The 115,343-nt window shown below is 64.8% G+C and carries 88 protein-coding genes and 2 riboswitches (2 of these 90 only partly in view); of the genes, 71 read left to right on the top strand and 17 right to left on the bottom strand.

Annotated elements, in window-relative coordinates; all coding sequences use genetic code 11:
• The 3 genes from JQ621_RS06800 to JQ621_RS06790 all read right to left on the bottom strand — a co-directional run.
• A protein-coding gene (locus tag JQ621_RS06800; protein WP_212233602.1) for an ABC transporter substrate-binding protein crosses the window boundary here: on the bottom strand, window positions 1–946 show its 5' portion. 476 nt of this gene lie to the left of the window's left edge; only the first 946 of its 1,422 coding nucleotides appear in the window; its start codon is at window positions 944–946; its stop codon lies beyond the left edge, outside the window.
• 165 nt (window positions 947–1,111) lie between these two features.
• Window positions 1,112–1,888: a Crp/Fnr family transcriptional regulator gene (locus JQ621_RS06795; protein ID WP_212233601.1), complete on the bottom strand. Its 777-nt coding sequence runs from the start codon at window positions 1,886–1,888 to the stop codon at window positions 1,112–1,114.
• A 70-nt stretch (window positions 1,889–1,958) separates the two neighbouring features.
• On the bottom strand, window positions 1,959–2,255 hold the full coding sequence (locus JQ621_RS06790; RefSeq protein ID WP_212233826.1) for a gamma-butyrobetaine hydroxylase-like domain-containing protein: 297 nt from the start codon (window positions 2,253–2,255) through the stop codon (window positions 1,959–1,961).
• 213 nt (window positions 2,256–2,468) lie between these two features.
• On the opposite strand from JQ621_RS06790, the gene JQ621_RS06785 reads away from it, so the two are divergent.
• The 32 genes from JQ621_RS06785 to JQ621_RS06630 all read left to right on the top strand — a co-directional run bounded on the left by JQ621_RS06785 (window position 2,469) and on the right by JQ621_RS06630 (window position 39,185).
• Window positions 2,469–3,242 carry a ferredoxin--NADP reductase gene (locus JQ621_RS06785; RefSeq protein ID WP_212233600.1) on the top strand — a complete coding sequence of 258 codons (774 nt, stop codon included), beginning with the start codon at window positions 2,469–2,471 and terminating at the stop codon, window positions 3,240–3,242.
• Window positions 3,243–3,340: 98 nt separating this feature from the next.
• A complete protein-coding gene (locus JQ621_RS06780) occupies window positions 3,341–5,083 on the top strand; it encodes a fumarate reductase/succinate dehydrogenase flavoprotein subunit (RefSeq protein WP_212233599.1) in 1,743 nt (580 codons plus the stop codon).
• Between the two features lie 31 nt (window positions 5,084–5,114).
• Entirely contained in the window at window positions 5,115–5,348 is a 234-nt protein-coding gene (locus tag JQ621_RS06775) for a 4Fe-4S dicluster domain-containing protein (RefSeq protein ID WP_008141081.1), read from the top strand.
• A 3-nt stretch (window positions 5,349–5,351) separates the two neighbouring features.
• On the top strand, window positions 5,352–6,329 hold the full coding sequence (locus tag JQ621_RS06770; RefSeq protein WP_212233598.1) for a HEAT repeat domain-containing protein: 978 nt from the start codon (window positions 5,352–5,354) through the stop codon (window positions 6,327–6,329).
• Between the two features lie 137 nt (window positions 6,330–6,466).
• Window positions 6,467–7,639 (top strand): fumarylacetoacetate hydrolase family protein, encoded by a 1,173-nt coding sequence (locus tag JQ621_RS06765; RefSeq protein ID WP_212233597.1) that lies wholly within the window; start codon window positions 6,467–6,469, stop codon window positions 7,637–7,639.
• Between the two features lie 323 nt (window positions 7,640–7,962).
• A complete protein-coding gene (gene ytfQ, locus JQ621_RS06760) occupies window positions 7,963–8,928 on the top strand; it encodes a galactofuranose ABC transporter, galactofuranose-binding protein YtfQ (RefSeq protein WP_212233596.1) in 966 nt (321 codons plus the stop codon).
• Window positions 8,929–9,044: 116 nt separating this feature from the next.
• Window positions 9,045–10,586: a sugar ABC transporter ATP-binding protein gene (locus JQ621_RS06755; protein WP_212233595.1), complete on the top strand. Its 1,542-nt coding sequence runs from the start codon at window positions 9,045–9,047 to the stop codon at window positions 10,584–10,586.
• Complete coding sequence (locus JQ621_RS06750) at window positions 10,583–11,575, top strand: ABC transporter permease (protein ID WP_212233594.1); 993 nt, start codon at window positions 10,583–10,585, stop codon at window positions 11,573–11,575. Before JQ621_RS06755 ends, JQ621_RS06750 begins: the two co-directional genes overlap by 4 nt.
• On the top strand, window positions 11,572–12,552 hold the full coding sequence (gene yjfF, locus JQ621_RS06745; protein WP_212233593.1) for a galactofuranose ABC transporter, permease protein YjfF: 981 nt from the start codon (window positions 11,572–11,574) through the stop codon (window positions 12,550–12,552). The genes JQ621_RS06750 and yjfF overlap by 4 nt, the downstream gene beginning before the upstream one ends.
• On the top strand, window positions 12,549–13,316 hold the full coding sequence (locus tag JQ621_RS06740; protein WP_212233592.1) for a FadR/GntR family transcriptional regulator: 768 nt from the start codon (window positions 12,549–12,551) through the stop codon (window positions 13,314–13,316). The genes yjfF and JQ621_RS06740 overlap by 4 nt, the downstream gene beginning before the upstream one ends.
• Window positions 13,313–14,239, top strand: coding sequence for a Gfo/Idh/MocA family protein (locus tag JQ621_RS06735; RefSeq protein ID WP_212233591.1), 927 nt, complete (start codon window positions 13,313–13,315; stop codon window positions 14,237–14,239). The genes JQ621_RS06740 and JQ621_RS06735 overlap by 4 nt, the downstream gene beginning before the upstream one ends.
• Window positions 14,240–14,241: 2 nt before the next feature.
• Window positions 14,242–15,318: an aldose epimerase family protein gene (locus tag JQ621_RS06730; protein WP_212233590.1), complete on the top strand. Its 1,077-nt coding sequence runs from the start codon at window positions 14,242–14,244 to the stop codon at window positions 15,316–15,318.
• Window positions 15,318–16,196 carry an SMP-30/gluconolactonase/LRE family protein gene (locus tag JQ621_RS06725; protein ID WP_212233825.1) on the top strand — a complete coding sequence of 293 codons (879 nt, stop codon included), beginning with the start codon at window positions 15,318–15,320 and terminating at the stop codon, window positions 16,194–16,196. Before JQ621_RS06730 ends, JQ621_RS06725 begins: the two co-directional genes overlap by 1 nt.
• A 74-nt stretch (window positions 16,197–16,270) precedes the next feature.
• On the top strand, window positions 16,271–17,344 hold the full coding sequence (chvE, locus tag JQ621_RS06720) for a multiple monosaccharide ABC transporter substrate-binding protein (protein ID WP_212233589.1): 1,074 nt from the start codon (window positions 16,271–16,273) through the stop codon (window positions 17,342–17,344).
• A 64-nt stretch (window positions 17,345–17,408) separates the two neighbouring features.
• The gene (gene mmsA, locus JQ621_RS06715; protein ID WP_212233588.1) at window positions 17,409–18,986 is read left to right on the top strand and encodes a multiple monosaccharide ABC transporter ATP-binding protein; all 1,578 of its coding nucleotides are present in this window, start codon (window positions 17,409–17,411) and stop codon (window positions 18,984–18,986) included.
• The gene (mmsB, locus tag JQ621_RS06710) at window positions 18,983–20,206 is read left to right on the top strand and encodes a multiple monosaccharide ABC transporter permease (RefSeq protein WP_212233587.1); all 1,224 of its coding nucleotides are present in this window, start codon (window positions 18,983–18,985) and stop codon (window positions 20,204–20,206) included. The genes mmsA and mmsB overlap by 4 nt, the downstream gene beginning before the upstream one ends.
• Before the next feature lie 438 nt (window positions 20,207–20,644).
• Entirely contained in the window at window positions 20,645–21,307 is a 663-nt protein-coding gene (locus tag JQ621_RS06705) for an HAD family hydrolase (protein ID WP_212233586.1), read from the top strand.
• A gap of 6 nt (window positions 21,308–21,313) precedes the next feature.
• Complete coding sequence (locus JQ621_RS06700) at window positions 21,314–22,264, top strand: sugar-binding transcriptional regulator (RefSeq protein WP_212233585.1); 951 nt, start codon at window positions 21,314–21,316, stop codon at window positions 22,262–22,264.
• Window positions 22,265–22,479: 215 nt separating this feature from the next.
• Window positions 22,480–23,790, top strand: a complete 1,311-nt coding sequence (locus JQ621_RS06695) for an ABC transporter substrate-binding protein (RefSeq protein ID WP_212233584.1) — start codon at window positions 22,480–22,482, stop codon at window positions 23,788–23,790.
• 89 nt (window positions 23,791–23,879) lie between these two features.
• Entirely contained in the window at window positions 23,880–24,752 is an 873-nt protein-coding gene (locus tag JQ621_RS06690) for a carbohydrate ABC transporter permease (RefSeq protein ID WP_212233583.1), read from the top strand.
• A 5-nt stretch (window positions 24,753–24,757) separates the two neighbouring features.
• Window positions 24,758–25,588: a carbohydrate ABC transporter permease gene (locus JQ621_RS06685; RefSeq protein WP_212233582.1), complete on the top strand. Its 831-nt coding sequence runs from the start codon at window positions 24,758–24,760 to the stop codon at window positions 25,586–25,588.
• Window positions 25,589–25,603: 15 nt separating this feature from the next.
• The gene (locus tag JQ621_RS06680) at window positions 25,604–26,611 is read left to right on the top strand and encodes an ABC transporter ATP-binding protein (RefSeq protein ID WP_212233581.1); all 1,008 of its coding nucleotides are present in this window, start codon (window positions 25,604–25,606) and stop codon (window positions 26,609–26,611) included.
• A gap of 20 nt (window positions 26,612–26,631) precedes the next feature.
• Complete coding sequence (locus tag JQ621_RS06675; protein WP_212233580.1) at window positions 26,632–27,405, top strand: SDR family NAD(P)-dependent oxidoreductase; 774 nt, start codon at window positions 26,632–26,634, stop codon at window positions 27,403–27,405.
• A 38-nt stretch (window positions 27,406–27,443) separates the two neighbouring features.
• Window positions 27,444–29,090 carry an FGGY-family carbohydrate kinase gene (locus JQ621_RS06670; RefSeq protein ID WP_212233579.1) on the top strand — a complete coding sequence of 549 codons (1,647 nt, stop codon included), beginning with the start codon at window positions 27,444–27,446 and terminating at the stop codon, window positions 29,088–29,090.
• 5 nt (window positions 29,091–29,095) lie between these two features.
• Window positions 29,096–30,031 (top strand): carbohydrate kinase family protein, encoded by a 936-nt coding sequence (locus tag JQ621_RS06665; RefSeq protein ID WP_212233578.1) that lies wholly within the window; start codon window positions 29,096–29,098, stop codon window positions 30,029–30,031.
• A gap of 112 nt (window positions 30,032–30,143) precedes the next feature.
• Entirely contained in the window at window positions 30,144–31,565 is a 1,422-nt protein-coding gene (locus tag JQ621_RS06660; protein ID WP_212233577.1) for an amidase, read from the top strand.
• Between the two features lie 84 nt (window positions 31,566–31,649).
• Window positions 31,650–32,600, top strand: coding sequence for an ABC transporter permease (locus tag JQ621_RS06655; protein ID WP_212233576.1), 951 nt, complete (start codon window positions 31,650–31,652; stop codon window positions 32,598–32,600).
• Entirely contained in the window at window positions 32,597–33,490 is an 894-nt protein-coding gene (locus JQ621_RS06650; RefSeq protein ID WP_212233575.1) for an ABC transporter permease, read from the top strand. Before JQ621_RS06655 ends, JQ621_RS06650 begins: the two co-directional genes overlap by 4 nt.
• Before the next feature lie 2 nt (window positions 33,491–33,492).
• On the top strand, window positions 33,493–34,500 hold the full coding sequence (locus tag JQ621_RS06645) for an ABC transporter ATP-binding protein (protein WP_212233574.1): 1,008 nt from the start codon (window positions 33,493–33,495) through the stop codon (window positions 34,498–34,500).
• On the top strand, window positions 34,497–35,501 hold the full coding sequence (locus tag JQ621_RS06640; RefSeq protein WP_212233573.1) for an ABC transporter ATP-binding protein: 1,005 nt from the start codon (window positions 34,497–34,499) through the stop codon (window positions 35,499–35,501). The genes JQ621_RS06645 and JQ621_RS06640 overlap by 4 nt, the downstream gene beginning before the upstream one ends.
• A gap of 55 nt (window positions 35,502–35,556) precedes the next feature.
• Window positions 35,557–37,050, top strand: coding sequence for an ABC transporter substrate-binding protein (locus JQ621_RS06635; protein WP_212233572.1), 1,494 nt, complete (start codon window positions 35,557–35,559; stop codon window positions 37,048–37,050).
• A 452-nt stretch (window positions 37,051–37,502) separates the two neighbouring features.
• On the top strand, window positions 37,503–39,185 hold the full coding sequence (locus JQ621_RS06630) for a tannase/feruloyl esterase family alpha/beta hydrolase (RefSeq protein ID WP_212233571.1): 1,683 nt from the start codon (window positions 37,503–37,505) through the stop codon (window positions 39,183–39,185).
• Window positions 39,186–39,627: 442 nt separating this feature from the next.
• On the opposite strand, the gene JQ621_RS06625 is transcribed toward JQ621_RS06630, so the two are convergent.
• Window positions 39,628–40,851: a hypothetical protein gene (locus JQ621_RS06625; RefSeq protein WP_312015389.1), complete on the bottom strand. Its 1,224-nt coding sequence runs from the start codon at window positions 40,849–40,851 to the stop codon at window positions 39,628–39,630.
• 231 nt (window positions 40,852–41,082) lie between these two features.
• Between JQ621_RS06625 and JQ621_RS06620 the strand changes: the two genes are divergently transcribed.
• Together JQ621_RS06620 and JQ621_RS06615 are read left to right on the top strand one after the other, a co-directional pair.
• Complete coding sequence (locus JQ621_RS06620; protein ID WP_212233570.1) at window positions 41,083–41,619, top strand: hypothetical protein; 537 nt, start codon at window positions 41,083–41,085, stop codon at window positions 41,617–41,619.
• Window positions 41,620–42,382: 763 nt separating this feature from the next.
• Window positions 42,383–42,616 carry an alpha/beta fold hydrolase gene (locus JQ621_RS06615; protein ID WP_212233569.1) on the top strand — a complete coding sequence of 78 codons (234 nt, stop codon included), beginning with the start codon at window positions 42,383–42,385 and terminating at the stop codon, window positions 42,614–42,616.
• A 514-nt stretch (window positions 42,617–43,130) separates the two neighbouring features.
• On the opposite strand, the gene JQ621_RS06610 is transcribed toward JQ621_RS06615, so the two are convergent.
• A complete protein-coding gene (locus tag JQ621_RS06610) occupies window positions 43,131–43,751 on the bottom strand; it encodes an alpha/beta hydrolase (RefSeq protein ID WP_212233568.1) in 621 nt (206 codons plus the stop codon).
• Window positions 43,748–44,686: a ring-cleaving dioxygenase gene (locus JQ621_RS06605; protein WP_212233567.1), complete on the bottom strand. Its 939-nt coding sequence runs from the start codon at window positions 44,684–44,686 to the stop codon at window positions 43,748–43,750. Before JQ621_RS06605 ends, JQ621_RS06610 begins: the two co-directional genes overlap by 4 nt.
• Window positions 44,687–44,814: 128 nt before the next feature.
• Here JQ621_RS06605 and JQ621_RS06600 point away from each other — a divergent pair, with 128 nt between their 5' ends.
• The gene (locus tag JQ621_RS06600; protein WP_212233566.1) at window positions 44,815–45,726 is read left to right on the top strand and encodes a LysR family transcriptional regulator; all 912 of its coding nucleotides are present in this window, start codon (window positions 44,815–44,817) and stop codon (window positions 45,724–45,726) included.
• A 97-nt stretch (window positions 45,727–45,823) separates the two neighbouring features.
• Here the strand turns inward: JQ621_RS06600 and JQ621_RS06595 are convergent, their stop codons facing one another.
• Both JQ621_RS06595 and JQ621_RS06590 read right to left on the bottom strand, forming a co-directional pair.
• Window positions 45,824–48,535 (bottom strand): hybrid sensor histidine kinase/response regulator, encoded by a 2,712-nt coding sequence (locus JQ621_RS06595; protein WP_212233565.1) that lies wholly within the window; start codon window positions 48,533–48,535, stop codon window positions 45,824–45,826.
• On the bottom strand, window positions 48,532–49,569 hold the full coding sequence (locus JQ621_RS06590) for an ABC transporter substrate-binding protein (protein WP_249124694.1): 1,038 nt from the start codon (window positions 49,567–49,569) through the stop codon (window positions 48,532–48,534). Before JQ621_RS06590 ends, JQ621_RS06595 begins: the two co-directional genes overlap by 4 nt.
• A 283-nt stretch (window positions 49,570–49,852) precedes the next feature.
• Here JQ621_RS06590 and JQ621_RS06585 point away from each other — a divergent pair, with 283 nt between their 5' ends.
• The 3 genes from JQ621_RS06585 to JQ621_RS06575 all read left to right on the top strand — a co-directional run bounded on the left by JQ621_RS06585 (window position 49,853) and on the right by JQ621_RS06575 (window position 69,575).
• Window positions 49,853–50,614, top strand: a complete 762-nt coding sequence (locus JQ621_RS06585; RefSeq protein ID WP_212233564.1) for a hypothetical protein — start codon at window positions 49,853–49,855, stop codon at window positions 50,612–50,614.
• Between the two features lie 70 nt (window positions 50,615–50,684).
• Window positions 50,685–67,874 carry a leukotoxin LktA family filamentous adhesin gene (locus tag JQ621_RS06580; RefSeq protein ID WP_249124692.1) on the top strand — a complete coding sequence of 5,730 codons (17,190 nt, stop codon included), beginning with the start codon at window positions 50,685–50,687 and terminating at the stop codon, window positions 67,872–67,874.
• Window positions 67,875–67,880: 6 nt separating this feature from the next.
• Window positions 67,881–69,575 carry a ShlB/FhaC/HecB family hemolysin secretion/activation protein gene (locus JQ621_RS06575; protein WP_212233563.1) on the top strand — a complete coding sequence of 565 codons (1,695 nt, stop codon included), beginning with the start codon at window positions 67,881–67,883 and terminating at the stop codon, window positions 69,573–69,575.
• Between the two features lie 70 nt (window positions 69,576–69,645).
• Here the strand turns inward: JQ621_RS06575 and bluB are convergent, their stop codons facing one another.
• From bluB to cobU, 3 genes are read right to left on the bottom strand one after another with little or no spacing between them, the layout of a single operon-like run.
• The gene (bluB, locus tag JQ621_RS06570) at window positions 69,646–70,278 is read right to left on the bottom strand and encodes a 5,6-dimethylbenzimidazole synthase (RefSeq protein WP_212233821.1); all 633 of its coding nucleotides are present in this window, start codon (window positions 70,276–70,278) and stop codon (window positions 69,646–69,648) included.
• Entirely contained in the window at window positions 70,278–71,066 is a 789-nt protein-coding gene (cobS, locus tag JQ621_RS06565) for an adenosylcobinamide-GDP ribazoletransferase (protein ID WP_212233562.1), read from the bottom strand. Before cobS ends, bluB begins: the two co-directional genes overlap by 1 nt.
• Window positions 71,063–71,566 carry a bifunctional adenosylcobinamide kinase/adenosylcobinamide-phosphate guanylyltransferase gene (cobU, locus tag JQ621_RS06560; RefSeq protein WP_212233561.1) on the bottom strand — a complete coding sequence of 168 codons (504 nt, stop codon included), beginning with the start codon at window positions 71,564–71,566 and terminating at the stop codon, window positions 71,063–71,065. The genes cobS and cobU overlap by 4 nt, the downstream gene beginning before the upstream one ends.
• Window positions 71,567–71,687: 121 nt before the next feature.
• Between cobU and cbiB the strand changes: the two genes are divergently transcribed.
• Together cbiB and cobD are read left to right on the top strand one after the other, a co-directional pair.
• Window positions 71,688–72,629, top strand: coding sequence for an adenosylcobinamide-phosphate synthase CbiB (gene cbiB, locus JQ621_RS06555; RefSeq protein ID WP_312015388.1), 942 nt, complete (start codon window positions 71,688–71,690; stop codon window positions 72,627–72,629).
• An 11-nt stretch (window positions 72,630–72,640) separates the two neighbouring features.
• Window positions 72,641–73,606 (top strand): threonine-phosphate decarboxylase CobD, encoded by a 966-nt coding sequence (gene cobD, locus JQ621_RS06550; RefSeq protein ID WP_212233560.1) that lies wholly within the window; start codon window positions 72,641–72,643, stop codon window positions 73,604–73,606.
• Here cobD and JQ621_RS06545 read toward each other — a convergent pair.
• Together JQ621_RS06545 and cobO are read right to left on the bottom strand one after the other, a co-directional pair.
• Window positions 73,595–75,043, bottom strand: a complete 1,449-nt coding sequence (locus JQ621_RS06545) for a cobyric acid synthase (protein WP_212233559.1) — start codon at window positions 75,041–75,043, stop codon at window positions 73,595–73,597. The two genes, cobD and JQ621_RS06545, sit on opposite strands and share 12 nt — an antisense overlap.
• Before the next feature lie 5 nt (window positions 75,044–75,048).
• A complete protein-coding gene (cobO, locus tag JQ621_RS06540) occupies window positions 75,049–75,693 on the bottom strand; it encodes a cob(I)yrinic acid a,c-diamide adenosyltransferase (RefSeq protein WP_212233558.1) in 645 nt (214 codons plus the stop codon).
• A gap of 40 nt (window positions 75,694–75,733) precedes the next feature.
• Window positions 75,734–75,953: riboswitch (cobalamin riboswitch) on the top strand.
• Between the two features lie 96 nt (window positions 75,954–76,049).
• Here cobO and JQ621_RS06535 point away from each other — a divergent pair.
• From JQ621_RS06535 to cobJ, 7 genes are read left to right on the top strand one after another with little or no spacing between them, the layout of a single operon-like run.
• Entirely contained in the window at window positions 76,050–76,424 is a 375-nt protein-coding gene (locus JQ621_RS06535; RefSeq protein WP_212233557.1) for a DUF1636 family protein, read from the top strand.
• Window positions 76,421–77,455, top strand: a complete 1,035-nt coding sequence (gene cobW, locus JQ621_RS06530; RefSeq protein ID WP_212233556.1) for a cobalamin biosynthesis protein CobW — start codon at window positions 76,421–76,423, stop codon at window positions 77,453–77,455. The genes JQ621_RS06535 and cobW overlap by 4 nt, the downstream gene beginning before the upstream one ends.
• Window positions 77,455–80,703: a cobaltochelatase subunit CobN gene (cobN, locus tag JQ621_RS06525; RefSeq protein ID WP_212233555.1), complete on the top strand. Its 3,249-nt coding sequence runs from the start codon at window positions 77,455–77,457 to the stop codon at window positions 80,701–80,703. The genes cobW and cobN overlap by 1 nt, the downstream gene beginning before the upstream one ends.
• Window positions 80,700–81,851, top strand: coding sequence for a precorrin-3B synthase (cobG, locus tag JQ621_RS06520; RefSeq protein WP_212233554.1), 1,152 nt, complete (start codon window positions 80,700–80,702; stop codon window positions 81,849–81,851). Before cobN ends, cobG begins: the two co-directional genes overlap by 4 nt.
• Entirely contained in the window at window positions 81,851–82,480 is a 630-nt protein-coding gene (locus tag JQ621_RS06515; protein WP_212233553.1) for a precorrin-8X methylmutase, read from the top strand. Before cobG ends, JQ621_RS06515 begins: the two co-directional genes overlap by 1 nt.
• 2 nt (window positions 82,481–82,482) lie before the next feature.
• Entirely contained in the window at window positions 82,483–83,214 is a 732-nt protein-coding gene (locus tag JQ621_RS06510) for a precorrin-2 C(20)-methyltransferase (RefSeq protein ID WP_212233552.1), read from the top strand.
• Window positions 83,211–83,945 carry a precorrin-3B C(17)-methyltransferase gene (cobJ, locus tag JQ621_RS06505; RefSeq protein WP_212233551.1) on the top strand — a complete coding sequence of 245 codons (735 nt, stop codon included), beginning with the start codon at window positions 83,211–83,213 and terminating at the stop codon, window positions 83,943–83,945. Before JQ621_RS06510 ends, cobJ begins: the two co-directional genes overlap by 4 nt.
• Here the strand turns inward: cobJ and JQ621_RS06500 are convergent.
• Window positions 83,921–84,664, bottom strand: a complete 744-nt coding sequence (locus JQ621_RS06500; RefSeq protein ID WP_212233550.1) for a cobalt-precorrin-6A reductase — start codon at window positions 84,662–84,664, stop codon at window positions 83,921–83,923. The genes cobJ and JQ621_RS06500 overlap by 25 nt on opposite strands.
• Window position 84,665: 1 nt before the next feature.
• Here JQ621_RS06500 and cbiE point away from each other — a divergent pair, with 1 nt between their 5' ends.
• The 7 genes from cbiE to cobT are packed head-to-tail and all read left to right on the top strand — an operon-like array spanning window position 84,666 to window position 90,844.
• Window positions 84,666–85,847, top strand: a complete 1,182-nt coding sequence (gene cbiE / locus JQ621_RS06495) for a precorrin-6y C5,15-methyltransferase (decarboxylating) subunit CbiE (RefSeq protein ID WP_212233549.1) — start codon at window positions 84,666–84,668, stop codon at window positions 85,845–85,847.
• Window positions 85,844–86,212, top strand: a complete 369-nt coding sequence (locus JQ621_RS06490) for a cobalamin biosynthesis protein (protein WP_212233548.1) — start codon at window positions 85,844–85,846, stop codon at window positions 86,210–86,212. Before cbiE ends, JQ621_RS06490 begins: the two co-directional genes overlap by 4 nt.
• Window positions 86,209–86,991, top strand: a complete 783-nt coding sequence (gene cobM / locus JQ621_RS06485) for a precorrin-4 C(11)-methyltransferase (RefSeq protein ID WP_212233547.1) — start codon at window positions 86,209–86,211, stop codon at window positions 86,989–86,991. The genes JQ621_RS06490 and cobM overlap by 4 nt, the downstream gene beginning before the upstream one ends.
• Window positions 86,991–88,301 carry a cobyrinate a,c-diamide synthase gene (locus tag JQ621_RS06480; RefSeq protein ID WP_212233546.1) on the top strand — a complete coding sequence of 437 codons (1,311 nt, stop codon included), beginning with the start codon at window positions 86,991–86,993 and terminating at the stop codon, window positions 88,299–88,301. The genes cobM and JQ621_RS06480 overlap by 1 nt, the downstream gene beginning before the upstream one ends.
• The gene (gene cobA / locus JQ621_RS06475; RefSeq protein ID WP_212233545.1) at window positions 88,298–89,029 is read left to right on the top strand and encodes a uroporphyrinogen-III C-methyltransferase; all 732 of its coding nucleotides are present in this window, start codon (window positions 88,298–88,300) and stop codon (window positions 89,027–89,029) included. The genes JQ621_RS06480 and cobA overlap by 4 nt, the downstream gene beginning before the upstream one ends.
• Window positions 89,026–89,775, top strand: a complete 750-nt coding sequence (gene cobF, locus JQ621_RS06470) for a precorrin-6A synthase (deacetylating) (protein WP_212233544.1) — start codon at window positions 89,026–89,028, stop codon at window positions 89,773–89,775. The genes cobA and cobF overlap by 4 nt, the downstream gene beginning before the upstream one ends.
• A gap of 10 nt (window positions 89,776–89,785) precedes the next feature.
• Window positions 89,786–90,844: a nicotinate-nucleotide--dimethylbenzimidazole phosphoribosyltransferase gene (gene cobT, locus JQ621_RS06465; RefSeq protein ID WP_212233543.1), complete on the top strand. Its 1,059-nt coding sequence runs from the start codon at window positions 89,786–89,788 to the stop codon at window positions 90,842–90,844.
• Between the two features lie 83 nt (window positions 90,845–90,927).
• Here cobT and JQ621_RS06460 read toward each other — a convergent pair whose 3' ends face one another.
• The gene (locus JQ621_RS06460; protein ID WP_212233542.1) at window positions 90,928–91,500 is read right to left on the bottom strand and encodes a histidine phosphatase family protein; all 573 of its coding nucleotides are present in this window, start codon (window positions 91,498–91,500) and stop codon (window positions 90,928–90,930) included.
• Window positions 91,501–91,573: 73 nt separating this feature from the next.
• A riboswitch (cobalamin riboswitch) is annotated at window positions 91,574–91,774 on the top strand.
• 118 nt (window positions 91,775–91,892) lie between these two features.
• Here JQ621_RS06460 and JQ621_RS06455 point away from each other — a divergent pair.
• The 3 genes from JQ621_RS06455 (at window position 91,893) to hydA (JQ621_RS06445) (ending at window position 97,168) form a co-directional block, all read left to right on the top strand.
• Window positions 91,893–94,241: a TonB-dependent receptor gene (locus JQ621_RS06455; RefSeq protein WP_212233541.1), complete on the top strand. Its 2,349-nt coding sequence runs from the start codon at window positions 91,893–91,895 to the stop codon at window positions 94,239–94,241.
• Between the two features lie 12 nt (window positions 94,242–94,253).
• Window positions 94,254–95,657 carry a PepSY domain-containing protein gene (locus JQ621_RS06450; protein WP_212233540.1) on the top strand — a complete coding sequence of 468 codons (1,404 nt, stop codon included), beginning with the start codon at window positions 94,254–94,256 and terminating at the stop codon, window positions 95,655–95,657.
• Between the two features lie 101 nt (window positions 95,658–95,758).
• Window positions 95,759–97,168 (top strand): dihydropyrimidinase, encoded by a 1,410-nt coding sequence (gene hydA / locus JQ621_RS06445; RefSeq protein ID WP_212233539.1) that lies wholly within the window; start codon window positions 95,759–95,761, stop codon window positions 97,166–97,168.
• A gap of 64 nt (window positions 97,169–97,232) precedes the next feature.
• Here the strand turns inward: hydA (JQ621_RS06445) and JQ621_RS06440 are convergent, their stop codons facing one another.
• Complete coding sequence (locus JQ621_RS06440; RefSeq protein ID WP_212233538.1) at window positions 97,233–98,366, bottom strand: MFS transporter; 1,134 nt, start codon at window positions 98,364–98,366, stop codon at window positions 97,233–97,235.
• Window positions 98,367–99,076: 710 nt separating this feature from the next.
• Between JQ621_RS06440 and JQ621_RS06435 the strand changes: the two genes are divergently transcribed.
• Together JQ621_RS06435 and JQ621_RS06430 are read left to right on the top strand one after the other, a co-directional pair.
• Complete coding sequence (locus JQ621_RS06435) at window positions 99,077–100,009, top strand: N-carbamoyl-D-amino-acid hydrolase (protein WP_212233537.1); 933 nt, start codon at window positions 99,077–99,079, stop codon at window positions 100,007–100,009.
• 5 nt (window positions 100,010–100,014) lie between these two features.
• A complete protein-coding gene (locus JQ621_RS06430) occupies window positions 100,015–100,668 on the top strand; it encodes a flavin reductase family protein (RefSeq protein ID WP_212233536.1) in 654 nt (217 codons plus the stop codon).
• Here the strand turns inward: JQ621_RS06430 and JQ621_RS06425 are convergent.
• Window positions 100,665–101,327, bottom strand: coding sequence for an aspartate/glutamate racemase family protein (locus tag JQ621_RS06425; RefSeq protein WP_212233535.1), 663 nt, complete (start codon window positions 101,325–101,327; stop codon window positions 100,665–100,667). The two genes, JQ621_RS06430 and JQ621_RS06425, sit on opposite strands and share 4 nt — an antisense overlap.
• Before the next feature lie 53 nt (window positions 101,328–101,380).
• On the opposite strand from JQ621_RS06425, the gene hydA (JQ621_RS06420) reads away from it, so the two are divergent.
• The 12 genes from hydA (JQ621_RS06420) to JQ621_RS06365 all read left to right on the top strand — a co-directional run.
• Window positions 101,381–102,850 (top strand): dihydropyrimidinase, encoded by a 1,470-nt coding sequence (gene hydA, locus JQ621_RS06420; RefSeq protein ID WP_212233534.1) that lies wholly within the window; start codon window positions 101,381–101,383, stop codon window positions 102,848–102,850.
• A gap of 16 nt (window positions 102,851–102,866) precedes the next feature.
• Window positions 102,867–103,841: an NAD-dependent epimerase/dehydratase family protein gene (locus tag JQ621_RS06415; RefSeq protein WP_212233533.1), complete on the top strand. Its 975-nt coding sequence runs from the start codon at window positions 102,867–102,869 to the stop codon at window positions 103,839–103,841.
• Window position 103,842: 1 nt separating this feature from the next.
• Window positions 103,843–104,592, top strand: a complete 750-nt coding sequence (locus JQ621_RS06410; protein WP_212233532.1) for an SDR family oxidoreductase — start codon at window positions 103,843–103,845, stop codon at window positions 104,590–104,592.
• Window positions 104,589–106,022 carry an NAD(P)-binding domain-containing protein gene (locus JQ621_RS06405; protein ID WP_212233531.1) on the top strand — a complete coding sequence of 478 codons (1,434 nt, stop codon included), beginning with the start codon at window positions 104,589–104,591 and terminating at the stop codon, window positions 106,020–106,022. Before JQ621_RS06410 ends, JQ621_RS06405 begins: the two co-directional genes overlap by 4 nt.
• Before the next feature lie 110 nt (window positions 106,023–106,132).
• On the top strand, window positions 106,133–107,752 hold the full coding sequence (locus JQ621_RS06400) for an ABC transporter substrate-binding protein (RefSeq protein WP_212233530.1): 1,620 nt from the start codon (window positions 106,133–106,135) through the stop codon (window positions 107,750–107,752).
• A gap of 25 nt (window positions 107,753–107,777) precedes the next feature.
• Window positions 107,778–108,812 carry an ABC transporter permease gene (locus JQ621_RS06395; protein ID WP_212233529.1) on the top strand — a complete coding sequence of 345 codons (1,035 nt, stop codon included), beginning with the start codon at window positions 107,778–107,780 and terminating at the stop codon, window positions 108,810–108,812.
• Window positions 108,809–109,657, top strand: a complete 849-nt coding sequence (locus JQ621_RS06390) for an ABC transporter permease (protein ID WP_212233528.1) — start codon at window positions 108,809–108,811, stop codon at window positions 109,655–109,657. Before JQ621_RS06395 ends, JQ621_RS06390 begins: the two co-directional genes overlap by 4 nt.
• A complete protein-coding gene (gene nikE / locus JQ621_RS06385) occupies window positions 109,654–111,324 on the top strand; it encodes a nickel ABC transporter ATP-binding protein NikE (protein ID WP_212233527.1) in 1,671 nt (556 codons plus the stop codon). Before JQ621_RS06390 ends, nikE begins: the two co-directional genes overlap by 4 nt.
• A 140-nt stretch (window positions 111,325–111,464) precedes the next feature.
• On the top strand, window positions 111,465–113,069 hold the full coding sequence (locus JQ621_RS06380; RefSeq protein ID WP_212233526.1) for an ABC transporter substrate-binding protein: 1,605 nt from the start codon (window positions 111,465–111,467) through the stop codon (window positions 113,067–113,069).
• Between the two features lie 17 nt (window positions 113,070–113,086).
• The gene (locus JQ621_RS06375) at window positions 113,087–114,028 is read left to right on the top strand and encodes an ABC transporter permease (RefSeq protein WP_212233525.1); all 942 of its coding nucleotides are present in this window, start codon (window positions 113,087–113,089) and stop codon (window positions 114,026–114,028) included.
• The gene (locus tag JQ621_RS06370; RefSeq protein WP_212233524.1) at window positions 114,025–114,948 is read left to right on the top strand and encodes an ABC transporter permease; all 924 of its coding nucleotides are present in this window, start codon (window positions 114,025–114,027) and stop codon (window positions 114,946–114,948) included. The genes JQ621_RS06375 and JQ621_RS06370 overlap by 4 nt, the downstream gene beginning before the upstream one ends.
• Window positions 114,949–114,967: 19 nt before the next feature.
• On the top strand, window positions 114,968–115,343 hold the beginning of the coding sequence (locus JQ621_RS06365) for an ABC transporter ATP-binding protein (protein ID WP_212233523.1). 614 nt of this gene lie beyond the right edge of the window; only the first 376 of its 990 coding nucleotides appear in the window; it begins with the start codon at window positions 114,968–114,970; its stop codon lies off the right edge, out of view.

Below are 115,343 nucleotides of genomic sequence, written 5' to 3'. Positions count from 1 at the left end.
GCACCTTGACGTCGGTGGTCGCTGCATCGACCAGCGAGGGCTTGATTGTAGGGTCGGTCGTCATGTTTCCGCTGGGACCGAGGAAGATATAGACGACTTCCTTGTTGATGCCGGTCCATTCCTGGATCTTTTCGGCCGCAAGCTTCGGATCGTCACGGAGCCACTGATTGGCGGCGATCAGCGCCTTGAAGTAGGCGACGACGACCTCAGGATATTTCTCGGCGAAGTCGGTGCGGACGACAATGCCGTGGAAGGTCGGCAGATTGGTCTCGACGCCGTCAAAGATCTTTCGCGCGAAGCCGCGGAAGGGAAGGAGCTCGGCGAATGGAACGAAGTCCGCGTGGGCGTCGATCTTCTTCTCCTGGAGATTGGTCGAGCCCACTTCAGGGCTCTGGCTGACAAGCTGGAAGAAGTCGGCCGTGTAGCCGCGGTCCTGCATCGCCTTCAGCACCATGCCGTGTGCGGCGGAGCCGAAGGGAACGCTGACGAGCTTGCCCTTGAGATCGGCCAGATCGTAGTAGGGTGAGTCCTTATGGACGACGATGCCGTTGCCGGAGCCGGAGAGGCTGTAGGCGGCGATGCCGACCAGGCGGCTCTTGCTTTCCGGATTGCTGTCGAAAGTGAAGCCGTTCACGATCAGCGGATAGTCGCCCATCATGCCGATCTGCAGCTTGTTCGCCATCATCGCGTTGGTGACGGGCGGGCCGGATGTAAAGTTCTGCCACTCCAGCTCGAACTTGATATTCGCGTATTTGCCATCCTTCGGCAGGTATTTTTCGAGGAGGTGGAGCTGACGGATGACGACGCCCGCGGTCACTGTATTGGTCGTGGTGTCCTGCGTCCCGATGCCGACGGTAACGGTTTCCGCCGAAGCCGGCTGTGCGAGGATTAGCGCCAGCGACGTCACCGACATCGCGATCGAGAGCGTGGGAAGATGGCGGACCATTCTCATCCTCATTCGGTTGGATGTGCTGTGGTTGCCATGATTGGGGGAGGCTGCGGACAGGGCAAATCCGGAATGATCGCTGTAGTGGATTAGTTGCCGGGAAAAGCCGATTGCATACTCCTTGGGCAGTCCTGCACTATAAAGCCGCTTGCCTGTGCACCGGGTCTAATCGCTACCCTGGCCACGCATCTCCTCCAAAATGTCAGGGCGGCAGACCACGATCTGCGAGCGCTTGGTCACAACGATCCCCTTCTCCTGCATCCGCTTCAGACTGATCGTGACCCATTGCCTGGTGGCGCCGACCATGTGGGCGATATCCGCGTGGGTGAAGGCCGCCGCAATCACGCGTCCGTCGGCGTCCTCGACGCCATAGAGTTCGACGAGATGCAAGAGCAGATGCGCGAGGCGCTGCGTGATCGAGCGCGTTCCCAGCATCTGAGCCAGCGCCGAGTAGCATTTGCCCTTGAAGGTCAGGCCTTCGATCAGGCCAATTGCAAGGTTCGGGATCTCCGCGGTAAGCGCTCGAAGCTCCTTGCCAGGCAAGTGCACCACGCTGCAATTGCTGGACGCAACTCCGGACCATTGATGCACGGTACCCTCGAACACTTCGGGCCCGCCAACGAAATTGCCGACATGCCAGTAGGCGAGCGTGATCTCGCGCCCGAGCGGGGAAGTGTAGAACACGCGGATGCGGCCGCTCTCGATCAGCCAGATGCCGTCGTGCTTGCCGCCCTGGCTGAACAGCGTCTGTCCGCGGTTAAGCACTTTGCGCCGGCCCTGCTTCAGCACCAGCTCCCGCTCGCGCAGGGTGAGCTTGTCCATCAGCGACGGCGGTCCGCCGATCCATTGCTGGTTTTCGGTGAGCAGCAGTGAGGAAGAACTGCCCGCAGGCCGGACTGCCGGGGGAACAGTCCCGCGAACCGCACTCGCCGCCTGCAACATGGCCTGCCTCCAGAACTTTCAATCGTTCTAAAGAGGAGCAATGTCCGTGCCAGATGGGGCAAGCGGGTGCTTACCGGCCCGCCAAGCTCAGCAGATAGGGTTTGGGGTAAATCCCCCTGTTATGCCCGTCCGAGAACGAGATGTTCAGCCCGTAGCCGAGGTCGCCGATCCCGGTGATCGCGATGCCTGGAAATGCGCCGGGAAAGCGATCGTCGAACCGGGCGCGGGTGCAGTGGGCGCATTTGCAGGAGAGGCGGAGCCGCTCGGCGGGAACGCTGACCGCGTCGCCCTCGGTCGTACGCACGAGGAGCGTGGCGAGATCCGCGCTTGCTTCGCAGTCGGCGACGGTTGGTGCCACCAGGGCCATGGTCATGACGAACCTCCTGTTGCTCTCTACGTCGGCGCCGTCGCGCGTGGATAGCAACTAATTGCCAGCATGGGTGATCGCACGTTTATCGCTGCCTCCTCTTCGATCATCGGCCGCGAAATGTGAAACTAATCAACCGGGAGTTTCACTTCCGAATTGCCGGATTCCCGTCTCTCCGAAACCTTGTGTGCCATCGATGGCCAAGGAGAGACCATGAGCGCATTCCAGAAAGAAACGGTTTTGTCGGTCAGACATTGGACCGAGTCTCTGTTCAGCTTCACCGCGACGCGCGATCCCGGCTTCCGCTTCCAGAACGGTCAGTTCGCCATGATCGGCCTTGAGGTCGAGGGCAAGCCGTTGATGCGGGCCTACAGCATGGCCAGCGCCAATCACGAGGAGGCGCTCGAATTCTTCTCGATCAAGGTGCAGGACGGCCCACTGACCTCGCGACTGCAGAAAATCAGGGAAGGCGACATCATCCTGGTCGGTCGCAAGGCGACGGGTACGCTGATCACCGGCAATCTCATTCCGGGCAAGCGGCTGCTGCTGCTTTCGACCGGCACGGGCCTCGCGCCGTTCGCGAGCCTGATCAAGGATCCTGACGTCTACGAGAACTACGAGACCATCGTGCTTGCCCACGGCTGTCGCCAGGTTTCCGAACTCGCCTATGGCGAGCACGTCGTCGACGGCCTGCGCAACCACGAGTTATTCGGGCCGCTGATCCGCGACAAGCTGATCTATTACCCGACCGTGACCCGCGAGCCGTTCCGCAATCGCGGCCGCATCACCGATCTGATCGCGTCCAACCAGCTATTCGACGATGTCGGGCAGTCAGGCCTCGACATCGAGACCGACCGCGTCATGCTGTGCGGCAGCCCGGCGATGCTCGAGGAGCTGCCCGCGATGCTTGCCGCGCGCGGCTTCGTCGAGGGCAACCACAGCCAGCCCGGCCATTTCGTCATCGAAAAGGCTTTTGTCGAGCGCTGAGGCAAATCGCCTTCCGGCGACAACTAATTGCTATCGCCGGACGACCAACTGAACAAATCTGACGTAACGGCGCCGGACCGGCGAACCAGGAGCAAGCGATGTCACTAGATCAGATCGTCGACGGACTTTCGGAGGTTTCCTGCGATGTGCTCGTCATCGGCGGCGGCACGGCAGGCCCGATGGCGGCGCTGAAGGCGAAGCTTAAGAACCCGAAGGCCAATGTCGTCCTGCTCGAAAAGGCCAACGTCAAGCGCTCCGGCGCGATCTCGATGGGCATGGACGGCCTGAACAACGCCGTGATCCCCGGTTATGCGACGCCGGAGCAGTACACCAAGGAAATCACCATCGCCAATGACGGCATCGTCGACCAGAAGGCCGTCTATAAATACGCCCAGAACTGCTACAGGATCATCGAAGAGCTCGACAGTTTCGGCATCCGCTTCCTAAAGAACGAAAACGGCGACTACGCCGTCAAGAAGGTGCACCACATCGGCACCTACGTTCTGCCGATGCCGAATGGCGAGACCGTGAAGAAGGCCCTCTACCGCCAGCTCCGCCGCGCCCGCATCCTGATCTCCAATCGTTACATGGCGACCCGGCTTCTGAAATCGTCCGACGGTCGTATTGCCGGCGCGATCTCCGTCAACACCCGCACAGCCGAGATCCTGGTGATCAAGGCCAAGGCCGTGATCCTTTGCATGGGCGCCGCCGGCCGTCTGGGTCTTCCGACCTCCGGCTACATGTTCGGCACCTATGAAAACGCCGCCAATTCCGGTGACGGCTATGCGATGGCCTATCACGCAGGCGCCGCGCTCGCGAACCTCGAATGCTACCAGATCAATCCGCTGATCAAGGATTATAACGGCCCGGCCTGCGCCTATGTTGCCGGACCCTTCGGCGCCTTCACGGCCAACAACGAGGGATCGCGCTTCATCGAATGCGACTACTGGTCGGGCCAGATGATGCTGGAGTTCTATAACGAGCTCCTATCAGGCAAGGGACCGGTGTTCCTCCAGCTCAAGCATCTTCACCCCGACACCATCTCCGAGATCGAATCCACGCTGCATAAGGTCGAGCGGCCAACGCGCGGCCTGTTCCAGCAGGGGCGTGGGGTCGACTACCGCAACGACTCGATCGAGATGCATATCTCCGAGATCGGCTTTTGCTCCGGCCACAGCGCTTCCGGTGTGTTCGTCGACGACAACGCGCGCACCACTGTGCCTGGCCTTTATGCCGCTGGCGACATGGCGAGCGTGCCGCACAACTATATGCTCGGCGCCTTCACCAACGGCTCGGTTGCCGGCATCGATGCGATGGAGTTCGCCGACAGCCATGATTTCGCCGAGTTCGACGCCGCTGACGTCGCCAGAGAGCGAGATCGCGTGCTGGCGCCCACCAAGCGCGAGGACGGCATTCCGCCGAACCAGGTCGAATACAAGACCCGCCGCCTGGTCAACGATTATCTGCAGCCGCCAAAGGTCACGCGCAAGTACGAGCTCGGCATGCGACGCCTTGCCGAGGCTCGCGAGGACATGCAGGAGCGCATGATCGCACGCAATGCGCACGAGCTTCTTCGCGCGCTCGAAGTGCAGTCGATCATGGACTGCGCCGACATGGCGGTGCACGCGTCGCTTTACCGCGAGGAGAGCCGCTGGGGACTGTACCACTGGCGCACGGATTTCCCAGAGAAGGACAACGAGAACTGGTTCTGCCACACGCTACTCAGCCAGCAGAACGGCAAGATGACCAGCGAGAAGCGTGCGGTCGAGCCTTACGTCGTGCCGATCGCCGACGACGAGAAGGACCTCTACGACAAGCAGCGCATCCGCGCCACGGCATGATCCACCGCATCCCAGCAACAGGAGACTCTTGATGCCTCTCGCGTCCTATCAGACATCTGTTCCGGTGGTCGTCGACGACGCCAAATGCATCGCCGACAAGGGCTGCACTGTCTGTGTCGACGTCTGCCCGCTCGACGTGCTCCGTATCAGCGACATGACGGGCAAGGCCTACATGGCCTATGACGAGTGCTGGTACTGTATGCCTTGCGAGGCCGATTGCCCGACCGGCGCCGTCACCGTCAACATTCCCTATCTGTTGAGGTGATTCATGTCGAGTCCGTTCGAATCCTACGACGATCTCGAGGACGCCGACGAGCGGCTGCAGGCCGCCGACCCCGCCGAGCGTCGGGTCGCCATCATCGCGCTCGGCCATTCCGGTGATCCTGCGGCCGTGGCGCATCTCGCCAACATGGTCGCCGATCCCGACGCTGGCGTGCGCCAACAGGTCGCGATGGCGCTTGGTGAATTCGACGGGCCGGAAGCCGCAAGGGCGCTGGTGAAGCTGCTGGTAGATCCGGAGCGGATCGTCGCCGCGGCCGCGGCTGACAGCATGGCCGAATTCAAGGATCAGGCTTGCGCTGAAATCATCCTGCCACTGGTGAAGCATGCCCACGCCTTCGTCCGTATGGGCGCGCTGCGCGCGCTGAAGGAGCTGCGCTGCAGGGACACGCTGAAGCCGGCGCTGGAAGCGTTGCAGGATTCCGATGCCGCCGTGCGCGTGCAGGCGATTGGTGTGATCGGCTTTCTGAAACTGGAGGAATCCATCCCCGCGTTGACCGCGCTGATCAACGACCCCGATGCCCATGTGCGCCGCGCTGCCGTCAGCGCGCTGGCGTTCTCGCAGATGAAGCCTGCAGCCGAGACGATTACCCGTGCGCTGAAGGACGCCGACTGGATGGTTCGCGAGATGGCCGCGGAAACGCTTGGTCTCAACGTCAACGGTTCACTCGCCGCCGATCAGCTCGTCGGCGCGGTCACGGACGAGTTCTGGCAGGTGCGGTTGAAGGCGATCCGCAGCCTCGGCAAGATGAAGATCGAGCGCGCAGTGCGCCCGATCGGCAATTGTATCAATCACGACCAGGCCAATTTGCGCAAGGAGGCCGCCGCCGCGCTTGGCGAGATCGCCCATCCCGACGGCGAGGCATTTCTGGCCGTCATCGCCGACGATTCCGATCCGGATGTCCGCAAGAACGCGCGTTGGGCGCTGCAACAGATCGCAGCCCGCAAGGCGCGTGCAGGCGCATAAAGAGGCGCGCGCCGGGGGGCATAACAGCGTGGCGCGGTGCCGCTCTGGACTTCCCCGACCAGACGTTTATTGGTCTTCGCCAATGGGATCGTCCGCTGGGAAGTGGTCGATCCTTAGAAACAGCGAGGACGCCGGCCATGACGACTTTGACGGTGAGAGACCTTCTTCCCGAGGATGGAACGAAGGGGACGCTGGTCGGCCGCGTCTGGCTGCCGCAGGCGAACGGTCCGGCCGTCGTCGCCGTGCGCACGGACGGCGTCTTCGACGTCACCGCCAAATTCCCGACGATTAGTGCCCTCTGCGAAGAGGACAATCCGGCCAAGGCGCTTGGCGCGACCAAGGGCGAGCGCATCGGCGATCTCGAAGCCATCGTCGCCAACACGGCACCCGATGGGCGCGATCCGAACAAGCCCTGGCTGCTCGCGCCGGTCGATCTCCAGACCCTGAAGGCTGCCGGCGTCACCTTCGCGATCTCGATGCTGGAACGCGTTATCGAGGAGCGGGCCAAGGGCAATCCGGCCTCGGCCGAAGCGATCCGCAAGGAAGTGACGCGGCTGATCGGCGACGATCTGTCAAAACTCAAGCCGGGCTCGGATCAGGCGATGCATCTGAAGCAGGTGCTGATCGATCAGAACGCCTGGAGCCAGTATCTCGAGGTTGGCATCGGTCCCGATGCCGAGGTTTTCACCAAGGCGCCTACGCTGTCCTCGGTCGGTACCGGCATGGATGCCGGGCTGCATCCGAAGTCGACCTGGAACAACCCCGAGCCCGAGCTCGTGCTGTTTGTCTCCAGCCGGGGCAAGATCGTCGGCGGCGCGCTCGGCAACGATGTCAATTTGCGCGACTTCGAGGGCCGGTCGGCGCTGCTGTTGTCGAAGGCCAAGGACAACAATGCATCGTGTTCGATCGGACCGCTGCTGCGTTTGTTCGACGAAACCTTCACGCTCGACGATGCGCGCAAGCTCGATATCAGCCTGAATGTGACGGGGGCGGACGGTTTCGTCCTTCAGGGTCATTCCTCGATCAGCAAGATCAGCCGCGATCCGACTGACCTCGTCGCGCAAACCATCGGCAAGGTCCATCAATACCCTGATGGATTCGTGCTATTCCTCGGCACGATGTTTGCGCCGGTGAAGGATCGCGACGCGCCGGGACAGGGTTTTACCCACAAGCGCGACGACATCGTCACGATTGCGGCGCCTCAGCTCGGCAAGCTCGTCAACCGCATGCGCACCAGCGACGAGTGCGAGCCGTGGACGTTCGGCATCGGCGCGCTGATGAAGAATCTGGCGCAACGGAAGCTGATCTAGCTTCTTTGCTTGCCGGCCGCCAGTGGCAGTGGATTGAACACGCGTATTTCTGTGACGCCATCATAGCCGACGAGCGCGGCCATGACGATGCTGTCGCACAAAGACGATCTCATCCTTAAATAGTATATTAGAAAATGACCGCGCATAACGTGTGATCAGCGCATGCCCCGCGCGCATCCGCATGATTTGCCCAAATAGTCAAATAATATGACTATACGGAAGCGACCTTCCGTGAAATAGTGCTTTCCGCCGCCTCGAAGGCCGGCCTGAGGGTGTCTTGTTACCGACGACGCCCCGGATAACACTTGGGAGAAGCACGCCTCATGACCCTCAAAGCCCTCTTTGCGGCCAGCGCCTCGGCCGCCCTGTTGCTCGCGCTGCCGGCGAACGCTGCAGAGCTGACCATCGGCTTCTCGCAGATCGGATCGGAATCCGGCTGGCGCGCGGCCGAGACGTCGGTCTCCAAGCAGGAGGCCGCCAAGCGCAAGGTCAATCTCAAGATCGCCGACGCGCAGCAGAAGCAGGAAAACCAGATCAAGGCGATCCGCTCCTTCATCGCGCAGAATGTCGACGCGATCTTCCTCGCGCCCGTCGTCGCGACCGGCTGGGATGCGGTGCTGAAGGAAGCCAAGGAAGCCAAGATTCCCGTCGTGCTGCTCGACCGCGACATCGACCCGTCGGGCAAGGACCTCTATCTCACCGCCGTCACCTCGGACAGCGTGCACGAAGGCGAGGTCGCCGGCGACTGGCTGGCCAAGACTGTCGGCGACAAGGCGTGCAACATCGTCGAATTGCAGGGTACGGTCGGCGCCAGCGTCGCCGCCAACCGCAAGAAGGGCTTTGACACGGCGGTCGCCAAGCACGCCAACCTCAAGATTGTGCGCAGCCAGACCGGCGACTTCACCCGCGCCAAGGGCAAGGAAGTCATGGAAAGCTTCATCAAGGCCGAAGGCGGCGGCAAGAACATCTGCGCGGTCTACGCCCACAACGACGACATGATGGTGGGTGCCATCCAGGCGATGAAGGAAGCCGGTCTCAAGCCGGGCAAGGACATCCTCACTGTGTCGATCGACGCGGTTCCCGACATCTTCAAGGCAATGGTTGCCGGCGAAGCCAATGCCACGGTCGAGCTGACGCCGAACATGGCGGGTCCGGCCTTCGACGCCGTCGCTGCCTTCAAGGAAAAGGGCACCGTTCCGCCGAAGTGGATCCAGACCGAATCCAGGCTGCTCACCGCCACCGACAATCCGCAGAAGGAATACGACAGCAAGAAGGGCCTCGGTTACTGAGGCGGGCGTTTCGCCGGACCACGCCTTGTGGTCCGGCACCCCCTTCGCAATCGTTGCGCGAACGAATAGGCTGGGCGTCCGTAGCATAAGCGGGCGCCGCTGGGAGTGACGTCGTTATGGAGAACAGCCTTGATCCTGCTCCGTCCCTCCTGGAGGTGCGCGGGATCAGCAAGAGCTTTGCCGCGGTGCGCGCGTTGCAGGAAGTGGACTTCACGCTTCGCGCCGGCGAGATCCATGCTCTGCTCGGCGAGAACGGCGCCGGCAAATCCACGCTGATCAAGGTCATCACCGGCGTGTTCCCACGCGATGCCGGGCTTGTCAGGCTGGGCGGCGAAGAGGTTGCGCCGCGTTCGGCCAAGGCGGCGCTTGAGGCCGGCATTGCCACCGTTTACCAGGAAGTCAATCTGCTGCCGAACCTATCGGTGGCGCAGAACCTGTTTCTCGACCGCCAGCCGATGCGCTTCGGGATCGTGCGCGAAGGTGAGATGCGCCGCCGCGCAAAGGTGCTGCTTGCGGATTTCGGTCTCGACATCGATGTGGCCGCACCGCTCGGCAATTATTCGGTGGCCATCCAGCATGTCACCGCGATCGCGCGCGCGGTCGATCTCTCCGCCCGCGTGCTGATCCTGGACGAGCCAACCGCGAGCCTCGATCGCCACGAGGTCGAGATTCTTTTTGGCATCATGCGCCAGCTGGCGAAGCGCGGCATCGGCATCGTCTTCGTGAGCCATTTCCTCGACCAGGTCTACGAGATCTCCGACCGCATCACTGTCTTGCGCAACGGCCGCCTGGTCGGCGAGCGCGAGACAGCCTCGCTGCCGCGGCTCGAATTGATCCGGATGATGCTGGGCCGCGAGCTGGCCGAGACCACCGGCGCGCGCACGGCGACGAGCGACCGTCTGCCGCGCGAGGTCTGTGCGAGCTTCCAGAATTACGGCAAGGCGGGCTACGTCGCCCCCTTCAATCTCGAGCTGCGTCATGGCGAGGTTGTCGGCCTCGCCGGGCTGCTCGGCTCGGGACGGACCGAGACGGCGCGGCTGGTGTTCGGCGCCGAGCGCGCCGATGGCGGGCAGGCGATGGTCGCGGGCGCTTCCATACGGCTGCAGTCGCCGCGCGACGGTGTGCGCCACGGCTTCGGCTATTGCCCGGAAGAACGCAAGACTGACGGTATCGTCGCCGAGCTCACCGTGCGCGAGAACATTGTACTCGCGCTTCAGGCCAAGCGCGGCCTGCATCGGCCGCTGTCGCGCCGCGAGCAGGACGAAATCGCGAAGCGCTACGTCAAGATGCTCGATATCCGTCCTCCGGATCCAGAGCGGCCCGTCGGCCTGCTATCCGGCGGCAATCAGCAAAAGGCGCTGCTGGCGCGCTGGCTGGCGACGTCACCACGGCTCCTCGTGCTGGATGAACCGACGCGCGGCATCGACGTTGGTGCGCACGCCGAGATCATTCGCCTCATCCGCGAGCTGTGTGACGACGGGCTGGCGCTGCTCGTGATCTCCTCCGAGCTCGACGAGATCGTGACGTATTCCGATCGCGTGATCGTGCTGCGCGATCGCACGCATGTCGAGGAGCTCTCGGGCGAGGCGATCGACGTCACCAATATTCTCGGGGCCATTGCCGCCGATGGCGCGGCGATGCAAGAGGCACGGGCATGACAGCGTTGTTGCCGCGCCGCGGCCTTGCCCAGATCCTGGCGCTGATCGTTATCCTTGCGGTCGACCGCGTGGTGTCGCCGCAGTTCTTCGACCTGCGCCTTCAGGATGGCCGCCTGTTCGGCAGCCTGATCGACGTGCTCGATCGCGGCACGCCAGTGGCGCTGCTCTCGCTCGGCATGGTGCTGGTGATCGCGACACGCGGCATCGATCTTTCGGTCGGCGCGGTGATGGCCATCTGCGGCGCGATCGCGGCGAGCCTCGCCGATAGTTACAGCCTGCCGGTGGTGCTGGCGGCTGCGCTCGGCGCCGGGCTCGTCTGCGGATTGTGGAACGGCTTCCTTGTCGCCGTGCTCGGCATGCAGCCGATCGTGGCGACGCTGATCCTGATGGTGGCAGGGCGCGGCATCGCCCAGCTTATCACCGAGGGGCGCATTGTGACCTTTACCTCGCCGGATCTGGTCTGGCTCGGCAACGGCGCTATTCTCGGCGTCCCGGTCCCGGTCGTAATCGCGCTTGGCATGTTGATTCTGACCGGAGCGGTGGTTCGTGGCTCCGCGCTCGGGCTCCTGATCGAGGCGACCGGTGGCAACGCCCGGGCCAGCGAGCTTGCCGGCGTTGGTACCCGCGCGATGATTCTGGCGGTCTATGTCTGGTGCGGTGTCTGCGCTGCGCTCGCCGGCGTGATCGCAGCTGCTGACATCATGGGCGCGGATGCCAACAATGCCGGCCTCTGGCTGGAGCTGGACGCCATTCTTGCGGTCGTGATCGGCGGAACTTCGCTGTTCGGCGGGCGCTTCAGCCTGGTTCTGGCGGTGTTAGGCGCGCTGATCATCCAGACCATGAACACCGGTATCTTGCTGTCCGGCTATCCGCCGGAGTTCAACCTGCTGGTCAAAGCTGTGGTGGTGCTCGCAGTGCTGCTGCTACAATCGCCAAAACTGTCCGGCTTTGCCGGCATCATGGCGCGTTTGCGGAGGGCGAACCCATGAAAGGCCTCTCGCCACTCCTGATCACGGCCATCGTTCTCGTCGCGGGCTTCGCAGCTTGCGCAGTGCAGTTTCCCAACATCGCCTCCACCCGCGTAATCGGCAATCTCCTTACCGATAACGCCTTCCTTGGCATCGTCGCGACCGGCATGACCTTCGTGATTATCTCCGGCGGGATCGATCTCTCGGTCGGTTCCGTCATCGGCTTCACCACCGTGTTCGTCGCGCTTGCGATCGAGCGCTGGGGCGTGCCGCCGCTGGTCGCTTTCGTCGCCATCCTCGTCCTTTCGGCGGCCTTTGGAGCTGCCATGGGCGCGATCATCCACGTCTTCGATCTGCCGCCTTTCATCGTGACGCTCGCCGGGATGTTCCTGGCGCGTGGCGCAAGCTTCCTGCTCTCGACGGAATCGGTGCCGGTCACCGCGCCGATTTATTCAACCGTATCCGATTTTGCATTGCGGATGCCCGGCGGGGGACGGCTGAGCGCGATAGCGATCATCATGCTGGCCATCGTGATCGGCGGCGCCCTTCTGCTCCATCTGACCCGCTTCGGTGCCAATGTCTATGCACTCGGCGGCAACAGAGCGACCGCCAGCCTGATGGGCGTCGCGGTCGGCAAGATGACGGTGAAAATCTACATGCTGTCGAGCCTGTTCGCAGGCATCGCCGGCATCGTGTTCTCGTTCTACACAAGCGCCGGATATTCGCTCTCCGCCGTCGGCGTCGAGCTCGACAGCATCGCGGCGGTGGTCATCGGCGGCACGCTGCTCACGGGTGGACAGGGCTCGGTGATCGGTACCTTCCTCGGTGTGCTGATCCAGGGCATGATCCAGACCTACATCAATTTCGACGGCACGCTGTCGAGCTGGTGGACCAAGATCGCGACCGGCATCTTGCTGTTCGCCTTCATTGCCCTTCAGCAAGGGTTGGTTGCGCTGGCGCGCCGACCGGTGGCAAAGCGCGTGGGAGCAGCCCCATGACCTCGCGCATTGTCGTTATCCCGACACGACGGGCCCATTCGAACCATGCGGAGGTGTCCCGCTCGATCGGCGTCGACATCATCGCCGGCCGCTATGCGGAAGGAGTGCGGCTTCCGGGCGATGCCGAACTGACGGCGATGTTTGGCGTGTCGCGGCCGGTGCTCCGCGAGAGCGTGAAGACGCTGGTCGCCAAGGGACTGCTCACCACCAAGGCCCGGGTTGGTACCGTCGTGCGAGGGCGCGCCGCCTGGAACATGTTCGACGCCGATGTGCTCGCCTGGCATCTCGACGCCGGCATCGACCGGCGCTTTCTCAATGATCTCGCCGAAATACGTCTTGCGGTCGAACCGCGCGCAGCAGCGCTCGCGGCCAAGCGCCGTTCGGAGGAAGACATCGCCGAGCTGCGACGCAGCATGGACCGCATGCGGCACGAAACATCCGAGTCCGTTGGCTTTGCCGAAGCCGACCTTGCCTTGCACCTTGCGGTGGCGCGAGCATCCGGCAATCCGTTCATGCGCTCCATCGGTCATGTGATTGAGGCTGCCTTGCGTACGGCTTTCATGCTCAGTGCACCGGCTGGGTCGGAGGACCGCGAGATTGCCTTGGTCTGGCACCAGAAGATCGCCGATTCGATCGCAGCCGGTGACGCTGATGCTGCGGCCGAGGCCATGGCCTTTGTCATTCACAACGGCATGCGCCGGCATAAGGAAATGGCGGCCGAGACAGCGCCGGCCGTACCTGTGGAATCTGGAGAAAGTTCGTGACGGATCTTCGTATCGCCATTGTCGGGTTCGGCAAGATCGCGCGCGACCAGCATGTCGGTGCGATCGCCGCGACGTCAGGCGCCATGCTTGCCGCCGTTGCCAGTCGTAATGCGTCGCTGCCGGGCCTGCCGCATTTTGCGACCATCGAGGAGCTGCTGGAGAAGGGCCCGGAGATCGACGCAGTGTCGCTCTGCACGCCGCCGCAGGTACGACGCGCCCAAGCCGCCGCGGCGCTCGCCGCCGGCAAGCATGTCATGCTGGAGAAGCCGCCCGGCATCGGCGTTGCCGAGCTCGATCCGCTGGTGGCGATGGCGGCGGATGCAAGGCGCACCTTGTTTGCCACCTGGCATTCGCGCCACGCGCCGGCTGTCGAGCCGGCCCGTGAATGGCTGGCGACGCGCCAGATCAAGTCGGTGCACATCATCTGGAAGGAAGACGTCCGCGTCTGGCATCCCGGCCAGACCTGGATCTGGGAGCCCGGCGGGCTCGGCGTGTTCGATCCCGGCATCAATGCGCTGTCGATCCTGACCCGCATCCTGCCAAAGCCGGTGTTCGTTACCGCGGCCGAACTTGCCTTTCCCTCCAATTGCCAGTCGCCGATTGCCGCCAACCTGACACTGACCGACATCAACGGCCTGCCTGTTACGGCCGAGTTCGACTTTCGTCAGACTGGGCCGCAGAGCTGGGATATCGTCGCGGAAACCGATCAGGGCCGGATGACGTTGTCCCGCGGCGGCAGGATCATGGCGGTCGACGGCAAGGTTGTTGCCGAGGCGCCAGATGAGGAATATCGAGAACTCTACCGTCACTTCGTCAAGCTCGCGGCTTCAGGCGCGAGCGATGTCGACCTGGCGCCGCTTCGTCTCGTCGCCGACTCTTTCCTGCTCGGCAAGCGTCATATCGTCGAACCGTTTGTGGACTAGACATGGTCGGTGCGAAAACAACCAAAGACGTTTTCGGAATGCTCCCGGACGGACGCAATGTCGAGCGTATCGTGCTGCGCGGGGAGGGCGGGTTTGAGGCTCGCATCATCACCCATGGCGCGGTGATCCAGGCGCTGATCGCGCCGGACGCCAGGGGCGGCACCGACGACGTCGTGCTTGGCCACGACGCCTTCGCGGGCTATCTCGCCGAACGCAAGTTCTTTGGTGCGACCGTCGGCCGCTACGCCAACCGCATCGCGAACGGACGGTTTTCACTGGATGGCGAGGCCTTCCAGCTTCCAATCAACAACGGCCCCAACGCCCTGCATGGCGGCCTCGACGGCTTCGACCGCAAGCTCTGGGACATTGCCGACCTAGACGACGGCGCCAGTCCCGCAGTCACGCTGACCTATACGAGCCCGCATGGCGAGGAGAACTATCCCGGCAAGCTCGATGTGCGCCTGACCTATCGCGTCACCGGCCCGGCTGAACTGTCGCTCACGATGGAGGCGCGGACCGACCGGCCGACCATCGTGAACCTCACCAATCACAGCTTCTTCAATCTGGAAGGTGCCATGTCGGGCACGTCCACCCTCGATCACAAACTGACGGTCGCGGCAGAGCATTTCCTGGCCATTGATCCCTCTGCCATTCCGTTGCCGGAGCCGCCGCGCTCGGTGGCCGGCACAGCATTCGACTTCCGCGAGGCCCGCGTTGTCGGCGCGCGCATCCGCGAGAACGATCAGCAATTGCGGAATGGCAAGGGCTACGATCACACTTATTGCCTTGCGCGCGATGGCAAGCTTGCGCTCGCGGCCCGGCTCGAAGCACCGCTTTCAGGGCGGATCATGGAGCTGTTCACCGACCAGCCCGGCCTTCAGGTCTACTCCGGCAACTATCTCGACGGTACGATCTCGGGCAAGGGGGGCAAGCTGATCCGGCAGTCGGATGCCATTTGCCTGGAACCGCACATCTGGCCGAATGCGCCGAACCGACCGGACTTTCCGAGCCCGCGCCTCGATCCCGGCGGGGTCTACCGGCATCACACCGTCTATCGTTTCGGCGTGAGGTCGCCATGATGGAAGAGGTGCCGACATCGGTTCTGTCCGATCATCCTTGCCATCTCGGCGAAGGCCCGACCTACGACGTCACCACGAATACCGCGTGGTGGTTTGACATTCGCGAGGGGAAGCTGTTCGAGGCGGACCTCGGCAACGGCGCAATCCGTGTCCACGCGCTCGGCCGGATGGCGAGCGCGCTCGGGCGGATCGACGCCGAGCGGCAGCTCATCGTTGCGGAGGATGGCCTCTACGTCCGCACGCTCGCCGACGGCGCAATGACGCTGTTCTGCCCGCTCGAAGCGGATAATCCCGCCACACGCTCCAATGATGGCCGCGTGCATCAATCCGGAACGTTCTGGATCGGCACCATGGGGCGCAGGGCCGAGCGGGGCGCCGGTGCCATCTACGCGCTCCACCGCGGCAAGATCTCGACGCTGTTTTCGGGTATCAGCATTCCAAACTCGATCTGTTTCTCGCCGGATGGCGCGACGGGCTATTTCGCGGACACCGCGCGTGCGATGCTTTATGCGGTGCCGCTCAATCCCGACACGGGCCTTCCGCGCGGCGAGCCGGAAATCTTGCTCCGCCACACCGGCGTCGGCGGGCTTGACGGCTCGGTGTGTGATGCCGACGGGCAGATCTGGAATGCCTGCTGGGGCGCCAGCCGCGTCGATGTCTATTCTCCGCAAGGCGAACGCCTGCGCTCGCTGCCGGTGCCGGCCAAGCAGGCAAGTTGTCCTGCTTTCGTCGGCACGGATCTGTCGCGCCTGCTCGTGACATCCGCCTGGCAGGACATGGATGCGGAGGCGCGCGCCGCCGATTTGCAAGCCGGTTGCACTTTTCTGCTACAAGCTTCCGCGCGCGGTCGCGCGGAGCCCGATGTCACGCTCGCATAGGAGATCCGAACACCGACCTCTACCGACGTACTGAACGAGTTAAGAAACAGTCTGACACCCAACGGGAGTGAAGCATGTTGAAATTGAAGACGACATTTCTCGCGATAGCGCTGGCCGGCGCTGCAACAATGGCCACGGGGCTGACGGCCTCCGCGCAGGAGAAGGCAACCGTCGGCATCGCCATGCCGACCAAGTCCTCGGCGCGCTGGATCGACGACGGCAACAACATGGTGAAGGTGCTGAAGGAGCGCGGCTACAACACCGACCTGCAATATGCCGAGGACGACATTCCGAACCAGCTCTCGCAGGTCGAGAACATGGTGACCAAGGGCGCCAAGGCGCTGGTGATCGCCGCGATCGACGGCACCACGCTGTCCGACGTGCTCAAGCAGGCCAAAGCAAAAGGCATCATCGTGATCGCCTATGACCGCCTGATCCGCGGCACGCCGAATGTCGACTATTACGCGACGTTCGACAATTTCCAGGTCGGCGTGTTGCAGGCGGAGTCCATCGAGAAGGGGCTTGGCCTCAAGGAGGGCAAGGGTCCCTTCAACATCGAGTTGTTCGGCGGCTCGCCCGACGACAACAACGCTTACTTCTTCTACAACGGCGCGATGAGCGTGCTGAAGCCCTATATCGACAGCGGCAAGCTCGTGGTCGCCTCCGGCCAGATGGGCATGGACAAGGTCGCGACCTTGCGCTGGGACGGCGCTACCGCCCAGGCCCGCATGGACAATCTGCTCAGCGCCTACTACGGCAACAAGAAGGTCAACGCGGTGCTGTCGCCCTATGACGGCCTCTCGATCGGCATCATCTCCTCGCTGAAGGGCGTCGGCTACGGCAGCGCCGATCAGCCGATGCCGATCATCTCGGGTCAGGACGCCGAGGTTCCTTCGATCAAGGCGATGCTGCGCGGCGACCAGTATTCGACCATTTTCAAGGACACCCGCGATCTCGCCAAGGTGACCGCCGACATGGTCGATGCCGCACTTGCCGGCAAGCAGGTCACGGTCAACGACACCAAGACCTACGAGAACGGCGCCAAGACCGTGCCGTCCTATCTGCTGAAGCCGGTCGTGGTGTATAAGGACAATTGGGAGAAAGTCCTGATTGACAGCGGCTACTACAAGAAGTCGCAATTCCAGTAGGACTCTCAAATTTCCCTCTCCCCGTTCGCGGGGAGAGGGACGTAACGGATGGGACGCGACGACGATGACCGCCATGCTGGAGATGCGCAACGTCAGCAAGAGCTTTGCGGGCGTACAGGCGCTGCGTGACGTCAATTTCTCGGTCGAGGCCGGCCAGATCCATGCCCTCGTTGGGGAGAATGGCGCCGGTAAATCGACCTTGATGAAGGTGCTGAGCGGGGTCTACCCGGCGGGCAGCTATGAGGGCACCATCATCTTTGATGGCGAGGAGCGCCGCTTCCGCGACATCAACGATTCCGAGGCGCTCGGCATCATCATCATCCATCAGGAGCTGGCGCTGATCCCTCTGATGTCGATCGCGGAGAATATTTTTCTCTCGCATCCGCCGTCAAAATTCGGCGTGATCGATCGTGACGAGGTGTACAAGCGCACGCGTGATCTGCTGGCCCAGGTCGGCCTGAAGGAATCGCCGGATACGCTGATCACCGATCTCGGTGTCGGCAAGCAGCAATTGGTCGAGATCGCCAAGGCACTGTCCAAACGCGTCCGCATGCTGATCCTGGACGAGCCGACCGCGAGCCTGAATGAGGCCGACAGCGCCGCGCTGCTCGAACGCCTCATGAAATTCCGCGAGCAGGGCATCGGCTCGATCCTGATCTCGCACAAACTCAATGAAGTTGCCCGCGTCGCCGATCACATCACCGTGCTGCGCGACGGGCGTACCGTCGACAGCATCGATTGCCGCGCCGAGGCGATTCAGGAAGACCGCATCATCCGCAGCATGGTCAACCGCGACCTTGCCCATCGCTTCCCCGAGCGGAGCGCCAAGATCGGCGAACCGGTGCTCGAGGTTTCGAACTGGTCGGTCTACCACCCCATTCATCCCGAACGGCAGGTGATCAAGAACGTCAATTTCGGTGTCAGGCGCGGCGAGGTCGTCGGTATCGCCGGACTGATGGGCGCCGGACGTACCGAGTTCGCCATGAGCCTGTTCGGCCGCTCCTGGGGCGCCAATGTCACCGGCCGCATCGCGCTTGAGGGCCGTGAGATCGTGCTGTCCAGTGTCGCTGCCGCGATCGATGCCGGCCTTGCCTATGTCACCGAGGATCGCAAGCAGCTCGGCCTGATCCTGGCCGACGACGTCCGCAAGAACATCACGCTGGCAAGCCTCGACCAGGTCGCGCCGGGGACGGTGATCGACGACATCGCCGAGCTGAAGGTCGCCAGCGACTACCGCAACCGCATGCGGATCCGCTGCTCCGACGTCTATCAGGAGACTAGCCAGCTCTCGGGCGGGAACCAGCAGAAGGTGGTGCTGTCGAAATGGCTGATGACCGACCCCAAGGTGCTGATCCTGGACGAGCCGACCAGAGGCATCGACGTCGGTGCAAAATACGAGATTTACTGTATCATCAACGAGCTGGCGGAGGCCGGCCGCGGCGTTGTAGTCATCTCCTCGGAGATGCCCGAACTGCTCGGCATCTGCGACCGCATCTGCGTCATGAATGACGGCGCCTTCGTCGGCGAGTTCCCGGGCGCCGAGGCGACACAGGAAAAGATCATGCGCGCCATCATGCGCAACGAACGAAACAATGGAAAAGGCGCGGTCGAAGCCGCGGAGATGGGAGGTCTGCGGCCATGACCGACAAGACGGTTTCGCTGCCTGAGGAGCGCCGGCACGGCAGCTTCATCAAGAACAATCTGCGCAACTACGGCATGCTGATGTCGCTATTGGCGATCATGCTGTTCTTCCAGGTCATGACCAGCGGCACGCTGCTCCAGCCGCTCAACCTGACCAATTTGGTGCTCCAGAACAGCTATATCGTCATCATGGCGCTGGGTATGTTGCTGGTGATCGTCACCGGCCATATCGACCTGTCGGTCGGTTCGGTCGCCGGCTTCGTTGGCGCGGTCGCCGCGCTCCTGATGGTGACCTACAAGGTCGATTACACGCTCGCGTTCCTCATCTGTCTCGCGGTCGGGGCGGCTATCGGCGCGGCGCAAGGCTATTGGGTCGCCTATTTCAAGATCCCGTCCTTCATCGTGACGCTGGCGGGCATGCTGGTGTTCAAGGGGCTGGCGCTTGCCGTGTTACAGGGCCAGTCGCTCGGGCCGTTCCCGTCGACCTTCCAGAAACTGTCGTCGGGCTTCATTCCGGAACTCCGGTTCGACGTGACCGGTAATATCGTCGCAGTTCTACTTGACCCCGGTGCACTACACCCGACGTCGATGCTGATCGGCGTCTTGCTGGCGCTGGGGCTGGTCTACGCCAGCGCCAAGGGCCGCGCGCGTGAAGTGGCGCACGGCATCGAGGCCGAGCCTTACGCGTTCTTCCTCGGCAAGAGTGTGGTGCTCGCCTGTGCCGTCCTGTACTTCACCTATCTGATCGCGACCTATCGCGGCCTGCCCAATGTGCTCGTGATCATGAGCGTCCTGATCGCGCTCTACGGCTTCGTCACCCGCCGCACCGTGATCGGCCGGCAGATCTATGCCGTCGGCGGCAACGCCAAGGCGGCGGGACTGTCGGGCATCAAGACCGAGCGGCTGACCTTCTTCACCTTCGTCAACATGGGTGTCCTGGCCGCGCTTGCCGGTCTCGTCTTCGCCGCGCGTCTCAACACCGCAACGCCCAAGGCAGGTCTGGGCTTCGAGCTCGACGTCATCGCCGCCTGCTTCATCGGCGGCGCCTCGGCCTATGGCGGCGTCGGCCGCGTCGGCGGCGCCGTGGTCGGCGCCATGATCATGGGCGTCATGAACAACGGCATGTCCATCCTCGGCATCGGCATCGACTACCAGCAGGTCATCAAGGGCCTGGTGTTGCTCGGCGCGGTGTGCATCGATGTGTATAACCAGCGGCGGTAGGGAATAAATCAGCCGCGGGGTGGGGCCGCAGCGCCACCCCAGAAGGTACAATTTTCCTCAATTCCGACCACGGCGTCGGCATCGCCTCCGTGCCAATGCCTCGCCTTGACCACGATTTTGGCTATAGATCCAAAAGTGCCGAACAGCGCGCGGGCAGGGCAGCACCAGTGGCGGCTCAAATCCATGAGATGACGGACGACGAGTATGAGGTGCGGCTTCGCATCCTCGTGCGCATTGTTTCCGTCTGCACCCTTGGACTCATCTCCTTCGCGGCGGGCTTGCTGATCGGAGCCTTTGTGCTTTTTTGACGCGGGCGCCGCCGCCAGCCGGCGATGTCAACCGCGGCCGGCAGCTTCTTCAAACCTGCAATGAAGGCCGCGCCCGCGCGTTGAGGCCTGAGCTATTGCTCAGCATCTGGGTATATGATCGAATAACCGGATGGACCAGGACAGGCCAAAACCCGATCTGATCGTCTTCGATTGCGACGGCGTGCTCGTTGACAGCGAGCTGCTGAGCTGTCGCTGCCTGTCGGAAGTGCTGGCGCAGTTTGGCGTTCAGCTCACCGTAGAGCGGGCGCTCGAGCTCTTCCTTGGACGCAGCGCGAAGGCGGTCGAGGAGCACTATCGCGATCTTGGACAGGTCCTGCCTCAGGATTTCCTGCCGTGCCTGAAGGCGCGCGTGCTCGAGACGTTTGCCGGGGCACTCCAGCCGATCCCTGGCGTCGGCCTGGTGCTGTCCGAATTGAAAACGCCGTGCTGCGTCGCATCGTCGAGCGACCTCGACCGCGTCTCGCTGTCGCTTGATGTGACCGGCCTCGCTCGGCATTTCGGTGACCGGCTCTACACCGCGCAGATGGTCAGGCACGGCAAGCCGGCGCCGGATCTCTTTCTTCACGCAGCCGCGAAGATGCTGGCCGATCCCGCCCGTACGCTCGTGATCGAAGACAGCGTCAGCGGTGTGCGGGCAGGCAAGGCGGCGGGGATGACGGTCTGGGGATTTGTCGGCGGTGGCCATTACCGCGACCGCGATGGCCGCGCTATATTGTCGGCGGCCGGAGCCGATCGGGTCTTCGGGCGGATGAGCGATTTCTGGGAGGCGTGAGGCCGCATGGCCGCCGAGAACGAAAAATCGAGGCTCGACGACGCCGCCCGCGCCGGCTGGCTCTATTTCATTGCCGGTCACACCCAGGACGAGATCGCAAAGATGCTCCAGGTGTCGCGTGCCTCGGCGCAGCGGCTGGTATCGCTGTGTCTCGCCGAGCGGCTGATCACGTTCCGGCTCGAACATCCGATTGCCGCCTGCATGGAACTGGCCGCACGGTTGAAGGAGCGGTTTGACCTCAGCCATTGCGAGGTGGTGCCGGCTGATCCTGCGGCGCCGCAGGCAACTGCTGGTATCGCAGAGCGCTGCGCCAATCTGCTGGACGCGACGCTCCGCTCGGAGACGCCTGTGATCGTCGCGCTCGGCACGGGGCGAGCGGTGCGCGCCGCCGTCGAACGCGTCACGCCGATCGACCGGCCCAACCATCAGATCGTCTCGCTGGTCGGCAACATCTCCGCCGACGGCTCGGCGAGCTTCTACGACACCGTCGGCCGGCTCGCGGACCGCACCGGCGCGCGGCATTATCCGATGCCGCTGCCCTTTCTGATGTCGTCGGAGGACGAGCGCAACAAGATGGTGCGGATCGAGCCGATCGCAAAGGTGAAAGCGGTCGCGGCCAAGGCCGATTTGCGCCTCGTCGGCATTGGCCAGATGGACCAGAGGGCGCAGGTCCATATCGACGGCTTCGTTACGCGCGACGAATTGTTCGAGATGATGCGGCAGGGCGCCATCGGCGAGATCACCGGCTGGGCCTATGATTCCAAGGGCCGCTTGCTCAAGGCCGGCACCAACAAGCGCCTCACCAGCATTCCGCCGGAGGTGCCGGCCAAGGCCACGACCATCGGTGCCGCAATCGGTGCGGCCAAGGTGGCCGCGATCGCGGCCGCGCTGAACGGGCGCCTGATCAACGGTTTGATCACGGACGAGGCCACTGCAAGGGCGATCCTGGAGCGGTAGGGCCGCCAGGCTCGACGTCGTCATGCCCGGGCTCGTCCAGGACAAGCCCGGGCATGACGACGTTCGTCCGTGCTGAGCTCTTTCATCTTTCCCGCACCGCAGCACTCATAAGTTGCCGAAACACCCTCACGCCTGCTTGACAAGCGCGACACCTCAGTCGAACATACGCCCAACGCGTGGGCATATGCTCAAAACGCGAGTTGAGGGAGGACACCGTGAAACACATTCTGGGCGCCGTCTGCGGCGCGTCCGTACTGCTTGCCGTCCCCGCGATGGCGGAAACGACCCTGACGATCGCCACCGTCAACAATGGCGACATGATCCGCATGCAGGGGCTGACCAGCGAATTCACCAAGGCGAACCCCGACATTTCAGTGAAATGGGTGACGCTGGAGGAGAACGTGCTGCGCCAGCGCGTCACCACCGACATCGCCACCAAGGGCGGCCAGTTCGACGTGCTGACCATCGGCACCTACGAGGTGCCGATCTGGGCCAAGAAGGGCTGGCTGTTGCCGCTCGCCAATCTCGGCGCCGATTACGACGTCGCCGACCTCCTGCCGAAGATCAAGGACGCGGTTTCCGCAGACGGCAAGCTCTACGCTGCGCCGTTCTACGGCGAGAGCTCGATGGTGATGTACCGCACCGATCTGTTCGACAAGGCCGGCCTGAAGATGCCGGAAAAGCCGACCTGGGATTTCGTCATCGACGCCGCCAAGAAGATCACTGACAAGAACGGTGGCGTCTACGGCATCTGCCTGCGCGGCAAGGCCGGCTGGGGCGAGAACATGGCGTTCCTTTCGGCGATGGCTAATTCCTACGGCGCGCGCTGGTTCGACGAGAAGTGGGAGCCGCAGTTCAACACGCCGGAATGGAAGACGACGCTCACGACCTACGTCAATTTGATGAAGGATGCCGGACCTCCCGGCGCGAGCTCGAACGGTTTCAATGAAAACCTGGCGCTGTTCGACGCCGGCAAGTGCGGCATGTGGATCGACGCGACGGTCGCGGCGTCCTTTGTCACCAACCCGAAGGACTCCAAGGTCGCCGACAAGGTCGGCTTTGCGCTCGCGCCCAACACCGGCCTTGGCAAGAATGCCAACTGGCTGTGGGCCTGGAACCTCGCGATTCCCGCGGGCTCGAAGAAGACTGAGGCTGCCGAGAAGTTCATCGCCTGGGCGACCAGCAAGGACTACACCAAGCTTGTGGCCTCGAAGGAGGGCTGGGCCAACGTGCCTCCGGGCACGCGCACCTCGCTCTACACCAATCCTGAATACCTGAAGGCCGCGCCCTTCGCGAAGATGACCCTGGCCTCGATCGACGCAGCCGATCCGAACAAGCCGACCGTGAAGCCGGTGCCTTATGTTGGCGTGCAATATGCCGCGATCCCCGAATTCCAGGGCATCGGCACCCAAGTCGGGCAGCAGTTCTCTGCCGCGCTTGCAGGTTCGATGACGGTCGATGCGGCGCTTGCGGCCGCGCAATCCGCCACCGAGCGCGAGATGAAGCGCGCCGGCTACATCAAGTGAACCTGAGCTCTCCCTGAGCTCAAACTCGCGGCCATCCACTCCTTGCGCGATGGATGGCCGCCTTCTTCCTCCAAACGGAGAGCGCGCGGATGGCAACCCGGCAGACGCAACTCCTTGCGCGGTCGCTCCTGGCGCCGGCCGTCGGGCTGCTCTTCATCTGGATGATCGTTCCGCTCGCGCTGACGCTCTATTTTTCGACGTTACACTACAGTCTGCTCGATCCCGGTTCTGAATCATTCGTCGGCCTCGAGAATTTCCGGTACTTCCTCACCGATCCCGCTTTCCTTGCCTCGCTTCAGAACACGCTGGTGCTGGTCGGCTCGGTGCTGGCGCTGACGATCCTGCTCGGCATTCCCCTGGCGCTGCTGATGGACCAGCCCGTGATCGGCCGCAACATCGTGCGGCTGATGGTGATCGCGCCGTTCTTCGTGATGCCGACGGTCAGCGCGCTGGTCTGGAAGAATTTGCTGATGCATCCGGTCTCCGGCCTGTTCGCGTGGCTGGCAAAACTGGTCGGGCTGACGCCAATCGACTGGTTCACGGACGCGCCGTTGCTCGCGGTCATCCTGATTGTCGCATGGCAATGGCTGCCGTTCGCGACGCTGATCCTGCTCACCGCGCTGCAATCGCTCGACGAAGAGCAGAAGGAAGCGGCAGAGATGGACGGTGCGAATGCGGTCTCGACCTTCATCTACATCACGCTGCCGCACCTCGCGCGCCCGATCACGGTGGTGATCCTGATCGAGACCATCTTCCTGCTGACCGTGTTCGCCGAGATCTTCGTCACCACCGGTGGCGGGCCGGGCCTGCAAACCACCAACATCGCCTTCCTAATCTACTCGCAAGCGTTGATCCAATTCGACGTCGGGAGTGCCTCGGCGGGCGGTCTGGTCGCGGTGGTCATCGCCAACGTCGTCGCCTTCTTCCTCGTCCGCATCGTCGGCCGCAACCTGGAAGCCTAGAAATCATGGCGCGCAAGTCAACGACGCAGCGGGTGGTGGTCTCGACGATCGGGGCATGGTTCTTCGGCTTCCTGATCTTCTTCCCGATCCTGTGGATGGTGCTGGCGAGCTTCAAGACCGAGCTTGAGGCGTTCGCCATTCCGCCGTCCTTCCTGTTCTTCCACTGGACGACGGAGAACTACGCGACCGTGCAGGAGCGCAGCGACTATCTGCTTCACGCGATGAACTCGATCATCATCGCCGGCGGCTCGACCCTGATTGCGCTCGTGATTGCAGTCCCCGCAGCCTGGTCGATGGCGTTCTCGCCGACCAAGCGCACCAAGGACATCCTGCTCTGGATGCTCTCGACCAAGATGATGCCGCCGGTGGGCGTGCTGGTGCCGATCTACCTGATCTACAAGGCCTTCGGCCTGCTCGATTCCCGCATCGGTCTTGTCTTTATCCTTTGCCTCGGCAATCTGCCGATCGTGATCTGGATGCTCTTCACGTATTTCAAGGAAATCCCGCGCGACATCCTGGAGGCCGCCCGGATGGACGGCGCCACGATCGGCCGGGAGCTCATCTATGTGCTGACGCCGATGGCGATCCCCGGGCTCGCATCGACGCTGCTGCTCAATCTGATCCTGGCCTGGAATGAGGCATTCTGGACGCTCAATCTGTCGACCTCGAACGCCGCGCCACTCACCACGTTCATCGCATCCTATTCCAGTCCGGAAGGACTGTTCTGGGCCAAATTGTCGGCCGCCTCGACGCTGGCGATTGCGCCCATTCTTGTCCTCGGTTGGTTCAGCCAGAAGCAGCTCGTGCGCGGGCTCACCTTCGGCGCGGTGAAGTAAAGGGGCAGCCGGATCATGGGTCAGATCACACTTCAGGGCGTGCAGAAATCCTTCGGTCCGGTGCACATCATCAAGGGCGCCGATCTCGACGTCGCCGACGGCTCATTTGTCGTGTTCGTCGGTCCGTCAGGCTGCGGCAAGACCACGCTGCTGCGGCTGATCGCGGGACTTGAGGACGTCACCGGCGGCGCTATCCTGATTGACGGCAAGAACGTCGTCGATACGCCGCCCGCCAAGCGCGGATTGTCGATGGTGTTCCAGTCCTATGCGCTCTATCCGCATATGAGCGTACGCGGCAATATCGGCTTCGGCCTGAAGATGGCGGGATTGCCCAAGGACGAAATCAACCGCAAGGTCGAAGCAGCGGCCGCGACGTTGAACCTCTCGCCCTATCTCGACCGCAAGCCGCGCGAGCTCTCCGGCGGCCAGCGCCAGCGTGTCGCGATCGGCCGCGCTATCGTGCGCGAGCCCAAGGGGTTTTTGTTCGACGAGCCGCTGTCCAATCTGGACGCAGCGCTGCGCGTGCAGATGCGCATCGAGGTGACGCGGCTGCAGAAGCAGCTCGGCACCACAGCGATCTACGTTACCCATGACCAGGTCGAGGCCATGACCATGGCCGACAAGATCGTCGTGCTGAACGCCGGCAAGATCGAGCAATACGGCTCGCCGCTGGAGCTTTACGAGCGGCCCGCCAATCTGTTCGTCGCCGGCTTCATCGGCTCGCCCAGGATGAATTTCGTCACCGGCGACAACGCCGCGCAACGGGGCGCCTCGACGATCGGTGTGCGGCCGGAGCATCTCAAGATCGAGCGTGAGGGGGGCGGCGGCTGGCAGGGCACGATTGCGGTCGCCGAGCATCTCGGTAGCGACACCTTCCTTTATGTCGATGCCGGGCCGCTCGGGATGCTGACCGCGCGCTACATTGGCGAACTCAGCCTGCATGCCGGCGACCGCGTGTCGCTGGTGCCGGACCCTGCGCGCATTCACCGCTTCGACCAAGGCGGGAACGCGCTTCGGAACTAACAAGACACGGGAATACGATCATGTACCTGGAAAAATTCAAGCTGAGCGGCAAGACCGCATTCATCACCGGCGGCGGGCAGGGCATTGGCTTGGCCTGCGCGGAGGCGCTGGCCGAGGCCGGCGCCAGGGTGATCATCGGCGATCGCGACAGCAAGGTTGCAGGCGACGCCAAGACCGCCCTGGGAGCCAAGGGTTTTGACATCGAGACCGCGATCATGGACGTGACCGACACCAGGCGGGTGGCGGAGGTGGCCAACGACCTCGTTGCCCGCTACGGCAAGGTCGACATCCTCGTCAACAATGCCGGTATTGCCCGCAGCGAGACGCCGGCGGAGACCGTGACCGACGAGCACTGGCTCAACGTCATCGACGTCAATCTCAATGGTACCTTCTGGTGCTGCCGCGAATTCGGCAAGCACATGCTCAACGCCGGGAGCGGCGCCATCGTCAATGTCGGCTCGATGTCCGGCTTCATCGTCAACAAGCCGCAGGAGCAGTGCTTCTACAATGCCTCCAAGGCCGGCGTGCACCATCTGACCAAGTCGCTCGCTGCCGAATGGGCCGCGCGCGGCATCCGCGTCAACGCGGTAGCGCCGACCTATATCGATACGCCGCTCAATGCTTTCGTGAAAAGCACCCCTAAAATGTACGACGCCTGGATCGGTGGAACTCCGATGGGACGGATGGGGCAGGTCGAGGAGATCGCCTCGGTCGTCCTGTTCCTGGCCTCCGAAGCGGCGAGCCTGATGACCGGCAGCATCGTGCTGGTGGATGGCGGCTACACTTGCTGGTAGGCTTGCGTCAAAACTGACGGAAGCGACCGGGAGCGACAATGCCGCGAGCGTATATCGGCGTCGATGTAGGGACCACGAGCACGCGGGCAGGGGTGTTTGACGAGGCGGGCAGGCTGCTCGCGACCGCCAAACATCCGATCCGGATCTGGCAAGAAGCCGGCGACATCGTCGAGCAGTCGTCGGAGGATATCTGGCAGGCCTGCGTCAAGTCGGTCAGGGCGGCGATGGCGGAAGCTGCGATTGCGCCCGACAGCGTCGGCGGCATCGGGTTTGATGCGACCTGTTCCCTGGTGGTGCTCGACCGCCACGGTGAGCCGGTCACGGTCAGCGCCTCCGGCGACAGGCAGCGCAACGTCATCGTCTGGATGGATCACCGCGCCATTGCCGAAGCGCGGCTGATCAACGAGACCGCGGACGATGTGCTGCGCTATGTCGGTGGCTCGATCTCGCCCGAGATGCAGATGCCGAAACTCCTTTGGCTAAAGCGGCATCTGCGCGCGAGCTTCGATGCCGCCGGGCATTTTTTCGACCTGGCAGATTATCTGACCTGGCGCGCGACCGGATCGCTCCAGCGTTCGACCTGCACCGTCACCTGCAAATGGAACTACCTCGCGCATGATGGTGGCGGCTGGAGTGCGCAATATTTCAAGCGCATCGGCCTCTCTGACCTTGTCAACGAGAAATACGCCCGTATCGGCACCGAGATCGTCGCCCCCGGCACGCGGCTCGGCGCCGGCCTCACCCGCGCCGCCGCAGCCGATCTCGCTCTGTCGCCGGGCACGCCGGTCGGAGCCTCCCTGATCGATGCGCATGCCGGCGGCATCGGCGCGATCGGCGGGCGCGACGAAGCGGGCGGAACGACTGATGTCACCGATCGCCTCGCCTACATCATGGGAACGTCGGCCTGCATCATGGCGACGACGAAGGAGCCTTGCTTCGTGCCCGGCGTCTGGGGCCCTTATTATTCCGGCATGGTGCCGAACTTCTGGCTCAACGAAGGTGGCCAGTCGGCCGCGGGGGCGGCGATCGACCACCTTCTCAAGTCGCATCCCGGCCACGCGGAAGCGAACGCGGTGGCGCGCAGTGAGGGCGTCGACCTCATCGAGTTTCTCGAACGCCGCATTATCGCACGCGCAGGCGATGCCAGCCGCGCCGCGCTGCTCGCCCGCGATGTTCACGTGCTCCCTGAATTCATCGGCAATCGCTCGCCCTATGCCGATCCCGACACGCGCGCGGTGATCGCGGGCCTCGATCTCGACACTGACGTCAGTTCGATGGAGAGGCTGTTCATTGCAGGCCTCTGCGGGCTGGCCTATGGCTTCGTCGAGGTGATCGAGGCCTTTGCCGCGCACGGCGTGCACGCAGGCATCATGATCATGGGCGGCGGCGCGAGCCGCAGCCCCCTGGTGCGGCAGATCATGGCTGATACGACCGGTCTTACCGTAGCGCTGCCGCAGACCAAGGAGCCAGTGCTGCTCGGCGGGGCGATGCTGGGCGCGGTCGCCGGCGGGGCCTATGCCTCGATCGGCGAGACCATGGCCAAGATGTCGGCGCTCGGACGCAGGAGCGAGCCGACCGCGCCCGACGTGGCGGCGTTTCACACCAGCAAGCGCAAGGTGTACAAGCTGCTGCGTGAGGTCGATCGCGGCAGCCGTGCGGCGATGCGCGACATCGTCAAGGGTTGAGGGCCATGCTGATTTCCTGCGGCGACGCGCTGATCGATTTCGTCCCGACGCGAAGTGCTGCGGGACGCGAGGCCGTGATGCCGGCGGTGGGCGGCTCCTGTCTCAACGTCGCGATCGGCATTGCCCGGCTCGGCGCGCCGACCGGTTTTGTCGGTGGCATCTCGACCGATCTGTTCGGACGTATGATCGCAGATCACGCCGCCGCATCGAATGTCGTGCTCGATCTTGCCACGCGCAGCGATCATCAAACGACGCTCGCCTTCGTCCGCATTGTCGCCGGCGAGTCGCACTACGCCTTCTATGACGCCGAGACCGCGACGCGGAATTGGACTTTTCGGCGTGGGACCATTCCGTTCAAAAATGTCGAAGCCATCCATGTCGGTTCAACCACACTCGTCAACGATCAAGGAGCCGCGGAGACCAAGGCGCTGATCGCGGATGCGCAGGCGTTGTCGACCATCTCCTTCGATCCGAACTGCCGCCCCAATCTGGTCAAGGACAAGCCGGCTTATCTGGCGCGCATGGGCGAGTTCGCCGCCAGTGCCGATCTCATCAAGATGTCGGATATCGACTTCGCCTATCTCTTCGGGGAGGAGCCGTATCAGCAGCGCGCGAGTGCGCTGCTGGGGCAGGGCGCGAGCCTCGTCGCGATTACCCGCGGCAACAACGGTGCCGTCGCCTGGCATGCAAGGGCCGGTGAGATCGAGGTCGAGGCGCCGAAGATCGAGGTCGCCGATACGATCGGTGCCGGCGACAGCTTTCAGGCCGCATTGCTGTTCGCCTTGCACAAGCAAGGCCGTCTCGCCCCATCGCGACTCAAGGACATCAGCACTGACGAGCTCCGGCGCGCGCTGTCCTTTGCCGCCAATTGCGCCGGCCTGACCTGCACCCGCCCCGGCGCCGATCCGCCCTGGAGTCACGAGATCAGCTGGAGCTGGTAAGGCGGCACGGCTTCCGCGATGTTCCGGTGGAGTGCGGCCATGCTCCAGCCGAAATGGACAGGGTGGGTTTGCGCTGGCAAGGTCCCGCGCAACCTGACGCGAGCCTGTCACAATGAGCGACGATCTCTGTTTCCTCACCGCCACCGCTCTGCGCGAGCGCATCGCCAGCAAGAAGGTCTCGCCCGTCGAGGTCACGCGCGCTGTACTCGCGCGCGCCGAGGCGCTCCAGCCCAGGCTGAACTGCTTCATCACGATTTGCGGCGACGAGGCGCTTGCAGAGGCGCGCGAGGCCGAGCGCAAGGTGATGGCGGGTGAACCGCTTGGCCTGCTGCACGGCATCCCCGTCACCGTCAAGGACATCGTCAACACCAAGGGCGTGAAGACCACCTTCGGCGCCGTGCCTTACAAGGACAACGTGCCGACGGATGACGCGGTCGCGGTTGCAAAACTGAGGGCGGAAGGCGCGATCCTGATCGGCAAGACAACGACGCCGGAGTTCGGCAGCAAGTGCCTGACCGACTCGCCTCTGTTCGGCCGCACCCGCAACGCCTGGAGCGCGGAGCGCTCCTCCGGCGGCTCCAGCGGCGGCGCCGCTGTGGCGGTGGCGAGCGGCATTGCGCCCCTCGCAATCGCCACCGATGGCGGCGGCTCGACGCGGATTCCCGCCGCCTGTAACGGCGTGGTCGGATTGAAGCAGAGCAACGGCGTGATCGCGCATAGCCAAGCGCTGGATGCGTTCGGCAATCAGACCTATGTGACGCCGACCACGCGCACCGTGGCCGACACCGCGCTGATGATGCAGGCGATGTCAGGCGAGGATTCCTGCGATCCCTGGTCGATCGGCGTTCCCGTGCCCGATTTCATCGGCACCGCCGCCCCGCGCGGCGATCTGCGCGGGCAAAGGGTTCTGTTCTGCGCCTCTCCGCCTGGACGGCCAGTGTCATCAGACGTCGCGGGGGCCTTCAATGCCAGCCTCGACCGGCTCGCGGATCTGGGTGCCGAGCTCGAGGAATTCCCCGGCGAGGGTTACGACGTCGAGCCGATCTGGCGGGCCATCAACCACACCGTCTGGCGCTCGCGCTTTTCGAAGCTGGTGGCGGAGCATGGGGATGCCCTGAGCGAGGCCTTCGTCAAGCAGATCGCGCTGGCGACCAATGTCAGCGGCGTGGACTACCAGGAGGCGATGTTCGCGCGCACGGCGCTGTTCCGTCGCGTGCAATCCCTGCTTGCGCGCGGGCACCTGCTGGCAATGCCGACCATCACCCGCACCGCGCTGCCGATCGAGCAGGACCTGTTCGGCAGGATCGAGATCGACGGCCAGCAATTCGACAGCGTCCGGCCGCACTGGTTCCCCTGGACCATGCCGTTCAACATGACCGGTCATCCCGCGATCAGCCTGCCCTGCGGCTTCGGCCGCGACGGACTGCCCATCGGGCTCCAACTCGTTGGCCGCTTCCGGGCCGACGCCGAATTGCTGCGCGTCAGCGCGCTGTTCGAGGCCTCGCACGACCTTCTCACCCGCCGGCCGGAATGACGGCATGCATCGGCCGCAAAGGGCTTGCGTCCGGCGTCCGGACATGTTGATCGTGCCGCCGATGAGCCCTGACCCTGATCACGCATGAGCGTATTTGTCCTCCGACGTGTCCTGACATTGCTGGCGACGCTGGTCGGCGCCTCCGTGATCATTTTCCTGGTGCTGGATGCGTTGCCGGGCAATGCCGCCCAGATGCTGATGGGTGCCGATGCGTCGGCCGACGCGGTCCGCGCGCTCACGGTCAAGCTCGGGCTCGATCAGCCGCTTGCGGTCCGCTACCTGCAATGGATCAAGGGTCTCGTCGTCGGGGATCTCGGCAATTCCTATGTCTACGGCACGCCGGTCGCGGGACTGATCGCCGAGCGGCTGGTGCTGACCATTCCGCTCGCGATCATGTCGATGCTGATCACGGTGGTTCTGGCGCTCTCGGCCGGAATCTATACCGCGGCCAATCACAACAAGCTCGGCGACGTCGGCGTGATGTCATTGACCCAGATCGGCATCGCGCTGCCGAACTTCTGGTTCGCCATCCTCCTGGTGCTGCTGTTTGCGGTGCGGTTGCAATGGCTCTCCGCGGGCGGCTTCGCCGGCTGGGACGACGGCATCTGGCTTGGTGTCAAGTCGCTGCTGCTGCCGTCGATCTCGCTTGCCGTGGTGCAGGCCGCGATTCTCGCCCGCGTCACGCGCTCGGCCGTGCTTGAAGTGCTGCGCGAGGATTTTGTGCGCACCGCGCGCGCGAAGGGGCTCGGCAAGCGCGAGGTATTGTGGAGCCACGTGCTGCGCAATGCCATGATCCCCGTCATGACGGTGATGGGCCTGCAATTCGCCAACCTGCTCGCCGGCACCATTGTGATCGAAAATGTGTTCTACCTGCCGGGCCTCGGCCGCCTCATCTTCCAGTCGATTGCGAACCGCGACCTGATCGTGGTGCGCAATTGCGTGATGCTTCTTGCCGCCATGGTGGTCATCGTCAATTTCGTGGTTGACGTGCTCTATGCCTTCATCGATCCCCGCATCAAGGTGCACGACCTGTGAGCGCACAGCTTTCCACGCCGGTTGACGCGTCGGTCGCAACGCGCCCCTTGCCGGCAAAGACCTTCTGGAGTCGCGCGCTGCGCCATCGCAGCTTCGTGCTGGGCGGCGTGCTCAGCCTGCTGGTGGTCGTCTCGGCGCTGCTGTCGCTGGTGTGGACGCCGTGGTCTCCTTACGAGATCGACATCGCCTCGAAGCTCCGGCCGCCCTCGGCGGCACACTGGCTCGGCACCGACTCCTTCGGGCGCGACATCGTCTCGCTGCTGCTCGCGGGTGCGCGCTCCACCATCCTCGTCGGCGTCATCGCGGTCGGCATCGGTCTCACCTTCGGCGTCTGCCTCGGCCTGATCGCTTCGGCCAAGCGCGGCTGGACCGAAGAGATCATCATGCGCTTCTCCGACTTCGCATTCGCCTTTCCTGCCGTGCTTTCGGCGATCATGCTCGCCGCGGTCGCGGGACCCGGCATGGTGACCTCGATCATCGCGATCGGCATCTTCCAGATTCCGACCTTGATCCGGCTGACGCGCGGTTCGGCCAATGCGATCTGGGCGCGTGAATTCGTGCTGGCGGCGCGCGCCTCGGGAAAGGGCGCTTTCCGCATCACCATCGAACACGTCTTGCCGAACATCCTGTCGATCCTGATCGTGCAGGCGACCATCCAGTTTGCGCTGGCGATCCTCGCCGAAGCGGCGCTGTCTTATCTCGGCCTCGGCACGCAGCCGCCGCAACCGTCCTGGGGCCGCATGCTGAACGATGCGCAGACCATGCTGTTCCAGTCGCCGATGCTCGCGGTCTATCCCGGCGCTGCAATCGCGATCGCCGTGCTCGGCCTCAATCTTCTTGGTGATGGATTGCGCGATTTGCTCGATCCGCGACTGGCACGGGAGCGGTGACAATGGCTGATCCCGCCCCCCTGATCGAGGTCGACAATCTCGGCGTCCGCCTCAATACCAGCCGCGGTCCGGCGCAGGCGGTGCGCGGAGTGAGCTTTGCGCTGAAGCGCGGCGAGACGCTTGGGCTCGTCGGTGAATCCGGCTGCGGCAAGTCGGTCACGGCGTTGTCGTTGATGGGGCTGTTGCCGGATAGTGCTGTTATCACCGGCAGCATCAAGCTTGATGGGAGCGAGCTCGCGCGGCTTGCCGATGCCGATTATTGCAAGCTGCGCGGCAACCGGATCAGCATGATCTTCCAGGAGCCGATGACGGCGCTGAACCCGATGCACACGATCGGCCACCAGGTCGCCGAGCCGTTGCGGCGTCACAAGAAATATTCCGCCGCGCAGGCGCGCAGAGAGGCGATTGCGTTGCTCGACCGCGTCGGACTGCCCGATCCCGCCAGGCGCATAGATGCCTATCCGCATCAATTCTCCGGCGGCCAGCGCCAGCGTGTCACGATTGCGATGGCGCTTGCCTGCGAGCCCGATCTGTTGATCGCCGACGAGCCGACCACCGCGCTCGACGTCACCATTCAGGGCCAGATCCTCGATCTCATCGCCGACCTCGTCGAGGAGCGTGGCATGTCGATGATCCTGATCTCGCATGATCTCGGTGTCATCGCCGAGAACGTGCAGCGCATGATGGTGATGTATGGCGGCACCGTCGTCGAGAGCGGGCCGACCGACGAGGTGTTCCGCCGCATGGGCCATCCCTATACGCAAGGCCTGTTCCGCGCCCGCCCAAAGCTCGGCGCGCGCAAGGGGACGCGGCTGACGACGATTGCGGGCACGGTGCCGGAGCTCGCCGATCTGCCGGCGGGATGCGCCTTTGGTGAGCGTTGTCCGCTGGTCCAGGACAAGTGCCGCGCCGCGCTGCCGCCGATGGTCGAGGTCGGCCCCAAGCATGGCGTGCGCTGCGTGCGCACCGATGTCTCGATGGCCGCGAATGTCGGGGCGCTGTCCGCATGACCGCAGCACCTCTTCTCGACGTCAAGGATCTCGAGCAGCGCTACACGCTGCCGCGCGAAAGCCTGTTCCGTCCGCCCGGACAGGTGCGCGCGCTCAACGGCGTCAGCGTGCAGGTCGAGGCCGGCCGCAGCCTCGGCATCGTCGGCGAATCCGGCTCCGGCAAATCCACCTTCGCGCGGGTGGTGATGGCGCTGGAGCGACCGACGGCGGGTCAGGTCGCGATGCTCGGCCGCGACCTCAACCGCATCTCGCCGGACGAATTGCGCCGCGCGCGGCGGGATTTCCAGATGGTGTTCCAGGATCCCTATGGCTCACTCGATCCGCGTCAGACCATCGCGCGTATCGTCGCCGAGCCGCTCACCGTGCTTGATGACGCCGACCGCACCACGTTCCGCGCCCGTGTCGCGACGGTGCTGAAGCAGGTCGGCTTGCGCGAGGCGGACATGGACAAATATCCGCACGAGTTTTCCGGGGGCCAGCGCCAGCGCATCGCGATCGCGCGCGCGCTGATTACCCAGCCGAAGCTGATCGTCGCGGACGAACCCGTCTCCGCGCTCGACGTCTCGGTGCAGGCGCAGGTGCTCAATCTGATGCAGGATCTGCAGGAGCAGTTCGGCCTGAGCTACGTCCTGATCAGCCACGACCTCGCCGTTGTCGATTACCTCTGTGACGAGGTCGCGGTGATGTATCTCGGCCGGGTGGTCGAGCAGGGACGGCCGGAGGATCTGTTCGAGCACTGCGCCCATCCCTATACGCGGGCGCTGCTGGACGCCGTGCCGAGGGCGCGCGCCGGCGGCGGCCGGCGACGGCGCGGGGCCCAGGCGATCGCCTCGCAATCGGCGGCTGCGACCGGATGCCCCTATGTGGCGCGCTGTCCGCTCGCCGACCAGCATTGCCGCGAGGTTCCGCCCTTGCTACGCAGGGTGGGCGAGGGCCATCTCGCCGCCTGCCACAAGGCGGAGGCCGTGATGGCATTGCCGCAGGCGGGCATGGAAGGTTAGTGTCGGCCATGGGAATGGCGTAGTCTTGAAAGACGGAAGGCCGGGGAGTTTGGGCATGTTCAAGAAGCTATCGATCGTCGCTTTTGCCGCGGCATTGGCCGCGGCGCCGCTGCCGGTGCTGGCGCAGAGCAAGAAGGACAGCGTCGTCATGGGCATGACGCTGGAGCCGCCGGGGCTCGATCCCACCAACGCCGCCGCCGCTGCGATCGCCGAGGTCACGCTCTACAACATCTATGAGACCCTGACCAAGATCAACGAGGACGGCTCGACTTCGCCCCTGCTGGCCGAGAGCTGGACCGCGTCGCCCGACCTGAAGACGTATACGTTCAAGCTGCGCAAGGGCGTCAAATTCCAGAACGGCGAGGCCTTTGATTCCGCCGCGGTGAAATTCTCGTTCGAGCGCAACGCGGCCGCGAACAGCACCAACAAGGACAAGAGCCTGTTCCAGAGCTTCGAGTCCGTCGCCGCGCCCGATGCCGACACGGTCGTGATCACCTTGAAGAATTCCGAGCCGAACCTGCCGTTCCTGCTGGGACAGGCCAGCGGCTCGATCGTCGAGCCGAAGAGTGCTGCGACCAACGTGACGCAGCCGGTCGGCACCGGGCCGTATCAGCTTGGCGCCTGGGTCAAGGGCTCCTCGCTCACGCTGAACAAATGGGCCGACTATCGCAACGCGTCTGCGATCAAGCTGTCCAAGGTGACGATCCGCTTCATCTCCGATCCCGCCGCGCAGGCCGCGGCGCTGCTGTCAAACGACGTCGACGCATTTCCGCGCATCGCAACCCGCGTCGTTGCCCAGTTCAAGGCCGATCCGCGCTTTGCCGTTCTGATCGGCGGCTCCAAGGCCAAGACCATCGTGGCCATCAACGAAAAGAAGAAGCCGCTTGACGACGTCAGGGTGCGCCGCGCGATCCTCGCCGCCATCGACCGCAAGGCGATGATCGACGGCGCGGTCGAAGGTTTCGGCACGCCGATCGGCAGCTTCTACACGCCGGGCTCGCTCGGCTATGTCGACACCACCGGTGTCAATCCCTACGACCCCGAGAAGGCGAAGAAGCTGCTGGCGGAGGCGGGCGTCACGACGCCGCTCGAGCTCAGCCTGAAGCTGCCGCCGCCGCCCTACGCGCGGCAGGGCGGCGAGATCCTCGCGGCCCAGCTCGCCAAGGTCGGCATTACCGCCAAGATCGAGAACGTCGAATGGGCGCAATGGCTGTCGCAGGTGTTCGCACCCAACGGTCCGCACAATTTCGACCTCACCATCGTGTCCCATGTCGAGCCGTTCGACCTCGTCAAGATCACCGAACCGGACTACTACCTCGGTTACAACAACGAGGCGTTCAACGCGCTCTACAAGCAGATCGTCTCGACGCCTGACGAGGCCGGCCGCGCCAAGCTGCTCGGCGATGCCCAGAAGATGCTGGCGACCGACGCGGTGGCCGGATTCCTGTTCCAGCCGCAATGGCCGACGGTCATCAACAAGAAGCTGAAGGGTGTCTGGAAGGAAGTCCCGCAGTTCGAGAACGACTTCTCGGCCTGGTCCTGGGAATAGGGCGCGGCATCGTCGCCAAGTCGAAACGACCGCTTCGGCAATGGCCTCTTCCCGCCGGGGAGAGGCCATTGGTTTGGCTGGATCGAAACAGGAGCCGAAAAAACAACCCCATGCACAGTAGCGACGGGATTGAAAGGCTCGAATAAATTTCGGTCTTGCCGAAATCGCTTTGCTCCGTCGGGCAAAACACCGGCATAATGGCATCATCGAAGAAGGCCGCGCCCGCTTTGGTGCGAGGCATCCCTTCCACTGATCCCCGACGCTGAACGTCCGGAACCTCATGCGTCGGCCCGGCGCAGGATCGCAGCTTGCCGTGCAACGCGACCTCCGGCTCATGCATTGGCCGCACCGGATGCAGACCTTGCCGCGCTGTCCTCGTTCGGGACAAGGCTTGCCAAGGATATGGTGCTGATATAATGGTTATATCAAATAATCAAATTGGGGAGATCGCCATGAGGTCTGGTGCTGTATCGGCAGTGACATTGGCTGCCCTTCTTGGAACGACGGCGCTCGCTCGCGCCGATGACGAGACCTGCTCGCCGGTCACCACGGCATCGCTTGCCATTCCCGGCGTCGAGATCGTCGCCACCAAGCTGCAGGAGGCCGGCAACAACCTGCCCAAGCATTGCATCGTGACCGGGCTCGCCAACCGTCGCACCGGTGCGGATGGAAAAACCTATTCGATCCAGTTCGAGATCAGGCTGCCGGTCGATTGGAACGGGCGCTTCCTGCACCAGGTCAATGGCGGCAATGACGGCGTGGTCGTGCCCGCGATGGGGTCAAGCCCCTCAGGTCTTGGATCGGGCGGCACGGTGCCGCTGGCGCGAGGTTTCGCCGTGCTGTCGTCGGACAGCGGTCATTCGGGCTCCGACCCCGCCAACAAGCCACTCGGACTTGCAGCGGGCGCGGCCTTCGGGCTCGATCCGCAGGCGCGGCGCGACTACGGCTACGCCGCCGACATGACGCTCTCGCCGGTCGCCAAGAAGGTGATCGCGCTGCATTACGGCCGCCAGCCGGAGCGCTCCTACATGGCCGGCTGCTCGAACGGCGGACGCCACGCGATGGTCGCCGCCTCCCGCATGCCCGAAAATTACGACGGCTTCCTCGTCGGCAATCCCGGCTTCGATCTGCCGCGCGCCGCGGTCCAGCACGCCTGGGACGTGCAGGCGTTCCTGAAAGCCGATCCGGATCTTCGCAAGTCGATCACCAAGGAGGATGCGCAACTCGTGGCGTCGCGCATCACGGAAGCCTGCGACGCACTCGATGGTGCCAAGGATGGGCTGACGTCCAATCTCGCCGCCTGCCAGAAGGCCTTCGACCTCAAGAGCCTCGTGTGCGCGCCCGGCCAGACCTCGGCCTGCCTGCCGGAAGCCAAAGTCGACGCGCTCAAGACCAGCCTCGCCGGGCCAAAAAATTCGAAGGGCGAAGCGCTCTATTCGGACTGGCCGCTCGACGGCGGCATCGGCACCGGCAACTGGCGCGCCTGGAAAGTCGAGAGTTCGGTCCCGCCCTGGAACAACTATCCGATCATCGCCACGATGGGCGCGGCGTCGCTGAACTACATTTTCTCGACCCCGCCGGCTCCCGTGGAAGGCAGCAGCGACAAGCTCATCGATGCGCTGAAGGCCTACGATTTCGACAGGGACGCGCCGAAAATCTTCGCCAGAGACGGCACATTCACGGAGTCCGCCATGGACTTCATGACGCCGCCCGATGTCGACGACCCCAAGCTCACCGGCCTGCAGGCGGCCGGCCGCAAGATGCTCATCTTCCACGGCCAGGCCGACCCGGTGTTTTCGGTCAACGACACCATCCGCTGGTACGACCGTCTGAACAAGAACGCGCAGGGCCATGCCGATGGGTTCGCCCGCCTTTTCACCATACCGGGCGGGACGCATTGCGGCGGCGGGGTCGCACTCGACAAGTTCGATGCACTGACGGCACTGACCGAGTGGGTCGAGCGCGGCAAGGCGCCGGAGCGGATCATTGCCTCCAGCGATCCCGCCAACAAGGAGATCCCGGCGACATGGAGCGCAAACCGCAGCCGGCCTCTCTGCCCCTATCCGTCATATGCGGCCTATTCCGGTTCAGGCGATATCGAGGACGCGGCGAACTTCGTCTGCAAAACACCGTAGCGCGGCAGCCCGCGCCTCGTCGCTGCAAAGAGCAACTCGGGTCGGAAGAACGGGGAGCGGGCTCCATGGCCTTGACTAAGGCGCGACGGAGTCAGGTTCGATCGGCGTCTGGGATCACCTCTCCCGCAGGGAGAGGTCGGATCGCTTCGAAGATGCGATCCGGGTGAGGGGTTTCGGTCTCACTGGGTGCCGCGGCCCCTCACCCGGATTGCTCAGGCGCGCAACTGCGCGCCATAGCAATCCGACCTCTCCCCGTCGGGGAGAGGTGATTTGAGCTCTCGGTTCGCATCGATTGAACCAAAACACATCATGCTTTAAGGCGCGATGAGATTGGCTCGAATCGTCATCGCGCTTTAGCTTGTTGTTTGCGCATGATCTCCGCGCAAACGCATTCCGCGTTTGTCGCGAGGGAAAACCGCTTCGCGCTTTTCCGGATCATGCTTTAGGGTAGTCCTTTTGTCGCCGTAAAGGGATTGAAGCCAATTTGCGCCAGGGCAGCCCACGAAGCTGCGCCAAGATGTGGCAAGCGGAAATAGAGTCGGGGCCTGGCCGGATCGGTGTCCAACATGAACCCAGTCGGTAGCGCGCGGATATTTGTGGCATAGAACCCGCCATCGGGCGACCTCTGGGATTCGATGACGGCGATCAACGACTCTGCCTTCTCGGTCCTGCCGAGCAATTTCAGTAAGAGAGCCATTTGGCCCGTCCCTTCGGTCCACACACCGTCTCGGTCTTCACCGTAAGAAAAGCCATGATCGACGCTCATTCGCTGCTCGGCGGTCGTGATTGCCGATGCAAATTGCCTGGCCGCTCCGCGGAGTGCCGTTAACGGCCAGATTTGAGCATCAAGGGCCAAAATCGGATTGCGCGTGACGCCGTCTTCCGCGGTGCCTGCGGCGAAACAGGCGCATGCCGGATCCCACATCGTATCGACGAAGCGCTCGGCAGTTGTTGCCATGTCACGCCAGCGCGAATCGCCGGTGCGGGTTGCAAGAAGGCCAAACGCGGCAGCGAGGTCGGTATTGTGTTCGGTTGATTTCCATGTCCGCACCTCGGGCGTCGGCTCGTGCCCGAACGTGCCGCCCGTGAAACCGCCAGTGCCGCGCGCGTCGGCCCATTGCGCGACCCAGGTGCCAAGGCGTGCCGCACCATCGCGGAACCGAGATCCGGTGCTCGCATCGTCAATCGACAGCAACGCCAACATGGCCCATGCCATGTTGCCGACATCGCTGCCCACCTGATATCGATCTTCCAGCCATTTGTTCTGCGAGATGTCCCACCAACCCGGAAGCTTGGCGGAGCCACTTTCCACCACACCCGCGGCGTAAGCGTTCCGGAGCCGGCCATCGTGCCAGGTGCGGTCGTTATCGATGGCCCAGAGGATCGCCGAGCCAATGCGAGACGCCTTGTCGCGCTCGCCGCAACCGACCAATGCGATGGCGGCGACCGCATTGTCATAGAGATAGGCGGCGCCATGGAGAGGTCCGGATTCGACGGTCGGAAAGCTGGGCAGGAACAACGGCCCTGATGGCGATGCCTTGTCGATCAGATCAGCAAGGTATCCGCACGCTGACGCTTCCGGTGTTGCTTGAGCGCGGCGTGGGGTGGCGACCACAATGATTGTGAAGGCCGTTACGATCGATACGAAGATTGCTGTTCGGCCCACTTGCTGTTCTCGCGGTGGACGATGGTCTTATCTATACCCGTCGGGCGAGGTGTTGAAGTGGCCCGTCTGCGAAGTTGCGCCTCGTGTGCCGGAGGTCCGCTCATGAGGCAGAGCGGACCAGATTTGCTCAGCCTGGGTTCTTCTCAAGTTGACCCGAAGCTGACCTCATCTGTTCAACTTCTCAAAATTGGATTAGGGTGCCACTACAACCATTCGTGCGCAGTTCTGTAGATGAAATCGGCCAAGCGAAGCCTAGCTGTTGTCGCTGTGATGATGAGCGCAATCATTGTCGGTCTGCCGCGTTCTTCGGCGATGGAGAATAACGCGCCCATTGCGTATTTTTCCGAAGGCGCGCCAGACGATCTCGTAGAGGCGATGAACAATTTGCCTCCTGACGCTAGGGATGTCGTCGTTGCGAAAGTTCGCTTGCAGCAACCCATAGCATGGATGGGTGGTCGTCACTGCGAAGGTTGCACCAACGATATTTTTTTCGCCCGTCTGAAAATCACTGAGGCTCTCAGGGGCCAAGCCGAAGTGGGCCAAGTGCTTAATGTGTTCCTGGGCAAGCGCAGTGAACACCGAGAGCACATCGCTGTCCCTGGCTCGCCACGTCAATGGTGCCGTGAGTACACGGTTGTAATCTACACCACGGATGATGGCATTCGGCGGTTAGCTTCGTTCCAGATCAGTAAGACTTTATACGACGAAGTTTCTGCTGAAGCGCTCGCATATCAAGGCGAGCGACCGAAGCGGGGATTTTGCGACTAGCTCGTGAGCCCGCTTGTGGCCCATCGCAACCGTCGCGCGGTGTGCGGTCATGTCCGAAGTTGAGGGTAAGATCGAACCTGATTGCTCACGGCCGAAACCGGCGCTGTTGACCCATTGCGGAGATAATTCCGCCTTGGCATGATCGCGGGATGACGAACGAGCGGATTACCAACCTTCTGCGAACATACGGGTTTTGCGTTTTCTATCTTGCAGTTGCGTCACCCGTTCAGTCGCTTGCTGCCTCTGCACAAGATACAACCTGCAATTTTGCCTGTTTCGCACAGTACCCGTTTGACGGTAGGTGCCGTAAGCCAATGAAAGGTGCCAGACTTTATTCGGGCCGCGTCCTCAGCGTTTCACGGGAGTGTCCGAATACAATTCTCCATATACAGACTGAAGGCCAAGAATTGCCTTCTGTAGTTGAAATCCAACTTAACGGTTGCAAGGTGTTTGCGGGTAGGGTCGGCCAGCTTGTGGAGTTCGGCGTGACGGGACCAAGTTCTGACGTGCGACGCTACCCCCTAGCCTGTGATCTTCTTCGCTAGTCGGCGACTTCCGCTTGTGGCCCATCTGCGACGTTGCGCCTCGCGCGCCGGAGGTCCGCTCATCGGGGCAGAGCGGACCAGATTTGCCTAACCCGAGACTCGTCCCAGTTTGCTCCGAAGGCGACAATCAGCCCCGCTCCGCGCCGTCGCGAGATCAATCCTGATCAAGCAAGCCACTATGGATCGGGCAACTATTCCGGCAGCAAGAGATAACTCATATGGCGACATTCGTCCTTGTTCCCGGAGCGGGCGGCATGGCCTGGTATTGGCATCGCGTGGTGCCGCTTATTCGCAGATCGGGGCACGAAGCCATCCTGATCGATTTGCCTGGTGACGACAGGCACGCCGGTCTCGCGGTGTATGCGGACATTATCGTCGATGCGATCGCGAAACGAAGCGAAATTGTGCTGGTCGCTCAGTGGCAGGCTGACGAAGCGCCTTCTTGCGCATGAGAGCGCTTGAGATGATCGCGTAGCGGTTCTGCCGCCTTCTCGTTGATGAGATCCGAACGCGGCGACGTGGGCGATGGAGTGAGTTCGATCGGCGGCCATCTTCCCCTCTCGAGAGACGGGGCAATCGCATATACGAGGACTTTTCCCTGCGGCCTCCTTCCAGACGCCCGCTTGGGCGGGCTCCTCAGGATGAGGACGGAATACGCGGCAGCAGTTTCAGCGGGCACCGCTTTCGATGAGCCTCATCCTGAGGAGACCGCGCAGCGGTCGTCTCGAAGGACGAGGCGCGCGCTCAGGCGGCCCAAAGGGTCGTATGCGATTGTCCTGCCGTCGGAGACGGTCGGATTGTGCCGGCGATGCGGAGCATCGTCCGTAGCAATCCGAGTGAGGGGCCGCAGCGATCAGTGAGACTGTAACCCCTCACCCGGATCGCATCTTTCGATGCGATCCGACCTCTCCCTTCGGGAGAGGTGAAGGCGTGGCCTGATCCGATTCAGCCAAGACTCACCGCGCTTCACGCTGCTTTCGCGTCGACGCTGCCGATCCAGTTGCGGGCGAGGGTCACGTCGGCCTGCGATAGTTGATGGCCTGCCGTCAAGACCTTGTAGTCGACACGCGCGCCTGCTTCCGACAACAGCGCCGCAAGCTTGGCAGAGTTGCTCGCCGGCACGATCGGGTCAGCCTGTCCGGACAACAACAGAACGGGTTTACCCGCAAGGTTGGCTGTGGGCGGATCCGACAGCGGCACCATCGCGCGCAGCAGCACCGCGCCTGCGAGCACGTCCGGCTTCAGCAGCAACAGCGCGGCGGCGATGTTGGCTCCGTTGGAGAAACCGACCGCGACCGGCGCGGCAATGTCGTAGCGCTTCCGCGCGTCCGCGATGAAGTCGCCGAGCTCGAGGGCGCGCCGGCGCACGTCCTCCTCGTCGAACACGCCCTCGCTGAGACGACGGAAGAAGCGCGGCATGCCGTGTTCGAGCACGCGGCCGCGCGGCGAGAGCAGGGCCGAACCCGGCGAGATCATCTTGCCGAGCCCAAGCAGGTCGTTCTCGTCGCCGCCGGTGCCGTGCAGTAGCAGCAGGGGCGGAAGGTGCGCGCTGGTCGCGGGCTCGAAGCGATGGATGAACTCGGTCATGACGCGGTCGCTTCCAGGCTCGGCAGCACGCCCTCGATCTGCTTGCGGTGCTGTTCGAGGAATTTAGGCAGCTTCAGGTCGCGTCCGAGCGTCGCCACCGGCTCATCCACGGCAAAGCCGGGGATGTCGGTCGCGATCTCGAACAGGACTCCGCCGGGCTCGCGAAAATAGATCGAGCGGAAGTAGTTGCGGTCCTTCTGCTCCGTCGGGTGCAGGCCGTGATTGCTCACGAGCTTTTGCGCCATCTTGCCCTGCTCGGCATCGTCAGCCGCGCGGAAGGCGATGTGGTGCACCGAGCCGCCGCCCTGATGCCCGCGCAAAAAGCCCTTGGCCTCGTAGATGTCGACGACGCTGCCCTCCGCATCCCCAGGCGCCTTGAAGCGGATCACGGAGCCTTCGCGCCCCGTTTCCTTGAAGCCGAATACGTCGGTGAGCACGGCAGCCGTCTTCGCCGCGCTGTCGAGCAGCAAGGTCACGCCATGGAAGCCGCGGATCGCATGCTCTGCCGGCACGTCGCCGTTGCTCCAGCCGGGCTCGTTCTCGGCGCCGGGAATGCCGACGAGGGCCAGCGCCATGCCGTCAGGGTCGGTGAACGGCAGCACGGATTCGCCGAAGCGCTTCTCCAGCGCCTCGTAGGGAATGCCCTTCTCGATGAAGCGCTGGGTCCAGTAGCCGAGCGAACGCTGCGGCACGCGGAAGGCGGTCTGATGCGTTTCGCCAACGCCGCGGCGTCCCTGCGGCACGCCGGCCCAGGGGAAGAAGGTCAGGATGGTGCCGGGGCGGCCGGTCTCGTCGCCGTAATAGAAATGATAGGTGCCGGGATCGTCGAAATTGACCGTCTTCTTGACGAAGCGCAGGCCGAGATCCCTGGTGTAGAAACCGAAATTGCGGATGGGATCGCCGGCAATCGCGGTGACATGGTGCAGTCCAGACATTGTCGTCCTCCTGAATTCGGGAGCCGTCTTGCTCTGACCGGACATATCGTTCCGCTTTGGATTGGAGACAATCCATGCAAATATGACGTCTATGTCTACGATTTGGAAACAATCACCGCGGGCGGCCCATGGATAAGGTCGCCAGCCTCCGGGCCTTCGTGAAGGTGGTCGAAAGCGGCAGCTTTGCCGAGGCCGGGCGGCAGCTGCGGCTGTCGCGCTCGGCGATCAGCAAATACATCGCCGATCTCGAAGAGAGCCTCGGTGTGCAACTGCTGAACCGGACCACGCGGCACGCCAGCCCAACCGAGAACGGCCAGCGCTATTTCGAGCGGGCGGTCGTCATCCTCTCGGAGATCGAGGCGGCCGACCAGGCGGTGGCGCAGGCCCAGTCGGCGCCGCGCGGCCTGCTGCGCGTCAACGCGCCGATGTCGTTCGGCACGATGCGGCTGGGGCCCGTGCTCGCGGACTTCATGGAGACTTACCCCGAGCTTCAGCTCCAGATCGTGCTGAGCGACGATCTGCTCGATCCCGTCCAGGACGGTTTCGACGTGACGCTGCGGATTGCGGACCTGGAATCGTCGAGCCTGATCGCGCGAAAAATCATGCCGGTCCCGCGCATGATCTGCGCTTCGCCGGATTACCTTGCGCGTCACGGCACGCCGAAACATCCGCAGGAGCTGCGCGCCCATGCCTCGCTGACCTACGGCTTCCTGCTGACAGGCAATCAGTGGAAGCTGACGGGCCGCGACGGCGATCACTGGATCCAGCCGGCCTGGTCGCTCTGCGTCAACAATGCCGAAGTGCTGCGTGACGCCGCGATCAAGGGCAGGGGACTCGCGTTGCTGCCGCAGTTCATTGCCGCGGAGGCTCTGCGGAAGGGCGAGCTGAGGACGGTGCTGGACGACTATTCCGCGCCGCCGCTCGCGCTCTACGCAGTGTATCCGCCGACGCGGCATCTGTCGGTGAAGGTGCGGCTGTTCATCGATTTTCTGGTGGAGCGGTTTGGGAGGGAGGAGGAGGCGGGGGTGCGGACGCGGTGAGGCAGAGGTCATTGCAGATCGCTCGATCCACAACGGGGATCCGGGCGACCGGCCACAGCAATCGGGCGATCCTGCAATCCCTCACCGGATCGCATCTTCAATGCGATCCGACCTTTCCCTTCGGCAGAGGTGAGGCTTCGGCGGGCGCGAGCATATTGTCGAGCGCGCTCATCGAGGCATCGCAAAGCGCGGCGAGATCGCGGGCAGCGTCCTGGCACTCCGCTGATGACATCGACGGCGCCGCCAACTCGATCTCGCGACAGCGATCGAACAGGCGGACGAGGCCGAGCGCGCTCGCGGCGCTGCCGAGCTGGTGCGCGGAGCGCGCGAGCTGCCTGTGATCGGCGGTCGCGGCGGCTGCGCAGATCTCGGCGATCAGCTTTGCGCTGGTCTCGTTCAGCAGATGATGCAGCTTGGCGATCTGGGAGGGGCCGAGCAGCTCCTTCTGGTCGTCGAGAAAGTGCCGGTCGACCAATGCGCCTGATACGAGCGGCTGATCTGCCGCAGCTTCCGGCGCGTCCTCGATCGCCTCGCGCAGCGCGTTCATCAGGATCGGCTTGCTGACGACCCTGGCGATCCCGGCGCCTGCGAGCCGTTCGCGGGTGCCGCGCGACACATCGGCGGTGACCACGATGATCCGCGGCATCGGCTGCAGCGGGAGCCGGCGAATGCGCGTGGCCGCCCCCACGCCGTCCATGTCGGGCATGTGCAGGTCCATCAGGACGATGTCGAACGGCTGGCTGGCGGCAAGGGCAACCGCGGCAGCGCCGTTCCTCGCGATCGCGGCGCGGTGGCCGAGCCTGGCCAAAATGGCCTCGCCGACCTCGCAATTGACGGGGTCGTCGTCGACCAGCAGCACGCGGAGTTGGCGCGATGGCTGCGGCAGCGCGCCTTGGGCGATGCCGCTTGCGGCGTTGCCGACCGGGACGAGAAGCGTGAAGACGCTGCCGGCGCCCGGCGTGCTCTCCACGGTCAATTCGCCGTGCATCAGCCGCGTCAGGCGGCGCGCGATCGCAAGTCCAAGGCCGGTGCCGCCGAACCGCCGCGCGATGCTGTCGTCGGCCTGCACGAAGTCCTCGAAAATCCGCTCGTGCATGTCGGGCGCGATGCCGATGCCGGTGTCGCGAACGACGGCGCGCAGACGCTGATGATCGTCATGCTGCTCGATCGTCGCGCTCAGGGAAATTCCGCCGCTCGGGGTGAACTTGATGGCGTTGCCGATGAGATTGAGCAGGATGCGATTGAGCCGGACGGGATCGCCGTGGACGGAGGTGCTGACCGTCGGGTCGCAGGCGAGGTCGAAGGTCAGCCCCTTGCCGATGGCCTGCGGACGCATCAGATCCGCCGTCGTCTCGATCAGCTGGTCGAGGCGGAAGTCGCGCGTCTCCAGTGTTTCGGCGCTGGCCTCGAGGCGCGCATATTCGAGGATGGCGTCCACCAGCGCGATCAGCGTTTCGCCCGAGGCTGCGGCGGTGGCGAGGTGACGGCGCTGGACCTCGCTGAGCCTGCCGTCGTCGAGCAGTTGCAGCACGCCCATGACGCCGTTGAGCGGCGTGCGCAGCTCGTGGCTGACCACGGCGAGGAAGCGCGACTTGGTCTCGTTGGCCGCGACCGCGACGCTGCGCGCGCGCTCGGCCGCATCGTGCTCGGCGAGGGCCTGATCGCGCGCTTTCTCCAGCTCGGACGTCCGCTCGATCACCTTGCGCTCGAGCGTCGCGTAGGATTCGCGCAAATGCGCGGCCATCCGGTTGAACTGGTCGCCGAGTGCCTCCAGCTCGTCGCCGGTCTTGATGGCAAGACGCAGGCCGAGATCGCCGCTGCCGATCCGCCGCGCGCCCTGGCTCAGCACCTGGATGGGCACGGTCATGCGCCGGCTGAGCCACAGCGACACCAGCGTCGCGAAGGCCAGCAGGATGATCAGCAGAAAGGCCGACCGCCCGATCGACGCGTAGATCGGCGCGTAGGCTTCGCTGAGCGGAAGCTCCACGAACACCAGCCAGCCGAGCGAGGGAACGGTCGCATAGGTCGACAGCACGCGCTGACCCGAAAAATCCTCCTTGACCTGGCCGCCCGACGGCGGGCCGACGCCGTCGAGCGCAGCGCGCACATCCTCATGCCCGGATAGATCGCTGCGGCGGAGCGCCGGCCACAAATCGGGATGCGCGATCAGAACGCCGAGGCGATCGACCACATAGGCCTTGCCGCTGTTGCCGACCCTGATGCCGGCAACGAGGTCCCAGATGAAACGCAGATTGACCTCGGCGACGACGACGTTGGGTGCGCTGCCGGTCCCGCGCGTGGCGATCGTCATGAACGGCTCGGTGTCGCCGAAAAAGTAGACCGGCCCGTAATAGGCCCGGCTTCCGCTGGCGCCGCGGAAGGCGGCAAAGGAGGACCGGTCGGCCTGGCTGCCGATCCTGTCCGCGACGCGGCGCGACACGCGCACCTGCTCGCGGCCCTGTGAATCGAGCTGGGTGATTTCGGCAATGGCGGGCGAGAGGCGCAGCAGGCGGATGGCGTTCAGGCGCACGTCTTCGTTGGTCGAAAGCTCCGGCGGCAGGCGCGACAGCCATCTGACCTCGTTCTCGATCTGGCTGATGAACTGGCCGATCTGGATGGCTGCGCTCGCCGCCTGCTCGCGCTGGGTCGCGGCGAGCAGCTGCTTCTGCTCGCGATAGGAGAACCAGACGTCGAACCCGGTGCTGATGGCGAGCGCGGCGAAGGTGAGGGCGACGATCGCGTAGAGATATTTGCGGAACAGCCGACCGGGAGGCGTCCGCAAATCTCCCCGGTCGATCTGCTCGTTCACTCGCGAATCTCGTCGGCGCGCGCGAGCAGCGTGAACGGGATCTTCAGTCCGAGCGCGCCTGCGACGGTGCGGTTGATCAACAGCTCGTATTTTCGCGGCGATTGCACCGGAAGATCGCCGGCCTTGGTGCCGCGCAGGATCAGATCGACGTAATCGGCCGAGCGCACCTCCAGCGTCGGCCCGTAGCTCATCAGCCCGCCCGCATCCATGAAGTAATGATAGGGATAGATCATCGGCACGCGATATTTCGCCGCCGTTGCGACCACCGCCTGGCGGTTGACGACGAGAAAGCTGTCGACGAGCGAGATCATCGCCGCTTTCGGCGCCTCGGAAAAGCGGCCGATCGCGCCGTCGATCTCCGCGGCGGTACCGACCGGCGCAAGCACGACCGCAACGCCCGAGGCCGCGGCCTCCTGCTCGAGCGAGTCGAGGTAAAAGCGCCCGGCGCCGGGCGTGCTCGCCGGATTGAACAGGATGCCGACGCGTTCGATATCCGGCACGGCTTCCTTGATCAGCTGAAGCCACTTGCCGCCCATCTCCGCGGTGCTGCTGGTAAAGCCGGTGACGTTGCCCCCGGGATGGGCGAGGCTTGCAACGAAGCCGCTGCCGACGGGATCGTTGGAGGTCGCGAACACGATCGGGATCGACGTGGTGGCCGCCATGACGGCCGCGGTTTCCACGCTCGAGCCGGTCAGGATGACGTCCGGCTTGAGATCGATCAGCTCTGCGACTGCGCCCTTCAGCTTGTCCGATCCGCCGAAGCTGGAGCGGACCTCGAGACGGTAGTTGGCCCCTTCGACCCAGCCGCGCTGCCGCAAGCCGGCGACCAGCGCGCCGAGGCGTGAGGTCGAGCTCTCGGTCATGTTTCGTCTGGTCAGTTCATCGTCGAGCGGCAGGCCGGTGATCGAGGCGACAATCCTCAGGCGATCTGCGCCGAGCGCAAAAAAACCCGCGGCCGTTGCGCCCGCGAGCCGAAAGAAATTACGGCGGGTGACCACCGGCGCAACGCGGGCAGGAACGGGCCGTACCATCATGAAATGTTTCGCAGAAGTTGTCCCTCCCAATGTGCTTAACGCGAAAGGCCGGTGATCACAATTGATGAAAAAATGCGCTTGTGAATGATCATTCGCAGCCACGGGCAGCCCGATACCGTATTGCTACGTGGATCGCGGTTTCGATCGATGTCTGCCCCGTGGTGCTTTGTAAGGCCTTCCGGCATTGCAACATTTCCGTCCCGGTTGAGGCGAAAGATCGGGGAGTTGATTGAGAAGCTGCCGATTTTTGAGCCGTTGTTTCAGGTTTTTTCGAAGGTTCACGATGCGCAAAATCTACCTCGTCACGGCCCTGGTTGGCCTTCTTGCGACCGTTGCGGCCGGGCCTCTGACGGCTCAAGGCGTTCAAGGCGCAGCATCCAAGCAAAAGGCCGCGGCGGCGCCAAAGGCGGTCGCGGCAGGTGCGCCCCCGGCCGCAGCAGCCCCCGGCGCGGGAGCTGCTGCACCGGCCGCCTCGAGCGAGGCGACCGATGACAAGGCCAAGGCGGTCGACGGTTTCCGTTCGGCCAAGTTCGGCATGAACGAGGCCGATGTCCGTGCGGCGATGGCCAAGGACTTCAATCCGAAGGCCGACGCCATCAAGGCCCAGGACAATCCGTCCGAGCTGACCCACAGCGTGCTGCTCACCGTTCCGGATCTGCTGCCGAACGGCGGCACCGCCGAGCTTTCCTATGTGTTCGGCTACAAGTCCAAGTCGCTGATCCAGGTCGGCGCGGTCTGGTCCAAGGCGACCGATGCGGCGATGACGCCGGAGAAGCTGTTCTCCAACGCCAACATCCTGCGTGCGCACTTCCTCAACGAAGGCTTCAAGCCCGACTCCATCGCAGTCAACATGCCCGTCGCCGGCGGCATCGTGATGTTCCGCGGCAGCGATGCCAAGGATCGTTCGGTGATCCTGCTGCTGCAGGGCACTTTCGAGAACAAGGAGAACAACCAGCGCGTGCTCACGCCCACGAGCCTGCTGCTGTTCTACGTGGCCGACGCCAAGAGCCCCGACGTCTTCAAGCTTCCGCCGGGCCAGTTCTGATCCCGGACCTTCTCACGACGCTATCGCACCCGGCGGGGGATCGGCACTGACGCCGATGAAGAGGATCTGAATGCGCGGCCCATTTGCGACGCGAGACGACAACGGCGAGCGGATGCTGCAGGGACTTGCACGCTTCCGCTCGATGTCGCTGCTTTGCGCGATGCAGATGGTCTTCCTGCCGGTGTTCAGCATCCGTCTGCAGGCGCAGACGGCAAACGTCATCGCCCCGGACGGCCGCACCGGGACATCCTTGCAGACCTCCGGCAGCGTCACCAACGTCACGACCTCGACGGTCTCGGGCGCCAACGCCTTCAACTCGTTCTCGCAGTTCAGCGTCGGGCAGGGCAACACCGTCAATCTGCGGCTGCCGACGGGGACGAAAAATCTCGTCAACATCGTTCGCGACGCGCCCGTCTACGTCAACGGCACGCTGAACTCCTACATGAACGGGGCGATCGGCGGTAACGTCTACTTCGCCGATCCCAAGGGCTTCGTCGTCGGCCGCAGCGGCACGGTGAACGTCGGCAGCCTCAACGTCTCGACGCCGACGCGCGAGTTCACCGACAGCCTGATCGGCCCGAATGGGGCGATCAACGGCACGGCGGTCGGCAACCTCATGGCCGGCTCGTTTCCGGTCTCGCCGGACGGCAATGTCAGGATCTACGGCCGGATCAATGCCATCGACGGCGTGCGCCTGACCGGGCAGAACGTCCTCGTCGGCGGGGCAAGCCAGCGCGACATCGCCAATCTCGACCACGCCGCGAAGTTTGCAGCCTCCGTCAATTCGAAGGGCCTGCGCAGCGCCAGCGCCATCACCGTGAGCAACGGCTCGATCCATATCGGCGCCGTCAAAAACGCGACGATCAACGGGCGGCTGACGGCGCGCAGCAGGACCACCACGCCCAGCAACGTCACCGTGACGGCCGGCAACAACATCGAGGTCGGCAAGAACGCGAAGCTGACCGCCGCGAGCAAGACCGGCGACGCCGGCAACATCCATCTCAAGGCAGCCCGGAATCTGACCGTGGCGGGCGGGGCGTCGTTCGACGTCAGCTCGCAGACCGGCAATGCCGGTCTCGTCGACTTCAGCGCGAACGGGATCATCGACGTCGGCAGTGGCATCAGCATCAACCTCGCCGCGCCGAACGGCAAGGCCGGTACGATGCTGATGGATCCGACCGACGTGACGGTCGGCGATGCCAGCCAGGGCGACACCGGCGTGACGCTGTCGAACACCTCGATCGCAAACACCATCAGTGGAATGACCGGCGGCGCCAGCGCCACCTATCTGATTCAGGCGGACAATTCGATCACCCTGGCGGCGCATGCGGTGGTCGATACCCGCCATCTCGACGGTAGCGGCCATTCGACGGGCGCCGCCAACAACATTGCGCTCCAGGCGCAGACGATCACGATCCAGCATGGCGCGCAGCTGCTCGCGCAGGCCGTGAACGCCGCCACGACCTATACCGACGGTAACGTCACCATCAACAACGGCGGCAGTGCGGCGACGACCGTCACCATCGACGGCAAGATCGCAGCCGGGACGGTCACCGTTCAGGCGAGCAATCTGGTCGCTCTCACTGCGCACGCCCTGATCGACACGCGTGCGCTCGACAGCAACGGCCATTCCTATCGCGACGCCCACGACGTCTCGATCAGCGCGCCGACGATCACGATGGATTATGGCGCGCAGATCCTGGCGCAGGCTTCAAGTGGCTCGACCTATCACAGCGGCGCCGTCACTCTGACGGCGACCGCGAGCGACATCAAGGTGTCGGGCCAGGCGACCGCGTCAACCGGGATCACGATCAATGGTGCCATCACCGGCGGTGCCATCTCGATCGGCGCGAGTTCGACAGCGACGTCCAGTTTCACCAGCTCGATCGCCGGCGACTTCGCGCTGGTCGGCGCGACGCTGGCGGCTTCGGTGCTCGGCATCAACGGCGGCTATATCGCAGCGAGCGCCACGGCGGTCGTCAACATCAACGGTCAGGCCAACATCAACGGCACCGGCGACGTCACGATCTCGGCGCACGGTTCGGAAAGGGCAGAGGATCCGGCAATCGCCAGCAGCCTGCTCGGCAGCCTTACCCCGCTCGGAGCCGCTGCGGTCGTCGGCAAGATCAACGGTACCGTCACGACCAACGTCGCCTCGAACGCGACGATCAGCGCCGGCCGCAACCTTGCAATCAAGGCGGTCAACGATGCCACGCTGAACGTTTCCGCCGTTTCGGCCTCGACCAGCGCGCAGTTCGTCCCAACGGTGGCCTATTCCACCGGGTCGGTGTCGACGACCGCCAACGTCGCAACCGGCGCGAGCCTTTCTGCGGGCACGGTGAATGCCTCGGGCAACACCCTGAAGCTGACGGCCATCAACAATAATTCCTTCTCGACCGGCGCGACGTCGATTGCCCTGAGCAGCCCGACATCGAGTGGCGGCGTCGGCGGGGCGATCGCGATCAGCGATGTCACGACTTCGGCCACCGCAACTCTCGGCGCGTCGCTCGGAACCAGCGCCAGCAGCCGGCTGAACAGCTCCGTCGTGGTCGAAGCGACGTCGAACACCACGAGCAATTCGACGATGGCCTCGACCATCGTCGGCACGCCGGCTCTGGTCAACGCGATCCAGGAATTTGCCGTCTCGACGGCCTCGCCGGGCTCGATCATTGCCGATCACATGGCGGGACTGATGCCGCTGAGCTTCAATCTCAAGTTCGCCGCGGCGCTTTCGCTCGCCAACACCACGGAGAATGCCACGGCCGCGATCGCCCAGAATCCGAGCGGTGGCGCGCCCAGCATCTACGCGAGCGGCAACGTCGCCGTCGTCAGCAACCTGGTCGATCAGGGCGTGCATAGCAACGCGACCTCCAGCGCGATCACGTCGGATGCTGCGGCCGGCGAGGGAACGGCGATCAGCGCGTCCGTTGCCTGGGGCAACTTCACCCACAACTCGAACGCCTATATCGGCGGCGGTACCCTGATCAATGCGGCGGACATCGCCGTCGACGCCAACACGTCGATGCCGATCACAAACTCCTGGCTGAAATGGGATGGATTGGCCCAGGTGCTGGGCCATCTCAACGGCAATCTCGGCGTCGGCGGCTCGATCCTGACCAGCTACGCCAACGCCACGGCCGACGCCGGCGACACCATCGGCATCGCCGGATCGGTCAACCATTTCGTCGTCAACAACAACACCACGGCGTGGGTGGCGGGCGGAGCGAGCCTGACCACGACGTGCACGGCCGCTTGCGGAAGCAGCTGGTCTGCGACGATGGACAACAACGACGTGCATACCTACGATGCCAGCCTTCAGATCGCGGCGGCCACGACCACCGCATCGATCGATGCCGCCGGCAATGTCGGCACGCTGGGTTTCCTTCCCGGCAACACTTCCGGCGGGTCTTCCATCGGCGGCTCGCTCAATTTCGCACAGTTCAACACCAATACCATCGCCGGCGTTTCCGACCGCGCGACGCTGCGCGCGTCGAACGACATCGCCGTGAATGCGATCACCTCGGATCAGTTCGTCGCAGTGGCGCCGTCGTCCGGCAAGGCCTCCGGCGCCCTGGCGTTGAACGGCATCACCTCGCTCGGCTTCCTCAACAACACGACGCATGCCTCGATCTCCAATCAGGCAACCGTTCGCGCGCCGACGGTCAGCTTGCTGGCGCAGCAGGATCTGTCGGTCGTGTCGATTTCCGGCGCCGTCACCGTCGGCGGCGGTTCCGCGGTCGGCGTCTCGGTTGCCTATATGGGCGCAAATGCCGACACGGCCGCCTATGTCGGGGATAACCATGCCGACATCCGGCCTGGCGTGTTCAGTGCCTACGATCCGTTTGCCGGCACCAGCGGCGGAAGCGGCTCGCTCATTGTCGACAATCTCTCGGTCAGCGCCACGACCTCCGGCCGGATCACGGTCGCCGCCGTCGCGGCAGCGATCTCCGAGCCGTCATTGTCGAATTTTGCCGGCAAGGCGAGCGCCGTCGGCGATGCCGCTACGGGCGGCGCGGGCGGCATTGCGGCGGGTGCGGCCAAAATCCAGCAGAGCTCGGGGGCGAGCCCGGAGGGCTTCAGCATCGATCTTGCCGGCAGTTCGTCGGTGAGCGACGTCTCGCTCGCCACCAGCGCTTACATCTTGAACGCGCAGCTTGATCGTTTCACGACGACCGGTGCGATTGCGGCAAGCACGGTCGTCCAGGCGCTCAACGATACCAGGCTCAACAACGGCTCCGGCTCCGCCGCAGCCAACCTTGCCGGAAGCGACGGAGGGGCCAGCGTCGCTCTCGGAGCCGCGATTGCATCGGCGACGTCCAACAACGCGACGCTCGCCTATATGTCCGGCGTCACCTCCAACAATCAGAGTTCGGTGACGGTGCAGGCGTTGAACGGCGGCGCGGAGACCGTCGTCGCTCTGGGCGTGTCCGGATCGAAGGGCAATTCGGCGGCGCTGTCGGCTTCCATCGGCATCATCACGGACAGCGCCAACGCCTATATCGCCAATTCCACGATCACCGGCGCCTCTTCCGGCGTCAATCGTGCGCTCGAGGTCGATGCATACCAGACGTCGGACATCGCGATCGGCGGCGGTGCACTCTACGTGTCGGGCGGCAAGGTCGGCATCGGCCTCACAATGGTTTACGCGTCAATCTCCGATCCCACGGGCGGAAAGGCGACCGATGCGCATATCCGCCAGACGTCGATCTCCAACTACGACAGCCTGTTGGTGCTTGCCGACGACGCGAGCGTGATTGTCGCCGGCGCGGCGTCGGGTGGCCTTGCAACCAACGGCAACGCACTGGCCGGCGCCATCGTCGTCGACGAGATCAGCCCAACCACGACGGCCTATATCAACAGCGGTTCGACGGTCACGATCAGTGTTGGCGGCGTCACCGTGCAGGCGGATAGCGGCCGGGTGAGGCCGCTGGATACGGCGCTCGACGACCTGGTCATGAAGTCGAACAGCAATCAGCTCGCCACCGACACCTGCACCACCTTGAGCGGCCGCGAGAACTGCGTCGACTTCGGCGCCGCCGCACTTAACGGCGGAACCAGAATTGGATCCGGCGCCAGCATCATTTCGGTCGCAGGTGTCATCCAGGCCGCCAAGAACGATATCGGTGCATCGCTGGTCTACGACACCATCGCAACGACGCATTCGGCCTACATTGCCAACGTGATCCTGGCAGGCGCGACCGTCAACGGCTACGTCAACGTGAGCGCGACCGACTCCTCGAAGATCCAATCGGTCGCCCTCGGCATCGGCGGGTCCAGCGGCCAGTTCGCCGGCGTCGGCGCGATGACGATCAGCTCGATCACCAACACCGTTTCAGCAGGGATCGGCGACGCCAGTTCAACCACGTCCAATTCGAGCGTTACGGGCTTCAACATCTCGGCTACCGCCGCTGACAATTCGAGCATCACCGGCAGCGCCGCAGTCGCAGCGATCGCGCCCGGTGGCGGAAGTGCCGGAGGCCTTGCGCTCGTCTACAGCGACATCGGCAACAATGTGAATGCCGGTGTGACCGGCTCCAAGCTGAGGGCCACGGGAACCGTCGCCGTCAACGCAAGCTCGAACGCCAGCATCTCGACGGTTGCAGTCGGTATCGCGATCTCCTCGCAGGTCGGTCTGGCCGGCTCGGTCGCCACCAATCTGATGGGCACCAACGTGACTGCCAGCATCACCGACAGCGCGGCCTTGGGCACCGTCGATGGATCCGATGTCAGAGCGAACAACAACGTCGGGGTGATCGCAGGCAATACCGACAACGTGGTCGTGTCCGCCGGCGCGCTCTCGATTTCCAAGGGCCCCGCCGGTGGCGCCGGCTCGATGGTGACCAACCGGATCACCGGCAGCACCTCCGCCTATATCAGCGGACCAAACACCTCGGTCGACGCGTTTGGAACCGACTCGACCGACACGCTGTCGGTCAATAGCGGCACGCTGGCGAACGCGAGCAATCTCAGCGGCTTCCAGCGGCCGACCGACAATACGCCTGATTTGACCGAGACCCAGGAGACGGTGAAGGGTCTTGCCGTGGTCGCAAGCTCGCACCAGGCCGTGGTGACCAACGTGATGACGATCGCGGCCGGTTCCGGGATCTCGGTCATGGTCAATCCGATAACCTCGGTGCTGAGCGGGTCGACCAACGCCTACATCAGCGGTGCGAGCATCGATACGCACTTGACCAGTGCGGGTCTGCTGCCGCAGATCGACGTCGCGGCTTCCAGCTTCTCCTATTCCGGTGCGTTCGGTGCCGGCATCATACCCCCGACCGGCAATGGCGGTGGCGGCGCGACCGTCATCAGCACGACGATGTTGCGCACCACGATGGCCACCATCACCAATTCGACCGTCGGCAGCGTCTCGTCGACGACGACCCCGACCGTTGGCGCCGTGACCGTAAAAGCCAACGCCGAGCAGGATGCGTCCTCGATCGGCGTCGGCTTCAACACCGGCTCAGTCGCCCTGAACGTGTTTACCGCGACCACGGAAGCCTATGTCGACGGTGGCGGGATGACGGCGTCGTCGCTCACCGTGAAGGCTCTGGACACCACCGGCATCTATTCCGCGGGCGGATCGGCCGCCTATGGCGGCCAGGCCGCGGCCGCGGGGGCCTTCCTGGTCCAGGTCTCCGCGAACCGGACCGAGGCCTATGTCGGCGACGAGTTCGCCTATCACGGCGGCACCGCGCAGCATGGCACCGCGCTCACTCTGAGCGGCGCGCTCGATGTCGAGGCCAACACCGTGGACCGTTTCCAGGCCTATTCGGTCGGCGGCTCGCTCTCGACCGGGACGGCCGCAGTCGCCGGCATGGCGAATATCGAGATCGCCAACAACACCACGATCGCCGGTGTCTACGATCTGGTGCCGCAATCGCCCTCGATCGGCACGATGGGGACGGTCACGATCAATGCGAACGAGGATGTGGCCATCAAGGAAATCGCCGGCGCGCTCTCGATTGCCGCCAGCGGCTCCGGCGTCGGTTTCGGTGCGGCGGCCAACGTCATCATTTTCAAGAGCCAGACCACTGCGGAAAGCATCAACAGTGACCTGAACTCTTCAGGCGCGATCAATGTCACCGCGCTCAGCACCAAGGAGGTGCAGTCCTATGCGGTCACCGCGGGCATCGGCGGCAGCATCGGCATCGGTGCGACGGTCGGCGTCATCCTCATCGGCTCGAACACGGCCGATTCCGCTACGCAGCAGCAGGAAATCGGACAGCTCGACCAGCGCGACAGCAACGGCAACAACCACGGCACGATCACGGCGGTGAACAGCAGCACCAACGCCGCCCCCAATTCCAATTGTACGCAGGGCAATTGTCCGGTCGCGAGTGGCACCGCGGGCAACCCGGGCAGCGCCAATGTCAGCTCGACCTACGATGTCAGCACCGTGCTGGCGGGTGGTGCGGACGGCATCAGCGCGCAGATCGCCGGCGGCAACATCACCGGTACGTCGGTCAACGTCTCGGCGACCAGCGCGGTGGCCACCCAGCAGCGGCTGCTCGGCGCGGGCTTTGCCAAGAATGTCGGCGTCGGTGCCGCCGTCGGCTACACCGTGGTCGACAGCACCGTGCTCGCCAATCTGAACGCGACCGTCAACGCGCCGGTCGTCACCGTCGCGGCCGCCGTGCAGGATGCGAACTCGGGCCCCTATTCGGGCAGGACCATCGATACGGAGTCCGGTGCCGGCGCCGGCGCGCTCTATTTCGGCGGAAATGCGGCTGTCGCGGTCGGCAAGGTCAGCAACAGCGTGACCGCAAACCTCGCAGGCTCGGTGACGGGAACGGGTGGAACCGGCGTCTCCGTGTCGGCCCAGGATACATCGAGCGAGCACCTGCTCGCGGCCGGCGCCAGCGTCGGCATGGCCGCGGTCGGTGTCTCGATCGCCACCGCCGAGCGGTCGAGCACGGTCGCCTCGAATGTCGCGCCGAGCGCCGCGATCAACACGTCTGTCCTCAGGGTCGGCGGCAACGAAGGCGGCTCGCTATCGGCCGAGGCGGATGCCGTGGCCGGCGGTATCGCCGCGGGCGATGGCGCGGATGCCAGCGCGACGGACGGGACCAGCGTGACGGCCGCGATCGGCGCGGGCGCGCACGTCACCACCTCGGCCTCCGGCCTCGGGACCATCCTGCTGGCGACGTCCACCCCTGACATTTCGAGCCAGGCGCTCGGCGTCGCGGTCGGTGGCGGCGCCGTCGGCCTTGCTTTCGCACAGTCGAGGGTGACGACAACCGTCACCGCCGACGTCGGCGACAACGCCGTCTTCTCCGGCGGCCCGCTCTCGATCACCGCGATGGCCAGCGTGCCGACTGACGGCACCACCGCCTACGCCAAGGCGCTCGCCGGCGGCGGCGGCTCGCTGATCGGTGCCCAGGGCAGCCTTGCCACCGCTTCGGAGAACGCCACGGTCTCGGCCTATGGCGGCACCGGGATCACGCTTCCGAACCAGGATGTCGTCATCGCGGCCGAGAACGACAGCAGCCAATACGCGGAGGGGACGGGTCTTTCGAGCGGCTTCCTGGCCCTGGGTGCGACCGTTGCGCAGGTATCGTCGAGCGCGCACACCTACGCTTATCTCGGGGCGGGCGCGATCACCTCGACCTCCAACACAGGCGTTCTCCAGATCACGGCGACCGGCAAGGATACCAACGTCGCCAACGCCATTGCCGGCGCGGGCGGCACCTATGCCGGCGTCGCGTCGGTGGCGACCACGAGCTCGACCGCAACGACCAATGCGCGGATCGACGGCAACGGGACCGACGACACGCTTTATTTCGGCGGCCTCAACATCCGCGCCAAGCACACCACGAACTATGCCGCCAGCGGCGATGCCTATCAGGCCTCCACGGCCGGTGTCTCCGGAGGCAGCGCGCAAAACACGGTGACCACGACGACGACCGCCGAGATCGGCACGCACCTGATCATCAACTCGGCCGGCGGCGACATGGATCTCATCTCCAACGACATCGTCAACCAGGCCGGCGGCGGCGCGCGTTCGGGCTCGGGCGGCGTGTTCTCCGGCGCCGCGGCGCTCAGCACGTCGACCGTCACCCAGACCGTCACCACCAACATCGATGCCGGGACGATCCTGAGCCTCAATGCCGATCCGCACGCGACGACCGCGGTCATCAACATCGAGGCCTACAACACCCTCAGCACCACTGATACCGTGACCCTCGCCGCGGCCGGTTTGTTTGCCGGCGGCGGAGCCGAATCCCATATGACGGCGAATGCCACGCTGACCGTCAACATCAATGCGCGGGAGCTGTTCAGCGCCGGCACCATCGACATCGGCTCCGCGTCCCGCATGTCGGCGAACAACAACGCCAATGCCAGCCTCTATGGCGCGATCGCCGGGGTTGGCGCCAGCACCAATGCCTGGGTCCATGCAACCCAGGCCGTCAATGTCGGCTCGGGCGCGATGCTGCAGGCCTGGGGTGACATCAACGTCTCGGCGGGCCTCGCCGGTGACGGCAGCGTCTACAGCAGCATCGAGGCGACCGCGACCACAGTGGTGTACAACAACACCGCAGTTCCGATTTCGGTCCTCTATCGCGGCACCGCCAATGCCGACGACGACGCGAGCCTGACACTTGGCATCGGTTCACGCGTTCTCGGCGTCAAGGACGTCAACCTCGGCGCAAGCCCGGGCCAGGTCGCGGCGACGGGCCTCGGCAGCAACTACAATCCCTATCTGTCGATCTTCGGCGCCAAGAACAGCGACAACCACAGCAATACCAACAACGGCGGCACCGGCACCGTTGCGCTCAACGGCCTCGTCGTGGCCGGCATCAACAATGACGAGATCATCACCATCGCGCTGGGCTCATCGACCCCGACGCTGACGACGTCGAGCCCCTATAACACGATGACGCTGGAGCAGGTCGCCGACGTCGGTCATTTCAACCCGACCATGAGCTGGAACCACCAGACGATCCAGTACACGATCGTCGGCGGCTTCAATCCCTACCAGCAGATCGTCTCCCAGCTCGCATCGCTGAGCGGGCTGACGACGACCCAGGTCCAGACCGCGCTTGCCGCGACGCACCCTGCGATCACGTATTCCGGCAGCGATCCGACCGGCGATATCCAACGTCAGATCAATGCGCTGATCCAGCAAGCGCCGTTCGCGACCAACGTCGCCGGCAACTCCTTCGCCTTCAACGACATCCTGGTGTCCGCCGGCAACGTCTCGATCCTGGCGCAGAAGCTGACCGGGGCGGGAGGCGCGAACAACGCCGCGCCGCAGGTGATTGCCCAGAGCTCGCCGATGATCAAGATCGACAACCAGGGCCTCAATTTCCTCGACCTGTCGAAGCTCTCGATCACCAATGTGAGCGGCGGCAATATTCTCTACCGGCAGGTCGACCACGTCGATCCGGACTCCTCGTCCAACGTGACCTTCACCTCGCACAATAGCGCAACGCCGATCATCGACATCTCGGCGAGCTACAACACCAGGGACCCGGTCAGCGGCCTGCCGTCCTACAACGGCCAGACGTTGACGCAGACGCCCGACATCTATTTCGACGGCGTCGTCACCAACGAGCAGGGGCTGCTCAAGATCACGAACAATCTCGGTAACGTGGTCGCGTCGCAGACGTTCGACGCCGCGACCATCCAGATGGTGGTGCCCAACGGCTCGTTCACCTTCAACGGCGGCGCGGGCAGCATCTTCAATTCCAACCACGACGTGGCCGACCAATGGGCCGGGACGGAATTCAAGCCGGCCGATAACGACACGCTGACCGCGGTGATGACGGCGGCGACCTATATCGGCGCCTATGGCGCCTATAGCACCGGGGTGCACATCGCTTCCGGCGGCGACCATCCGTATTTCTATTATTGCTGCGCGTCCGGCAGCAGCGGCGTTCAGCAGACTGCAAGCGGCAGCACGATCTTCACCGCGCGGATGCTGGAGATGTACTACGACGGACGCTCGCTCTATTCGGCGATCTTCCTGCCGACCGGGAACGGGACGCCGACCGGCGGCGGCAGCGTGGGCAGCACCAGCACGCTCGCGGCGCTGGAGGGGCCGACCAGTCAGTCGATCAGCACCGCGCCATGGGAAAAGCGGACTTACGATGGTGCGGGCGTTTACACCAACAGCGGCGACTACCAGACCCCATTCAACTGCTCCGGCTGCTCGGCCTACTTCCAGGTCATCAATATCCAGCCGGCCGCGATCACGCCCGTTACCGCGGCCTCCGCGAGCAATCCGCCGGCGAACGCGCCGTTCATCGTCGGCAAGGCGATCATCCTGTCGGCGTCGGTGCTCAACATCAACGGCACGATCCAGAGCGGCTCGAGCAGCAACTATTCGGTCAACATCGGCAACAGCGCCCTGAATGCCATCAACGCGATCAAGGGCGACGCTGCGACCCTGGCCGCGGACAGGACTGCCGCCCTTCACGGGAACTATGTCGACCTGACGCCGTATCTGACGCGGGCGAGCAGCAGCGACGTGCAGGTCAGCGCCAAATATGATGCCGCCAATGACCAGATCCTGCTGAACAGCGTGGTGCAGGGCACCGGCGGCTACGTCTATCTCAACGGCAAGATCATCTCGACCTCGACCCAGACCGACACGCAGGGCAATATCGTCCCGCAAGGCAACATCATCATCAATGGCGGCGCCGGCACCATCACGGTGAACAACACCACCGGCGTCCAGCTCGTCACCAACACCATCAATACCGGCGTCAGCGCCAGCAGCGTCATCGAGATCGTCGACCAGCTCAAGCAGCAGACCAAGTGGTACGTCTACAATCCAAGCGCGCCGGGCGGTCAGCAGGTTTCGACTTACGTGGCCAACAACGTCACTGCGAGCCAGTACACCTCCGGCATGCTGTCGGGCGTGAGCGGCACGGCGGGTCTGCAATATTCCCCGCAAAGCAACATGTACTATCAGTGGGTCGACACCGCGACGCTGGATCGTTCGACCAGCGCCACGCAGTTCGACTACGGCTGGCATTATACGTCCGGCAACCCTGTCACCGGTCCCTGGGTCCGCACCACCAGCCTGGTGCAGAACGTCCAGCAAGTGTCCAACGGCGCCCCGACGGGCGCGTTGCAGACCTCCAACTACCAGGAAGTCGTCACCGCGAACGGCTCGTCTCATAGCGGCGGCTACAACACGACCGCCAGCAAGTGCTGCGGCGCGGATGGCCACTTCGACTGGTATCAGGAGATCTTCGACCACCTGACCCTGACGTTGACGAACACGGTCAAGGCGTCCAACCCGATCAACATCCAGTTCAACGGCGGCGGCACCTCGACGGTCGCGGTCAGCTCGAATTCGAACATCGTCATCAACGGCCCGATCAACAATCTCCAGGGCACCACCACGGTCACGGCGACCGGCGCCAATTCGGCGATCACCGTGGGCGCGAGTGCGAACAACCCGTTGATCTCGGGCACCAGCGTGACGCTCACCGCGCCGGGTGGCATCGGCACGATCGGTGCGGGCGGGGCGCCCGTGCAGGTTCAGGTCTATGGCGGCAACCTGACCGCGAGCACTGTCGACCACGACATCGCGATCTCGGCCGTCGGCTCGCTCTCGATCAACAGGGTGACGGTGAACCCGGCCGTCAACGGCAACGCGCCGCAGGGCAGCGTCTATTTGGCGGCGACCGGCGATATCAACTCGGCCTCGGCCTACGACGTCACCACCCCGGTGGTCATCGGCAAGAACATCGAGATCGATTCAACCGGCGGCGCCATCGGCGCGACGCTGAGCGTCAACGGCGGCGGCACAGCCATGCTGACGGCCAATCCGCTGGTGATCCAGGCGACGGGCACGATTCTGGCCGACGGCAGCGTGGATGGCGGCGTTCTCAACAGCAGATCGATCACCGGCACCTATATCGTGCAGTCGAAGGGTGATCTGCGGCTTGGCACGATCGCCTCGAGCGGCGGACCGGTGTTCCTCGAGGCCGCAGCATCCGACGGCAACCATGCCAGCATCCTGAACGGCCTGACGGCCGGTGGGCTCACCTCGGCGCAGAGCGCGCATCTGGCGGACGTCTGGGCCAGCCTCGACCTGCTCAGCGGCAACGCGGCCACCGCCGCAGTCAACAGCTACCAGTCGATGGTGACGGCGGCCTACAACGACTACTTCCAGCTCAAGAACATCGCGTTCACCAATTGCGCGACCGCCTGCACCTATCATCCCAGCACGGTCGGCCTGACCGTGCTGCGGGCGCAGGTCGCCGCCAAGCTCGGCATCGATCCCGCACGCGTCACGACGACGGACATGCAGACCGAAGCGACTGAGCGCCTCGAGAGGGACCAGTTCCTGCTCGGCGTAAAGACCGCAGGCCAGCTTTCGGACTCGCTCACGACCCTGTTCGGAGGAACGCTGGCCGCGAACCTGTTCACGAACCTGTTCCAGGGCGTGAGCGACGCCAACCAGCAGCGGATGCCGACCAACGCGGCGCTGCAGACGGCGTTGAACAGCTACAATGCGAACTATTCCTACACGCTCGCCTCGACCGAGAGGCTCTACAGCATGATCACTGCGGGCTCGCAGTGGACGCAGAGCCAGCTGGCCTACACCGTCTCGTCGTCGGCCGTCGGCGCGCCGCCGCCGCCGATCGATGACACCGTCGTGCCCAACATCAGGGCGAGCCAGGTGATGCTGTACACGCCGAACGGTTCGGTCGGCCAGCTCGCGGCGCCGCAGACGTTCAACTTCACCAGTGTCAATGCGTCGTCGCTCACGGCTGCCCAGAAGGGCCTGCTCGCATCGGCCGGTCCCGGGCAACTCGTCGTCTCGTCCTCGACCGACCCGGCGAGCGGCGTCGTGACCTACAATGTGACGCTGTCGCAGCAGAGCCTCGTCATTCTCGACAATCCGACCGCGGTCTCGGCCAAGGCAGCGGCGGAGATCTATCTCGGCAGCAAGAACAACCTTGTGCTCGGCGGCATCGCGGCTGCGAGCTACAACCCGATCGCGGCCGCACAGGCCAACGGCATCCAGGTGACGGGCACCGGTGACGTCAAGCTCGACGCTGTCGGCAGCATCACCGCGGGCGTGACCGGGGTGCCGGTGATCTCCGGCGACATCCCGAACCTGACGCTGATCGCCGAGCACGGCAATCTCGGAGGCGCCGGCACGGCCGGAGGCGATCCCGCGGCCAACGCGAACGCAATCCAGATCGCGTTCGCGAGCCCGACCGCCGACCATCTCGACCAGGTCTCGTCCGGGCAGGGCATCTACGTGAAGCAGACCACCGGCGACCTCGTCCTCGGCAACATCTCGGCCAGCGGCACCATCCAGCTTGCTGCGACCGGCAGCATCTATGCCGAATCGGCGTTCACCGATCGCACGGCCAAGCATATCGTCGGCTCGGACCTCGATCTGCGCGCCGGCGGCGCCATCAGCTTCAACGGCTCGACCTTCCAACCCCTGCAGGTGCAGATCTCCGGCGCGGTCACTGGCTCGGCTGTCGGTGACCTCAGCCTTCTGGCGGTGACGGGCGATCTCACGGTCGGCGCCACCGGCACCTACGGCACGCTATCGGCCGGCGGTGCGCTGACGCTGAACGTGCCGATCGGTGCGCTCACCATCAATGCCGACGTCAGCAGCGTCGGCCTGATGCAGTTGCTCGCTAGCCGCGCGGTGACGATCGGCGCCGGCACCAGCGCGACGCCGACGGCGGTGGCCAGCTCGCAGGGCGGCTTGACGCTGGCCTCCGCGACGCTTTCCATGGGTGCCTATTCGGCCATCGATGCCGCCGGGGTGATCTCGGTGACGACCACGGGCAATGCGACCATCGGCCAGCTGAATTCGTCGTTGTCCTATGCGGCCGCCTCGAATGCTCCGTCGATCGTCGTGACCGCCGGCGGCGTCGCCTCGCTTGGAGCGATCATCGACAATGGCGATGGCCAGACCAAGTTCGTGGCGTCCGGCGCGGGCGCCGAAGTGTCGCTGGGCGCATCGAACGGCATCGGCAGCGCGACGGACCGGCTGACCCTCAGCGCCGCGCTGCTGTCGGCAAGCACGTCCGCTGGCGGAATCGACCTGCGGACTCTCACCGATACCGAGGCGACCTTGTTGTCCGCCGTGAAGGGCAGCGTCGATATCCTCGGCACCGGCGGCCTGACGCTCGATCAGGTGGCTGCGGGCACGGCGACGGGGGCACGCGGCAGCTTCAGCGCCGTCACCGCCAACGGCAGCATCGTGATCGGGACCGCGACCAGCAGCGGTTCGCAGACCATCCAGGCCAGCCAGAACGTCACGTTCAACGCGCTGGCCACGACCGGCGTCGCGGGCGACGTCGGCAATGTCAACGTCACCGCCGACAACGGTTTCATTCTGGCGCAGACGGTGATCTCGGGTGGCGTAACGACGCTCGGCTCGCTGTCGGCCCACGGCCTGGCGGCGCTGGTTGCCGGCGGGGCCATATCAGGCAATACGCTTGCGGCCACGACCGGCTCGGGCCGGCTGACCGCCGGCGGTCCGATCAACTGGAACACGCTCAATGTCGCGACCACGCTGGGCGCAACGGCAAGCCAGGGCAGCATCACCTTCCAGACCGCGCAGAGCGGCGGCACGCAGACCATCCACGCCCATGACAACGTCACGTTCAACGCGCTCACCGCGACGGGCATCACCGGCGATGCGGGCAGCATCAACGTCACCGCCGACAATGGCTTCATTCTGGCGCAGACGGTGATCTCGGGCGGCGCAACGACGCTCGGCGCGGTGTCGGCCAACGGCTCGGCGACGCTGGTGGCGGCGACGACCATCACCGGCAACGCGCTCGCCGCCACGACCGGATCTGGCCTGTTGACCGCCGCCGGTCCGATCAACTGGAGCACGCTCAACGTCGCGACGACGCTGGGCGCGACCGCAAGCCAGGGCAGCATCACCTTCAAGACCGCACAGAGCGGCGGCACGCAGACCATCCACGCCCATGACAACGTGACCTTCAACGCGCTCACGGCGACGGGCATCACCGGAGATGCCGGCAGCATCAGCGTCACCGCCGACAACGGCTACATCCTGGCGCAGACGGTCACGTCGGGCGGCGCACCGACGCTTGGCTCGCTCTCGGCCAACGGCTCGGCAACGCTGATCGCGGCGCTGACGAACACCGGTCACAATCTCACGGCGGCGACGGGCAACGCGCTGCTGCGGGGCACCGTGGTCAATTGGGACAACCTCAATGTCGGCGGAGCGCTCGGCATCACCGCAACCACCGGCGGCATCACCCTCGGAACCGCGGTCAGCGGCGGAACGCAAAACCTGCATGCCGTTTCCGACATCGTCTTCGCCCAGCTGACGACCACGGGCATCCCGGGCGATGCTGGAGACATCAACCTCACGTCCACCGCCGGCTCGCTCCATGGCGGATCGATCTCCGCCAACGGCGATACGCATTTCGATACGGCCGGCTCGATCTCGCTGGATCGTATCAGGGGCAGCACGATCAAGCTGTCCTCGCGGGGCGATCTGACGATCGGCTTCATCAGCGTCGTCAAGGAGCTCGACCTCGCCGCTAGCACCATCAACGTCAAGGGCGAGCAGATCCGGTCGAACCCGCCGGTTCCGCTGATCATGAACGTGACCGGCTACAATGGCGGGACGGCGACGTCCGCGAATGTGTCGATCGATCCACTCGCCATCATCGTCAACCAGTTCAACGTGGTGGATGCGAGCTTCCTGACCGACGCGCAGGCCGTCTCGATCCTGAACGGCTACGTGCCGGGCCAGCTCATTCTCACCACGGCGACCGAGCAAGTGCTGCTGAACAACCGTTCGCCGGCGCCGACGAACTGGCCGGCGCTGCAGCTCTACCAGCCGGGCGGCGTCTTCACGATGAGCCAGACCGGCAACGCCAACGTCAGCAATGCTTATGTGGTGTTCTACTCCGGCGACATGTCGGCGACCGTGACCAACTACGGAGCGACCCACACCTGCTGCAACGCCTACACCGGCGCCAGCATGATGCGTAACGTCGCCGTCGACGGCGAGGGCTATGAGAACATCGACACCTGGCTGGCGCAGAAGAGCGGTGGAACGTTCTACCAGCTCGGCGTCTCCGGCCATGCACGGCTCGACGCATTGCTGTCGCCGCGCCCGGTCGAGACCATTGGGTCCGGTCCCGCGGTGAACATCGAGGGGCTCAGCGACATGCGCAAGCTGCGTCGCCATGGCCAGCGCATCTTGCGTCCGGGCTGGAAAGATGCAGCTGTTGGCGTCATGACGAAGCCGGCGACGAGTCGACTTGCGGAGGCGTGGTAAGGGAACATGCGGGTCCTTGGGGCGGCATTGGGGGTCGGGCTTGCAGCGTCGAGCATCGTTGCTGCGCGCGCGCAGGTGCCCTCGATCAATCCCGGCGCGATCCAGAACGACGTTGACCGGCAACGCCGCCAGTTCGAGCAACAAAGCGAACCGCCAAAACTGAACGGCCCGGCGGTGATCGGCGGCGCACGCGAGAAGTCCCCGCTGCTGAAGCCGGGCGGCCCGAAATTCCGTCTGCGCAAGCTCGAATTCGACCAGTCCAAATTCATCACGCCGGCCGAGCTCGACGAGATCGCGAAGAAATATGTCGGCAAGAACGTCGACATCGCGACGCTTTTGCAGATCGTCGCCGACATCAATGCCATCTACACCGAGCGCGGCATCGTGACCGGCATCGCGACCCTACCGGATCAGGATCCCAAGGACGGCACGGTCAGGATCAAGCTGACCGAAGGCCGGCTCCAGAAAACGTCCATCGAGGGCAACAAGCAGACCCGCACCGACTACATCCTCCAGCGCGTGAAGGAGCCGGAAGGCGAGGTTCTCGACGTTCCCAAGCTCAATCGCGACGTGATCTGGTTCAACCGGACCAACGACGTGCAGATCAAGGCGCTGCTCCAGCCCGGCTCGAGCTTCGGCCTGACCGATCTGCAGTTCGCGGTGATCGAGCCGCCGGTCGACACCTGGCAGCTGTTCGTCGACAACCAGGGTGCCGAAAACACCGGCCGCTGGGAAGGCGGCACCTTCTACAAGCGCCATGGCCTGTTCGGCGTCGACGACCGCCTGACCTTCTACGGTGTCCGCTCCGACGGAAACCTCAACGGCAACGTCGCCTACAGCATTCCGGTCAATCCCTGGGGCGGACGCGCCGGCGTCAGCTATACCGAAGGCAAGATCAAGATCATCGACGGTCCCTTCGTCGCGCTCGACGTCACCGGGCGGTCGAGTCAGGCCGCGGTCAATTTCAGCCAGCCGGTCTGGGTGACACAGAATTGGCTGATCCTGCTGAACGCCGCCGAGACCGAAGGCAAGACGGTGAGCCGTTTCGCGACCGTCGCGGTGACCGACGATCACTACGACAAGGCCACGGCCGGCGTCTCGGTGACCAATTCCGGCAATACCTATTCGATCACGGTCTCGCCGGCCGTGAACTACATCGAATGGCAGGACCACGTCCTCGGCAACAACCGCACGTTCAACACCTACACCGGTACGTTGATCGCGACCAGCGCTGCGGGTCCCGCCAATTTCAGCACCAACGTGCTGGCAAGCTGGCAGTACACGCAGGAGAAGCTGCTGCCGGGCGACCAGATCTTCACGATCGGCGGCCCAACCACCGTGCGCGGCTATCCGACCAACGCGGCGTCCGGCGATAGCGGTTATTATTTCAATGCCGAGCTGCACTACAACTGGTCGCAATGGCTTCGGGGATTCGACGCCTACATCTTTACCGACTGGGGCGCGGTGTATTCTACATTCCCCGGCGTCACCGAAATGGCCTCGGTCGGCGTCGGCTTCTCCTGGACTTATGCGCAGTTCATGACATTCGAGGCGAACTACGCGACGCCGCTCAAGAATGCGGTGACGACCCAGCACCATTACGAGGCCTATGGCCGCGTCATCGTCCGCCCGCTGCTGATGTTCGAGAAGCAGCAGAGCACGGTGCCGGTGGCAGCCGTTGCCGACAAGAGCAAGTCGTAGGGGCCGGTTGCCTCTCTCCGTCGTCATTGCGCTCGCAATGACGAGAGGATGGATCTGGGATGCGGCTTGACTAACGCCGCAGCGTGAATTCGTCGGGGCTGCGCCGGTGCTCCCACTTCGCCCGCTCGAGCTCGGGCTGGTCGCACTCGGCCTCCGGATAGCCGATGCAGAGATAGGCGATGAATTTCCAGGAGGCGGGCACGTCGAGTACGTGCTGGACTCGCTGCGGATTGAGGATCGAGACCCAGCCGAGCCCGATGCCGTCGGCGCGTGCCGCCAGCCACATCGCGGTGATCGCCGCAACCACGGAATATTCCAAAGTCTCCGGCATGGTCGCGCGGCCGAGGCCGTGGCCAGTGTCGCTGGCCTTGTCGGCGAAGATTGCAAGATGCGCCGGCGCCTGTTCGAGCCCGGAGAGCTTGAGCGCTGCATAGCGTTCGGCGCGCTCGCCGGAATAGCAGTTCAGCGCATCGGCGTTGCATGCCTTGAAGTCGTCGATCACGGCGCGGCGCCTCGCGGCGTCGTCGACGATGACGAAGCGCCACGGCTGGCTCAGGCCGACCGAGGGGGACAGGCAGGCCGTCTCGATCAGCCGCTCCACGGCGCCGTTGGGCAGCGCATCGCTGCGAAAACGGCGCACGTCGCGGCGCCACACGAACAGTTCGCGCAAGTGCCGGCGGAAGGTGTCGTCGAACTCGACCATCATCCTCCCACCGTCTGAAGGAAGGCTGCGGCGACGAGCAGGATCAGGATCTCGCCGACCTGCTCGAAGGCGCCGAGGATGTCGCCGGTCTGTCCGCCGATCTGACGGATGGCGAGCCGCGCCAGACCCAATCCGGCGAGCGACAGCAGCACCAGGCCGACCAGCGCCTTGGCCGGCCCGAGTGCGAGCGCAAGGGTGAGCGTTCCGACAGCGAAGGCGATGGCGACACTGCGGCCCGGCGGCGCGCCCGCACGCGACGCAAGTCCGTCACGCCGCGCCGGGGGAACGAGCGACATGAATGCGGGCAGGCCCGCGCGGGCCGCGGCATGGGCCGCGCAGAGCGCCAGCATCACGGCCCACGGATTGGCGATTCCCGCGAGCGCGCTCCAGCGCAGGCCGAATGACAGGATGAGCGCGCAAGTACCGTAGCTGCCGATCCGGCTGTCGCGCATGATCTCGAGCTTGCGCTCGCGCGTGCGGCCGCCGCCGAGACCATCGGCGGTATCGGCAAGCCCGTCCTCGTGCAGCGCGCCGGTGATGAGCGTTGTGGCGGCGAGCGCGAGCAGAGCGGCCATGCTTGGTGCCAGTCCCAGCTTGCTTGCAAGCGCAAAGACGGCGGCACCGAAAAGGCCCACCAGCAATCCCGCGACCGGCAACGCCCAGGTCGCGCGCGCGATGCTGCCATCGGCGGCAGGCTTCGATGCGGCCACCGGCACGATCGTGACGAAGGACGAGGCGATCCTGAGATCGGCGACGACGTCTTTCAGGATTTCGGCGCGCGACATCATTTCAATTTCATCGGCAGGCCGGCGACGATGAACTCGACCTCGTCGGCAATGGCCGCGATGGTCTGGTTCATGATCCCGGCGGCGTCGCGAAAGCTGCGCGCCAAAGCGTTGTCGGGCACGATGCCGAGCCCAACCTCGTTGGTGACGAAGACGACCGGGCTCTCGAGCCGGGGCAGGGCGATCGCAAGCCGGCTCACCTCGCGTTCCCAGTCGCGTTCCGCATGCATCAGATTCGAGAGCCACAGGGTCAGACAGTCAACGAGCCGCGCGCCGCCGCCATCGGTTGCGACCAGCGCGGGCACGAGATCGAGCGGCACTTCGCGCTCGATCCACTCGGTTCCGCGGCGCGCGCGATGCTTTGCGATGCGTGCCTCCATCTCCGCATCGAGCGCCTCGGCCGTCGCGACATAGACGGGCTGCCCGGGAAAGGCGCGCGTGCGCGATTCCGCGCGCTTGCTCTTGCCCGATCGCGCTCCGCCCGTGATCAAGATGACGGCCATCAAGGTCTCCTGCGGGCCTGACTAATCACCAATCGGGACCAAAGACAAAGCCGAAATCAGCCGGGCAGGGGCTTGCGCTCGCCCCCCGCTTTGCGCAACAGGGGCGGGACGGGAGGCGGGTGTGGGCTTTGCGGGTGCGATGGCGGTGGCGATGGCGGTGGATGCCCTCACGGGCTGGCCAGCGCCGCTGTTCGCCCGGATCGGCCATCCCGTGACCTGGCTCGGCCGGCTGATTGCCGCCATCGACGCCGGCTGGAGCAGGACGTCTGACCCGCCGGCCTTTCGGCGCGCGGCCGGTGCTGCCGGCGCGCTTCTGGTGATCCTGCTTTCAGTCGTTTGCGGCTGGTTGCTGCAATCCATGCTTCCCTCGGGTTGGATCCGGATCGCGCTGGTCGGCATTTTTGCCTGGCCGCTGGTCGCACTGCGTTCGCTGCACGACCATGTTGCCGCCGTCGCCGATCCCCTGCTGGGCGGCGACATTGCAGCCGCACGCGAAGCAGTTTCGCGCATTGTCGGCCGCGATCCCGCCGCACTCGATGAAGCCGGGATCGCGCGCGCCGCGATCGAGAGCCTCGCGGAGAATGCGTCGGACGGTATCGTGGCGCCGATATTCTGGGGGGCGCTGCTCGGCTTGCCCGGCATCCTCGGCTACAAGGCGATCAACACGCTGGATTCCATGATCGGCCATCGCAGCGAACGGCACGAAGCCTTCGGTTGGGCGGCGGCCCGCATCGACGATGTCGCCAATTTCATCCCGGCCCGCCTGACCGGCTTCCTGTTCGTGCTGCTCGCGCCGCGGCGATCCGAAGCGCTGTCGTGCATGACGCGCGATGCGCGCCGTCATCGTTCGCCCAATGCGGGCTGGCCGGAAGCGGCGATGGCCGGCGCGCTCGGCGTGCGGCTCAGCGGTCCCCGCATCTATCACGGCAGCGTCACGAAGGAGCCGTGGCTGAACGAAGGCGCGCGCGATCCGCTTCCCGCCGACATCGCCAATGGACTGACGATCTACCGCCGCGCCATGCTGCTGCTCGCAGGCCTGCTTGCGATCCTCGCCTTCGCGTGAAAGAACGGGGCATGCGCGAGCACGGTGGAAATCTCGATCTGGCCCAGCGGCGTTTTGGCGGACGCGCGGAGGACTGGATCGATCTGTCGACCGGGATCAACCGGCTGCCTTATCCCGTGGGCGACATCGCCGCGCATCATTGGCAGGCGTTGCCGTCGCGCTCCGAGATCGAGGCTCTGCATCAAGCGGCCCGACATGCCTATGGCACGTCTGCGCCGATCGTTGCGATGGGCGGTGCTCAGGCCGCCATTCAACTGCTGCCGCAGCTCGCGCCGCGCGGCCGGGCGCGCATCCTCGCGCCGACCTATAATGAATATGCGCCCGTTCTGTCGGCCGCGGGATGGGAGGTCGAGGAGGTGAGGGACCTCGTCGCGCTGGCTGGTGCTGATCTCGCCATCGTCGTCAATCCCAACAATCCTGACGGCCGCCGTTACTCGCCGAAGGAGCTGCTCGCGCTGCTGCCGCGCGTCGGCCAGCTCGTCATCGACGAGAGTTTTACCGACGCCGTTCCCGAACTCTCGCTCGCGGCGGAAGCAGGACAGAAGGGGCTGCTGATCCTGCGCTCCTTCGGAAAGTTTTATGGCCTGGCCGGCCTGCGGCTTGGCTTCGCAATCGGCAACGCGGCCGACATCGGCAAGCTGGCGGCAGCATCAGGTCCATGGCCGGTGTCGGGCGCGGCGATTGCGGTCGGCTGCCGCGCCTTGCGCGATGATGCCTGGGCCAGGGCGACGTCCGCGCGGCTTGCGCGGGACTGTGTTCGTCTCGACGAGATGGTGCAGCCGCAAGGCTGGCGCCTCGTCGGCGGCGCGCCGCTGTTTCGTCTTTACGAGATGCCTGACGCGCTTGCCGCGCAGGAGAAGCTGGCCCGCGCCCGGATCTGGTCCCGAATCTTCGCTCAAAGTCCGGCATGGCTGCGTCTCGGCATTCCGGGCGCCGAGGTCGAATGGTCGCGCCTTGCCGAGGTTCTAGCGCGCTAGCGCGAGCAGGCCTTCGACGTCGAGATGCTTTTCGATGTGATCGGCGAGGGCGTCGAGCGCGCTCTCGACTCTCGCGTGATATGGCTCATTGCCCGCGGGAATATCGAGTTTTGCAAGGAATGCCTTGCGAAACTCATCCGACGTGAACAGGCCGTGCAGATAGCTGCCCTGCACACGGCCATCGCTGGAGATCGCGCCTTCCGGCTCGCCGTTCAGCCTGGCGAATGGGCGGGAGCGATCCGGCCCGTCAGTGCGGCCGATATGGATTTCGTAGGCTTGGATCGGTTGATCCGTCGCTGCGTGCACGGCCGCAACACGCGTGAGCGTCTTCTGCGGGCTCATCACCGTCTGGACATCCAGCAGCCCGAGGCCCGGCGTATCGCCCGCCGGTCCTTCGATTCCCTCCGGGTCGGAGACGCTGCGTCCCAGCATCTGATAGCCACCGCAGAGGCCGAGCACATGGCCACCGCGACGATAATGCGCGAGCAGGTCGATGTCCCAGCCCTGCGCGCGCAGGAAAGCGAGATCGCCGCGCGTGGACTTCGAGCCGGGGATAATGACCAGCCTGACGTCGCCGGGGATCGCTTCGCCGGGACGCACCATCACGAGATCGACTGAAGGCTCGAGCTTCAGCGGATCGAGATCGTCGAAATTGGCAATCCGCGACAGTGCGAGGCACGCAATCTTGGTCTGGCCAGGCTTGCGCGCATCGTTCAGGCCCAGCGCGTCCTCGGCCGGGAGTTCGCCGGCCCGCGGGAACCATGGCAGCACGCCAAAGCCGCGCCACGCGGTCTTTTGCTCGATCAGCCTGTAGCCGTCGTCGAACAGCGTGGGATCGCCGCGGAACTTGTTGATGACAAAACCCAGGATCATCGCGGCATCGTCGGGGTCGATCACCGTCTTGATGCCGACGAGCTGGGCGATGACACCGCCGCGATCGATATCGCCGACCAGCACCACGGGGACATCGGCCTTGCGGGCAAAGCCCATATTGGCGATGTCGGCCTTGCGCAGATTCACTTCGGCCGGGCTGCCGGCGCCCTCGACCAGCACCAGATCAGAACGTGCCTTCAGCCGCTCAAAACTCTCCAGCACCGCGCTCATCAAAGAAGGCTTCATCGCGGCATAGTCGCGCGCCCGTAGCGTCGCGACGCGTTTGCCCTGCACGATGATCTGCGCGCCGACATCCGTCTCCGGCTTGAGCAGCACCGGGTTCATGTCGGTGTGCGGCTCGACGCCGGCGGCGAGCGCCTGCAGCGCCTGGGCGCGGCCGATCTCGCCGCCGTCGATGGTCACGGCGGCGTTGTTCGACATGTTTTGCGGCTTGAACGGCAGCACGCGCTGACCGCGGCGCGTGAAGGCGCGCGCAAGGCCGGCGACGATGAGCGATTTGCCCACGTCCGAGCCGGCTCCCTGGATCATCAATGCGCGCGCCATCGCATTCAGAACTCGACGCCGGCCTGCGCCTTGATGCCGGAGCGGAACGGATGCTTCACCAGCGTCATCTCGGTGACGAGATCGGCGATCTCGATCAGCTCGTCCTTGGCGTTGCGCCCGGTGAGCACGACATGCGTCATCGGCGGCTTCGAGGTCTTCAGGAAGTCGACGACCTCGGCGATGTCGAGATAGTCGTAGCGCAGCGCGATGTTGATCTCGTCGAGCACGACCATGCGCAGGTTCGCATCCGATATCAGCTCCTTCGCCTTCTCCCAGCCGGCGCGCGCCGCCGCGATGTCGCGGGCGCGATCTTGCGTCTCCCAGGTGAAGCCCTCGCCCATGGCGTGGAACTGACAGAGCTCGCCGAAATGGCCGGTGAGGAGGCGCCGCTCGCCGGTGTCCCACGCGCCCTTGATGAACTGCACGACTGCGCAAGGCAAGCCATGGGCGACGCAGCGCACGATCATGCCGAAGGCCGAGGACGACTTGCCCTTGCCGGCGCCGGTGTGGACGATGATGAGGCCCTTTTCGCCGCTCTTGGTGGCCATGATCTTGTCGCGTGCGACCTTGATCTTCGCCATTTTCGCGGCGTGCTTTGCGTCAGTTTTGGCATCGGTTTCGGCCGTTTGGGTATCCGGTTCAGGAGGCATCGGATGAGGTCCTTCGGCTTGACAAGAGGCGGCCGGGGGCAAATGGTGGCCCGGCACTGGTGCCTGTCCTATGACAGGCGAAGAGGGAATGCGATAGGGTCCGAATCGGCAAGATTTGGGTCCAAAATGCAGCCGCCCCCGCGACCGTGACCGGAGAGATGCCCAAAGCCACTGATCCCCCAGGGGATCGGGAAGGCGGGGATCGAAGGGCAAAGCCCTGCTCCGCAAGCCGGGAGACCTGCCAGCGCGGACGATTTTTGGACCGGCGGACGGGGTGTTCCGCGACGGGGAAACGGGCCTTCGCAGGAATGGTCCGTGAGCCTGTTCGCCTCCCGCCGATACTTCTGGAAGAGGCGATGACCGTCACACTGCATGTCTGCATCACCTGCCGCGCCGGCCAGACGCCGGGCGAGGGCGAGGTTACGCCCGGCAAGCGCCTGCATGGCGCGATCCTCGAGGCCGGCGTGCCCGACGGCGTCACCGTGGTTCCGGTCGAATGCCTCTCTGCATGCAGTCAGGGCTGCTCGGTCGCGCTCAGCGCGCCTGGCCGCTGGTCCTATGTTTATGGTCGCCTCTCGGATGCCAATGCGCAGGACGTGGTCGCGGGAGCCGCCGCCTATGCCGCTGCGCCCGACGGCCTCGTGCCCTGGCGCAGCCGGCCGGAAATCTTCCGCAAGCAATCGCTTGCGCGCATTCCCCCCATTGCCGTGTTGCCGGAGGCCGCCGAATGAACTCGCTCGCAAAAGTCCCGGTCACGGTGGTTACCGGTTTTCTCGGCTCCGGCAAGACGACGCTGATCAAGCATCTGCTCGCCAATCCCAACGGCAAGAGGCTTGCGGTGCTCGTCAACGAGTTTGGCAGCGAAGGTGTCGACGGCAAGATCCTGAAGTCCTGCGCCGACGAGAACTGTCCCGAAGAGAACATCGTCGAACTCGCCAATGGCTGCATTTGCTGCACCGTTGCCGACGATTTCATTCCGACCATGGAGAAGCTGCTCGCCCGTCCGGTCAAGCCCGATCACATCCTGATCGAGACCTCCGGCCTGGCGCTGCCGAAGCCATTGCTCAAGGCGTTCGATTGGCCCGAGATCCGCTCGCGCATCACGGTCGATGGCGTGATCGCGCTTGCCGATGCCGAGGCTGTCGCGGCCGGACGCTTCGCGCCGGACCCTGCTGCCGTCGACGCGCAGCGCGCGGCCGACGAAAATCTCGATCACGAGACGCCGTTATCGGAAGTCTTCGAGGACCAGATCGCCTGCGCGGACATCGTGCTGCTGACCAAGGCCGATCTCGCCGGCGCTGCGGGCATTGAGGCCGCCAAGGCCGTGATTACCGCGGAGATGCCGCGCCGCGTGCCGATGCTGCCGGTCACGGATGGCGCGATCGATCCGCGCCTCATTCTCGGTCTCGGCGCGGCTGCGGAGAACGATCTGGCCGCGCGTCCCTCGCATCACGATGGCGAAGAGGATCACGAGCATGATGATTTCGCCTCCGTCGTGATTGATCTCCCTGAAGTCAACGACGTCGCCGCACTGGTGGCGTCGGTGCAGCGTCTGTCGCGCGAACAGAATGTTCTGCGCGTCAAGGGCTATGTCGCGGTGGCGGGCAAGCCGATGCGGCTGTTGCTGCAGGCGGTCGGTGAGCGCGTGCGCCACCAGTTCGACAAGCCCTGGGGCGCGGGCGACAGGCAGTCCAGGCTCGTCGTGATCGGCGAGCACGGCGATATCAATGAGACCGCGATAAGAGCGGGATTGGGAGTCTGATGCACGTCGTCTTCCGCGAGAGCCGCGGTCTGGAGGAGACCGCGACGCCAAGGGACATCGGCCAGGACCCGGCCGATCTCGTGGTGCTCTCGTATTCGGATTCGGATCTTGCCGCATTTGCCGCGGGCTGGCGGCGCGGACAGGGCAGCCTGCCATCGCTGCGGCTCGCCAATCTCGCGGAATTGCGTCATCCGCTGTCGGTCGACACCTATGTCGAGCGCACGCTGTCGCAGGCGCGCGGCATTCTGCTGCGACTGATCGGAGGCGAGTCCTATTGGCCCTATGGCCTCGCGGCGGTCCAACAGCTCGCCAAGGATCGTGGCATCGTGCTGGCCGTGCTGCCGGCCGATGGTCGTGACGATGCGCAGCTGGATGCATATTCCACCTTGCCGGTCTCGACGTTGCGCCGGCTGAAAGTTCTCTGCGACACCGGCGGGCCGGTTGCGGCGCAAGCGGCAATCGCGCAGCTTGCGCTGGCCTCTGGCCTCTATGCAGGGCCTGTTGTTGGCGAGATGACCGTGCCCGAAATGGGCGTTTACGACCCCGCACGCGGCGTGATCGCGGCGCCGATGCTGCGCGAGGGGAAGCCGCTTGCGCTGGTGACGTTCTATCGCTCCTATCTCACGGCTGCGGACACCGGCCCGGTTGATGCGTTGATCGCGGCGCTGCGCGCGAAGGGTTTCGACGCCTGTGGCATGTTCGTCACGTCGCTCAAGGCCCCAGGCGTCGCGGATTGGCTGCGCACGCATCTTGCACAAAATCCTCCGGCGGCGATCGTCAATGCGACGGCATTCTCGGCCGCGGGCGATGACGGCACGACGCCGTTCGATGTTGCATCATGTCCCGTCTTCCAGGTCGCGCTCTCTTCGGCGCGCCGTGAGGACTGGGCCGAATCGCTGCGGGGCCTGTCGCCCGCCGATCTGGCGATGCATGTGGTGCTGCCCGAGGTCGACGGCCGCCTGTTCGCGGGCGTGGTGAGTTTCAAATCGGCTGCTGAAAGAGATCCCGATCTGCAAATTTCACATCTGGCGCACAGGCCGGATGCGGAGCGCGTCACGGCTGTCGCCGCGCGCGTTGCGGCCTGGCACCGTCTTGCGGAAAAGCCGACCGCCGAGAAGCGGCTGGCCATCGTGCTCTCGAACTATCCCGGCCGTCCGCATCAGATCGCGCATGCGGTTGGCCTTGACGCGCTGGCTTCGGTCGAAGCGTTTGCGTCCGATCTCGCCGAGGCCGGCTTCGATGTTGCGCCAGTCAAAGCGCTCGGCGAGACGCTGCTCAAGCGGCATCTGACCTGGAGCGTCGCCGATTATCGCGCGGTGCTCGCGCGCCTGCCGCAGATCCTGCAGGACGATCTGGCGCAGGCCTGGGGGATGCCGGAGAGTGATCCGAGCTGCCGCGATGGCGCCTTCCACTTCGCCGCGCTTGCCTGCGGCCAGTCGCTCATCGCGGTCCAACCGGAGCGTGGCGATGCGGCCGCGCGCGAGGGCGACTATCACGATCTCGCCCGCACGCCGCGTCACGCTTATGTGGCGTTCCATCTCTGGCTTCGCGAGCAGGGGATCGATGCCGTCGTGCACATGGGCGCGCATGGCACGCTGGAATGGTTGCCGGGCAAATCCGTGGCGCTGTCGTCCGGCTGCTGGCCGGAAGCGCTGATCGGCGATCTGCCGGTCATCTATCCCTTCATCGTCAACGATCCCGGCGAGGCCGCGCAGGCCAAGCGGCGAATTGGCGCCGTGACCATCGGCCACCTGCCGCCGCCGCTCGAACAATCCGCAGTGCCGGAAGGGTTGCGCCGGCTCGAACGCCTGCTCGACGAATATTCGACCGCAGACGGTCTCGACCCCGCCCGTCGTCAACGCCTGATCGCCGCGATCCGCGACGAGGCGCGCGCAGCGGGCCTTGAAGAGGATCTCGGCCTCGATTCCGCGGCCGCGCCGGCCGAAGCGATTCCTCGCATTGACCGCTTCGTCTGTGATCTCAAGGAGAGCCAGTTCGGCGACGGCCTGCATGTGTTCGGCCGCGGCGCCTGCGGCGATGCCGAGCGGGATGCGCTCCGTGCTGCTCTCGCGGGAAGGCGCGTTGCACCGGGCCCGTCCGGCTCGCCCTATCGCGGACGCCAGGACGTGCTGCCGACGGGCCGCAATCTCTTCGCCGTCGATCCCCGCGCGGTGCCGACGCCGTCGGCGCATGCGCAGGGAATTAAACTCGCCGAAGAGCTGCTGCGCCGCCATTTGCAGGATCATGGCGACTGGCCGAAAGGCCTCGTGGTCGATCTCTGGGGCTCGGCAACGATGCGCACCGCCGGCGAAGAGTTCGCGATGGCGCTCCATCTCGCCGGCCTTGCGCCGCGCTGGGATCACGGCTCCGGCCGCGTCACCGGCTACGACATCATCGCGCCGGCCGAGCTCGGACGTCCCCGCATCGACGTGACGCTGCGGGTGTCGGGTCTGTTCCGCGATGTCTTCGCCGGCCTTGCGCAAATGTTCGAAGCCGCCGCGGAGGCGCTCTCAGCGCGCGAGGCGGAGGGCGACGACAATCCCTACCGCCACCGCGCCTCGCGCGTGTTCGCCCCGCGCCCCGGACAATACGGCGTGGGACTGTCGGCGATCCCCGATGCCTTCACTCCAGAGACGCGCGATGCAGCCGGCGAGGCCTGGCTGTCCGCATCGTCCTGGGCGTTTTCCGCCGGCGGCGACATCAGGCCCGATCGCTCGGGCATCGAGCAGCGGCTCGCCTCCGCCGACGCCTTCGTTCACACCCAGGATCTGCCGGAGACCGATCTGCTGCTCGCCGCCGACTACGCGGCGCATGAAGCGGGCATTGCCGCAGCTGCTGCGCATCTGGGTGCCGCCGTGCCGTCGCTCTACCACCTCGACACGACGCGGCCCGACGCGCCGCATGCGCGCACGCTGACCGAGGAAATCTCCCGTGTCGTCCGCGCCCGTGCCTCGAATCCGGGCTGGATCGCCGGCATGATGCGCCACGGGTTTCGCGGCGCCGCGGAGATCTCAGCGACGCTCGAGCATATGGCCGCCTTCGCGCATCTTGCCGGCGCCGTGCCGCCGCATCTCTTCGATCTCTATTACGATGCGACGCTCGGTGATGCCGACGTCCGCGCGTTCATGGCGCGCGAAAATCCGGCGGCGCTTGCTGCGATGGAGACCTGCTTCACACGCCTGCACGACGCCTCGCTCTGGCGGACGCGCCGCAATTCGATCGCGGCCGCGTTGAAGGAGGCGTCATGAGCGCGGCGTCAGTCAAGGGCTGGTGTCCCGGCGCGCTCAGGCCGATGCAATCGGGCGACGGACTCGTGGTCCGCGTGCGTCCGTTCGGCGGCCGGCTCGATGCAGGGCAGGCCGCGGGCCTTGCGCATCTCGCCGAGCGTCATGGCAACGGTCTGATCGACGTGACCAGCCGCGCCAACCTCCAGATCAGGGGCGTCAGCGAGGCCAGCCACCGGCCGTTGCTCGATGGTCTTGCGCAGCTGAACTTGCTCGACCCCGATACCGACATCGAATCCCGGCGCAACATTCTGGTCACCCCGTTCTGGCGCGATGGCGACGAGACCCAGGCGCTTGCCGCCGAGCTCGAAGAGGCGCTGGCGGACTCTAAGCTCGAGCTCCCGACAAAATTCGGTTTCTCCGTCGATGACGGCAAGTCGCGCGTGCTCGCGGGCAGTTCCGCCGATGTGCGGATCGAACGCGATGCCGCCGGCGGTTTTGTGGTGCGCGCGGATGGCGCCAGGCTCGGCCGCAGCGTCGCGCGCGGAGAGGCGGTGAACACCGCGCTCGCGTTTGCAAGCTGGTTCGTCGCGTCCGGCGGGCAAGGGCGCATGGCAACGCATCTGGCGGCTGGCGCCAAATTGTCAGAGGCCTTGGCCGGCGAGGCCGAGCCGGCCCCCATCATGGCGGCAGCGCGACCCGGCCTTTATCCGCAAGGCGCCCTGGTCGGCGTCGCTTTCGGGCAGATGCCACATACGACGCTCAATCAGCTCGCCGATTGCGGGCATGCGCTACGCATGACGCCGTGGCGGATGGTTCTGAGCGAAGGCAAGCGGACGATGCCGGCTGCGTCCGGCCTGATCACGCAGGCCCATGATCCGGCGCTGCGCGTCATCGCCTGCAGCGGCGCGCCGCGTTGCCGGGAGGCCCATGCCGACACGCGCGGGCTGGCGGCAGCGCTTGCGCCGAACATCGGCGGGGCCGAGCGGCTGCACGTCTCCGGCTGCGCCAAGGGCTGCGCCCATTCCGGCGCGGCCGCAATCACGCTGGTTGCGACCGCTGGCGGCTTCGATCTCGTGCGCGGCGGCTCGACGCGCGACGAGCCCATCCTGCGCGGGCTCGACCGCGACGATATCGTTCGCGATCCCTCCATCCTGATGGGAGGGCACTGATGCCGCATCATTACGAAACCGATGGTGCGGCGATCTACCGGCAATCCTTTGCGACCATCCGGGCCGAGGCTGATCTGGCGCGCTTCACTGCGGATGAGGAACAGGTGGTGGTGCGGATGATCCACGCTGCCGGCATGGTCGGCCTGGAAGCGCATATCCGCTTCACGCCAGACATGGCGACCACCGCGCGCGCGGCCCTGCGGAACGGCGCGCCGATCCTGTGCGACGCGCGCATGGTGTCGGAGGGAATTACGCGCGCCAGGCTGCCTGCGGCCAACGCGGTGATCTGCACGCTCGGTGACGAGACCGTTCCGGCGCTGGCACAGTCCATGCGCAACACGCGCTCGGCCGCCGCGCTGGAACTGTGGCGGCCGTATCTCGATGGCGCCATCGTCGCGATCGGCAATGCGCCGACCGCGCTGTTCCATTTGCTCAACATGCTGGAGGACCGCGACTGCCCGCGCCCCGCGGCGATCATCGGCTGCCCCGTCGGCTTCGTCGGTGCGGCCGAATCCAAGGCCGCGCTGATGGCCGATCCGCCCGTGCCGGCCTTGACGGTCGAGGGCCGCCTTGGCGGCTCCGCGATCACGGTTGCCGCCGTGAACGCGCTGGCGAGCCGGAGCGAATAGCCATGGGACGCATCATCTGTTGCGGTCTCGGCCCCGGTAACCCTGACATGATGAGCGTGCGCGCAGACCGCACCGTGCGTGGCGCGAGCCACGTCGCCTATTTCCGCAAGAAAGGCCGGCCCGGCCAGGCACGGCGCATCGTCGAAGGCATGCTTTCTGTCGACGTGACCGAATATCCCATGGAATATCCTGTCACGACCGAGATCGCGTTCGACAGCGCGGAGTACGTCGAGCTGCTGGCCGGCTTCTACGACGAATGGGCCGAGCGCCTGGCGCGGCTGGCGCGCGCGGTCGACGTCGTCGTGCTGTGCGAAGGCGATCCTTATTTTTACGGCTCTTTCATGCACCTGCACACGCGCCTGCAAGGTCGTGTCGAGATCGAGGTGATCGCCGGCATTCCCGGCATGGTCGGCTGCTGGAACGGCGTGGGCCAGCCGATCGCGCTAGGCGACGACGTGACGACGGTGCTGATGGGCACGCTTCCCGAGGCCGAACTTGAACGCCGTATGCGCGATTCCGATGCGCTTGTGATCATGAAGACCGGGCGCAATCTCGCAAAAGTGCGACGCGCGCTCGCATCTGCCGATCGGCTGGATGATGCCTGGCTGGTCGAACGCGGCACCATGCCGGGCGAGCGCGTGGTGCGGCTCGCCGGGATCGACGCCACCGAGTGCCCGTACTTCGCGATCGTGCTGGTGCACGGCAAGGGCCGGTCTTCGGACGCCGCCGAATGACGGGCACGCTGACCATCGCGGGTCTAGGCCCGGGCAGTGATGCTCTGGTGACGCCGGAGGTCTCCGCCGCGCTTGCTGCCGCAACCGATATTCTGGGATACACACCCTATGTCGCGCGCGTGCCCCCGCGTGCCGGTCTCACGCTGCATCCGTCGGATAACCGCGAGGAGTTGCAGCGTGCCAGCGAGGCGCTACGACTCGCTGCGGAAGGCCGGCAGGTCGTCGTGGTCTCCTCCGGCGATCCCGGTGTCTTCGCGATGGCATCGGCGGTCTTCGAGGCACTGGAACAGGCGCCGCAATATCGGGACCTGCCGATCCGCGTGCTGCCAGGCATCACCGCGATGCTGGCAGCAGCCGCATGCGCGGGCGCGCCACTCGGCCATGATTTCTGCGCGATCAATCTTTCGGACAATTTGAAGCCGTGGGCGGTCATCGAGAAGCGGCTGCGGCTCGCCGCGGAAGCCGACTTTTCGATTGCGATGTATAATCCGCGTTCGACGAGCCGGCCGGAAGGGTTTGGCCGCGCGCTTGCGGTGCTGAAGGAGGCGGGCTGCGGTGACCGTCTGGTGATCTTCGCGCGCGCGGTCAGCTCGAGTTACGAAAAGATCGAGACCGTCACGCTGAACGAGGCGACACCCGAGATGGCCGACATGCGCACGCTCGTCATCGTCGGCAATTCGCAGACGCGCCGCGTCGGCCGCTGGGTCTATGCGCCGAGGCAGGTCCGATGACCGAGCCACTGCATCACTTCAGCGACGCTCTCCACGCGTTGGCGCTCAGGCAAGTTCGGGCGCGAGATCATGATCACGGGCAGGCCGAGCCTGCGGGCCGCATCGATCTTGGCGCGCGCGCCATCGCCGCCGGAATTGCGGGCAACAATCCACGCGATGCCACGCCTGCGCATCATCTCGAGCTCACCGTCAAGTGTGTATGGCCCGCGCGACACGATCACTTCGGCGACGAAGGGCAGAGGAGAGTCCGGCGGGTCGACGAACCGCAACGTATAGGCGTGCTGTGGTCGCGTCGCGAACGGCGCGATGTGCTGGCGACCGATGGCGAGGAACACGCGTGCGGGCGCTTGGGGAAGCGCGGCGACGGCAGCGCCGACGTCACCGACGTCGATCCAGATATCGCCGGGCGCCCGGGCCCAGGGCGCGCGTTCCAGCGCGATCAGCGGCGTTCCGGTTGTCGCGCACGCTTCAATGGCATTGCGGCTCATCTCGGCAGCAAAGGGATGCGTCGCATCGATCACATGCGTGATGCCTTCGCGCCTGATGTAATCGGCAAGCCCATCGACGCCACCGAAGCCGCCGATGCGGGTCGGCAGCGGCTGATCGGCAGGGGTCCGCGTGCGTCCGCCATAGGAATAGACCGCATCAAGACCAGCGCGTGCGATTTCCGCGGCGAGCGAGCTCGCATCGGCAATTCCGCCCAGAATAAGGGCGCGCATCTTGGCTGATCCCTGGCTGACCATCATCGGTATCGGAGAAGATGGCCTTGCCGGGCTGTCCGAAGCAAGTCGAAAGGCGCTTGCCGGCGCGGAAACCGTGTTCGGCGGTGAGCGTCATCTTGCGTTGGCAGATGTAGGAAGCCGCGGCCGCGCATGGCCGGTGCCATTCGATGCAGACGTCGTGCTGAGCTGCCGCGGCCGGCCGACGGTGGTGCTCGCGTCCGGCGATCCGTTCTGGCACGGCGCCGGCGCAGGCCTCGCCGAAAAACTCGGTGCGGACGAGTGGATCGCGTATTCGGCGGCGTCAACGTTTTCGCTTGCCGCCGCGCGGCTGGGCTGGCGCCTCGAGTCCGCCATCTGCCTCGGGCTTCACGCCGCGCCGTTCGAGCGCCTCGTGCCGCATCTCCTGCGGGGCGCGCGGATCATCTGTCTCGTGCGTGACGGCAAGGCCGCCGGCGATCTGGCAAAATGGTTGAGCGCGCGTGGATGGGGCGCCTCGGCATTCTGGACGCTCGCCGCGCTCGGCGGGCCTCGTGAAAGCGTTTCGGAGCATCGTGCCGACGGCTTTGCCGGCGGTCTCGCCGAAAACCTGGTCGCGGTGGCGCTGGAGGCGCGGGGAACACGGGGCATCCCGCGCAGCTCGGGCCTTTCGGATGATCTGTTCGTCCATGACGGTCAGATCACAAAGCGGCCGGTGCGCGCGCTTGCGATCTCGGCGCTGGCACCGCGTCCCGGCGAGCTTCTGTGGGACGTCGGCGCAGGCTCCGGCTCGATCTCGGTCGAGTGGGCGCTGTGCGGCGGCACGACCACGGCAATCGAAGCGCGCGAGGATCGCGCCGAAAATATCCGCAACAACGCCCGCGCGTTCGGACTGGCGCATCGAATCACCGTGGTGGCAGGGCACGCGCCCGAAGCGCTCGCCGCGCTGGACGCACCTGATGCCGTCTTCATCGGCGGTGGTCTTGATCGCGCGATGTTCGATGCCATCTGGTCCCGACTGGTGCCGGGGACACGGCTCGTCGCGCATTCCGTGACACTGGAGACGGAAGCGCTGCTTGGCGAACTTCATCAGCGGCATGGCGGCGAGCTGATGCGGGTCGAGATCGCACATGCGGCTCCTCTGGGCCGTTATCGCTCGTGGGAGGCGGCGCGGCCGGTGGTGCAGTGGAGTGCGGTCCGATGAAGGTCGCCGGGCTCGGATTCAGAAAAGATGTGACGCTGGCCTCGCTGCGCGAGGCGCTCGTGGCGGCCGGGGGCCCTGATGGCCTTGCGGCGGTGGCAACCGTCAGCGACAAGGCTGATGCGGAGGCATTGAGGCTGCTCGCCCGCGAATGCGGTGTGCCGATCAAGGCCGTTCCCGCCGATGTGCTTGCGACGATCGACACACCGACGCAGTCGCAGATCGTTGCGGAAAAATTCGGCACGGGATCGGTCGCGGAGGCGGCGGCGCTGGCTGCGGCCGGTCCTCGTGCGCGGCTCATTGCGACGCGCGCGGTCTCGCGGGATCGCACCGCGACCGCGGCGATCGCCGAAGGAGACGGCCCATGACGGTGCACTTCATCGGCGCCGGGCCGGGCGCCGCCGATCTTTTGACCCTGCGTGGACGCGATCTGATCGCGGCCAGTCCGGTCTGCCTTTATGCCGGCTCGCTGGTGCCGGAGGGCGTGCTGGCGCATTGCCCGGCCGGAGCGCGCATCATCAACACCGCGCCGTTGTCGCTCGACGAGATCATCGCGGAGATCGCCGCCGCCCATGCCGAGGGCAAGGACGTCGCGCGGCTGCATTCCGGCGATCTGTCGATCTGGTCGGCGATGGGCGAGCAGATCAGGCGCCTGCGCATGTCAGGCATTCCCTTCACGGTGACACCAGGCGTGCCGTCATTCTCCGCCGCCGCGGCAGCCCTCGAAGCCGAACTGACGTTGCCGGGCCTCGCGCAATCTGTCGTGCTGACGCGCACGCCGGGTCGCGCCAGCGCAATGCCGGAGGGCGAGAAGCTCGCTGCGTTTGCGGCCACGGGCGCGGTCCTCGCGATCCACCTGTCGATCCATCTGCTCGACAAGGTCGTTGCCGAGCTAACGCCGCATTACGGCGCAAATTGCCCCGTCGCGATCGTCTGGCGCGCCAGCTGGCCGGACCAGCGCATCGTGCGCGCCACGCTGGCGACACTCGACGCCGCCCTGGTTGCCGAGATGGAGCGCACCGCACTGATCCTGGTCGGCAAGACGCTTGGCGCTGCGGATTTTGACGAGAGCCGCCTCTATGCGGCCGACTACGACCGCCGTTATCGCCCGGTCGGCGCCGAGCCTCGCTTTCCGGAGATGCCGTGATGGCGGCGGGCCTCGTCATCTCCGCGCCGGCATCGGGCGTCGGCAAGACCACGCTGACGCTGGCACTTGCGCGTGCCTGGCGCAATCGCGGGCTGAACGTGCAGTGCTTCAAGAGCGGGCCCGACTATATCGATCCGGCCTTCCACGCCGCAGCGACTGGCCGCGCCTCCGTCAATGTCGATAGCTGGGCGATGGATCGCGCCACCATCGCGCATCTCGTCAACCGGAGAAGCGATGCCGATATTGTGCTGGCCGAGGGCTCGATGGGTCTGTTCGATGGCGTCGCTGCCCGCGGCGTCTCCGGGACCGGCGCCACCGCCGACATCGCGGACATGCTTGGCTGGCCGGTGGTCCTCGTGATCGATCCTGCCGGACAGGCGCAGACGGCGGCCGCGATTGCCGCCGGTCTTCGCGACTATCGCGCCGGCGTGCGCCTTGCGGGCGTGGTGCTCAACCGTATCGCCAGCCCGCGCCACGAGGACCTCGTGCGGCGCGCACTGAATGATGCCGGTATCGCCGTGTTCGGCGCGCTGCCGCGACATGCCGAGATCAGCCTGCCGAAGCGGCATCTCGGCCTCGTGCAGGCCGAGGAGCAGGCGGAAATCGGCAAGCTGATCGACGAGGCCGCGCGCTTCGTCAGCGAGCATGTCGATCTCGATGCCGTGTTGCAATCGGCCGCCGCATGGTCGCCGCAGCCCGCCGCCAATGGCCTCAACGTGACGCCGCCCGGCCAGCGCATCGCGCTTGCGCGCGATGCTGCGTTTTCCTTCGTTTATCCGCATATGCTGGAAGCCTGGCGCGCGGCGGGCGCCGAGATCTCGCCTTTCTCGCCCCTCGCCGATGAAACGCCAGATCCGAGCGCCGATGTATGCTGGCTGCCGGGCGGCTATCCCGAGCTTCATGCCGGCAGGATCGCCGCCAACGCGCGTTTCCACGCCGGCCTTCGGGCGTTTGCCGAGACGCGACCCGTGCACGGCGAATGCGGTGGGTATATGGTGCTGGGCTCCGCATTGACCGACGCCGAAGGCGTTCGACATGAGATGACGGGCCTGCTCGGACTGGAGACGAGCTTTGCAAAGCGCCGCATGCATCTCGGCTATCGTCTTGCTGCGCTTGCAGCGCCGATGCCGGGGCATCAGGCCGGTGCGCGCCTGCGCGGCCACGAATTTCACTATTCGACGATCGTCGTCCAACCCGATACGCCGCTGGCGGTCGTGCACGATGCCACGGGCGCGGTCATTGCCGAGACCGGCTCGCGGCGCGGACACGTCACCGGCACGTTCTTCCATCTGATCGCGGAGGACCGGTGAGCGGTTTTGTCGCCTTTGTCTCCGCCGGTCCCGGCGATCCTGAGCTGCTCACGCTCAAGGGGGCTGCACGGCTGCGCGAGGCTGACGTCGTGCTCTATGACGATCTCGCATCGGGCGCGATCCTCGATCTGGCACGGCCCGGCGCCAACCTCGTCGCGGTCGGCAAACGGGCAGGGCGGCCGTCGACGAGGCAGCATCACGTCAACCGCCTGCTGGTCGACTATGCCGCCACGGGTTCGCGCGTCGTGCGGCTGAAGTCGGGCGATGCCGGCATTTTTGGCCGGCTCGAGGAAGAGCTCGAGACGCTGCGCGAGGCCGGGATCGGCTACGAGATCATTCCAGGCGTTACCTCGGCCTGCGTGGCTGCCGCGCAGGCCGGCATTCCCCTGACACGCCGCCATACGTCGCGCCGCGTGCAGTTCGTGACCGGCGCCGATGTCACCGGCGAGCTGCCGCAGGACTTGAACTGGGCGGCGTTGGCTGATCCGGATGCGACGACCGTGGTCTACATGGGCCGGCGCACGTTTCCGGCGCTGGTCGCGAAATTGATCGCGCACGGGCTCTCGCCCGACACCCCTGCGCTGCTGGCCGAATCCCTCGGCCGCTCCGACGAGCGGCTGGTGCGCACCACCATTGCCGAGCTTGCCGAGCAATTCGCGCGCGGCGGCGCGGCCTCCACGGCCGCCGTCATCATGTTCGGCGCGCTGGCGGAGGGAGCATCGTCATGATGACGCTGTTCCTGATCGGCATTGGCTGCGGCGATCCCGGGCAGCTCACGCGCGCCGCGATCGACGCGATCAACGCGGCCGATCTCGTCCTGATCCCGCGCAAGGGCACCGCAAAGACCGATCTCGCCGATCTCAGGCGAACCATCTGCGCCGATGTGCTCACCAACAACAGCACGCACATCGTGGAGTTCGATCTTCCCGTGCGCGATGCGGCACAAGCCGACTATCGCAAGGGCGTCGACGATTGGCACGACGCGGTCGCTGCCGTCTGGTCACGGACGATTGCCGATCATCTCGGCGGGGACGGCAAGGTCGCATTGCTGATCTGGGGCGATCCCTCGCTCTACGATTCCTCGCTGCGCATTGCGCGGCGGCTCGATCCGCTACCTGAAATCGAGGTCGTGCCCGGCATCACCTCGATCCAGGCGCTGTGCGCGGCCCATACGCTGCCGCTCAACGATATCGGCGAGCCGTTTCTGGTGACGACGGGGCGCCGCTTGCGCGAAGGCGGCTGGCCGCAGGGTGTCGACACCGTCGTCGTGATGCTCGACGGCGGCACGGCGTTCCAGTCGCTCGATCCTCATGGGCTTCATATCTGGTGGGGCGCCTATCTTGGCATGGCCGACCAGATCATCCTGGCCGGTGCGCTGGCCGAAATGGGCCCGCGCATCGTTGCCGCGCGACAGGATGCGCGCGAGCGGCACGGCTGGATCATGGACAGTTACATTCTCAAGCGCAGGCCATAAGCGAGGCAGCATGCTCCCCGATTGGATCACTCGAAAGTGCCCCGAGATCTCGGCCGCCCATCGCCAAGCAGCGATCGCGCGGCAGGCGCAATTGACAAAACCGACCGGCGCGCTCGGCCGGCTCGAGCAGCTCGCGATCGAGCTTGCGGGCTTGCAGGCGACCGAACGCCCGCGCGCCGCGCGCGTGCCGATCGTCATCTTTGCTGGCGATCACGGCATCGTCGCGCAGGGCGTGTCGGCCTATCCGCAAGCCGTGACCATTGCGATGTTGGCCAATTTTGCCGCGGGCGGCGCGGCCATCTCGGTGCTGGCGCGCGAGCTTGGATCGAGCCTGGAGGTGGTCGATGCCGGTACGCGGGCCGAGGGGACGATGCCTGACATCGTCACCGACAAGCCGCGCCATGGCAGCCGCGATTTCAGCATTGAGCCCGCGCTCACGCCGGCGGAGCTGGCTTTCGCTTTTGGAGCCGGTCAGCGCGCCGTCGCGCGCGCCGGGGCCAGCCGGCCCGATCTCCTGATCTTCGGCGAGATGGGCATCGGCAACACCACGACCTCGGCGGCGATGGCCGCGAGCCTGCTCGGCATCAGCGCCGATGAGATCGCAGGCAACGGCACCGGCGTCGATGCGGCGGGCCGTGCCCACAAGGTGCGCGTGATCGAGGCTGCAATCGCGCGCCATGGTGTGGCCGGCGCCTCGCCCGAAAAAATTCTGTGCGCCGTCGGCGGCCTCGAGATCGCGGCGATATCAGGTGCGATCATCGCGGCCGCGCAGGCGCGCATTCCCGTGTTGATCGACGGTTTTATCGTCTCGGTCGCAGCGCTTGCGGCGGTGCGTCTCAATCCGTCGTGCCAGCCGTTCCTGCTGCCGTCGCATCAATCGGCGGAGCTGGGGCATCGGCTGGTGCTGCGCGCGCTGAACGTGCAGCCCCTGATCAGCCTCGATCTGCGGCTCGGCGAAGGATCGGGCGCGGCGATCGCGCTGCCGCTCGTGCGATCTGCATGCGCACTCCACAATGACATGGCGACGTTCGCGCAGGCCAATGTTCCGGATCGCCCTAAAGCGCGATGAGATTTGGATGAATCGTCATCGCGCTTTAGATTGTTGTTTGCGCATGATCCGGAAAACCGCTTCGCACTTTTCCGGATCATGCTTTAGCTGATCCGCTGATTGACCGAGACGACGCGCCAGCCCGTCGCGAGCCGGTCGATTCGCGTCAGTGACAGCGGATCGATGACGAAGCGCAAGGCGGCGCGCGGTGTCAGATCCAGCGCGATGCAGAGCGCGGCGCGGATGGTGCCGGAATGGACGATGAGTGTTGCGGGCCCGGGACCGATCCGCGAAAGGCCTTGGCCGACGCGCGCGACCTGGTCTTCAAAGCTTTCGCCGCCGGGCGGCCGTCCTCCTGCGGGATCGCTCCAGAATTGTGCATAGGCCTCGCCACCGCTGCGCGCGAGTTCGTCATGCCGACGGCCGGTCCACGCGCCAAAATCCTGCTCGCCGAATTCGGCCACCAGCGTTGGCTGCAGCCCGAGTGCGCGCGCGGTCTCGATCGTGCGGCGCGCCGGGCTCGCATAGCTCGCTGCATCGCGCGGCAGGCGCTGTCGCAGCGCCTCCAGCCGCGCGCGATCACCGAGATCGGCGGGCGCATCATCCGCATGGATGGTCCCGGCGACGCCGTCGACGGGGGCATGCCGTATCAGCCAGAGGAAGGTCTCGCCTTCCATGCAGGTCTCCCGGGGAAAGTTGGCCACTTTGGCTTGTCGCCGCGTCTGGCACATTGACTCTGTCTTCGCCGTAATCCTAGATGGCTTTGACGGTTTCCCCGAGAGGGGATGAAAAGGGAATGCGGTGCGGGGATTTTTCCCCAATGCCGTAGCTGCCCCCGCAACTGTAAGCGGCGAATCCTTCGTCATAGGCCACTGGGTCCTCGGTCCCGGGAAGGCGACGAAGCGGTGACGACCCGCGAGCCAGGAGACCTGCCGTCAGCCGTGGTCACACGCGAAGATGTCGGTCGGGGAGTACAGACATTCGGCTTCGTCGGAGGGCTTGTGGGCCTGATGATGGGACCTTTGGTTCGCGGTGACGTGCCACTGACGTCACACCGAGGTCCAGGACCGTGTCCTTCATCCGTATCGTACGACCGCGCCGCTTTTTGCTGGCGTCCGCCGCTCTCACATCTTTTGCTGCCATCGATATGCCGCCCGCGTCGGCGCAGCAGGCCCGTGAGACTCTGCCGGCAGTGGAGGTGTCGCCCTCGCTATCCCGCAAGCCCGCCAAACGGGACGCGACAAGCGCACGACCTGCAGCAGCAAGCAGGCCTGCGGCAGCGGCGGCCGCACCAAAGCCGGCGGTACCGAACGCAGCCGTGCCGACGCCGCTCAACAGCAACGCTGTTGCCGAGAGCGCCTCCCGCCTCGGACTGACCGTGCGTGAGACACCCGCGACCGTCGAGGTGATCTCCGCCGAGACAATCCGCGAGCAAGGCTACCGCACCGTCTCCGACGTCGCCCAGGGCGCGGTCGGCGTCACCGCCGGCGACAACCCGGCCGAGCCCTCGGCCTTCTCGATGCGCGGCTTCACCAACAGCCAGATCAACACGCTCTACAACGGCATCAAGATCGGCCCGCAGAACATGACCTCGCGGGTCATGGACACCGCCAATCTCGAAGCCGTGGAAATCCTGAAAGGCCCGGCCTCGCTGATCTCGGGCGAGGGCGCCGCCGGTGGTGCGATCAATTTCGTCACCAAACAGCCGCAGACCGGGCCCGTCCGGAACGAGGCGGACTTCTCTTATGACTCCCTGAACTCGTTCCGCGCGCATGTTGGCTCGGGCGGCAGCACCAATGTGCAGGGGCTGGATTATCGCTTCGACGTCAGCCGGTCCTCGCTCAACGGCTTTGCCGACGATACCAACACCAGAACGCTCGATGTCTCCGGTCAGCTCAACTATCGCGTCTCCGACAACCTCAAGGTCTGGGGCGCGATCGAATATCGCGAGGATCGCTCAAAAGCCTATTGGGGCGCGCCGCTGGTGCCGGTAGCCTTCAGCGGTTCGCATGCCACGGCGGGCATCGTTTCGGGCACCTATATCTCGAACTTCAACGGGACCAATCTCGGACCTGTTACGATCGACGATCGCACCTTCAACACCAACTACAACGTTCTCGACAACCGCAACGTCGCACAGGAAGTCTGGCTGCGTGGCGGCTTCGAGCTGAAGCTCGCGCCTGATCTGACATTGAAGAGCCAGGCCTACGCTTACGGCGCCGAGCGCAGCTGGTTCAACAACGAGGTCGAGGCGTTCAATGCGACCACGAATACGGTCGATCGCAGCCGCTTCTATGTCGCGCATAGCCAGCGCCTGGTCGGCAACATCACGGACCTCACCTGGGATACTGATATCGCAGGCTTCGACAATCGCCTCGTCACGACGCTGTCGTCGAGCTACCTCGACTTCGTCAGGCCCGGCGCTGCGAATTTCCCGGGCGATTCCGTCTCGTTGGTTAATCCCGACCGCGGCTTCTATGGCTTGCTCACGACGCAGCAGCAGACCGCACGTATCGACAACGAGGCGCTGTCGTTCGAGGACCGGTTAAAGTTGACGCGCACGTTTTCGCTGGTTGGTGGTCTGCGGGTCGAGCATATCGGCCTCGATCGCAATTCAACCGACGTCAACGGTCTGGAGAGGGCGAACTTCCCGTTCACGAAGGACTGGGCGCCGGTGACGGGACGCATCGGCTATACTTGGGAGGCCGTGTCCGGCCTGACCTTCTTCAGCCAGTACGCCACCGGCGCCGATATCTCGGCGAATAACATCTTCCTGCTGGCGCCGACCCAGAACCTGGATCTGACGACCGCACGCACCTACGAAACCGGCGTCAAGCATGTGCTGTGGGACAACAGGGCCGAGTGGTCGTTCTCGGCCTACGACATCCTGCGCAAGAACGTCTATGCAGCGGCCGGCGGCATGACACTCAATATCGCAGGGCGGCAGGAGTCCAAGGGCGTCGAGCTCGCCGGCGCGATCCGCCCGATCGAGCCGCTGCGGCTCTGGGGCAACATCGCCTATGTCGATGCACGCTATGCCGACTATGACTTCGTTGGCGGCTCGTTCTCGGGCAACACGCCGCCGAACGTACCGCGCATCGTTGCCAATGCCGGTGCGTCATGGCGCTTCGCGACGTCGTGGCCGGTGGAACTCGGCATCGTCGGCCGCCATGTCGGCGACCGCACCAACAGCGACGACAACACGGTGAAGATGAATGCCTATACGGTCGGCGATCTCTACGCTTTCGTCGACGTCCCCAAAACGGTGTTTAACGCCGTTGACCAAGCCCGCCTGACGTTCCGGGTGCGCAACTTCACCGACAAGCGCTATGCGATCTGGGGCGACCCGTTCTATCCCGACCAGATCCTGCTCGGCGCGCCGCGGACCTATGAAATCTCCGCTGCGTTCAAATGGTAGGGCGCTGATCACATGATGGGTGCGATCGTCCTGCTGCACCGCTGGCTCGGGATCGCGTTCTGCCTCCTGTTCGCGATGTGGTTCGCGAGCGGAATCGTCATGCACTTCGTTTCGTTTCCGTCGCTGACGGAAGTGGAGCGGTTTGCCGGCTTGGCGCCATTGGCCCGTGGGGCGGCCGTCACGGCTGTCGGCGACGCTGTAGCCGCGAGCGGGCTCGCGGACGCCACGCGCGTGCGACTGATCCAGCGCAGCGATGGGCCGGTCTATGTCGTGTCGGGAGCGTCGGGGGTGCGGGCCGTCCATGCTTCGGATGGAGCCGACGCATCGGTGCAGCGACCCGACACCGCGCGCGACATTGCGCAGGCCTATGCCAATCGGCGCGGGCTCGATGCCGCACGCACCGCCATCCTTGCTCATGCCGATTACGATCAATGGAGCGTTCCGAACGGCTTTGATCGCCATCGCCCTCTGTTTCGCGTGGCGCTTGGCGATGCCGCTGGTACGGAAGTCTATGTCTCGTCGCGCACCGGAGAGGTCGTGCTGGACACGACCCGCAGCGAGCGAGGATGGAATTGGGTCGGCAGCGTCCTGCATTGGATCTATCCGACAGTCCTGAGGAGCCATTGGGCGCTGTGGGATCGCGTGGTCTGGAGCCTGTCGCTGCTGGCGTCGATCGCCGCGCTGCTGGGAGCGGCGCTCGGGATTGTGCGGATCAAGCGGCGAGGAGGGCTGATCGGTTCTCCCTATCGCGGCTGGCACGCCCTGCATCACATCGGCGGCCTCGTCTCGACCGTTTTCGTGCTGACCTGGATTTTCAGCGGCTGGCTCTCGATAGATCACGGCCGGCTGTTCTCGCGCGGGCAACTGACCCCGGCTGAAGCCGGGATCGCCCATCGTGTACCGGACTGGAGGACGGCCCCTTTGGCCGACCGGATGCCATCGCGGGAAGTCGAATGGTTTGCCTTCAACGGCAATGTCTACCGACGTGAGCGGGTGGGTTTCGACCAGCAGAATCTGCACCGACCAGATGGCGAAGGGCATGGTGGTCTAACCGCGCAGGAGGTCGGCAGCTTGATGGCGAAGCTCGCCTCCGGCTGCGGCATGCCGCTCGCACTCGCCGACAACGACGACTATCCCGCGCGATCCGTCATCGCCGGTGCACCCGTCTACCGCACTCGCTGCGGTGACGTCTGGTTCGATCTCGACAGCGCGGACGGTGGCATCCTGCAAAGGCTCGATGCGTCCCGTCGGGCCTATCGCTGGTTCTACAGCGCGCTGCACACGCTCGATTTCCCCGTCCTGATGGCACATCCGCATTGGCGCGATGGTCTGGTTGTCGGGCTCTGCACGCTCGGGCTGGTCTTCTCCGTCACCGGCATCGTGATCGGCTGGCGGCGCCTGCGCCTGTCTTTCTGATGGTCCGTGCGATCGAGCCAGGTCGGGACAGCCAAACCGAGGGCTTGCGAAGTCGGCCGAATTTCTGAAACATAGGTCGTCAGGACATCGTGGAGACCCATGTGACGCAGCTCGATCTTTCCATTCGCGGCGGCACCATCGTGACGGCCAGCGACGAGTTTCACGCCGATATCGGCATTCGCGACGGCCGCATCGTCAGCATTGCCGATCATCTCGAAGGAGCGGCGCGCGAGATCGACGCGACGGGGCTGCTGGCATTGCCCGGCGGCATCGACAGTCACGTGCATATCTCGCAAGCATCCGGCCCTGACGTCGTCATGGCCGACGATTTCGCCTCGGCGACGCGCGCGGCCGCAGCCGGCGGCAACACCATGGTGCTGCCCTTCGCGCTCCAGGAGAAGGGCGCCTCGCTGCGCACCTGCGTCGAGAACTACCGCAAGCTCGCCGAAGGTGAGTGCTACATCGACGCCGCGTTTCATCTCATCATCTCCGATCCCACCGCAGTCGTGCTCGGGCAGGAACTGCCGGCGCTGGTGAAGGACGGCTACACTTCGTTCAAGGTGTTCATGACCTATGACGACCTCGTGCTCAGCGACAAGCAGCTGCTCGAGGTGTTCGACGTGGCGCGCCGCGAGGAGGCGCTGGTGATGGTCCATTGCGAGGGCTACGACGCCATCCGCTTCCTCACCAGCAAGCTCGAGCGCGACGGCCACATCGCGCCTTACTACCATGGCGTGTCGCGGCCGCAGGCGGTCGAACGCGAGGCGGCGCACCGCGCCATCAGCCATGCCGAGGTGGTCGGCGTTCCCATCATGATCGTCCACGTCTCCGGCCGCGAGGCGATGGAGCAGATCAGGTGGGCCCAGCAGCGCGGATTGCCTGTTCATGCCGAGACCTGTCCTCAATACATCACACTGACGGCCGACGACATGAAGGGCCTGAACATGGACATCACGGGCGCGAAGTACGTCTGTTCGCCGCCGCCGCGCGATGTTGAAAGCCAGCAGGCAATCTGGGAAGGCATCACGACAGGCGTGTTCCAGACGTTCTCGTCCGACCATTGTCCATTCCGCTACGACGATCCCAAGGGCAAGCTGACGCCGAATGCGCGCACCTCGTTCCGCTGGGTGCCGAACGGCATTCCCGGCGTCGAGACGCGGTTGCCGATCCTGTTCTCCGAGGGCGTCTCGAAGGGGCGCATCAGCTTGCAGAAGTTCGTCGAACTGACCGCCACCAACCATGCCCGGATCTACGGCCTCTATCCGCGCAAGGGCTCGATCGGCGTCGGCTTCGACGCCGATATCGCGCTGTGGGACCCGAAGTTGAAGAAACCGATCCGGCAGGCCGACCTCCACCACGGCTCCGACTATACGCCCTGGGAAGGCTTCGAAGTCACCGGCTGGCCCGTCACCACCATCGCGCGGGGGCGTGTCGTCTATGAGCAGGGCAGGATTGTCGGCGACAAGGGCGCAGGCGAGTTGCTGAGCCGCGGCAAATCCAGCCTAGTTTAACGGGCAGCGGGGCGACACGGTGTCGACGCTTGCGCATGGCTTCCGCGTGGCCGCGCGCGCCCTTCTATTTTCTGGTCACGGCGCCGGCGGACAGCGTGACGAGACACATCAGCATGGCGAGCATCCAGAATGCCGTCGGCAGGCCGACAGCGTGGGCCACAAAGCCGATCCCGGCGGGACCGACCAGAACACCGGCATAGCCGGCGGTGGTGATTGATGCCACCGCGAGCCCCGTGGGCATCGCGGTCTGCCTGGCGGCACCGCGGAACAGCACGGGCACGAGGTTCGACGCGCCGAGACCGATCAGCAGGAAGCCGGCGATGGCAACGTCTGCAGTTGGCGCCAGCAGCAGCACCGCAAGGCCCGCGACCGCGAGCAGGCTTCCCCCGACCAGCGTCGCGCGATCACCGATCCGCGCCACGACGGCGTCGCCGCCAAGGCGACCTGCGGTCATCGCGATCGAGAACACGATGTAGCCGATCCCGCCCTGCGCCTCGCTGACGAGGCGCTCGCCGATGACGAGCAGTGCGCCCCAATCGAGCATCGCGCCTTCGATCAGGAACGTAATGGCCGCAAGCAGCGCCAGCAGCAGCACGATGCCATGCGGCAGCACGAACAGGGGTCCCTCCTGCGCCTGCGCCCTGCGCAGCAGGCGGGGCGAGGCGAGCGCCATCGCCATCAGCATCAGCGCCGAGCAGATCAATGTGCACGCGAGTGGACCAAGGCGAAACGACAATAGCGCCGTCATCACCGCGGATCCGGCAAACCCCCCAATGCTGAAGAGTGCGTGAAAGCCCGACATCAACGGCTCTCGCGCCGCGCGCTCCACCTCGACCGCATGGATGTTCATGGCGACGTCGATTGAGCCGAGCGCCGCGCCGAATGCCAGCAGCGCCATCGCCAATGTCACCGGCGTGCCGGCCAGCGCCAGCAGCGGCAGCGCCAGCGCGAGCCCGACTCCGCCTGCGATGATGATCGGCTTGCTGCCATAGCGAGCGGTCAGGACGCCGGTTGCGAGCATCGCGACGACGGAGCCGATACCGAGGCTGAGCAGCAGCAAGCCCAGGACGGCGTCATCGACCCCGAGCCGCTCTTTCGCGAACGGCACCAAGGGCGCCCAGCAGGCAAGACCGAAGCCGGCGACCAGGAACGAGAGGCGCGTTGCGAGCCTCGTCGCCGGCCGGTCGGCTGAAGTCATCAGTGAAACTCCGGGAGGGAAGGGCGCGATTGCGCGCAAGGCGTGTGCTTAAATCATCAACCAAGAGCGAACACCAGAGTTCCGCCGGCGCAACGAGTTGACGAATTGTCTCATTGTGATGTCGCTTTTCACGCATCTCTCACGATTCTTCTTTGCCGAAATTCGAATTTCACCGATGCGTCGTCGGCAAAGAGGGGAGCGTCGTCGCGAGCCACGGATCCGGTCGTGGCGGAGGCCGGCGAGGCTATCGCGCATGCAAGTGGGCGGACATAAGTGGGGAGCTGAGCTGACAACTGTGCATAGCTCATGGGCATCAGCGATCCCACGCCGCCTCTTGGCCGCCTTCAAATTAGCCACGCGGCGTCGCTGGTCTGATTGCAGCGCAGCGTAAACGCCGATTCGCGTGGAGAAATGCGTGGTGCGCTGCACGTTTCTGCCCTCCCTGATCGATCGCGTGCTCACTTCGCGGGCAGTGTTGCCCGTCGAGACGGAGGTGAGCCGCACCGTCCGGGCGTGCAGCCTCACCTCTGCGCCCGAGGGTTTATCGTTGGGAGGCTGCAGGTCGCCGAACGGGCCGCGTGCACGGCATGAAAGCTGCTTTGGTGGAAAAACGGCGCGAGGCTGCGTTATGCTGCGAGCGCCGGCCCGCCCTTGAAGCTGCGATCGCCAGCCTCGCCAAAAAAAGTCGTCAAGAAGCCAGGAACCCGCTGATGCGTATCGTCACTGTTGCCGCCGCCCAGATGGGCCCGATCCAGAAGGCAGACAGCCGCGAGGCCGTGGTCAAGCGCATGATCGCGCTGATGGACGAGGCCAAGGCGAAGGGGGCTGACCTCATTGTCTATCCCGAACTGGCGCTGACGACGTTCTTTCCGCGCTGGTATTTTGAGGATCGAGCCGAGGCCGACATCTGGTTCGAGCGCGAGATGCCGAACGCGGCAACTCAGCCCCTGTTCGCGCGTGCCGCGCAGCACGGAATCGCGATGAATTTCGGCTATGCGGAGCTGACGCCCGACGGCCACCACTTCAACACCGCCATTCTCACCGACAAGTCCGGCAAGATCGTCGGCAAATATCGCAAGGTCCATCTGCCGGGCCATGTCGAATACGACACCAAGCGCTCGCACCAGCATCTGGAGAAGCGCTATTTCGAGCCGGGCGATCTCGGCTTCAACGTCTGGCGTGAGCTCGGCGGCATCATCGGCATGGCGATCTGCAACGACCGTCGCTGGCCCGAGACCTATCGTGTGATGGGTCTGCAGGGCGTCGAGATGGTGCTGATCGGCTACAATACCCCGTCCGTGAATGCGGAAAAGAGCGAGGAGGGTGTCGAGAAGCGCCTGTTCCACAACCGCCTCTCGGTGCAGGCGGGCGCCTATCAGAATGCGACCTGGGTTGTCGCGGTCGCCAAGGCCGGCGTCGAGGATGGGCACCCGCTGTTCGGCGGCAGCCTGATCGTCGATCCCAACGGCGAGATCGTCGCCGAGGCCAGGACCGAGGACGACGAGGTTCTGGTCCACGCATGCGACCTCGATGCCACGACGTTCGGCAAGACCACGATCTTCGATTTCGCCCGGCACCGCCGTATCGAACATTACGGCCTGATCACCAGCCAGACCGGCGCAGTGCCGCCGCCGGAGAAGTGACTGAGATGGCGGACAAGGGGATCTCTCTGCGCGAGCTCGATCCGCGCGATCGTTACAAGTTGCTGTGCGGCGTGATCGTGCCGCGGCCGATCGCGCTGGTGACGACGCTCGACGAGAACGGCGCAGTCAACGCCGCGCCGTTCAGCTTCTTCAACGTCTTCTCCGAAAGCCCGGCGCTGATCGTGCTTGGGCTGCAGCACAAGCCGGATCATTCGCCGAAGGATACGACCCGCAATATCCATCGCGATGGCGAATTCGTCGTTCATATGGTGGACGAAGCGCTGTCGGGAGCGATGAATGACTGCGCAGTCGATTTCCCCTCCGGTGACAGCGAAGTTGCCGCAACGGGGCTGGCGACGGTTCCCTCGGTTGACGTCAAGGTACCGCGGCTCGCAGCAGCGCCCTTCGCGCTGGAATGCCGCCGCCGCCTCGTGCTGAATTTCTCGCCGGATCGAGAGCTGCTGATCGGCGAAGTGCTGCGGGTTCACGGCCGCGACGGCCTCGTCGACGAGGCCAACATGTATGTCGATCTCGAGGCCTATCGGCCTATCGGCCGCATGTTCGGCAATCTCTATACCACGCAGCGGGACATTTTTGCGTTGTCGCGCGAGAGCCACGCGCAATGGCTGGCGCGCACCCAAGAGCTGAAGGACGCCTAGTGGGCCGAAAACTGCACCGCACCCAGCGCCATGGTGACGGCCGCCTGTGTCGGGTCGATCACGGGAATGCCGAGCGCGTCTTCGAGCGGGCGGCGATGGCGCGCCATGCCTGCACAGCCCATCACGATGGCGCGGGCGCCGTCGTCGTCGCGCAGGGCGCGGCCGACCTCGATCATCTTGGCCAGCGTACCTTCGCCGGATGCGGTTTCCGCGACGCTCATGTTGAGCGGACGCTCGCCGGCAAGGCGCTCGGTCAGCCCCATCTGCCGGAGATAACGCATGTGACGCGGAATCGAGCGCTGGGCGATCGCGATGACACCGAACGTTTCGGCGCGCGCCAGCGCCGTCAGCACGCCGCACTCGGCAATGCCGAATACCGGCCGGTCGGTGCCTTCGCGACAGACCTGGAGCCCGGGATCGCTGTAGCAGGCGATGACGAAAGCGGCCGAACTGTTGTCGCCTTCGACCAGCCTGCGCAGCGGCATTGCGACGCCGTCGACATCGGCCTGGCTTTCAATGCCGAATGGCCCCTCGGCCAGCGACTGGCAGACCAACTCGGGTCCGCCCTCGAAACCCAGCGGCTTCAAGGCTTCCTCCAGCCCTCGCGTGACCGCGGGATTGGAGTTCGGATTGATGACGAGAATGCGCGGCCGGGACATGATGGTCTTCCTGAATGGCGATCATTTGGCTCAGGCATATCATGGAGTGCCTCATGACTGAACCCACTTACGACCTGATCATTCGCGGCGGCCGCGTCGCCACCACGACCGACGTGTTCGAGGCCGATGTCGCCATCTCCGGCGAGACGATCGCGGCGATCGGCAGGGGCCTTCCGGCGGCCAAACGCGAGATCGACGCGCGCGGCAAGCTGGTGCTGCCCGGCGGCGTCGACAGCCACGCGCATATCGAGCAGCTGTCCGCGGCCGGCATCATGAATGCCGACACTTTTGAAAGCGCGACCGTGTCGGCCGCGTTTGGCGGAACGACCACCGTGATCCCGTTCGCGGCCCAACATGTCGGCATGAAGCTGCCGCAAGTGGTGGAGGACTATCACGGGCTGGCCAGGAAGGGCGCGGTGATCGACTACGCCTTTCACATGATCATTGCGGACGCGACCAAGGAAACGGTCGAGGAGCACATCCCGGCGCTGGTGAAGCAGGGCCATGCGTCGATCAAGATCTTCATGACCTATGACCGCCTCAAGGTCGATGACGAGCCGTTGCTCGACATTCTCCTCGCCGCGCGCCAGTCCGGCGCGATGCTGTGTGCGCATGCCGAAAATCACGGCATCATCGCCTGGATGGTGAAACGGTTGCTGGCGCGTGGCTACACCATGCCGAAATACCACGCCGTGAGTCATGCCCGCGTATCGGAGGCCGAAGCCTTCACGCGTCTGATCGGCATGGCTGCGCTGATTGATCAGCCGATCATGATCTTTCACGTGTCGACCGCCGAAGGCGCCAGGGTGATCCGCGACTCGCGCGGGCAGGGGCTCAAGGTCTTCGCCGAGACCTGTCCGCAATATCTGTTTCTCACCGCAAACGATCTCGACAAGCCGGGCGCGGAGGGCGCCAAATGGATGTGCAGCCCGCCACCCCGCACGCATGCGGACCAGGAGGCGCTGTGGCAGGCGCTCTCGCTCGGCGACCTCCAGACCATCTCGTCGGATCACGCGCCGTATCGCTATGACGAAACCGGCAAGCTGCGCGCCGGGCCAAACCCGAACTTCAAGCAGGTCGCCAACGGCTTGCCGGGACTGGAACTGCGGCTGCCGTTGCTATTCGACGCGATGGTCTCCAAGGGCCGGCTGGGCCTCGAAAAATTCGTCGAGCTGACCGCGACGGCGCCGGCCAGGATCTACAATCTGCATCCGCGGAAGGGTTCGATCGCCGTCGGTGCCGACGCGGATATCGCGATCTGGGATCCCAGCCGCGAGACCGTGATCGCCGACGAGATGATGCATGACCTCGCCGGCTACACGCCGTTCGCCGGCCGCAAGCTGAAGGGCTGGCCGGTGTCGGTGCTCTCGCGCGGGCGCGTGATCGTGGACGGCAACAAGTGCCTGGCGAGCCCCGGCAGCGGAAAATTCCTGGCGCGCAGCGGTGGCGAGGCGGCAAAGCCGACCGGCCGGCTCGTCGCCGACATGGATCCTGAACGGAATTTCGGAGCGAAACTGCTGTGACGGTGGATCGCAAGCGATGAAGGTCCTGATCTTTGGCGGCACAGGGTTTGTCGGCCTCAACGTAGCGGAGGCGCTCCTCGCGCGCGGCCATAGCGTGACGTTGTATGATCGAAAACAGCTTCCTGCGGGAGCAGGGCGCTCCCTAGCAGATTGCCGGGAGCGGCTCACGGTTGTTCAGGGCGAGATCACTGACGTCGATAGGATTGACGCGCTCGTAAAGCAGGGTTTTGATACAATCGTCCTTGGCGCCGCCATAACCGCGGGGGACCAGCTCGAGCGGACCGCGACCTCGAGCATCCTCGAGATCAATGTGATGGCTCAGATTCCGATCCTGAGCGCTGCGATCCGTCGGGGCGTTCGGCGCGTGATCAATCTGTCCTCGGCATCGGCCTATGGAGCCGCGGGACAACGCTATCCGATATTGGACGAGGAAACGCCCTGTGATCCCGTCTCGTTTTACGCCATCAGCAAATTCACTTCGGAACGATCGGTGGCGAGGCTCGCTGAGTTGCATGGTGGCGATTTTCTCAGCGTGCGACTGAGCGCCGTATTCGGCCCATGGGAGCGGATCGGCAAGGTGCGCGACACACCAAGCCTCCAGTTCCAGATTCTGGCCGAGTTCGCTCGTGGCGGGTTGGCGCTTATGCCGGGCCAGGGTGTTAAGGACTGGATCTATGCCGTTGACGCCGCCGAAGCAGTTGCGGTGCTGATCGAAGCCGAGCGGCCACGCCATCGGCTCTACAATATATCGAGTGGCAGGGCTTGGTCTGCACTGCAATGGGGCGAAGTGTTTGCGGCCTTGCATCCCGGATTTGAGTGTCGACTTGCGTCCCCCGGAGAGAAGACCTTCATCAAGACACACGGTGGGGATCGCGCACCGCTGTCGGTCGCGCGCATGGCCGACGAGTTCGGCTGGCGCGCGCGCTTTGGTTGCGCGGAGTCTGCCGCTGCGATGAGCACTTGGTGGACGCAGCATACGGAGACGTGCTGACATGCGGCTGCAAGGGCGGGCGGCGATCATCACGGGAGCAGGCTCCGGCATCGGCCGCGCCAGCGCAAAGCTGTTCGCGGAGGAAGGAGCCGAGCTTGCCCTTGTTGATCGCGATGCTGCTGGTCTTCAGGGAACGCTGAGCTTGATTGGCAAGGCCACGACGCATGTCGGCGACGTGGGAGATGCCAGCTTCGCTGAAGCCGTCGTCGGCGAGGTCATGGCGCGTCACGGCCGCCTCGATATTCTCATGACCGCGGCCGGCTTCTCTGTCGGTGGCACGGTGCTGACGACAAGCCTGGAGGATTGGGACGCGGTGTTCCGCGCCAATGTCGGCGGCACCTGGCTGTGGGCGCGGGCCGCGGTGCCGCAGATGCAGCAGCAGAAGAGTGGCTCGATCATTACACTGGCCTCGCAGCTTGCGATCGCCGGCGGCAAGGGCAACAGTGCCTATATCGCCGCCAAGGGCGCGATCGTCAGCCTGACCCGAACCATGGCGGTGGATTTCGCAACCGATGGCATTCGCGTCAATGCGATTGCGCCCGGCGCGATCGACACGCCGATGCTTCGTCGCAGCTTTGCCCGCCACACCAATTCCGAGGAGGTGCGCGAAGCCTCGCGTAACCGCCATGCCATGAAGCGGTTCGGGCGGGCGGAGGAGATCGCGCAGGCCGCGCTGCATCTCGCCGGCGATTCATCCTCCTTCACGACCGGCACCGTGATGGTGGTCGACGGAGGTTGGCTCGCGGCATGAGTGATGCGCTGACAGAGCTTGAAGCCGACGTTCGCGCCGATCTCGCAAGGATCGCGCATCCCCATGCCGCATGGCTTGAACCGAAGATCGGGCCGGACGGCAACGCTGCGCTGGATGTGCTGATCGTCGGCGCCGGCCAATCCGGCATCGCCATCGGCTTCGGCCTGATGCGCTCTCGCGTCAGCAACATTCTGGTGCTCGACAAGGCCGCGGAGGGGAAGGAGGGTCCATGGCTCACCTACGCCCGCATGCCGACGCTGCGCAGCCCGAAGGACTATACGGGGCCTGACCTCGACATCCCCAACCTGACCTACCAGTCCTGGCACGAAGCTCGTTTCGGCAAGGAAAGCTGGCAAGCGCTCGCCCTGATCCTGCGGGAGCATTGGGCGGAGTATCTGCTCTGGCTGCGACGCACGATCGGCCTTCCGGTAGCCAATGGCTGCGAGCTTCTCGATATTGCACCTGCATCCGACGGCCTCCTGGCCGCGCGCGTGAAACACGCAGCTGGTGTGGAAACGCTCTACGCCCGCAAGATCGTGCTGGCGACCGGGCAGGAGGGGATGGGCGACTGGATGATTCCGGAGCAGTTGCGTGATCTGCCGGCGAGCGTTGTCGCGTCAGTCGCGGACGAGATCGATTTCGAGGGCCTCCGCGGCAAGCGGGTCGCCGTGATCGGCGCCGGCGCATCCGCTTTCGACAACGCGGCAACCGCGCTTGAGGCGGGGGCCGCGGAAGTCCATCTGCTCTGCCGCCGCGCGCAGATCCAGCTGATCCAGCCCTATCGCTGGTTGACCTTCCGTGGCTTCCTTCGTCACCTCGGCGACCTCGACGATGCCTGGCGCTGGCGCTTCATGCGCAAAATCCTCGAAATGCGCGAGGGCTTTCCGCAAGCGACCTATGATCGCTGTGCGCGTCATGCCGCTTTCACATTGCACGAGGGGGCCCCGATCGAAGCCGCCCGGCAGACCGGCGGCCACGTCGAATTGCAGACGCCACGCGGCGTTGTTGCCGCGGATTTCGTCATTTGCGGCACCGGTATCGACATGAACTTTGCCGGCCGCGGCGAGCTCGCAAGATTTGCCGGCAATATCGCGACCTGGGCTGATCGCTACCAGCCGCCGGAGAACGAGCGCAGCCCGCGGCTTGGCCGTTTTCCCTATCTCGCCGACGATTATGCCTTCACCGAGCGGGTACCGGGCGAGACGCCGTGGATCTCGGACATCCACCTTTTCGCAATCGCGTCCACCATGAGCTTTGGTCCGTCCGGATCGTCGATCAACGCGATGACGACAGCGGTGCCGAAGCTGGTCAACGGCCTGACGCGCGGCCTGTTTCGCGCCGATGTCGAGCGCCACTGGGCCTCGCTCGGCGCCTATGACTTGCCGCAAGCTGTGGTTACGCGGCCGACGCGAACAATGGAGCCATCGTGATGATCACCCATGCGCCGCCGCGACGAAGCGCCTCTGCGCATTGGCGCGCAACTTGCTTCCTTCTTGACCTATCTTGTCGACGGTTCCAGTCGAAATCGCGGGGAAAACCAATGCGTTTTGTGTCTTTCAGACGAGCGACCTCAGTCCTCGCCGCCACCATACTGTTGCTGGTCGCCACCGCGCCCTCACAAGCGCAAACCCGGGCGGAGACTCTGCGCTATGTGACCGGTGCAGCCGTCAACACGCTCGATCCCAACATCCCAGGATCGACCCGCGAGTCCTTCGCGCTCAGTATGAGCACGTATGACCGGCTGGTCGCGTTCGGCCGCAAGCAGCTCAACGGCAAATGGGTTTTCGATCTCGACACCATCACGGGCGAGCTCGCTGAATCCTACGATGTCAGCCCCGACGGTCTGAAGCTGACCTTCCACCTGCGCAAGGACGCAAAATTCCAGGACGGTACGCCGGTTACGGCTGAGGACGTGAAATGGTCGCTCGACCGCTGCGTCACCGCGCCGATCCTCGGCAAGGCGCAGCTGCTGACGGGATCAATGACGTCCGCCGACCAGTTCAAGATGGTCGATCCGCTGACCATCGAGGTGACGCTGCCCAAACCCGACAAGCTCGCGCTGCCGAACCTGGCGACCGTCTATCCCATCATCATCAACTCGAAACTTGCCAAGGAGCATGCGACGACGGATGATCCCTGGGCCACAGCCTGGCTGAAGGAGCACACCGCGGGCAGCGGCGCTTACATCCTCGAGACCTTCAAGCCCGGCGAGCAGGTCATCATCAAGCGCGACGAGAGCTGGAATCGCGGTTCGGCCAGCAAGCCCGCCTTCTTCAAGCGCGTGATCATCCAATCGGTGCCGGAGCCGGCAACCCGCGCCAACCTGGTCGAGCGCGGCGATGCCGACCTCGTCGTCGACCTGCAGGCCAGCGACGTGCAGTCGCTCGAGGCCAAGGGCAAGCTCAAGGTAATCTCGACGCCGCAGTACAATGCGATCACCTTCGTCTCGATGAACAACCAGTTGCCGCCGTTCGACAACGTCAATGTGCGCCGTGCCATCGCCTATGCGCTGCCCTATGACGACATGTTCAAGGCCGCCCTGTTCGGCCGCGGGGCGCCGCTGTTCGGCGCGACCTGGCCGGATGGCAAGCCGTTGACTGGCATCTATCCGTTCCAGCAACCGGTGAAGCTCGATCTCGACAAGGCGCGCGAATACCTCAAGGCCGCCGGCCTTCCTGAAGGCTTCTCGACCACCTTCAGCTTCAACGTCGGCCAGTCCTCGACCGCGGAGCCGATGGCCGCGCTGGTGAAGGAATCATTGGGCAAGATCGGGATCAAGGTCGATATCCAAAAGTTGCCGGACGCGCAGATGTCGACGCAGATCAACGAGAAGAAGCTTCCCTTCTATACCGAGGGCATCGTAGCCTGGTTGCCGTCGACCGATTACTTCTACCGCAATTTCTACACCGGCAATCAGCGCTGGAACTACAGCTCGATCAACAATCCCGAGCTCGTCGCGATCGCGCAGGAAGCCCGCTTCGAGCCTGACAAGACCAAGTACGAGGAGGATGGCCGCAAGCTCAACGCCATCCACAACAGCGAGATGCCGCAGATCATGCTGTGGCAGCCGAACCAGGATGCGGTGATGGCGGCCACGATCGAAGGTTACACCTACGAATTCCATCGCCAGGTCGACTATCGCGACCTCAGCCGCAAATGACGCCCGTGGAGAGAGGCTCTCAGAGGTGACGACCGGTCTTGGTGCAACATTGGTGCGGGCGGGCAGGCGGCTTCTGTCGTCGCTGCCCGCGCTGTTCGGTGTGCTGGTCTTCACCTTTCTGTTGATGCGTGTCCTCCCCGGCGACCCCGCGGTGTTCTTTGCCTCGGGGCCCAATGCCGGCAAGGAGGAGATCGAGCAGATACGCAAGCAGATGGGGCTCAACAAGCCGGTCCCGGAGCAACTCGTGTACTATCTCTCGGACATCGGCCACGGCAATCTCGGCCGTTCCATGATGACGGGACAGCCGGTGCTGAAGGATCTGCGCGAGCGGCTGCCGGCCTCGCTCGAGCTCACCTTCACCGCACTCCTGATCGCGCTGATCGCCGCGGTGCCGCTTGGCGTCGTTGCGGCGCTGCGGCCGGGATCGGCGATCGATCACGGCGTGCGATTGTTCTGTGCGCTCGGCGTTTGTGTCCCGACGTTCGTGTCGGGCCTGCTCTTGATCTATGTCTTCTATTATCTGCTCGGGCTGGCGCCCGACCCAACAGGGCGGATCGACGTCTTCACCTCGCTGCCGCCGTCACGCACCGGCTTCCTGTCGATTGATTTCCTGCTCGCGGGAGATGTCGAGGGTTGGTGGGCGGCCTGCAGGCAGCTGATGCTGCCGGCGGTGAGCATGGCCCTGTTCGTGATCGCGCCGCTGGCGCGGATCACGCGCGCTTCGATGCTGGTCTCGCTCGGCAGTGATTTCGTGCGCACGGCGCGTTCGGTCGGTCTGTCCTGGTACAAGGTGGTGGTCACCTACGCGCTCCGCAACGCGATCCTGCCGGTGATCACCATCGCCGGCATCGTGTTCTCGACCATGCTGGGCGCGAACGTGCTGGTGGAGAAAGTATTCTCCTGGCCGGGCGTCGCCTCCTATGCGCTCGATGCGCTGCTGTCCTCGGACTATGCGCCGGTCCAGGGCTTTGTGCTGTTGATGGCGAGCCTGTTCGTGCTGGTCAATCTGGTAGTCGATATTTGCTACGGCATCGCCGATCCCAGGGTGTCGATCGAATGACCAGCGCCACCCTCCGCCACTCGGTCTGGATCCTGCGCGGCAACCCGCTCACCGCAGTTGCCGCGGCGGGCGTAGCGCTGTTCGTCCTGCTCGCGATCTTCGGGCCGTGGATCGTGCCCTACGATCCCGTGGTGTCCAATGTTTCGCATGCCTTGCAGCCGCCGAGCGCGGCGCATCTGGCGGGCACCGATCAGCTTGGCCGCGACGTCTTCAGCCGCCTCGTCGTCGCAGCCCGGCTCGATCTGGCGATCGCGGTGTCCGCGGTCGGTCTCTCCTTCGCGATTGGTGCCGTCGTCGGCGCGTTCTGCGGCTATGCCGGCGGCAAGCTCGACCGCGCGGTCGGCCGCTTCGTTGACGTCATGATGGCCTTTCCGCTGTTCGTGCTGGCGATGGCGATGGTCGCAGCGCTCGGCAACCGGATCGAGAACATCGTGATCGCAACCGCGATCATCAATCTGCCTTTCTACATCCGCTTTGCGCGCGCCGAGGTGAACGTCCGCCGCAATCTCGGCTGGGTGGAGGCGGCGCGCGCCTGCGGCGAGAGCCATTTTTCCGTGGTTTTGCGCTTCCTGCTGCCGAACATCCTGCCGGCGATGGCGGTGCAGATCTCGCTCAACCTCGGTTGGGCCATTCTCAACGCGGCCGGCCTCTCCTTCATCGGTCTTGGCGTCAAGCCGCCGACGCCGGAATGGGGCATCATGGTCGCGGAAGGTGCGCGCTTCATCTCGACCGGGCGATGGTGGCTGGTGGCCTTTCCGGGCCTCGCGCTGATGATGGCGGTGCTGTGCTTCAATCTCCTCGGTGACGGGATGCGCGACATTCTCGATCCCCGGATGCGCACATGAGCGAGGTGCTGCTCAGCATCGACGGCCTCCACGTCACGTTCTCGACGCGGCGGGGCATGGTCGAGGCGGTGCGCGGTGTCACGCTCTCGGTCGAAAAGGGCGAGATGCTCGGCCTCGTCGGCGAGAGCGGCTCGGGCAAGTCGGTGACAGGCTTCGCGACGACCCGGCTGCTCGATCCAGCCGGCCGCGTCACCGGCGGAAAAATCCTGTTTCGCGGTCAGGACGTGACCAAGCTCAGGGGCGACGACCTTCGCCATCTCCAGGGCGCGGCGATGTCGATGATCTTTCAGAACCCGCGAGCCGCGCTGAACCCGATCCGCGGGATCGGCCTGCAGATCGCGGACGCGATCCTCACCCACAAGAAGATATCGAAGGACGCCGCCCGCGCGGAAGCGCTCGACTTGCTGCGCGCCGTCCAGATCCGCGATCCCGAGGCGCGGATGAATGCCTATCCGCACGAACTCTCCGGCGGCATGTGCCAGCGTGTGATGATTGCAATCGCGATCTCCTGCAATCCGGCGCTCCTGATCGCCGACGAGCCGACTACCGGTCTCGATGTCACCACGCAGAAGGTGGTGATGGATCTTCTGGCCGATATCGCCGCTGCGCGCGGCATGGCGACGATCCTGATCACGCACGATCTCGGGCTCGCGGCGCGCTATTGCCGACGCATCGCGGTGATGGAGCGCGGACGCATCGTCGAGGAGGCCAGTCCCAAGACCCTCTTCAGCATGCCGCAGCATGCCTATACCCGCCGCCTGGTCGCGGCATCGCCGACCGCGACGTCCCGCATCGAGGACCTCGTCACGGAGGAGGAGCGGGAGGGCGTCGTTGCGGTCGCGGGCAGACCAAGGACAGAGGTTGCGCACGGCACCCCGCCGCTGCTCGAGGTGCGGAAGCTGGCAAAGCGCTTCGACAAGGGCTCCGCGGCGGTTGCCGACTTCTCGATGACGATGACCGGTGGCGAGAGCGTCGGGCTCGTGGGTGAATCCGGCTCGGGCAAGAGCACGACGTCGCGGATGATCTGCCGTCTGATCGACCCGAGCGAGGGCGATATCGTGTTCGACGGACAGTCGATCGGCCACATCGCCTCGCGCGACTTCCACCACTCGCCTTTGCGCAAAGACATCCAGATGGTCTTCCAGGACCCGAACGAAAGCCTCAATCCGCGCTACACGGCGTTCGATTGTATCGCCCATCCCCTGATGCGCCTCGGCGGCATGCGCCCGGGTGATGCGCTGCGCAAGCGCGTGGATGAGTGTGCGGAGCGGGTCGGATTACCGCTCGACCTCCTGCCGCGCTTTCCCCATCAGCTCTCGGGCGGCCAGAAGGCCCGCGTCGGCATCGCGCGCGCGATTGCCTGCCGGCCGCGGCTTTTGGTGCTGGACGAGCCAACCGCCGCGCTCGACGTCTCGGTGCAGGCAGTGGTGCTCCAATTGCTCGATCGCCTCAGGCGCGAGAACGACATCGCGCTGCTGTTCGTCAGCCACGATCTCAACGTCGTGCGCATGCTCTGCGACCGCACCATCGTGCTGCGCAATGGCGGCATCGTGGAGCAGGGCGAGAGTCGCGCGCTATTCGATAATCCGAAAACCGACTATACTCGCAAGCTGGTCGAGGCGATCCCTCATATCGACACCGGGCCGGTGCTGGCGGCCGCTCTTTGACACTCTGCTCATCAAAAAGTCGGTAATATCCTGATGGCGAATGCGTGGTTACTGGCATACCATTTGCACGCTAATGGGCTCGATTTCACCTGCCCCTGGCCGATGAACGGCCGGAATCGCGGCATTACTGGGAGGACTTCATGGATCGCAGGACCGTATTAAAGGGGCTGGCTGGCGCGAGCGGTCTGGCATTGACCGGAGGCCTCTCGGCCCCGGCGATCGCACAAGGCGCGGCTGCCCGCACCCTGCGTTTCGTGCCGCAGGCCAATCTTGCCAATTTCGATCCCATCTGGGGCACGCAATATGTCGTGCGCAACGCCGCGGCGCTGGTCTGGGACACGCTGTACGGCGTCGATTCGTCGCTGGTACCACAACGTCAGATGGTCGAATCCGAAGAAGTGACCGACGATGGCATGACCTGGACGTTCAAGCTGCGCTCGGGCTTGAAATTCCATGACGGCACGCCGGTGCTGAGCAAGGACGTCGTCGCGAGCCTCAATCGCTGGGCCGCGCGCGATCCGATGGGCCTGATGCTCAAGGCGATCCAGCAGGAGTTGACCGCGGTCGACGATCGCACCTTCAAGTGGGTGCTGAAGCAGCCCTTCCCGAAGATGCTCTACGCGCTCGGCAAGAACAATTCGCCGGTCGCCTTCATCATGCCGGAACGGATCGCGCAGACCGACCCGTTCAAGCAGATCACGGATTATGTCGGCTCCGGGCCGATGAAGTTCGCCACGGGCGAGTGGGTCCCGGGCGCCAAGGCGGTGTTCGAGAAGTTCGCCGACTACGTGCCGCGGCAGGAGAAGGTGTCGTGGCTGGCCGGCGGCAAGCAGATCCTGGTCGATCGCATCGAATGGATCGTGATGCCGGATCCGGCGACGGCTGCGGCTGCGCTGCAGAACGGCGAGATCGACTGGTGGGAGAACCCGATCGCGGACCTCGTTCCCGTCCTGAAGAAGAACAAGAACATCAGCGTCGATATTGGCGATCCCCTCGGCAATATCGGCTCGTTCCGCATGAATTTTCTGTATCCGCCCTTCAACGACGTGCGGGCGCGGCGCGCGGTGCTGATGGCGCTGAGCCAGGAAGACTACATGCGCGCTCTCGTCGGCGACGACGAGACGCTGTGGAAGCCGCTGCCCAGCTACTTCACGCCGGGTACGCCGCTGTACACCGAAACGGGCGGCGAGATTCTGAAGGGCAAGCGTGATATCGACGCAGCCAAGAAGCTGCTCGCCGAGAGCGGTTATTCAGGCCAGCCGGTCACGTGTCTGGTGGCGCAGGATCAGCCGATCACCAAGGCGTTCGGCGATGTGACCGCGGACCTGCTGAAGAAGCTCGGCATGAATGTCGACTTCGTCGCGACCGATTGGGGCACGGTCGGCTCCCGTCGTGCGCAGAAGACACCGCCCGGACAAGGCGGCTGGAACATGTTCCACACCTGGCATGCGGGCGCAGATTGCATCAACCCCGCGCCCTACACCGCCATTCGCGCCAATGGCGACAAGGCCTGGTTCGGCTGGCCCACCAGCGCCAATACCGAGAAGGAGGTCACGGCCTGGTTCGACGCCAAGAATCTCGACGAGGAAAAGGCCGCAGTCAGCCGGCTCAACAAGGCGGCATTCGAAGACGTCGTCTACGCGCCGACCGGCTTCTTCCTGAGCTATACGGCGTGGCGCAAGAATGTCTCCGGTATCACCAAGGGACCGTTGCCGTTCTTCTGGGGCGTATCGAAGACCGCATGATCACACGCTGAAGCCAGATGCTCTCCTACATCCTCCGTCGCGTCGTCGCGACCTTGCCGGTGATGGCAATCGTCGCGCTGTTCGTGTTCAGCCTGCTTTACATCGCGCCGGGTGACCCCGCGGTGGTCATCGCGGGCGACCAGGCAAGTCCGGAGGATGTGGAGCGCATCCGTCAGAGCCTCGGCCTCGACCGGCCGTTCCTGATCCAGTTCGGAAGCTGGGTCTGGCGCATTCTGCACGGGGATCTCGGCACCTCGATCTTCACCAACCTGCCGGTGTCGACGATGATCGGGCAACGTCTCGGGCCGACGCTCTCGTTGATGGTGATCACGCTGCTGCTCACCATCGTGGTCGCGGTGCCGCTCGGCGTCGTGGCTGCGTGGAAAGCCGGCAGCCTGATCGACCGTGCCATCATGGGTTTCGCCGTGTTCGGATTCTCGCTGCCGGTCTTCGTGGTCGGCTATGTGCTGGCCTATGTATTCGCGCTCGAGCTCGAATGGCTTCCCGTGCAGGGCTATACGCCGCTGACCGATGGCTTCTGGCCGTGGCTGCAAAACCTGATCCTGCCGGCGATCGCGCTCGGCTGCGTCTATATCGCGCTGGTCGCGCGCATCACGCGCGCCGCCATGCTCGAAGTGCTGCAGCAGGACTACATCCGCACTGCCAAGGCCAAGGGCATGGGGCAGAGCGGCATCCTGTTCATTCACGCGCTGAAGAACGCGGCCGTGCCGATCGTGACCGTCATCGGGCTCGGCATCGCGCTGCTGATCGGCGGCGCCGTCGTGACGGAAAGCGTGTTCGCGATCCCCGGTCTCGGCCGCCTCACGATCGATGCGATCCTGCGCCGCGACTATCCCGTCATCCAGGGCATCGTGCTGCTGTTCAGCTTCGTCTATGTCCTCGTCAATCTGATGATCGACGTCATCTATACGCTCGTTGACCCGAGGATCCGCTATTGACCGATACGACCGTCAATCCGCAATCGCTTCCCGCCGGCCTCGTCCTTGCGCCGCAGCTGCCCGAAATCCTGCGGCCGGTCACGATCCGGCGCGGCTTCATCGGGTTCCTGCGCGGCCATCCCACCGTCGCGATCGGCGGCGCGTTGCTGCTGGCGCTGGTGCTGATCGCGGTCTTCGCGCCGTATCTCTGGACGGTTGATCCGACCGCGCTGGCGCCCGCCAGGCGCACCCGGGCGCCGTCGGCAGCCTACTGGTTCGGTACCGACGTGCTCGGCCGCGACATCTATTCGCGCGTGCTGTTCGGCGCGCGAGTCTCGCTCACGGTCGGGCTGTCGGTTGCGATATTCGCCTCGGCGATCGGTCTCGCCATCGGCATGGTCTCGGGCTTCGTTCGATGGGCCGACGGCATCCTGATGCGCTTCATGGATGGCATGATGTCGATCCCACCGATCCTGCTGGCGATTGCGCTGATGGCGTTGACGCGCGGCAGCGTCGGCAACGTGATCCTGGCGATCACCGTCGCCGAAATCCCGCGCGTCTCCCGTCTCGTTCGCAGTGTGGTGCTGTCGTTGCGCGAGCAGCCCTATGTGGACGCCGCGATCGCCTGCGGCACGCGTACGCCGATGATCATTCTGCGTCACATCCTGCCCAACACGGTCGCGCCAATGCTGGTGCAGGCGACTTATATCTGCGCCAGCGCCATGATCACCGAGGCAATCCTGTCCTTTATCGGCGCCGGCACACCGCCGACCATTCCGTCCTGGGGCAACATCATGGCGGAGGGCCGCGCGCTGTGGCAGGTCAAGCCCTACATCGTGTTCTTCCCGGCCGCCTTCCTCTCCGTGACCGTGCTCGCCGTGAACCTGCTCGGCGACGGCCTTCGCGATGCGCTGGATCCGCGCATGGCCAAGCGTCTCTAGTGCTTCGAGGCTGATCGCGATGGCGTTGCTTGAAGTCGAGAATCTGCAGACCCACTTCCGGACGCCCCGCGGCATCAATCGCGCGGTCGACGGCGTGTCGTTCCACGTCGACGAGGGCGAAACGCTCGCGATCGTCGGAGAATCCGGCTGCGGCAAGTCGGTGACTTCGATGTCGCTGATGCGACTGATTCCGGAGCCGCCGGGCAGGATCGCCGGTTCCATTCGCTTTGAGGGCAAGGATCTCCTGAAGCTGTCTGATCGCCAGATGCGCGCCATCCGCGGCAACGACATCTCGATGATCTTTCAGGAGCCGATGACGAGCCTCAATCCGGTTCTCACCGTCGGCCGTCAGATCAGCGAGACGCTGATGATCCATCAGGGCCTGGACCGGCAGG

This window comes from Bradyrhizobium manausense, assembly GCF_018129685.1.
Taxonomy (GTDB): Bacteria; Pseudomonadota; Alphaproteobacteria; order Rhizobiales; family Xanthobacteraceae; genus Bradyrhizobium; species Bradyrhizobium manausense_D.
Note: the sequence above shows the minus strand (reverse complement) of the source record. Positions and strands in the feature narration are given on the sequence as shown.

Coding starts and splice junctions, on each gene's coding strand:
- JQ621_RS06795 (WP_212233601.1), bottom strand. CDS start 1,888: ATGTTGCAGGCGGCGAGTGCGGTTCGCGGGACTGTTCCCCCGGCAGTC.
- JQ621_RS06790 (WP_212233826.1), bottom strand. CDS start 2,255: ATGGCCCTGGTGGCACCAACCGTCGCCGACTGCGAAGCAAGCGCGGAT.
- JQ621_RS06785 (WP_212233600.1), top strand. CDS start 2,469: ATGAGCGCATTCCAGAAAGAAACGGTTTTGTCGGTCAGACATTGGACC.
- JQ621_RS06780 (WP_212233599.1), top strand. CDS start 3,341: ATGTCACTAGATCAGATCGTCGACGGACTTTCGGAGGTTTCCTGCGAT.
- JQ621_RS06775 (WP_008141081.1), top strand. CDS start 5,115: ATGCCTCTCGCGTCCTATCAGACATCTGTTCCGGTGGTCGTCGACGAC.
- JQ621_RS06770 (WP_212233598.1), top strand. CDS start 5,352: ATGTCGAGTCCGTTCGAATCCTACGACGATCTCGAGGACGCCGACGAG.
- JQ621_RS06765 (WP_212233597.1), top strand. CDS start 6,467: ATGACGACTTTGACGGTGAGAGACCTTCTTCCCGAGGATGGAACGAAG.
- ytfQ (WP_212233596.1), top strand. CDS start 7,963: ATGACCCTCAAAGCCCTCTTTGCGGCCAGCGCCTCGGCCGCCCTGTTG.
- JQ621_RS06755 (WP_212233595.1), top strand. CDS start 9,045: ATGGAGAACAGCCTTGATCCTGCTCCGTCCCTCCTGGAGGTGCGCGGG.
- JQ621_RS06750 (WP_212233594.1), top strand. CDS start 10,583: ATGACAGCGTTGTTGCCGCGCCGCGGCCTTGCCCAGATCCTGGCGCTG.
- yjfF (WP_212233593.1), top strand. CDS start 11,572: ATGAAAGGCCTCTCGCCACTCCTGATCACGGCCATCGTTCTCGTCGCG.
- JQ621_RS06740 (WP_212233592.1), top strand. CDS start 12,549: ATGACCTCGCGCATTGTCGTTATCCCGACACGACGGGCCCATTCGAAC.
- JQ621_RS06730 (WP_212233590.1), top strand. CDS start 14,242: ATGGTCGGTGCGAAAACAACCAAAGACGTTTTCGGAATGCTCCCGGAC.
- JQ621_RS06725 (WP_212233825.1), top strand. CDS start 15,318: ATGGAAGAGGTGCCGACATCGGTTCTGTCCGATCATCCTTGCCATCTC.
- chvE (WP_212233589.1), top strand. CDS start 16,271: ATGTTGAAATTGAAGACGACATTTCTCGCGATAGCGCTGGCCGGCGCT.
- mmsA (WP_212233588.1), top strand. CDS start 17,409: ATGACCGCCATGCTGGAGATGCGCAACGTCAGCAAGAGCTTTGCGGGC.
- mmsB (WP_212233587.1), top strand. CDS start 18,983: ATGACCGACAAGACGGTTTCGCTGCCTGAGGAGCGCCGGCACGGCAGC.
- JQ621_RS06705 (WP_212233586.1), top strand. CDS start 20,645: ATGGACCAGGACAGGCCAAAACCCGATCTGATCGTCTTCGATTGCGAC.
- JQ621_RS06700 (WP_212233585.1), top strand. CDS start 21,314: ATGGCCGCCGAGAACGAAAAATCGAGGCTCGACGACGCCGCCCGCGCC.
- JQ621_RS06690 (WP_212233583.1), top strand. CDS start 23,880: ATGGCAACCCGGCAGACGCAACTCCTTGCGCGGTCGCTCCTGGCGCCG.
- JQ621_RS06685 (WP_212233582.1), top strand. CDS start 24,758: ATGGCGCGCAAGTCAACGACGCAGCGGGTGGTGGTCTCGACGATCGGG.
- JQ621_RS06680 (WP_212233581.1), top strand. CDS start 25,604: ATGGGTCAGATCACACTTCAGGGCGTGCAGAAATCCTTCGGTCCGGTG.
- JQ621_RS06675 (WP_212233580.1), top strand. CDS start 26,632: ATGTACCTGGAAAAATTCAAGCTGAGCGGCAAGACCGCATTCATCACC.
- JQ621_RS06670 (WP_212233579.1), top strand. CDS start 27,444: ATGCCGCGAGCGTATATCGGCGTCGATGTAGGGACCACGAGCACGCGG.
- JQ621_RS06665 (WP_212233578.1), top strand. CDS start 29,096: ATGCTGATTTCCTGCGGCGACGCGCTGATCGATTTCGTCCCGACGCGA.
- JQ621_RS06660 (WP_212233577.1), top strand. CDS start 30,144: ATGAGCGACGATCTCTGTTTCCTCACCGCCACCGCTCTGCGCGAGCGC.
- JQ621_RS06655 (WP_212233576.1), top strand. CDS start 31,650: ATGAGCGTATTTGTCCTCCGACGTGTCCTGACATTGCTGGCGACGCTG.
- JQ621_RS06645 (WP_212233574.1), top strand. CDS start 33,493: ATGGCTGATCCCGCCCCCCTGATCGAGGTCGACAATCTCGGCGTCCGC.
- JQ621_RS06640 (WP_212233573.1), top strand. CDS start 34,497: ATGACCGCAGCACCTCTTCTCGACGTCAAGGATCTCGAGCAGCGCTAC.
- JQ621_RS06635 (WP_212233572.1), top strand. CDS start 35,557: ATGTTCAAGAAGCTATCGATCGTCGCTTTTGCCGCGGCATTGGCCGCG.
- JQ621_RS06630 (WP_212233571.1), top strand. CDS start 37,503: ATGAGGTCTGGTGCTGTATCGGCAGTGACATTGGCTGCCCTTCTTGGA.
- JQ621_RS06620 (WP_212233570.1), top strand. CDS start 41,083: ATGAAATCGGCCAAGCGAAGCCTAGCTGTTGTCGCTGTGATGATGAGC.
- JQ621_RS06615 (WP_212233569.1), top strand. CDS start 42,383: ATGGCGACATTCGTCCTTGTTCCCGGAGCGGGCGGCATGGCCTGGTAT.
- JQ621_RS06610 (WP_212233568.1), bottom strand. CDS start 43,751: ATGACCGAGTTCATCCATCGCTTCGAGCCCGCGACCAGCGCGCACCTT.
- JQ621_RS06605 (WP_212233567.1), bottom strand. CDS start 44,686: ATGTCTGGACTGCACCATGTCACCGCGATTGCCGGCGATCCCATCCGC.
- JQ621_RS06600 (WP_212233566.1), top strand. CDS start 44,815: ATGGATAAGGTCGCCAGCCTCCGGGCCTTCGTGAAGGTGGTCGAAAGC.
- JQ621_RS06590 (WP_249124694.1), bottom strand. CDS start 49,569: ATGATGGTACGGCCCGTTCCTGCCCGCGTTGCGCCGGTGGTCACCCGC.
- JQ621_RS06585 (WP_212233564.1), top strand. CDS start 49,853: ATGCGCAAAATCTACCTCGTCACGGCCCTGGTTGGCCTTCTTGCGACC.
- JQ621_RS06580 (WP_249124692.1), top strand. CDS start 50,685: ATGCGCGGCCCATTTGCGACGCGAGACGACAACGGCGAGCGGATGCTG.
- JQ621_RS06575 (WP_212233563.1), top strand. CDS start 67,881: ATGCGGGTCCTTGGGGCGGCATTGGGGGTCGGGCTTGCAGCGTCGAGC.
- bluB (WP_212233821.1), bottom strand. CDS start 70,278: ATGGTCGAGTTCGACGACACCTTCCGCCGGCACTTGCGCGAACTGTTC.
- cobS (WP_212233562.1), bottom strand. CDS start 71,066: ATGATGTCGCGCGCCGAAATCCTGAAAGACGTCGTCGCCGATCTCAGG.
- cobU (WP_212233561.1), bottom strand. CDS start 71,566: ATGGCCGTCATCTTGATCACGGGCGGAGCGCGATCGGGCAAGAGCAAG.
- cobD (WP_212233560.1), top strand. CDS start 72,641: ATGCGCGAGCACGGTGGAAATCTCGATCTGGCCCAGCGGCGTTTTGGC.
- JQ621_RS06545 (WP_212233559.1), bottom strand. CDS start 75,043: ATGGCGCGCGCATTGATGATCCAGGGAGCCGGCTCGGACGTGGGCAAA.
- cobO (WP_212233558.1), bottom strand. CDS start 75,693: ATGCCTCCTGAACCGGATACCCAAACGGCCGAAACCGATGCCAAAACT.
- JQ621_RS06535 (WP_212233557.1), top strand. CDS start 76,050: ATGACCGTCACACTGCATGTCTGCATCACCTGCCGCGCCGGCCAGACG.
- cobW (WP_212233556.1), top strand. CDS start 76,421: ATGAACTCGCTCGCAAAAGTCCCGGTCACGGTGGTTACCGGTTTTCTC.
- cobN (WP_212233555.1), top strand. CDS start 77,455: ATGCACGTCGTCTTCCGCGAGAGCCGCGGTCTGGAGGAGACCGCGACG.
- cobG (WP_212233554.1), top strand. CDS start 80,700: ATGAGCGCGGCGTCAGTCAAGGGCTGGTGTCCCGGCGCGCTCAGGCCG.
- JQ621_RS06515 (WP_212233553.1), top strand. CDS start 81,851: ATGCCGCATCATTACGAAACCGATGGTGCGGCGATCTACCGGCAATCC.
- JQ621_RS06510 (WP_212233552.1), top strand. CDS start 82,483: ATGGGACGCATCATCTGTTGCGGTCTCGGCCCCGGTAACCCTGACATG.
- cobJ (WP_212233551.1), top strand. CDS start 83,211: ATGACGGGCACGCTGACCATCGCGGGTCTAGGCCCGGGCAGTGATGCT.
- JQ621_RS06500 (WP_212233550.1), bottom strand. CDS start 84,664: ATGCGCGCCCTTATTCTGGGCGGAATTGCCGATGCGAGCTCGCTCGCC.
- JQ621_RS06490 (WP_212233548.1), top strand. CDS start 85,844: ATGAAGGTCGCCGGGCTCGGATTCAGAAAAGATGTGACGCTGGCCTCG.
- cobM (WP_212233547.1), top strand. CDS start 86,209: ATGACGGTGCACTTCATCGGCGCCGGGCCGGGCGCCGCCGATCTTTTG.
- JQ621_RS06480 (WP_212233546.1), top strand. CDS start 86,991: ATGGCGGCGGGCCTCGTCATCTCCGCGCCGGCATCGGGCGTCGGCAAG.
- cobF (WP_212233544.1), top strand. CDS start 89,026: ATGATGACGCTGTTCCTGATCGGCATTGGCTGCGGCGATCCCGGGCAG.
- cobT (WP_212233543.1), top strand. CDS start 89,786: ATGCTCCCCGATTGGATCACTCGAAAGTGCCCCGAGATCTCGGCCGCC.
- JQ621_RS06460 (WP_212233542.1), bottom strand. CDS start 91,500: ATGGAAGGCGAGACCTTCCTCTGGCTGATACGGCATGCCCCCGTCGAC.
- JQ621_RS06450 (WP_212233540.1), top strand. CDS start 94,254: ATGATGGGTGCGATCGTCCTGCTGCACCGCTGGCTCGGGATCGCGTTC.
- JQ621_RS06440 (WP_212233538.1), bottom strand. CDS start 98,366: ATGACTTCAGCCGACCGGCCGGCGACGAGGCTCGCAACGCGCCTCTCG.
- JQ621_RS06435 (WP_212233537.1), top strand. CDS start 99,077: ATGCGTATCGTCACTGTTGCCGCCGCCCAGATGGGCCCGATCCAGAAG.
- JQ621_RS06430 (WP_212233536.1), top strand. CDS start 100,015: ATGGCGGACAAGGGGATCTCTCTGCGCGAGCTCGATCCGCGCGATCGT.
- JQ621_RS06425 (WP_212233535.1), bottom strand. CDS start 101,327: ATGTCCCGGCCGCGCATTCTCGTCATCAATCCGAACTCCAATCCCGCG.
- hydA (WP_212233534.1), top strand. CDS start 101,381: ATGACTGAACCCACTTACGACCTGATCATTCGCGGCGGCCGCGTCGCC.
- JQ621_RS06415 (WP_212233533.1), top strand. CDS start 102,867: ATGAAGGTCCTGATCTTTGGCGGCACAGGGTTTGTCGGCCTCAACGTA.
- JQ621_RS06410 (WP_212233532.1), top strand. CDS start 103,843: ATGCGGCTGCAAGGGCGGGCGGCGATCATCACGGGAGCAGGCTCCGGC.
- JQ621_RS06405 (WP_212233531.1), top strand. CDS start 104,589: ATGAGTGATGCGCTGACAGAGCTTGAAGCCGACGTTCGCGCCGATCTC.
- JQ621_RS06400 (WP_212233530.1), top strand. CDS start 106,133: ATGCGTTTTGTGTCTTTCAGACGAGCGACCTCAGTCCTCGCCGCCACC.
- JQ621_RS06390 (WP_212233528.1), top strand. CDS start 108,809: ATGACCAGCGCCACCCTCCGCCACTCGGTCTGGATCCTGCGCGGCAAC.
- nikE (WP_212233527.1), top strand. CDS start 109,654: ATGAGCGAGGTGCTGCTCAGCATCGACGGCCTCCACGTCACGTTCTCG.
- JQ621_RS06380 (WP_212233526.1), top strand. CDS start 111,465: ATGGATCGCAGGACCGTATTAAAGGGGCTGGCTGGCGCGAGCGGTCTG.
- JQ621_RS06375 (WP_212233525.1), top strand. CDS start 113,087: ATGCTCTCCTACATCCTCCGTCGCGTCGTCGCGACCTTGCCGGTGATG.